The sequence below is a fragment of the Streptomyces sp. NPDC042259 genome, from assembly GCF_055582085.1.
This window is the reverse complement of sequence record NZ_JBVJDW010000007.1, coordinates 57346-169900: the sequence shown is the minus strand read 5'-3', so window position 1 is coordinate 169900 and position 112555 is coordinate 57346. Positions and strand designations below refer to the sequence as shown.

At 71.7% G+C, this 112555-nt stretch carries 105 protein-coding genes, 2 tRNA genes and 1 pseudogene (1 of these 108 cut by a window edge); 64 read left to right on the top strand and 44 right to left on the bottom strand.

Going from position 1 to position 112555, the window contains the following annotated elements; all coding sequences use genetic code 11:
* The 5 genes from ACZ6MA_RS20540 to ACZ6MA_RS20520 form a co-directional block, all read left to right on the top strand.
* Positions 1-895, top strand: partial view of an alpha-ketoacid dehydrogenase subunit beta gene (locus ACZ6MA_RS20540; protein WP_469435328.1) — the 3' portion only. 86 nt of this gene lie to the left of the window's left edge; the window shows 895 of its 981 coding nt (coding positions 87-981); its start codon lies off the left edge, out of view; it ends in the stop codon at positions 893-895.
* 21 nt (positions 896-916) lie between these two features.
* Positions 917-2416: a dihydrolipoamide acetyltransferase family protein gene (locus tag ACZ6MA_RS20535; RefSeq protein ID WP_469435327.1), complete on the top strand. Its 1500-nt coding sequence runs from the start codon at positions 917-919 to the stop codon at positions 2414-2416.
* A 213-nt stretch (positions 2417-2629) separates the two neighbouring features.
* Positions 2630-3442: a helix-turn-helix transcriptional regulator gene (locus ACZ6MA_RS20530; protein WP_469435326.1), complete on the top strand. Its 813-nt coding sequence runs from the start codon at positions 2630-2632 to the stop codon at positions 3440-3442.
* An 80-nt stretch (positions 3443-3522) separates the two neighbouring features.
* On the top strand, positions 3523-4182 hold the full coding sequence (locus ACZ6MA_RS20525; protein ID WP_469435325.1) for a GntR family transcriptional regulator: 660 nt from the start codon (positions 3523-3525) through the stop codon (positions 4180-4182).
* Between the two features lie 14 nt (positions 4183-4196).
* Positions 4197-5498: an MFS transporter gene (locus tag ACZ6MA_RS20520; protein ID WP_469435324.1), complete on the top strand. Its 1302-nt coding sequence runs from the start codon at positions 4197-4199 to the stop codon at positions 5496-5498.
* 80 nt (positions 5499-5578) lie between these two features.
* On the opposite strand, the gene ACZ6MA_RS20515 is transcribed toward ACZ6MA_RS20520, so the two are convergent.
* Positions 5579-6409 (bottom strand): maleylpyruvate isomerase family mycothiol-dependent enzyme, encoded by an 831-nt coding sequence (locus ACZ6MA_RS20515; protein WP_469435323.1) that lies wholly within the window; start codon positions 6407-6409, stop codon positions 5579-5581.
* Between the two features lie 203 nt (positions 6410-6612).
* Between ACZ6MA_RS20515 and ACZ6MA_RS20510 the strand changes: the two genes are divergently transcribed.
* Together ACZ6MA_RS20510 and ACZ6MA_RS20505 are read left to right on the top strand one after the other, a co-directional pair.
* The gene (locus ACZ6MA_RS20510; protein WP_469435322.1) at positions 6613-7419 is read left to right on the top strand and encodes a carbon-nitrogen family hydrolase; all 807 of its coding nucleotides are present in this window, start codon (positions 6613-6615) and stop codon (positions 7417-7419) included.
* Between the two features lie 53 nt (positions 7420-7472).
* Positions 7473-9272 carry an NHL domain-containing thioredoxin family protein gene (locus tag ACZ6MA_RS20505; RefSeq protein ID WP_469435321.1) on the top strand — a complete coding sequence of 600 codons (1800 nt, stop codon included), beginning with the start codon at positions 7473-7475 and terminating at the stop codon, positions 9270-9272.
* A gap of 18 nt (positions 9273-9290) precedes the next feature.
* Here ACZ6MA_RS20505 and ACZ6MA_RS20500 read toward each other — a convergent pair whose 3' ends face one another.
* The 4 genes from ACZ6MA_RS20500 to ACZ6MA_RS20485 all read right to left on the bottom strand — a co-directional run bounded on the left by ACZ6MA_RS20500 (position 9291) and on the right by ACZ6MA_RS20485 (position 13718).
* Complete coding sequence (locus ACZ6MA_RS20500; protein WP_469435320.1) at positions 9291-9515, bottom strand: DUF6458 family protein; 225 nt, start codon at positions 9513-9515, stop codon at positions 9291-9293.
* An 86-nt stretch (positions 9516-9601) separates the two neighbouring features.
* Complete coding sequence (locus tag ACZ6MA_RS20495) at positions 9602-10243, bottom strand: DUF4232 domain-containing protein (RefSeq protein ID WP_469435319.1); 642 nt, start codon at positions 10241-10243, stop codon at positions 9602-9604.
* A 211-nt stretch (positions 10244-10454) separates the two neighbouring features.
* Complete coding sequence (locus ACZ6MA_RS20490; RefSeq protein ID WP_469435318.1) at positions 10455-11747, bottom strand: M18 family aminopeptidase; 1293 nt, start codon at positions 11745-11747, stop codon at positions 10455-10457.
* A 129-nt stretch (positions 11748-11876) separates the two neighbouring features.
* A complete protein-coding gene (locus ACZ6MA_RS20485) occupies positions 11877-13718 on the bottom strand; it encodes an acyl-CoA dehydrogenase (protein WP_469435317.1) in 1842 nt (613 codons plus the stop codon).
* Between the two features lie 129 nt (positions 13719-13847).
* Here ACZ6MA_RS20485 and ACZ6MA_RS20480 point away from each other — a divergent pair, with 129 nt between their 5' ends.
* Complete coding sequence (locus tag ACZ6MA_RS20480; protein ID WP_469435316.1) at positions 13848-14300, top strand: SseB family protein; 453 nt, start codon at positions 13848-13850, stop codon at positions 14298-14300.
* A gap of 66 nt (positions 14301-14366) precedes the next feature.
* Here ACZ6MA_RS20480 and ACZ6MA_RS20475 read toward each other — a convergent pair whose 3' ends face one another.
* Positions 14367-15311, bottom strand: coding sequence for a trypsin-like serine peptidase (locus tag ACZ6MA_RS20475; RefSeq protein ID WP_469435315.1), 945 nt, complete (start codon positions 15309-15311; stop codon positions 14367-14369).
* A 155-nt stretch (positions 15312-15466) separates the two neighbouring features.
* Between ACZ6MA_RS20475 and ACZ6MA_RS20470 the strand changes: the two genes are divergently transcribed.
* On the top strand, positions 15467-16417 hold the full coding sequence (locus tag ACZ6MA_RS20470; protein WP_469435314.1) for a pirin family protein: 951 nt from the start codon (positions 15467-15469) through the stop codon (positions 16415-16417).
* A gap of 161 nt (positions 16418-16578) precedes the next feature.
* The gene (locus ACZ6MA_RS20465) at positions 16579-17646 is read left to right on the top strand and encodes an AI-2E family transporter (protein WP_469435313.1); all 1068 of its coding nucleotides are present in this window, start codon (positions 16579-16581) and stop codon (positions 17644-17646) included.
* Between the two features lie 130 nt (positions 17647-17776).
* Here the strand turns inward: ACZ6MA_RS20465 and ACZ6MA_RS20460 are convergent, their stop codons facing one another.
* Positions 17777-19942, bottom strand: coding sequence for an ATP-binding SpoIIE family protein phosphatase (locus tag ACZ6MA_RS20460; RefSeq protein WP_469435312.1), 2166 nt, complete (start codon positions 19940-19942; stop codon positions 17777-17779).
* Positions 19943-20101: 159 nt separating this feature from the next.
* Between ACZ6MA_RS20460 and aspS the strand changes: the two genes are divergently transcribed.
* On the top strand, positions 20102-21883 hold the full coding sequence (aspS, locus tag ACZ6MA_RS20455) for an aspartate--tRNA ligase (protein WP_469435311.1): 1782 nt from the start codon (positions 20102-20104) through the stop codon (positions 21881-21883).
* 176 nt (positions 21884-22059) lie between these two features.
* Here aspS and ACZ6MA_RS20450 read toward each other — a convergent pair whose 3' ends face one another.
* From ACZ6MA_RS20450 to ACZ6MA_RS20410, 9 genes are all read right to left on the bottom strand, one after another.
* Positions 22060-22617 carry a DinB family protein gene (locus tag ACZ6MA_RS20450; RefSeq protein ID WP_469435310.1) on the bottom strand — a complete coding sequence of 186 codons (558 nt, stop codon included), beginning with the start codon at positions 22615-22617 and terminating at the stop codon, positions 22060-22062.
* An 11-nt stretch (positions 22618-22628) separates the two neighbouring features.
* A complete protein-coding gene (locus ACZ6MA_RS20445) occupies positions 22629-22976 on the bottom strand; it encodes a DNA-binding response regulator (protein WP_469435309.1) in 348 nt (115 codons plus the stop codon).
* 200 nt (positions 22977-23176) lie between these two features.
* The gene (gene metG, locus ACZ6MA_RS20440) at positions 23177-24901 is read right to left on the bottom strand and encodes a methionine--tRNA ligase (RefSeq protein WP_469435308.1); all 1725 of its coding nucleotides are present in this window, start codon (positions 24899-24901) and stop codon (positions 23177-23179) included.
* Between the two features lie 123 nt (positions 24902-25024).
* On the bottom strand, positions 25025-25282 hold the full coding sequence (locus tag ACZ6MA_RS20435; RefSeq protein WP_469435307.1) for a DUF7848 domain-containing protein: 258 nt from the start codon (positions 25280-25282) through the stop codon (positions 25025-25027).
* Positions 25270-25533, bottom strand: coding sequence for a hypothetical protein (locus tag ACZ6MA_RS20430; RefSeq protein WP_469435306.1), 264 nt, complete (start codon positions 25531-25533; stop codon positions 25270-25272). Before ACZ6MA_RS20430 ends, ACZ6MA_RS20435 begins: the two co-directional genes overlap by 13 nt.
* A gap of 232 nt (positions 25534-25765) precedes the next feature.
* Positions 25766-27004 (bottom strand): RICIN domain-containing protein, encoded by a 1239-nt coding sequence (locus ACZ6MA_RS20425; RefSeq protein WP_469435305.1) that lies wholly within the window; start codon positions 27002-27004, stop codon positions 25766-25768.
* Between the two features lie 212 nt (positions 27005-27216).
* On the bottom strand, positions 27217-28617 hold the full coding sequence (locus tag ACZ6MA_RS20420; RefSeq protein ID WP_469435304.1) for a VWA domain-containing protein: 1401 nt from the start codon (positions 28615-28617) through the stop codon (positions 27217-27219).
* A 244-nt stretch (positions 28618-28861) separates the two neighbouring features.
* On the bottom strand, positions 28862-30322 hold the full coding sequence (locus ACZ6MA_RS20415) for a carotenoid oxygenase family protein (protein ID WP_469435303.1): 1461 nt from the start codon (positions 30320-30322) through the stop codon (positions 28862-28864).
* 139 nt (positions 30323-30461) lie between these two features.
* Positions 30462-31004 (bottom strand): GNAT family N-acetyltransferase, encoded by a 543-nt coding sequence (locus ACZ6MA_RS20410; RefSeq protein ID WP_469435302.1) that lies wholly within the window; start codon positions 31002-31004, stop codon positions 30462-30464.
* 246 nt (positions 31005-31250) lie between these two features.
* On the opposite strand from ACZ6MA_RS20410, the gene ACZ6MA_RS20405 reads away from it, so the two are divergent.
* Complete coding sequence (locus ACZ6MA_RS20405) at positions 31251-32522, top strand: alpha/beta hydrolase (RefSeq protein WP_469435301.1); 1272 nt, start codon at positions 31251-31253, stop codon at positions 32520-32522.
* Positions 32523-32547: 25 nt separating this feature from the next.
* On the opposite strand, the gene ACZ6MA_RS20400 is transcribed toward ACZ6MA_RS20405, so the two are convergent.
* Positions 32548-33642: a ScbA/BarX family gamma-butyrolactone biosynthesis protein gene (locus tag ACZ6MA_RS20400; protein WP_469435300.1), complete on the bottom strand. Its 1095-nt coding sequence runs from the start codon at positions 33640-33642 to the stop codon at positions 32548-32550.
* A 232-nt stretch (positions 33643-33874) separates the two neighbouring features.
* Between ACZ6MA_RS20400 and ACZ6MA_RS20395 the strand changes: the two genes are divergently transcribed.
* The 3 genes from ACZ6MA_RS20395 (at position 33875) to ACZ6MA_RS20385 (ending at position 36302) form a co-directional block, all read left to right on the top strand.
* Positions 33875-34627, top strand: coding sequence for an HAD family phosphatase (locus ACZ6MA_RS20395; protein ID WP_469435299.1), 753 nt, complete (start codon positions 33875-33877; stop codon positions 34625-34627).
* Entirely contained in the window at positions 34617-35408 is a 792-nt protein-coding gene (locus tag ACZ6MA_RS20390) for an SDR family NAD(P)-dependent oxidoreductase (RefSeq protein WP_469435298.1), read from the top strand. The genes ACZ6MA_RS20395 and ACZ6MA_RS20390 overlap by 11 nt, the downstream gene beginning before the upstream one ends.
* 171 nt (positions 35409-35579) lie before the next feature.
* Positions 35580-36302, top strand: a complete 723-nt coding sequence (locus tag ACZ6MA_RS20385; protein ID WP_469435297.1) for a ScbR family autoregulator-binding transcription factor — start codon at positions 35580-35582, stop codon at positions 36300-36302.
* 210 nt (positions 36303-36512) lie between these two features.
* Here ACZ6MA_RS20385 and ACZ6MA_RS20380 read toward each other — a convergent pair whose 3' ends face one another.
* From ACZ6MA_RS20380 to ACZ6MA_RS20370, 3 genes are all read right to left on the bottom strand, one after another.
* On the bottom strand, positions 36513-37202 hold the full coding sequence (locus ACZ6MA_RS20380; protein WP_469435296.1) for a ScbR family autoregulator-binding transcription factor: 690 nt from the start codon (positions 37200-37202) through the stop codon (positions 36513-36515).
* 134 nt (positions 37203-37336) lie between these two features.
* Positions 37337-37912: a TetR/AcrR family transcriptional regulator gene (locus tag ACZ6MA_RS20375; RefSeq protein ID WP_469435295.1), complete on the bottom strand. Its 576-nt coding sequence runs from the start codon at positions 37910-37912 to the stop codon at positions 37337-37339.
* Positions 37913-38064: 152 nt separating this feature from the next.
* Complete coding sequence (locus ACZ6MA_RS20370; RefSeq protein WP_469435294.1) at positions 38065-38712, bottom strand: TetR/AcrR family transcriptional regulator; 648 nt, start codon at positions 38710-38712, stop codon at positions 38065-38067.
* Between the two features lie 229 nt (positions 38713-38941).
* Between ACZ6MA_RS20370 and ACZ6MA_RS20365 the strand changes: the two genes are divergently transcribed.
* The 8 genes and pseudogenes from ACZ6MA_RS20365 to ACZ6MA_RS20330 all read left to right on the top strand — a co-directional run bounded on the left by ACZ6MA_RS20365 (position 38942) and on the right by ACZ6MA_RS20330 (position 45057).
* On the top strand, positions 38942-39541 hold the full coding sequence (locus ACZ6MA_RS20365; protein ID WP_469435293.1) for an NADPH-dependent FMN reductase: 600 nt from the start codon (positions 38942-38944) through the stop codon (positions 39539-39541).
* A 141-nt stretch (positions 39542-39682) separates the two neighbouring features.
* A complete protein-coding gene (locus ACZ6MA_RS20360) occupies positions 39683-39928 on the top strand; it encodes a hypothetical protein (RefSeq protein WP_469435292.1) in 246 nt (81 codons plus the stop codon).
* A gap of 202 nt (positions 39929-40130) precedes the next feature.
* Positions 40131-40529: a rodlin gene (locus ACZ6MA_RS20355; protein ID WP_469435291.1), complete on the top strand. Its 399-nt coding sequence runs from the start codon at positions 40131-40133 to the stop codon at positions 40527-40529.
* A gap of 180 nt (positions 40530-40709) precedes the next feature.
* Positions 40710-41099: pseudogene (locus tag ACZ6MA_RS20350) on the top strand (rodlin); the annotation flags it as partial.
* A 378-nt stretch (positions 41100-41477) separates the two neighbouring features.
* Entirely contained in the window at positions 41478-41990 is a 513-nt protein-coding gene (locus tag ACZ6MA_RS20345) for a cupin domain-containing protein (protein ID WP_469435290.1), read from the top strand.
* A 153-nt stretch (positions 41991-42143) separates the two neighbouring features.
* Positions 42144-43247, top strand: coding sequence for a hypothetical protein (locus tag ACZ6MA_RS20340; RefSeq protein WP_469435289.1), 1104 nt, complete (start codon positions 42144-42146; stop codon positions 43245-43247).
* Positions 43244-44263, top strand: a complete 1020-nt coding sequence (locus tag ACZ6MA_RS20335; protein ID WP_469435288.1) for a hypothetical protein — start codon at positions 43244-43246, stop codon at positions 44261-44263. The genes ACZ6MA_RS20340 and ACZ6MA_RS20335 overlap by 4 nt, the downstream gene beginning before the upstream one ends.
* A gap of 50 nt (positions 44264-44313) precedes the next feature.
* Positions 44314-45057: a nucleotidyl transferase AbiEii/AbiGii toxin family protein gene (locus tag ACZ6MA_RS20330; protein WP_469435287.1), complete on the top strand. Its 744-nt coding sequence runs from the start codon at positions 44314-44316 to the stop codon at positions 45055-45057.
* Between the two features lie 25 nt (positions 45058-45082).
* Here the strand turns inward: ACZ6MA_RS20330 and pdxR are convergent, their stop codons facing one another.
* Positions 45083-46498, bottom strand: a complete 1416-nt coding sequence (pdxR, locus tag ACZ6MA_RS20325; RefSeq protein WP_469435286.1) for a MocR-like pyridoxine biosynthesis transcription factor PdxR — start codon at positions 46496-46498, stop codon at positions 45083-45085.
* 47 nt (positions 46499-46545) lie between these two features.
* On the opposite strand from pdxR, the gene ACZ6MA_RS20320 reads away from it, so the two are divergent.
* The 3 genes from ACZ6MA_RS20320 (at position 46546) to ACZ6MA_RS20310 (ending at position 48933) form a co-directional block, all read left to right on the top strand.
* Complete coding sequence (locus tag ACZ6MA_RS20320; protein ID WP_469435285.1) at positions 46546-47031, top strand: carboxymuconolactone decarboxylase family protein; 486 nt, start codon at positions 46546-46548, stop codon at positions 47029-47031.
* 419 nt (positions 47032-47450) lie between these two features.
* Entirely contained in the window at positions 47451-48695 is a 1245-nt protein-coding gene (locus ACZ6MA_RS20315) for a cytochrome P450 (protein WP_469435284.1), read from the top strand.
* Positions 48696-48699: 4 nt separating this feature from the next.
* Positions 48700-48933 (top strand): ferredoxin, encoded by a 234-nt coding sequence (locus ACZ6MA_RS20310; RefSeq protein ID WP_469435283.1) that lies wholly within the window; start codon positions 48700-48702, stop codon positions 48931-48933.
* Between the two features lie 42 nt (positions 48934-48975).
* Here the strand turns inward: ACZ6MA_RS20310 and ACZ6MA_RS20305 are convergent, their stop codons facing one another.
* Positions 48976-49350 carry a DUF4232 domain-containing protein gene (locus ACZ6MA_RS20305; RefSeq protein ID WP_469435282.1) on the bottom strand — a complete coding sequence of 125 codons (375 nt, stop codon included), beginning with the start codon at positions 49348-49350 and terminating at the stop codon, positions 48976-48978.
* A 340-nt stretch (positions 49351-49690) separates the two neighbouring features.
* Positions 49691-51067: a helix-turn-helix domain-containing protein gene (locus tag ACZ6MA_RS20300; protein ID WP_469435281.1), complete on the bottom strand. Its 1377-nt coding sequence runs from the start codon at positions 51065-51067 to the stop codon at positions 49691-49693.
* A 206-nt stretch (positions 51068-51273) separates the two neighbouring features.
* Here ACZ6MA_RS20300 and ACZ6MA_RS20295 point away from each other — a divergent pair, with 206 nt between their 5' ends.
* On the top strand, positions 51274-51966 hold the full coding sequence (locus tag ACZ6MA_RS20295) for a DUF4232 domain-containing protein (RefSeq protein WP_469435280.1): 693 nt from the start codon (positions 51274-51276) through the stop codon (positions 51964-51966).
* Positions 51967-51993: 27 nt separating this feature from the next.
* Here the strand turns inward: ACZ6MA_RS20295 and ACZ6MA_RS20290 are convergent, their stop codons facing one another.
* Positions 51994-52395 carry a DNA-binding protein gene (locus ACZ6MA_RS20290; RefSeq protein ID WP_469435279.1) on the bottom strand — a complete coding sequence of 134 codons (402 nt, stop codon included), beginning with the start codon at positions 52393-52395 and terminating at the stop codon, positions 51994-51996.
* Positions 52392-52640, bottom strand: a complete 249-nt coding sequence (locus ACZ6MA_RS20285; RefSeq protein WP_469435278.1) for a type II toxin-antitoxin system CcdA family antitoxin — start codon at positions 52638-52640, stop codon at positions 52392-52394. Before ACZ6MA_RS20285 ends, ACZ6MA_RS20290 begins: the two co-directional genes overlap by 4 nt.
* A 191-nt stretch (positions 52641-52831) precedes the next feature.
* On the opposite strand from ACZ6MA_RS20285, the gene ACZ6MA_RS20280 reads away from it, so the two are divergent.
* Entirely contained in the window at positions 52832-54043 is a 1212-nt protein-coding gene (locus ACZ6MA_RS20280; protein ID WP_469435277.1) for a Shedu anti-phage system protein SduA domain-containing protein, read from the top strand.
* Positions 54040-54363: a hypothetical protein gene (locus ACZ6MA_RS20275; RefSeq protein WP_469435276.1), complete on the top strand. Its 324-nt coding sequence runs from the start codon at positions 54040-54042 to the stop codon at positions 54361-54363. Before ACZ6MA_RS20280 ends, ACZ6MA_RS20275 begins: the two co-directional genes overlap by 4 nt.
* Positions 54364-54602: 239 nt before the next feature.
* On the opposite strand, the gene ACZ6MA_RS20270 is transcribed toward ACZ6MA_RS20275, so the two are convergent.
* Positions 54603-54676, bottom strand: a tRNA-Gly gene (locus ACZ6MA_RS20270).
* 298 nt (positions 54677-54974) lie between these two features.
* Between ACZ6MA_RS20270 and ACZ6MA_RS20265 the strand changes: the two genes are divergently transcribed.
* The 3 genes from ACZ6MA_RS20265 to ACZ6MA_RS20255 all read left to right on the top strand — a co-directional run bounded on the left by ACZ6MA_RS20265 (position 54975) and on the right by ACZ6MA_RS20255 (position 56308).
* Positions 54975-55139, top strand: coding sequence for a hypothetical protein (locus ACZ6MA_RS20265; protein ID WP_469435275.1), 165 nt, complete (start codon positions 54975-54977; stop codon positions 55137-55139).
* Between the two features lie 70 nt (positions 55140-55209).
* Complete coding sequence (gene dcd / locus ACZ6MA_RS20260; protein WP_030366976.1) at positions 55210-55785, top strand: dCTP deaminase; 576 nt, start codon at positions 55210-55212, stop codon at positions 55783-55785.
* Positions 55786-55810: 25 nt separating this feature from the next.
* On the top strand, positions 55811-56308 hold the full coding sequence (locus ACZ6MA_RS20255; RefSeq protein ID WP_130878710.1) for a phosphoribosyltransferase: 498 nt from the start codon (positions 55811-55813) through the stop codon (positions 56306-56308).
* 74 nt (positions 56309-56382) lie between these two features.
* Here the strand turns inward: ACZ6MA_RS20255 and ACZ6MA_RS20250 are convergent, their stop codons facing one another.
* From ACZ6MA_RS20250 to ACZ6MA_RS20235, 4 genes are all read right to left on the bottom strand, one after another.
* Positions 56383-57378: a Yip1 family protein gene (locus ACZ6MA_RS20250; protein ID WP_469435490.1), complete on the bottom strand. Its 996-nt coding sequence runs from the start codon at positions 57376-57378 to the stop codon at positions 56383-56385.
* Positions 57379-57544: 166 nt separating this feature from the next.
* A complete protein-coding gene (locus ACZ6MA_RS20245) occupies positions 57545-58009 on the bottom strand; it encodes a MarR family winged helix-turn-helix transcriptional regulator (RefSeq protein WP_469435274.1) in 465 nt (154 codons plus the stop codon).
* Positions 58010-58087: 78 nt separating this feature from the next.
* The gene (locus ACZ6MA_RS20240; protein ID WP_469435273.1) at positions 58088-58657 is read right to left on the bottom strand and encodes a Uma2 family endonuclease; all 570 of its coding nucleotides are present in this window, start codon (positions 58655-58657) and stop codon (positions 58088-58090) included.
* Between the two features lie 115 nt (positions 58658-58772).
* Positions 58773-61040 (bottom strand): (Fe-S)-binding protein, encoded by a 2268-nt coding sequence (locus ACZ6MA_RS20235; protein ID WP_469435272.1) that lies wholly within the window; start codon positions 61038-61040, stop codon positions 58773-58775.
* A gap of 285 nt (positions 61041-61325) precedes the next feature.
* Between ACZ6MA_RS20235 and dnaK the strand changes: the two genes are divergently transcribed.
* From dnaK to ACZ6MA_RS20215, 4 genes are read left to right on the top strand one after another with little or no spacing between them, the layout of a single operon-like run.
* Positions 61326-63182: a molecular chaperone DnaK gene (gene dnaK, locus ACZ6MA_RS20230; protein ID WP_469435271.1), complete on the top strand. Its 1857-nt coding sequence runs from the start codon at positions 61326-61328 to the stop codon at positions 63180-63182.
* Positions 63179-63865 carry a nucleotide exchange factor GrpE gene (grpE, locus tag ACZ6MA_RS20225; RefSeq protein ID WP_469435270.1) on the top strand — a complete coding sequence of 229 codons (687 nt, stop codon included), beginning with the start codon at positions 63179-63181 and terminating at the stop codon, positions 63863-63865. The genes dnaK and grpE overlap by 4 nt, the downstream gene beginning before the upstream one ends.
* A 51-nt stretch (positions 63866-63916) precedes the next feature.
* Positions 63917-65095, top strand: coding sequence for a molecular chaperone DnaJ (gene dnaJ, locus ACZ6MA_RS20220; protein WP_469435269.1), 1179 nt, complete (start codon positions 63917-63919; stop codon positions 65093-65095).
* 1 nt (position 65096) lies between these two features.
* Positions 65097-65561, top strand: coding sequence for a heat shock protein transcriptional repressor HspR (locus ACZ6MA_RS20215; protein WP_469435268.1), 465 nt, complete (start codon positions 65097-65099; stop codon positions 65559-65561).
* 81 nt (positions 65562-65642) lie between these two features.
* Here ACZ6MA_RS20215 and ACZ6MA_RS20210 read toward each other — a convergent pair whose 3' ends face one another.
* On the bottom strand, positions 65643-66047 hold the full coding sequence (locus ACZ6MA_RS20210) for a pyridoxamine 5'-phosphate oxidase family protein (protein WP_469435267.1): 405 nt from the start codon (positions 66045-66047) through the stop codon (positions 65643-65645).
* Between the two features lie 237 nt (positions 66048-66284).
* Between ACZ6MA_RS20210 and clpB the strand changes: the two genes are divergently transcribed.
* Together clpB and ACZ6MA_RS20200 are read left to right on the top strand one after the other, a co-directional pair.
* Complete coding sequence (gene clpB, locus ACZ6MA_RS20205; protein WP_469435266.1) at positions 66285-68939, top strand: ATP-dependent chaperone ClpB; 2655 nt, start codon at positions 66285-66287, stop codon at positions 68937-68939.
* 65 nt (positions 68940-69004) lie between these two features.
* Positions 69005-69538, top strand: a complete 534-nt coding sequence (locus ACZ6MA_RS20200; RefSeq protein WP_469435265.1) for a YbjN domain-containing protein — start codon at positions 69005-69007, stop codon at positions 69536-69538.
* Positions 69539-69592: 54 nt separating this feature from the next.
* On the opposite strand, the gene ACZ6MA_RS20195 is transcribed toward ACZ6MA_RS20200, so the two are convergent.
* Positions 69593-70801 carry a hypothetical protein gene (locus tag ACZ6MA_RS20195; RefSeq protein WP_469435264.1) on the bottom strand — a complete coding sequence of 403 codons (1209 nt, stop codon included), beginning with the start codon at positions 70799-70801 and terminating at the stop codon, positions 69593-69595.
* A 352-nt stretch (positions 70802-71153) separates the two neighbouring features.
* On the opposite strand from ACZ6MA_RS20195, the gene ACZ6MA_RS20190 reads away from it, so the two are divergent.
* The 3 genes from ACZ6MA_RS20190 to ACZ6MA_RS20180 all read left to right on the top strand — a co-directional run bounded on the left by ACZ6MA_RS20190 (position 71154) and on the right by ACZ6MA_RS20180 (position 74934).
* On the top strand, positions 71154-72323 hold the full coding sequence (locus ACZ6MA_RS20190; protein WP_469435263.1) for an aminotransferase class I/II-fold pyridoxal phosphate-dependent enzyme: 1170 nt from the start codon (positions 71154-71156) through the stop codon (positions 72321-72323).
* A gap of 359 nt (positions 72324-72682) precedes the next feature.
* On the top strand, positions 72683-73201 hold the full coding sequence (locus ACZ6MA_RS20185) for a DUF2617 family protein (protein WP_469435489.1): 519 nt from the start codon (positions 72683-72685) through the stop codon (positions 73199-73201).
* 122 nt (positions 73202-73323) lie between these two features.
* Positions 73324-74934, top strand: coding sequence for a polyamine aminopropyltransferase (locus tag ACZ6MA_RS20180; RefSeq protein WP_469435262.1), 1611 nt, complete (start codon positions 73324-73326; stop codon positions 74932-74934).
* On the opposite strand, the gene ACZ6MA_RS20175 is transcribed toward ACZ6MA_RS20180, so the two are convergent.
* Entirely contained in the window at positions 74922-75863 is a 942-nt protein-coding gene (locus ACZ6MA_RS20175) for a helix-turn-helix domain-containing protein (protein ID WP_469435261.1), read from the bottom strand. The two genes, ACZ6MA_RS20180 and ACZ6MA_RS20175, sit on opposite strands and share 13 nt — an antisense overlap.
* Before the next feature lie 106 nt (positions 75864-75969).
* Here ACZ6MA_RS20175 and ACZ6MA_RS20170 point away from each other — a divergent pair, with 106 nt between their 5' ends.
* The 7 genes from ACZ6MA_RS20170 to ACZ6MA_RS20140 all read left to right on the top strand — a co-directional run bounded on the left by ACZ6MA_RS20170 (position 75970) and on the right by ACZ6MA_RS20140 (position 82723).
* On the top strand, positions 75970-76593 hold the full coding sequence (locus ACZ6MA_RS20170) for a DsbA family protein (RefSeq protein WP_469435260.1): 624 nt from the start codon (positions 75970-75972) through the stop codon (positions 76591-76593).
* A gap of 65 nt (positions 76594-76658) precedes the next feature.
* Positions 76659-77309: an NAD(P)-dependent oxidoreductase gene (locus ACZ6MA_RS20165; protein WP_469435259.1), complete on the top strand. Its 651-nt coding sequence runs from the start codon at positions 76659-76661 to the stop codon at positions 77307-77309.
* A gap of 109 nt (positions 77310-77418) precedes the next feature.
* On the top strand, positions 77419-78216 hold the full coding sequence (locus tag ACZ6MA_RS20160) for a CoxG family protein (protein WP_469435258.1): 798 nt from the start codon (positions 77419-77421) through the stop codon (positions 78214-78216).
* Between the two features lie 246 nt (positions 78217-78462).
* Entirely contained in the window at positions 78463-79263 is an 801-nt protein-coding gene (locus tag ACZ6MA_RS20155; RefSeq protein WP_469435257.1) for an aldose epimerase family protein, read from the top strand.
* 21 nt (positions 79264-79284) lie between these two features.
* Positions 79285-79824, top strand: coding sequence for an orotate phosphoribosyltransferase (gene pyrE / locus ACZ6MA_RS20150; RefSeq protein ID WP_469435256.1), 540 nt, complete (start codon positions 79285-79287; stop codon positions 79822-79824).
* Positions 79825-80024: 200 nt separating this feature from the next.
* Positions 80025-81047: a class II fructose-bisphosphate aldolase gene (fbaA, locus tag ACZ6MA_RS20145; RefSeq protein ID WP_469435255.1), complete on the top strand. Its 1023-nt coding sequence runs from the start codon at positions 80025-80027 to the stop codon at positions 81045-81047.
* A gap of 128 nt (positions 81048-81175) precedes the next feature.
* Entirely contained in the window at positions 81176-82723 is a 1548-nt protein-coding gene (locus ACZ6MA_RS20140; RefSeq protein ID WP_469435254.1) for an MFS transporter, read from the top strand.
* 211 nt (positions 82724-82934) lie between these two features.
* Here the strand turns inward: ACZ6MA_RS20140 and ACZ6MA_RS20135 are convergent, their stop codons facing one another.
* Entirely contained in the window at positions 82935-83348 is a 414-nt protein-coding gene (locus ACZ6MA_RS20135; RefSeq protein ID WP_469435253.1) for a DUF3151 domain-containing protein, read from the bottom strand.
* Between the two features lie 233 nt (positions 83349-83581).
* On the opposite strand from ACZ6MA_RS20135, the gene ACZ6MA_RS20130 reads away from it, so the two are divergent.
* The 5 genes from ACZ6MA_RS20130 (at position 83582) to ACZ6MA_RS20110 (ending at position 88582) form a co-directional block, all read left to right on the top strand.
* Entirely contained in the window at positions 83582-84454 is an 873-nt protein-coding gene (locus ACZ6MA_RS20130; protein ID WP_469435252.1) for a tryptophan 2,3-dioxygenase family protein, read from the top strand.
* Complete coding sequence (gene kynU / locus ACZ6MA_RS20125) at positions 84447-85721, top strand: kynureninase (protein ID WP_469435251.1); 1275 nt, start codon at positions 84447-84449, stop codon at positions 85719-85721. Before ACZ6MA_RS20130 ends, kynU begins: the two co-directional genes overlap by 8 nt.
* Positions 85718-86515 (top strand): alpha/beta hydrolase fold domain-containing protein, encoded by a 798-nt coding sequence (locus tag ACZ6MA_RS20120; protein WP_469435250.1) that lies wholly within the window; start codon positions 85718-85720, stop codon positions 86513-86515. The genes kynU and ACZ6MA_RS20120 overlap by 4 nt, the downstream gene beginning before the upstream one ends.
* A gap of 124 nt (positions 86516-86639) precedes the next feature.
* Positions 86640-87926 (top strand): sensor histidine kinase, encoded by a 1287-nt coding sequence (locus ACZ6MA_RS20115; protein ID WP_469435488.1) that lies wholly within the window; start codon positions 86640-86642, stop codon positions 87924-87926.
* Positions 87923-88582 (top strand): response regulator, encoded by a 660-nt coding sequence (locus ACZ6MA_RS20110; protein ID WP_469435249.1) that lies wholly within the window; start codon positions 87923-87925, stop codon positions 88580-88582. Before ACZ6MA_RS20115 ends, ACZ6MA_RS20110 begins: the two co-directional genes overlap by 4 nt.
* Positions 88583-88590: 8 nt before the next feature.
* Here the strand turns inward: ACZ6MA_RS20110 and ACZ6MA_RS20105 are convergent, their stop codons facing one another.
* Entirely contained in the window at positions 88591-89499 is a 909-nt protein-coding gene (locus ACZ6MA_RS20105) for a diacylglycerol kinase family protein (protein WP_469435248.1), read from the bottom strand.
* A 211-nt stretch (positions 89500-89710) separates the two neighbouring features.
* On the opposite strand from ACZ6MA_RS20105, the gene ACZ6MA_RS20100 reads away from it, so the two are divergent.
* Complete coding sequence (locus ACZ6MA_RS20100; RefSeq protein WP_130878736.1) at positions 89711-90997, top strand: adenylosuccinate synthase; 1287 nt, start codon at positions 89711-89713, stop codon at positions 90995-90997.
* 91 nt (positions 90998-91088) lie between these two features.
* Here the strand turns inward: ACZ6MA_RS20100 and ACZ6MA_RS20095 are convergent, their stop codons facing one another.
* Positions 91089-92822 (bottom strand): serine/threonine-protein kinase, encoded by a 1734-nt coding sequence (locus ACZ6MA_RS20095; protein WP_469435247.1) that lies wholly within the window; start codon positions 92820-92822, stop codon positions 91089-91091.
* Positions 92823-92994: 172 nt separating this feature from the next.
* The gene (locus ACZ6MA_RS20090) at positions 92995-93198 is read right to left on the bottom strand and encodes a cold-shock protein (RefSeq protein WP_356458284.1); all 204 of its coding nucleotides are present in this window, start codon (positions 93196-93198) and stop codon (positions 92995-92997) included.
* 381 nt (positions 93199-93579) lie between these two features.
* Between ACZ6MA_RS20090 and ACZ6MA_RS20085 the strand changes: the two genes are divergently transcribed.
* Positions 93580-94935 (top strand): aminotransferase class III-fold pyridoxal phosphate-dependent enzyme, encoded by a 1356-nt coding sequence (locus ACZ6MA_RS20085; protein WP_469435246.1) that lies wholly within the window; start codon positions 93580-93582, stop codon positions 94933-94935.
* 147 nt (positions 94936-95082) lie between these two features.
* Positions 95083-95754, top strand: a complete 672-nt coding sequence (locus ACZ6MA_RS20080) for a GntR family transcriptional regulator (RefSeq protein ID WP_469435245.1) — start codon at positions 95083-95085, stop codon at positions 95752-95754.
* Between the two features lie 115 nt (positions 95755-95869).
* Here the strand turns inward: ACZ6MA_RS20080 and ACZ6MA_RS20075 are convergent, their stop codons facing one another.
* Entirely contained in the window at positions 95870-96043 is a 174-nt protein-coding gene (locus ACZ6MA_RS20075) for a hypothetical protein (protein WP_469435244.1), read from the bottom strand.
* Between ACZ6MA_RS20075 and ACZ6MA_RS20070 the strand changes: the two genes are divergently transcribed.
* Both ACZ6MA_RS20070 and ACZ6MA_RS20065 read left to right on the top strand, forming a co-directional pair.
* Complete coding sequence (locus tag ACZ6MA_RS20070; protein WP_469435243.1) at positions 96027-98456, top strand: dolichyl-phosphate beta-glucosyltransferase; 2430 nt, start codon at positions 96027-96029, stop codon at positions 98454-98456. The genes ACZ6MA_RS20075 and ACZ6MA_RS20070 overlap by 17 nt on opposite strands.
* 149 nt (positions 98457-98605) lie before the next feature.
* Positions 98606-99256 carry a hypothetical protein gene (locus ACZ6MA_RS20065; protein WP_469435242.1) on the top strand — a complete coding sequence of 217 codons (651 nt, stop codon included), beginning with the start codon at positions 98606-98608 and terminating at the stop codon, positions 99254-99256.
* A gap of 85 nt (positions 99257-99341) precedes the next feature.
* Here the strand turns inward: ACZ6MA_RS20065 and ACZ6MA_RS20060 are convergent, their stop codons facing one another.
* Entirely contained in the window at positions 99342-100058 is a 717-nt protein-coding gene (locus ACZ6MA_RS20060; RefSeq protein WP_469435487.1) for an SLATT domain-containing protein, read from the bottom strand.
* A gap of 331 nt (positions 100059-100389) precedes the next feature.
* On the opposite strand from ACZ6MA_RS20060, the gene purD reads away from it, so the two are divergent.
* The 6 genes from purD to ACZ6MA_RS20030 all read left to right on the top strand — a co-directional run bounded on the left by purD (position 100390) and on the right by ACZ6MA_RS20030 (position 108718).
* Positions 100390-101673: a phosphoribosylamine--glycine ligase gene (gene purD / locus ACZ6MA_RS20055; protein WP_469435241.1), complete on the top strand. Its 1284-nt coding sequence runs from the start codon at positions 100390-100392 to the stop codon at positions 101671-101673.
* A 365-nt stretch (positions 101674-102038) separates the two neighbouring features.
* Complete coding sequence (locus ACZ6MA_RS20050; protein ID WP_469435240.1) at positions 102039-103691, top strand: hypothetical protein; 1653 nt, start codon at positions 102039-102041, stop codon at positions 103689-103691.
* A 270-nt stretch (positions 103692-103961) separates the two neighbouring features.
* Positions 103962-105437: a N,N-dimethylformamidase beta subunit family domain-containing protein gene (locus ACZ6MA_RS20045; RefSeq protein WP_469435239.1), complete on the top strand. Its 1476-nt coding sequence runs from the start codon at positions 103962-103964 to the stop codon at positions 105435-105437.
* Between the two features lie 69 nt (positions 105438-105506).
* Positions 105507-106406, top strand: coding sequence for a phosphoribosylaminoimidazolesuccinocarboxamide synthase (locus ACZ6MA_RS20040; protein ID WP_469435238.1), 900 nt, complete (start codon positions 105507-105509; stop codon positions 106404-106406).
* 222 nt (positions 106407-106628) lie between these two features.
* On the top strand, positions 106629-107327 hold the full coding sequence (locus ACZ6MA_RS20035) for a response regulator transcription factor (protein WP_469435237.1): 699 nt from the start codon (positions 106629-106631) through the stop codon (positions 107325-107327).
* Positions 107324-108718, top strand: a complete 1395-nt coding sequence (locus ACZ6MA_RS20030) for a sensor histidine kinase (RefSeq protein WP_469435236.1) — start codon at positions 107324-107326, stop codon at positions 108716-108718. Before ACZ6MA_RS20035 ends, ACZ6MA_RS20030 begins: the two co-directional genes overlap by 4 nt.
* Positions 108719-108738: 20 nt before the next feature.
* On the opposite strand, the gene ACZ6MA_RS20025 is transcribed toward ACZ6MA_RS20030, so the two are convergent.
* The 5 genes from ACZ6MA_RS20025 to ACZ6MA_RS20005 all read right to left on the bottom strand — a co-directional run bounded on the left by ACZ6MA_RS20025 (position 108739) and on the right by ACZ6MA_RS20005 (position 112552).
* A tRNA-Gly gene (locus ACZ6MA_RS20025) sits at positions 108739-108814 on the bottom strand.
* A gap of 32 nt (positions 108815-108846) precedes the next feature.
* A complete protein-coding gene (locus ACZ6MA_RS20020) occupies positions 108847-109479 on the bottom strand; it encodes a response regulator (protein ID WP_469435235.1) in 633 nt (210 codons plus the stop codon).
* Positions 109476-110783 (bottom strand): sensor histidine kinase, encoded by a 1308-nt coding sequence (locus tag ACZ6MA_RS20015; RefSeq protein ID WP_469435234.1) that lies wholly within the window; start codon positions 110781-110783, stop codon positions 109476-109478. The genes ACZ6MA_RS20020 and ACZ6MA_RS20015 overlap by 4 nt, the downstream gene beginning before the upstream one ends.
* A gap of 36 nt (positions 110784-110819) precedes the next feature.
* On the bottom strand, positions 110820-111578 hold the full coding sequence (locus tag ACZ6MA_RS20010; RefSeq protein WP_469435233.1) for an ABC transporter permease: 759 nt from the start codon (positions 111576-111578) through the stop codon (positions 110820-110822).
* Positions 111575-112552 carry an ABC transporter ATP-binding protein gene (locus ACZ6MA_RS20005; RefSeq protein ID WP_469435232.1) on the bottom strand — a complete coding sequence of 326 codons (978 nt, stop codon included), beginning with the start codon at positions 112550-112552 and terminating at the stop codon, positions 111575-111577. The genes ACZ6MA_RS20010 and ACZ6MA_RS20005 overlap by 4 nt, the downstream gene beginning before the upstream one ends.
* Between the last annotated feature and the right edge of the window lie 3 nt (positions 112553-112555).

The window sequence follows — 112555 nt, the reverse complement described above, 5'->3', positions numbered from 1 at the left end:
GGGTGAGGACGTCGGCAAGCTCGGCGGCGTCTTCCGGGTCACCGACGGTCTGCAGAAGGACTTCGGCGAGGACCGGGTGATCGACACCCCGCTCGCCGAGTCCGGCATCGTCGGCACCGCGATCGGTCTGGCGCTGCGCGGCTACCGCCCCGTGGTGGAGATCCAGTTCGACGGGTTCGTCTTCCCCGCGTACGACCAGATCGTCACCCAGCTCGCCAAGATGCACGCCCGCGCGCTCGGCAAGATCAAGCTGCCGGTCGTCATCCGCATCCCCTACGGCGGTGCGATCGGTGCCGTCGAGCACCACAGCGAGTCCCCCGAGGCGCTCTTCGCGCACGTGCCGGGCCTCAAGTGCGTCTCCCCCTCGAACGCCGCCGACGCGTACTGGATGCTCCAGCAGGCCATCCAGAGCGACGATCCGGTCATCTTCTTCGAGCCCAAGCGCCGCTACCACGACCGTTCCGAGGTCGACACGACCGCGATCCCCGGTCCGCTGCACGCCGCCCGCACCGCCCGCCCGGGCACGGACCTCACCCTCGCCGCCTACGGGCCGATGGTGAAGACCTGTCTGGAGGCCGCCGCGGCGGCCGAGGAGGAGGGCAAGTCCCTGGAGGTCCTGGACCTGCGCTCGATGTCGCCCATCGACTTCGACGCCATCCAGACGTCCGTGGAGAAGACCCGCCGGCTGGTGATCGTGCACGAGGCCCCGGTCTTCCTGGGCACCGGAGCCGAGATCGCCGCCCGGATCACCGAGCGCTGCTTCTACCACCTGGAGGCCCCCGTCCTGCGGGTCGGCGGCTACCACGCTCCCTATCCGCCGTCGCGTCTCGAGGACGAGTACCTTCCGGGTCTGGACCGGGTACTCGACGCCGTAGACCGCGCGTTGGCGTACTGAGGGCCGAGGAGAGTCGTGACGATGACTGCAAGCACTGCCAACGACCAGCGCTTCCGCGAGTTCAAGATGCCCGACGTGGGCGAGGGGCTCACCGAGGCCGAGATCCTCAAGTGGTACGTGTCCGTCGGGGACACCGTCTCCGACGGACAGGTGGTCTGCGAGGTCGAGACCGCCAAGGCCGCCGTCGAGCTGCCGATCCCCTTCGACGGCGTGGTGCACGAGCTGCGCTTCGGCGAGGGCGTGACGGTCGACGTCGGCCAGGTGATCATCTCCGTGGACACCGAGCCCGGTGCGGGGCCGGCGGAGCCCGCCGCCCCGGCCCAGGCCGCCGCGGCGCCCGCCGCCGAGCCCGAGCCGGAGCCGCAGGGCCGCCAGGCCGTGCTGGTCGGCTACGGCGCCGCGCCGTCCTCGACCAAGCGCCGCGCCCGCAAGGCGCAGGCCGCGCCGGAGCAGCAGCCCATGGCCGCCGCGATCCAGGCGGAGATGAACGGCCACGCGGCTCCGGCCGCGCCCGCCGCCGTGCCCGCCGCGCCCGCCGCCGTGCCCGCCGCGCCCGCTGTCGCGCCCGCCGCGCCCGTGCCTGCCGCCGCGCCGGCCGTGGCCGGTGGCCGGCCGCTGGCCAAGCCGCCGGTCCGCAAGCTCGCCAAGGACCTCGGCGTCGACCTCGCGACGGTCGTGCCGACCGGCACGGACGGCGTCGTGACCCGCGAGGACGTCCACGCGGCCGTGGCCGCGCGCACGGCACCGGCCCCGGTCGCGGAGGAGCCGGCGGCCGCCGCACCGTCCGCCCAGGCTTCCGCCGCCGCCCCGGCCGCCGGAGCTCGGGAGACCCGGATCCCGGTCAAGGGCGTACGGAAGGCCATCGCCCAGGCGATGGTCACGAGCGCCTTCACCGCGCCGCACGTCACGGAGTTCGTCACCGTCGACGTCACCCGCACGATGAAGCTCGTCCAGCGGCTCAAGACCGACCCCGACATGGCGGGGCTGCGCGTCAACCCGCTGCTGCTCGTCGCGAAGGCGCTGCTCGTCGCGATCAAGCGCAACCCGGACGTCAACGCGACGTGGGACGAGGCCAACCAGGAGATCGTCCGCAAGGACTACGTGAACCTCGGCATCGCCGCGGCCACGCCGCGCGGTCTGATCGTCCCGAACATCAAGGACGCCGGGGACAAGACCCTGCCCGAGCTGTCCGCGGCACTCGGCGAGCTGGTCGCCACGGCCCGCGAGGGCAAGACCAGCCCGGCGGACATGTCCGGCGGCACCATCACCATCACCAACGTCGGGGTCTTCGGCGTCGACACCGGCACGCCCATCATCAACCCGGGCGAGTCCGCGATCCTGGCGGTCGGAGCGATCAAGCTTCAGCCCTGGGTGCACAAGGGCAAGATCAAGCCACGCCAGGTCACCACCCTGGCGCTCTCCTTCGACCACCGCCTGGTCGACGGGGAACTCGGCTCCAAGGTCCTCGCGGATGTGGCCGCCGTCCTGGAACACCCCAAGCGCCTGATCACCTGGGGCTGACCTTGGTGCGCAGCCCGCTCGGGCACGCATAGGACGAAGGGCCCGGACGCTCCCTCCTCACCCCCCTCCAGCGAGGAGAGAGCGGCGTCCGGGCCCTCTGCCCGTGTGCGGAGCGGCCTCGGGCACCCCACCCTGGCAGGGGGTGGAATGGCCCGTGCTGCGCAATTTACTTAAGATTGGCCAACACTTGCAGTGTCGGAATTTGGAGGGCGCGTGAACCGCGTCGACGGCGAGTCCATCAGCCGCCTGCTGCGCGCCTGGCGGTCTCGCGTCGACGCCCGGACCGTCCCCGAACTGCGCCGGGTCCACCCCCGCCCCGGCCGCCGGCTCTCCCAGGCGCACGTCGCCAGGATGACCGGGGTGAGCGAGGGCTGGTACCGGGCCCTGGAGGCGGGCCGCCGCCAGGACTTCTCCGAGAGCTTCCTGCTGCGCGTCGCACAGGCGCTGCGCCTGAGCGAGGCGGAGACCCTGACCCTCTTCCTCGCCGTCTGCGGCCGCCGCCCGCCCGGCCTGCTCGCCCCGGCCCCCGCCGACCTCCCCCGCGGCGTCCAGGCCCTGCTCGAGCAGCAGGTTTCCTACCCCGCCTACCTCTCCGACGTCGCCTGGAACGTCGTCGCCGCCAACCCGCTGATGAGCGAGTGGTTCCCCTGGGTCCTGCGCCCCGGCGCGAACCTCATGCGCTGGACCCTGCTGGACCCCGAGGCCCGCGAGCAGATGCTCGACTGGGAGGACAGCTGCGCCCGCATCTACCTCGCGATGCTCCGCGTGGCCGCCAACAGCAACCCCGCCAACGCCGAACTGCGCGCGCTCGTCCGCGACATCCTCGACGCCGACGCCGACTGCCGCCGCATCTGGTCCGAGGAAGCCGACGTCGTCGAACACCGCGACGGCCACGTCTTCCGCCTGCGCCTGCCGTACCACGGCAACGCGGAGATCCGCGTGACGACCCACGTCCTGCTCCCCATACAGCGCCCGGACCTGCGCTTCGTCTTCATCACCCCCATGGACGGCTGGGCGGGGGTGTAAGCGGCGCCGGGCCGCCGCGCGGCTGTCCGCATCGCGAAACGCACCTGCCCACGCATACCTGTTGTATCTATGCTGTGCGCATGTCAGCCACGGTCACCGCCACCGCCAAGCGTCCCGCCGCCGATCGGGTGTACGCGCATGTGAAGGACGCCGTGCTGCAGCGGCGCTACGCGGGCGGCACGTTGCTGACCGAGGGCGACCTGGCCGGTGAGGTGGGGGTCTCGCGGACTCCGGTGCGGGAGGCGTTGCTCAGACTCGAGGCCGAGGGGCTGCTCAAGCTGTACCCCAAGAAGGGGGCGCTGGTGCTGGCCGTGTCCGCGCAGGAGATCGCGGACGTGGTCGAGACCCGGCTGCTGGTGGAGAAGCACGCGGCCGGCAAGGCCGTGCCCGCCGCGCCCGGGCTGCTCGCCCGGCTGGAGGAACTCGTCGAGGACATGCGGCGGCAGGCCGCGGCCGGGGACCTCGCCGCGGTGTCGGTCAGTGACCGGGCCTTCCACGCCGAGATCGTGCGCAGCGCGGGCAATCAGATCCTCTCGCGGCTGTACGACCAGCTCCGCGACCGGCAGTTGCGCATGGGCGTCGCGGTCATGCACGCCCACCCCGACCGGATCGCGAAGAACATCGCCGAGCACACCGAGATCCTCGAAGCGCTGCGCGCCGGGGACGCGGAGGCGGCCATCGGCATCGTCGACCAGCACGTCAGCTGGGTGCGGAACCTGGCACAGGGCCACGAACGATGACAGGGGGAGAGGCGATGAGCGGGGGATCCACCGGGCTGCCCGGCGACCCACCCGGCGGGCGGCGGGCGTTGGCCGTCTGGGGGCTGGGCGTCGGGGTGTACTTCGTCGCGATCGTCTTCCGCACCAGCCTCGGTGTGGCCGGCATCGACGCCGCGGAGCGCTTCCACATCAACGCGTCCGCCCTGTCGACGTTCTCCATCCTCCAGTTACTCGTCTACGCCGGCATGCAGATACCCGTCGGCCTGATGGTCGACCGGCTCGGCACGAAGAAGGTGCTGGCGCTCGGCGTCGTGCTGTTCACCGCCGGGCAGTTCGCGTTCGCCTTCTCCCACACGTACGGCATGGCCCTGGCCAGCCGCGGGCTGCTCGGGTGCGGTGACGCGATGACGTTCATCAGCGTGCTGCGGCTCGGCGCGCGGTGGCTCCCGGCCCGGCACGGGCCGATGATCGCGCAGGTCGCGGCGCTGTTCGGGATGGCGGGCAATCTGATCTCGACGCTGCTGCTCGCCCGGCTGCTGCACAGCGCCGGCTGGACGACGACGTTCGCGGGCAGCGCGACGGCGGGCGTCGTCGTCCTCGTCCTGCTGCTGCTCTTCCTCAAGGACCACCCCGAAGGGTACGCACCGGTGCCCGCCTCTCCTCCGGCCGGAGGCTTCGTGCGGCAGCAGATCGTCCGCGCCTGGCGGGAGCCGGGGACGCGGCTGGGGATGTGGGTGCACTTCACCACCGGCTTCCCGGCGATGGTCTTCCTGCTGCTGTGGGGCATGCCCTACCTGGTCGAGGCACAGGGACTGTCCCGGGGGACCGCGGGCGGCCTGCTCACCCTCGTCGTGCTGTCGAACATGACCATCGGCCTCGTCTACGGCCAGGTCATCGGTCGGCACCGGGCCGCCCGGCTGCCGCTCGCCCTCGGCACCGTCGCCGCGACCGCGTTGCTGTGGGCCTCGACCCTCCTGTGGCCCGGTCCGCACGCCCCCATGTGGCTGCTGATCGCGGAATGCGTGGTCCTCGGTGCGTGCGGACCGGCCTCGATGATCGGGTTCGACTTCGCCCGCCCGGCCAACCCGCCCGAGCGCCAGGGCACCGCCTCGGGCATCGTCAACATGGGCGGGTTCGTCGCCTGTATGACCACCCTGCTGGCCGTGGGCCTGCTGCTGGACGCCACCGGCGACGACTACCGCGCCGCGTTCGCCTCGGTGTTCGTGCTGGAGGCGCTCGGCCTGTCCCAGATCCTGCGACTGCGCACGAAGGCGCAACGGCGGGAGCGGGAGCGGGTGGTGGCGTCCCGGGTGGAGTCGGTGCACGTGCCGGTCTGACGGCCGCCGGACGGCGGTGAAACCGGCGTGCCCCTCAGGGCGTGCCGCCGCTCGGGGCCGTGACCCTCACGGCGCGATGCTCACGGCGTGATGGCGAATTCGCGGAGGATCGCCCGCGCCAGCCGCGATTCGCCCTCGATCTTCACCCGGTCCGCCACCGCCTCCGGGCGGACCCGCCCGCAGGCGAGGCGGGCGTACGTCTCCCAGTCCAGGGAGAGCGTCGCCGTCGGCCCCAGCGACACACTGCTGTCGATCGCCCCCCGGCCCTGTGCGTCGATCCGCACGGTCCGCAGGAACTCCAGCGGACCGTGCACGTCGAATACGACCGCCGACCCCGCCGGGGCGCCCGCGTCCATCGCGACGACCTTGGGCAGGGCCAGCAGCAGGAAGTCACGGGTGAGGGCCGCGCCGGGGGAGTCGAGGTTGCCGGGCCTGCCCAGGGCGCGGCGCAGGTCCTGCTCGTGGGTCCAGACGTCGAAGGCCCTTATGGTGAGCGCCCGTTCGAGCGTCTGCTCGTTGCCGCTGCCCAGCGGCCAGCGCACCGGCGCCTGCGGGGACCGCGTCTCGTTGCGCAGTTGCCGCGAGCGCCGGATGATCGTGTACTCCAGCTCGGACGTCATCTCCAGGGCCGTGTGACAGCGGCGCACGTCGACCTGCACCTCGATGTACCGCGAGAACTCGTCGGTCACGTGGTAGAGATCGCGCGGCAGCGTGTGCATCGGCCGTGGCTCGCCCAGCATTTCGCACTCGACGCCGATGACGTGCGAGACCACGTCGCGCACGGACCAGCCGGGGCACTCGGTGGCCCGGTTCCATTCGTTCTCCGCGAGCGGTCTCACCAACTCGTTGATGGCCTCGATGGAATGGGTCCAGGCATCGATGGCGGGCTGCAGGCTTGGGTGGACGGTCACGGGACCCCTCGGGCGGTGCGGTACGTACGCGGACTGACTGCTCGGATGGGCTGCGCTGTTACTGCTGTGCTGCTACTGGAGTTCGGTTAAGTGCTGTATGGGTTCTACGCAGTTAAGTTACGCTGCGCACGGGCGCCCCGGCAGGCCTTTCGACGACGAACGCGTGCCGCGCCGACGGTTCGAACGCTGAGAGTGGTGGTACTGTGCGCGCCTCTTTGATCCAGATCGGTGTGGACCCGGCCGAGCCGGTCGCCGAGCGCCGGACGCGGGTGGCTTCCCTCGTACGGGAGCAGCGGGGCAGCGACCTCGTGGTACTGCCCGAGCTGTGGACGGTGGGCGCCTTCGCGTACGAGTCCTTCGCCACGGAGGCCGAGCCGCTGGACGGCCCCACGGCCGAGGCGATGGCGGCCGCCGCCTGGGACACCGGCGTCTGGCTGCACGCGGGCTCGATCGTGGAACGCGCGACCTCCGACAGCGGCTCCGCCGCGGAGGACGGCCCGCTGTACAACACCTCGCTGGTCTTCTCGCCCAACGGCGACCTCGTCCGCACGTACCGCAAGATCCACCGTTTCGGCTTCGACAAGGGCGAGGCCGTCCTGATGGCCGCCGGCTCCGAGGTCGTCACCGTGCCGCTGCCGCAGACCACGCTGGGCCTCGCGACCTGCTACGACCTGCGCTTCCCCGAACTGTTCCGCGCGCTCGTCGACGCGGGCGCGCAGACGCTCGTCGTCCCCGCGGGCTGGCCGGCGCGGCGCCGCGAGCACTGGACGCTGCTGGCGAAGGCACGGGCCGTGGAGAACCAGTCGTACGTCCTCGCCTGCGACACCGCGGGCACCCACGCGGGCGTCGAGCAGGCCGGACACAGCATCGTGGTCGACCCCTGGGGCGAGGTCCTGGCCGAGGCGGGCACCGGCGAGGAGGTCCTGACCGTGGACCTGGACATCGCCCGCGTCGCGAAGACCCGCGAGGACTTCCCCGCCCTGAAGGACCGGGTCCTGGGCGGGCGGTAGGCCCTGTGGCCCGCCAGGAATAGCCGCGACGACCGGTGATGTTGGATAGGGGCATGGCCCCACACGCACGCGTCCGCGCCCCCGAACTGACCGGAAAGGGCGGCTGGCTGAACACCGGCGGCACCGCCCTCACCCTGGCTGACCTGCGAGGACGCATTGTCATCCTCGATTTCTGGACGTTTTGCTGTGTGAACTGTCTGCACGTCCTCGACGAGCTGCGCGAGCTGGAGGAGAAGCACCGCGACACCGTCGTGATCATCGGGGTGCACTCGCCGAAGTTCGTCCACGAGGCCGAGCACCAGGCGGTCGTCGACGCCGTCGAGCGGTACGAGGTGCACCACCCCGTCCTCGACGACCCGGAACTCGCCACCTGGAAGCAGTACGCCGTGCGGGCCTGGCCCACGCTCGTCGTCATCGACCCCGAGGGGTACGTCGTCGCCCAGCACGCGGGCGAGGGCCATGCCCACGCCCTGGAGCGGCTGGTCGGCGAGCTGGAGGCCGCCCACGAGGCCAAGGGCACGCTGCGGCGCGGCGACGGCCCGTATGTGGCCCCCGAGCCGGTCGCCACCGATCTGCGCTTCCCGGGCAAGGCCGTGCCGCTGCCCGGCGGCACCTTCCTCGTCTCGGACTCCACCCGGCACCAGCTCGTCGAGCTGGCCGCCGACGGTGAGAGCGTCCTGCGGCGCGTCGGCTCCGGCGAGCGCGGCTTCGGCCCCGACGGTTTCAGCGAGCCGCAGGGCCTGGCGCTGCTTCCCGACGGCACGGTCGCCGTGGCCGACACGGTCAACCACGCCCTGCGCGCGTACGACCCCGCGACCGGCGCCGTCACCACCCTCGCGGGGACCGGACGGCAGTGGATGCAGGGCCGCCCCACCGCGGGCCCCGGCCCGGAGGTGGATCTGTCCTCGCCCTGGGGCGTGGCCTGGTTCGCGGACCGGCTGTGGATCGCCATGGCGGGGGTGCACCAGCTGTGGACGTACGACCCGGCGACCGGCACCGTCGGGGTCGCGGCCGGTACGACGAACGAGGGGCTGGTCGACGGTCCGGCGCGGGAGGCGTGGTTCGCGCAGCCGTCCGGGCTGGCCGCGACGGACGACCGGCTGTGGGTCGCCGACTCCGAGACCAGCGCCCTGCGGTACGTCGAGCGGGACGGCGAGGGCTTCGTGGTCCGCACGGCCGTCGGCACCGGCCTCTTCGACTTCGGGCACCGCGACGGCCCGGCCGGCCAGGCCCTCTTCCAGCACCCGCTGGGGGTGACCGCCCTGCCCGACGGCTCGGTGGCCGTCTGCGACACCTACAACCACGCCCTGCGCCGCTACGACCCGGCGACCGACGAGGTCAGCACGCTCGCGACGGACCTGCGGGAGCCGTCGGACGCGGTGCTCGCCGGTGACGACATCGTGGTCGTGGAGTCGGCCCGGCACCGGCTGACGCGGCTGCGGCTGCCGGAGGAAGCCGTACGGGTGGAGTCCGTGGCGCACCGCACGCAGCGGGCGGCGACCGATGTCTCCCCCGGGCGGCTGCGGCTGGACGTCGTCTTCCAGGCCCCGGCGGGGCAGAAGCTCGACACCCGCTACGGCCCCTCCACCCGGCTGCTCGTCAGCTCGACCCCGCCGGAGCTGCTGGCTGAGGGTTCGGGCACGGGTACGGACCTCGGCCGCGACCTGGTGTGGGCGGACGGGGTGACCGAGGGCGTCCTGCACGTCTCCGCGATGGCCGCGTCCTGTGACGACGACCCGGAGAACGAGTACCCGGCCTGCCATATGCACCAGCAGGACTGGGGAGTGCCGGTGCGCGTCGTGCCCGGCGGCGCCGACCGGCTGCCGCTGGTGCTGGCGGGCCTGGACGCGTGAGCGCGAGCCGAGGGGGGCTCAGCGCGTGTAGCGGTGTTCCTCCTCGACGACGGGCGCGGCCGGGGGCGGCGGCTGCGTCCTGCGGCGCTGGAAGATGCTGACGTAGGCGCAGACGCCGATGATGCCGACGGCCATGAGGATCAGGCCGAGCAGTGTGACGTTCACGCCGTCCATATGCCAGTCCACGGCGAAGGTGAGGATGGCCCCCACCGCGATCAGACCGATGCAGCCGCCCATACCCATGGCAAACGCCTCCGATGTCGATTGGCCGTTCCGGTTCGCTGGAGTGCGGGTACCCCCAACCGGAGCGGCCAATCAGCGTCGTGTCGTCACCACTTGAGCGCGTCGGCCTGGCTGCTCTGCCAGTACGTCCCCTGGGCCTGGTCGTCGACGTGCACGGAACCGCCGGGCAGGGGGGCGTCCACCTTGTCGCCGACGCTGCTGCCGTCGCCGGGGCCCTGGAAGGAGACGGCGAGCTTCTTGGCCGTGCGGCCGGTGCCGCCCGAGCCGTCGGCGGCGGAGGTGACGATGCCCGCGTAGGCGGACTTGCCGGGGGCGAGGGTGACGGGAGCCTGCGGGCGGCTCTTGTCGATGACGGGGGTCGTGGCCTGGTCCTGGTCGAAGCGCAGGAACGGGTAACCGTGCGCGGTGCAGGCCGCCTTGGAGGTGTTGGTGGCCACCACCAGGAGGTGGTTGACGGGCCTGCTGACGGCCTTGACCTCGACCTTCACGCTGCCGGAGGCGCAGACGCCGGGGGCGGCGCTCTTGCCCTTGTCGCTGCTGCCGGCCGCGGAGCCGCCCTTGGCGTCCGCCGCTTCCTCGTCCTTGGCGGGCGACGCGGTGCCGGCCGGGCCGGTCTTGTCCGGCGTGGAGTCCGCGTCGTCTCCGCCGCCGCCACCGCCGCAGGCGGTGAGGGCGAGGGTGGCGGCGGCGGTGAGCGCGGCGGCGGCTATACGCGTACGCGTGGACATGGTGGTTTCCCCCGGTGGGACGGTTGACGGGTCGGTACGGGCAGATCTTCCCACCTGTGTGTATGAACCACCGCTGCGCGGTGGTGTCCTCAATCACCGGACAGACGTAAACCGAGCCTGTCCGGCGATTGAGGACGCGCCCGCAGGGCGCTCGCCGCCGCAGGCGGCAAAACCGGCCGGCAGTCGAAGAACCGCCGACCAGGCGAAGGGTTCAGCCCTCCAGGAACGCCGTCAGCGCGCTAGCCAACAGGTGGGGGTCGTCCGCGCCGCACAGCTCGCGCGCCGAGTGCATGGACAGGATCGCGACGCCGATGTCGACCGTGGTGATGCCGTGCCGCGCGGCCGTGATGGGGCCGATCGTGGTCCCGCACGGCATGGCGTTGTTGGAGACGAAGTGCTGCCAGGGCACGCCCGCCCGCTCGGCCGCGGCGGCGAAGACGGCCCGGCCGCTGCCGTCGGTCGCGTACCGCTGGTTGACGTTGACCTTCAGGATCGGGCCGCCGTTGGGCATCGGGTGGTGGCCCGGGTCGTGCCGCTCGGAGTAATTGGGGTGCACGGCATGGCCGGTGTCGGAGGACAGGCAGACCGTGCCGGCGAAGGCACGCGACTTGTCCTCGAACGAACCGCCGCGGGCGAAGACGGACCGCTCCAGGACATTGCCGAGCAGGGGCCCTTCGGCCCCGGTGTCGGACTGGCTGCCGTTCTCCTCGTGGTCGAACGCGGCGAGCACGGGGATGTACGGCAGGCTCGCGGAGGCGCACGCCGCGGTGAGCGCGGCGATGCCGGCGTGCACGGACAGCAGGTTGTCCATGCGGGGGCCGGCGAGCAGCTCCTGGTCGCGCCCGAGGTAGGCGGGGGCCTCGACGCTGTGGACCATCAGGTCCCAGCCGGTCACGTCCCCGGCCGCGACGCCCGCCTCGTCGGCGACGAAACGGATGAGGTCGCCCTCGTCCGGGTCGCCCAGGCCCCAGATCGGGGTCATGTGGCGCTGCTTGTCGAGCTTGAGGCCGTCGGAGTTCACCGACCGGTCGAGGTGCACGGCGAGCTGCGGCACGCGCAGCAGCGGCCGGTCGACGTTGACGAGACGGTGGCTGCCGTCCCGCAGCGTGATCCGGCCGGACAGGCCCAGATCGCGGTCGAGCCAGGTGTTGAGCAGCGTCCCGCCGTACAGCTCCACGGCGATCTGCCGCCAGCCGTGCGAACCGGTGTCCGGCAGCGGCTTGACGCGCAGGTTCGGCGAGTCGGTGTGCGCGCCGATGATCCTGAACGGGGTGGCCGTGGTCGCCCCCTCCGGCACGTACCAGGCGATGATCGCCCCGCCGCGCGTCACGTACTTGCCGCCTGTCGACGCGTCCCACGCGTCGGTCTCCGCGACCTGACGGAAGCCCGCCTTCTCCAGCCGCTCGGCGGTGTTGGTCACCGCGTGGTACGGCGAGGGGCTCGCCGCGAGGAAGGTCATCAGGTCGTCGGTGTGGCCGCGGTCGAAGCGGTGCGCAGAGCTCATGGCCTCAGGATAAGGATCAGGGCAAGTGATCGGGGGGTCTTGGGCGGTTGCCGCAGGACGACGCGAAAGGCCCGCCTCCCGGAAGGGCGGCGGGCCTTTCGCATGCTGGGGTCGGTCCCCGGAACGGGCTTAGAACGCGGCCTCGTCCAGCTCCATCAGGGAGTTGTCGACGGACTCGGCGAGCGAGCGCTCGACGGAGACGCCGGGCAGGATGTTGTGGGCGAAGAACTTCGCCGCCGCGATCTTGCCCTCGTAGAAGGCCTTGTCCTTCGAGGAGGCGGAGCCGAGCTTCTCGGCGGCCACCGCCGCGCCCTTGAGCAGCAGGTAGCCGATGACGACGTCACCGGAGGCCATCAGCAGGCGGGTGGAGTTGAGGCCGACCTTGTAGATGGACTTGACGTCCTTCTCGGTCGCGGCGAGGTCGGTCAGCATCGCGCCGACGATCCCCTCCAGGTCGACCGCGGCCTTGGCGAGCTGCTCGCGGGCGACGGCCAGGTCCTCGCCGCCGGCGGCCTCGGCGAGGAACTTCTTGATCTCCTCGGAGAGGGTGGTCAGCGCCTGGCCCTGGTCGCGGACGATCTTCCGGAAGAAGAAGTCCTGGCCCTGGATGGCCGTGGTGCCCTCGTACAGCGTGTCGATCTTGGCGTCACGGATGTACTGCTCGATCGGGTACTCCTGGAGGTACCCGGAGCCGCCGAACGTCTGGAGCGACTGCGCGAGCTGCTCGTAGGACTTCTCCGAGCCGTAGCCCTTGACGATGGGCAGCAGCAGGTCGTTGAGACCGTGCAGCGCCTTGGCCTCCTTCAGGGAGGCCTCGTCGCCCGCGTGCTCCTTGACGAGGATCTCGTCCTGGACGGCCGCGGTGTAGAGGACGAGGGCGCGCATGCCCTCGACGTACGCCTTCTGCGTCATCAGCGAGCGGCGGACGTCGGGGTGGTGCGTGATGGTGACCTTGGGGGCCGTCTTGTCCATGAAGTTGGCCAGGTCCGGGCCCTGCACGCGCTCCTTGGCGTACTCCAGCGCGTTGAGGTAGCCGGTGGAGAGGGTGGCGATGGCCTTCGTGCCGACCATCATCCGGGCGAACTCGATGATCATGAACATCTGGCGGATGCCGTCGTGCTTCTCGCCGACGAGCCAGCCCTTGGCGGGGTGCTTGTCGCCGAAGGTCATCTCGCAGGTGTTGGACGCCTTGAGGCCCATCTTGTGCTCGACGTTGGTGGCGTAGACGCCGTTGCGCGCGCCCAGCTCGCCGGTCTCGAAGTCGAACTCGAACTTCGGCACGAGGAAGAGCGACAGACCCTTGGTGCCCGGGCCGTGGCCCTCGGGGCGGGCCAGCACGTAGTGGAAGATGTTCTCCGCCATGTCGTGCTCACCGGAGGTGATGAAGCGCTTCACACCCTCGATGTGCCAGGAGCCGTCCTCCTGCTTGACGGCCTTGGTGCGGCCGGCGCCGACGTCCGAACCGGCGTCCGGCTCGGTCAGCACCATGGTGGAGCCCCAGCCCTTGTCCACCGCGAGCTTGGCGATGCGCTTCTGCTCGTCGGTGCCCTCCTCGTAGAGCACGCCCGCGAACGCGGGGCCGGAGGAGTACATCCAGATCGCCGGGTTGGCGCCCAGGATGGTCTCGGCGAAGCCCCAGAGCAGGGAGCGCGGCGCGGTGGTGCCGCCGATGCCCTCCGGGATGCCCAGACGCCACCACTCGGCGTCCATGTACGCCTGGTAGCTCTTCTTGAAGCTGGCCGGTACCGGAGCGGTGTTGGTCTCCGGGTCGAAGACCGGCGGGTTGCGGTCGGCGTCCACGAAGGAGTCGGCCAGCTCGTTCTCCGAGAGGCGCGCGATCTCCGACAGGACGCTCTTGGCGGTCTCGACGTCCATCTCCGCGAACGGGCCGGTGCCGTACAGCTTGTCGCGGCCGAGAACCTCGAAGAGGTTGAACTCGATGTCGCGGAGATTCGACTTGTAGTGGCCCATGACAACGGCTCCGTAAGGCTGGGAGGTAGATCCTCAAGTACGTACCGGGCAGTAATTTCCATGATGCTACCGGTCGGTAATAAGAAGCAAGCCCTGATCGTCCAACTGTGACTGAGTAGGCTTTGGCCCATGTACGGCTACGACCAGAACGTGGGAACACAGGGCTACGCCCCGCCGCAGCAGGCCGGCGGCTACGGCGAGCAGCCGCTTTACCCCGAGCCGTCCCCGCCGTCGCTGGCCGACGCGGTCCGGGCCTTCACCACGGGCTCGATGTCCGCCGAGGACTTCCAGATCATCTTCTCCACCTCGAAGGTCTACTGCCCGCGCGGTGACACGCCGGGTTTCCTCGCCCTGCACAACACCCAGCAACCGGTCATCCCGATGTTCACCTCGCTCAAGGAGCTGCGGCGGTACGCGGGCAAGGAGTCCAAGTACTTCGTGATCACGGGTGCCGAGGTCATCGATCTGCTGCCCACCGGCTACGGCTTCGTGCTCGACATGGAGGGCGACCACCGGATGGTCTTCGACGCGAAGGCCGTCGAGCAGATGGTCGACTTCGCAATGCGCCGCATGTACGGGTGACCTGCCGGCCGTGGCGTGTGCACCTCCGCTGCGCGGCGGTGTCCTCAATCGCCGGACGGGCTGAAATCAGCCCGTCGCCCGACGGTAGAGCTTCTCGATGTCGTCACCGAAGTACGAGCTGTACGACGTCTCGTCGTCGCCGCCCCCCTGGTAGCCGCCCAGGACGCCGTTGAGGGTGCCCAGGCCCGTGGCCGGGTCGACGTCGGTGAGGACGGGGCCGCCGCTGGTGCCGTTGGGCAGACCGTGGCACTCGAAGCGCAGCTGGGTGGGGCCTCGGGTGCCGGTGGTGTTCTGGCAGCTCAGCGGGTGTTCCTCGCCGATGGGGTAGCCGATCACCCGGGCCGGGCGGTTCGGCTCGGGGCGGAAGCGGATGCGCTCGGCGCCCGTGACCCGCTCGATGGGGGTGTCGTCCCCCACCCGGCGCACCCGCAGGAACGCCACGTCGTGGTCCTGGTCGCCGCCGTCCGCCCACTCGGGGGCGATGTCGACGGAGACGGGCACCCAGACGCCGTACGGCGCCCGGCCGTCGTGGTAGCCGGGGACGAAGGCGATGTCGGTGCGGAACTCGCGCTGGTACACGCAGTGGGCGGCCGTGACGATCAGATCGCCCCGCCGGCTGTGCACGACGCTCGCGCTGCAACTGTGGTCCGGTTCGCCCTCGCCCGTGTAGAACAGCGGGCCCACGGCCGGCGAGGGGTCGGCCTCGCGGGCCTCCAGCGGCTCGGAGGCGGGCAGCGGGTCGCTGACCGAGCCGAGGGCCGCCGGGGCGGGCGCGGGGGGCTTCGCCGGGGTGCGGACCACCGACCGCATCGCCTCGGCGCTCTTGTCGCCCAGCGCCTCGGGCTCCTCGTAGTGACCGTCGGCGTCACCGGCCGCGAGAGGCGCGTCCGAGGCCTGGCCACGGCCCGCCACCAGCAGGCCGATCACGATCAGGGCCAGGACGGCGGCGATCAGGGCGGCTATCTGAGCGGGCCCGGAGGCGTAGCCGCGGTCGGTGGCTTTCAGGCGCATTCACCCAGTGTCCACGTTCGAATCATGTTCGCGCGGGAGGCGCGCGCCCGGCGTGTGGCCGGGAACGGGCCGTCGGGAGGCGCGGGAATGGGTGCGCCCTTGCAGGTTGTTCATCCTTCAACTAACTTGAACGTATCGCGACCGAGGAGGCCGTCATGCCCGCAGTAACCGTTGAGAACCCGCTGACCCTGCCCCGCGTGGCCGCCCCGGCCGACGGCCGGCAGCGGCCGGTGCTGCACGTCGCGACCGCGCCGGGCGGTCTCGAGGGCGAGGGCTTCCCCGTCCGCAGGGCCTTCGCGGGGATCGACTACACGTACCTCGACCCGTTCATCATGATGGACCAGATGGGCGAGGTGGACTACGCGCCGGGCGAGCCGAAGGGCACCCCCTGGCACCCCCACCGCGGGTTCGAGACGGTCACCTATCTGATCGACGGCACCTTCGTGCACCAGGACTCGCACGGCGGCGGCGGCACGATCAACGACGGTGACACCCAGTGGATGACCGCCGGGTCCGGGCTGCTGCACATCGAGGCCCCGCCGGAGTCCCTCGTCGTCAGCGGTGGGCTCTTCCACGGCCTCCAGCTGTGGGTGAACCTGCCCCGCGCCGACAAGATGATGGCCCCCCGCTACCAGGACATCGGCAGCGGCAAGGTCAAGCTGCTCACCTCGGCCGACGGCGGCGCGCTGGTGCGGCTGATCGCGGGCGTCATCGACGGCCACGAGGGCCCGGGCATCACCCACACGCCGATCACGATGACGCACATCTCGCTCAACCCGGGCGCGGAACTCACCCTGCCCTGGCGGCCGGAGTTCAACGCCCTCGCCTATGCGCTCTCCGGCAGCGGCACGGCGGGCGCCGAGCGGCGGCCGTTCCGCATGGGGCAGTCGGTGGTCTTCGGCAACGGCGACTCGATCACGGTCCGGGCGGACGCCAAGCAGGACAGCCGCGGCCCGAACTTCGAGTTCGTCCTGCTCGGCGGGCAGCCGATCCGGGAGCCGATGATGCACTACGGCCCGTTCGTCATGAACACCCACGCGGAGCTGGCGCAGGCCTTCGAGGACTACCAGGCGGGTCGTCTCGGCACGGTTCCGGCTGACGCCTAGGGTCTGTCCGGGTCTCCGGCCGAGGGCCCGTCGTGCCGCCTGCGGCGGCGGGCGCCCTGCGGGCGCGTCCTCAATCGCCGGACGGGCTTACTGTGCTGCCCCCTCACCCACCCGGCCCCGACCACCGGGCTCTCAGCGCATCCCCGTGATGCGCTGAGCCCGTGCCGACCGAATCGGAGCTGAAGCCGCTGCTGCCCCGTGCCGTGCGCAAGGGCGCGGCCTGGTGTCTGGTCCTGCTGCTGGCCGCCGGGGTCGCCGCGGTCGGGGTGTGGCTGTGCGTGCAGCTGAAGGCGGCGGTCACGCCCGTACTGCTCGCGCTGCTCGGCACGGCCCTGCTCGGGCCCGTGCACCGGCGGCTGCTCGCGACGGGCGTGCGGCGCTCGCTCTCGGCGGCGCTGACCTGTCTGCTGCTGCTCGCCGTCGTCGGCGGCACCGGCTATGTCGTGGCCAGTGCGCTGATCGACACCGGGGACCAGATCATCGCCTCGGTCAAGGAAGCCGCCCGTCAGCTCTCGGACCACTTCGGCGTCGCCGGGACCTCGCTCGACGACCTGGCGTCCAACGGCAGGGAACTGCTGGGCAAGTTCGGCGGCACCGCCGCCTCCGGCCTGCTGTCCGGGATCAGCGTCGTCGGGGAGATGATGGCCCTCTCCGTGCTGGCCCTCTTCCTGACCTTCTTCTTCCTGCGCGACTCCCACAAGGCCGCGGCCACCGTGCACGCCCTCGCCCCGGGCGGCCTCGGCCCCCGCCTGGAGGCGATGGGGCGCCGCGGGTACCGGGCCGTCGAGGGGTTCATGCGGGGCACGACCCTCATCGCGCTGATCGACGCGGTGTGCATCACGGCCGGGCTGCTGATCCTGCGGGTGCCGGGCGCGGCGGGCCTGGGGGCGCTGGTCTTCGTCACCGCGTACATCCCCTACCTCGGCGCGTTCCTGTCCGGCGCGGTCGCGGTCCTGGTGGCCCTGGCCGACCGGGGGCCGGGCACGGCCGTGTGGGTCCTGGGAGTGGTGCTGGCCGTACAGGTGCTGGAGGGCCATGTGCTCCAGCCGATGATCCAGAGCCGGACGGTGCAGATGCATCCGGCGACGGTCATGCTGACCATCACGGCGGGCGCGAGCGTCGCGGGAATCCTCGGCATGCTCCTCGCCGTCCCGCTGACGACGGCGGCCTTCGGGGTCGTCTCTGAGCTGCGCGCGCATTATGCTGCGCGGCCCCCGGTGGGCGGGTAGGCGCTCCCCCCAGGGGGCTGGTTGTGGCTGAGGCCGGCCACATCAAGCCCGTCCGGCGATTGAGGACAGAGCACAGCAGCCCGTCCGGCGATTGAGGACGCGCCCGCAGGGCGCCCGCCGCCGCAGGCGGCTATGTCACCTCCGCGAGCCCCTCCGGGGTCAGCAGCGTGCCGTGCGTCCCGGAGGCCCCGGCCCCCTCGTACAGCTCGAACCAGATGTTCTTGCCCTCGCCCCGGGGGTCGACGCCCCACGACGTGGCGAGCAGTTCCATCAGCACCAGGCCGCGCCCTGAGGACGCCATTTCGCCCGGGTGCCGGCGGTGCGGCAGCTCGTCGCTGCCGTCCTCGACCTCGACGCGCAGGCAGCGCTCGCCCCGCTCGCCCGTTATCCCGGCCACCAGCAGCGCGTCCCCGTCCGTGTGGACGAGGACGTTGGTGACCATCTCGGAGACCATCAGCACCGCCGAGTCGATCTGGTCCGTGTCGCACCAGTCGTGCATGAACGCGCCGAGCTGGTGCCGGCACTCCGCGATGCGCTCCGGTTCGGCCTGGGCGATGGTCAGGACCATGCGGCGGGCCGGGTGGGGGAGCGTGGCGAGGCCGGTCCCGGTGACGGGGGCAGGGGCCTCCCGGGACAGCAGCAGCACGGCGATGTCGTCCTCGCGCCGGTCGACCAGGGGGCCGGTGGTGTAGTGGGAGGGCGGCCCGTGGACGGCCTGGACGAGGGCGTCGGCGAGCTGTTCCAGATCGCCCCCGCCCTCGCGGCCGTCCAGCGGGAAGCCCTCGATGACCTCGCGCAGCCTGCTCCAGCCGGTCTCCAGGTCGTGGCCGCCGGTCTCGATGAGCCCGTCGGTGCAGACCATCATCGTCTCGCCGGGTTCGAGCACGAGCCGGGTGGTGGGGTAGTCCGTGTCGGGGACGATGCCCAGCGGCAGGCCGCCCGCCGTGGGCCGGACGAGGACCGTGCCGTCGCTGAGGCGTATCGCGGGCTCGGGGTGCCCGGCGCGGGCGATGTCGAGGAGCCCGGTGGCCGGGTCGACCTCGATGTAGAGGCAGGTGGCGAAGCGCGGGTCGGTGTCCTCGGACTCGGTGTCGTTGACGCCCGAGAGGAACCGCGAGGCCCGGGAGAGGACCGCGTCCGGATGGTGGCCCTCGGAGGCGTAGGCGCGCAGCGCGATCCGCAGCTGGCCCATCAGCCCCGCGGCCCGGACGTCGTGTCCCTGGACGTCCCCGATGACCAGGGCGATCCGCCCCGAGGGCAGCGGGATCATGTCGTACCAGTCGCCGCCGACCTCCAGCCCGCCACCGGTGGGGACGTACCGGGCGGCGACCGTCATCCCGGGGATGTCCGGCTGGAGGGTCGGCATCATCGAGCGCTGGAGGCCGACGGTCAGCTCGCGTTCCGTCTCGTGGAGGCTGGCCCGGCTGAGGGCCTGGGCGAGCATCCGGGCGACGGTGGTCAGCACGGACCGCTCGTCGGGGGTGAAGCTGACGGGGATGGAGAACCCGGCCATCCACGCGCCGATCGAGTGACCCGCGTTGATCAGCGGCAGGAACGCCCAGGACTGGCGGCCGAAGTGCGCGACGTCCCGCCACGCCTCGGGGAAACGGCGTCGGTAGTCGTCGGGGCTGGGCAGATAGATCGCGCGGCCGGTGCGGATGACCTCGGCGGCCGGATAGGCCGCGTCCATCGGCAGGTCCAGGAAGGGCTCCGCCTCACCCGGCCCGTAGCCCTGGTGGCCGATGACCTTCACCCGGTTGCCCTCGGCGCTGAACACCGCGAGCCCCGACGGTACGAAGCCGGGCATCGACAGCCCCGCCGCGACCCGCAGCACCTCGGCCGTCGAGCGGGCCTCGGCCAGCGCCCGGCCCGCGTCCAGCAGGAACGCCTCGCGGTTGCGCCGCCAGTCGCCCGTCACCTGGGCCCGCACGGCGGACGTGCCCGGCTGTGCCTCGGGGACCTCCTGGACCGTGCCGACCAGCAGGTAGTCCTTCTCGCCGGCCACCGGCCGGGAGCGGCTGCGCACCGTCCGCAGCACCCGCCCCGCGTCGTCGACCACTCGCAGCCGGGCCTCGGCGAGGGTGCCCTCGGCCACGGCCAGATTGATGATGCCCATGATCTCGACCCAGTCCACGGCGTGGAACCGGGCACGGGCGGCGGACTCGGTCAGCTCCACGCGCTCCGCCGGCAGCCCCAGAAGACGGGCGGCCTCGGCGTCGAAGGTGGCGATGCGCGAGGCGTTGTCCCAGTGCCACAGGCCGGTCGCCACGGCCGCCAGTACGTCCTCGGTGCGCATTGCCCCACTTTAAGCGGGTCTGCGGTCTTTATGCAGGTCTGAGAATGGACGACGACCGAGGGCAGGTGGGGCAGTACCCTTGCACACGTGCTGTGTGCACGCTAACCCAGTGCAACGCCAGCTTCGATCAACCCCCTCGACCAACGACTTGGATGAACGATGCATCGGTACCGGTCCCACACCTGCGGCGAGCTCCGTGCGGCTGACGTCGACACCGACGTGCGACTGAGCGGCTGGCTGCACAATCGGCGCGACCTGGGCGGCATCCTCTTCATCGATCTGCGCGACCACCACGGTCTGGTGCAGCTCGTCGCCCGTCCGGGCACGGCGGCGAACGAGGCCCTGAGCCACCTCACCAAGGAGACCGTCGTCCGCATCGACGGCAAGGTCGTCGGCCGGGGCGCGGACAACGTCAACCCCGAGCTGCCCACCGGCGAGATCGAGGTCGAGGTCGGCGCGGTCGAGGTGCTCGGCACCGCCGAGCCGCTGCCCTTCACCATCAACACCGACGACGGTGTGAACGAGGAGCGGCGCCTGGAGTACCGCTTCCTCGACCTCCGCCGCGAGCGCATGCACCGCAACATCATGCTGCGCTCCGCCGTCATCGCCTCGATGCGCCGGAAGATGACCGCCCTCGGCTTCAACGAGATGGCGACCCCGATCCTGTCCGCCACCTCCCCCGAGGGCGCGCGCGACTTCCTGGTCCCCTCCCGTCTGCACGCCGGCAAGTTCTACGCCCTGCCGCAGGCCCCCCAGCAGTTCAAGCAGCTGCTGATGATCGCGGGCTTCGACCGCTACTTCCAGATCGCGCCCTGCTTCCGTGACGAGGACGCCCGCGCGGACCGCTCGCCCGGCGAGTTCTACCAGCTCGACGTCGAGATGTCCTTCGTCGAGCAGGAGGACGTCTTCCAGGTCATCGAGAAGGTCATGACCGACCTCTTCGAGGAGTTCGGCAACGGCCGCCACGTCACCTCGCCCTTCCCGCGGATCCCGTTCCGCGAGGCGATGCTGAAGTACGGCTCCGACAAGCCGGACCTGCGCGCCAAGCTGGAGCTGGTCGACGTCTCCGGCATCTTCGCCGAGAGCGGCTTCAAGGCCTTCGCCGGCAAGCACGTCCGCGCGCTGGCCGTGCCGGACACCGCGGGCCAGTCCCGCAAGTTCTTCGACGGCCTCGGCGAGTACGCCGTCGAGCAGGGCGCCAAGGGCCTGGCCTGGGTCCGCGTCGGTGAGGAGGACGGGCAGCCGACGCTCTCCGGCCCGATCGCCAAGTTCCTCACCGAGGACGACACCAAGGCCCTCACCGAGGCCCTGGGGCTGGCCCCCGGCCACGCCGTCTTCTTCGGCGCGGGCGAGTTCGACGAGGTCTCCAAGATCATGGGCGCGGTCCGCGTCGAGGCCGCCAAGCGCGCCGGCCACTTCGAGGAGAACGTCTTCCGGTTCTGCTGGATCGTCGACTTCCCGATGTTCGAGAAGAACGAGGACACCGGCGCGATCGAGTTCTCGCACAACCCCTTCTCCATGCCGCAGGGCGGCCTGGAGGCGCTGAACACGATGGACCCGCTGGACATCCTGGCCTGGCAGTACGACATCGTCTGCAACGGCACCGAGCTGTCCTCCGGCGCCATCCGCAACCACGAGCCCGAGGTCATGTACAAGGCCTTCGAGATCGCCGGTTACTCGAACGAGGACGTCGAGCGCGAGTTCGGCGGCATGCTGCGCGCGTTCAAGTTCGGCGCCCCGCCGCACGGCGGCATCGCCCCGGGCGTCGACCGCATCGTGATGCTGCTGGCCGACGAGCCGAACATCCGCGAGACCATCGCCTTCCCGCTCAACGGCAACGCCCAGGACCTGCTCATGGGCGCTCCGAGCGAGGTGGACGAGTCCCGGCTGCGGGAGCTGCACCTCTCGCTGCGCAAGCCGCAGGTGAAGGACGCGAAGTAGGAGTGAGCGCCGGGCCCGGGTGAACCCCGGGCACGCACACACGAGGGGCCCGGAACCGCCGATGTGGTTCCGGGCCCCTCGTGTGTGCCCGGAGGGCCGGGTGGAGGCCGGTCCTCCGGACGCTCTCAGTGTTTACCAGGGATCGCCAGCGATTTTTTCTCGCCTTACCGGGGGATTTACCACCCGGTAGCCCCGTCCACGCGTTCGCGCAGCAGATCGGCGTGCCCGTTGTGGCGCGCGTACTCCTCGATCATGTGCACGAAGATCCAGCGCAGCGACACCGGGGCGCCGGTTTCGCTGCCGGGGAAGTCGAAGGGGAACGTGCCGGTGGCATCCAGGGAGAGCGGCGCGCAGATCGCTCTGGCCCGCTCGATCTCGGCCTGCCAGTCGGCGAGCGCTCCCGCGAGGGTGGCTTCTCCGTCGACCGTGAATCCGACGTCACGTCCGTCGGTGAGGTCCAGGGGGCCCAGGGGGGTGTCGTCGGCGCCGTAGACCGTCGCCACCCGCTCCCCGGTGAGTATGCGGCGGAACCACGTCCGCTCCACCTCGGCCATGTGCTGGACGAGGCCGGTCAGGGTCAGCGCGGAGGGCGGGGCCGAGGTCTCGCGGGCCTGCTCGTCGGAGAGCCCGGCGCACTTGTGGGCGAGCGTCGCCCGGTGGAAGTCGAGCCAACTCTCCAGCGTGGTGCGTTCGTCGGCGTTCAGCGGCGGAAGGGGCCTCGGTGAGATCGACATGCCGACCAGACTCACACAAGGGCGGTGAGCACCGGCAGCGGTGGGCAGCATCCTGCCGCGTTGTGCACCGCGCGCGAGAGCCGCCCCGCCGTCAGCCGCTCCCCCCACAGCACGGCCGTCACCCCGTACTCCGCGATCGCCATCAGCTCCGCCTCGCCCGGATCCTCGGCGATGACCACGAGCGGGGCCCGCCCGTCCCGGGTCAGCCGGCGCAGCTCGTCCGCCGCCCGCTGGTCGTTCCGGCTCAGGAACAGGACGTCGACGGCGCCGCCCTCGCGGACCACCTCGACCCCGGGCAGCGGCCGCAGCCGCCGGGCGGTGCGGGCCCGGGTCACTTCGTCGCCGGCATGGACACTCACCGTGATGCGTTTCCCGTACGACACTGCGCTTCCTCGTCTCCTCCGCGAATCCGACTCCCCCAGCTTCCCGGGGCGCGCTGAACGAACGATTGCCGATCGATCAACGGCGCCCCGCCGGTACGGGCGGCCGGGTACGGCGAAGGGCCCGGAACCGTGTCGGACACGGTCCCGGGCCCTCGTGGCGCCACGGCGGGCGGCGGCTACGCGGCGTCCCCGCCGAAGCGCTCGCGGTAGGACTCCAGGTCCTCTTCCGTGATCTTCGCGAACAGCACCGGCGGCACGGTGAACGGCGTACCCGCCGGCACGAACGACAAGGACGCGGCCTCGTCGCGCGAGACCCACGTCGCACGCGGACCGGACGCGGTGCCGGCCGGTGCGAACGCGCCCCGCATGGCGGCGGCCGAGGCCGGGATGAACGGCTCGGAGACGATCGAGTACAGGTGGATCAGGTTCATCGCCGTGCGCAGCGTCAGCGCGGCGGCGTCCGGGTCGGTCTTGATCTCCAGCCAGGGGGCCTTGGTCTCCAGGTAGGAGTTGCCCGCGCTCCACAGGGCACGCAGTGCCTGCGCGGCCTTGCGGAACTGGAGCGCCTCCATCTGCGCCTCGTACTCCGCCAGCAGCCCGGCGATCTGCCCACCCAGCTCGGCCTCGGCCGCACCCGCCTCGTTGCCCGCCGGCACCTCGTCACCGAAGCGCTTGCGGGAGAAGGACAGGACGCGGTTGACGAAGTTGCCGAGGGTGTCGGCGAGGTCCTTGTTCACCGACGCGGAGAACAGCTCCCAGGTGAAGGACGTGTCGTCCGACTCGGGGGCGTTCGCCATGAGGAAGTAACGCCAGTAGTCGGCGGGCAGGATCTCCAGCGCCGCGTCCGTGAAGATGCCGCGCTTCTGCGAGGTGGAGAACTTGCCGCCGTAGTAGTTGAGCCAGTTGAAGGCCTTGACGTAGTCGACCTTCTTCCACGGCTCGCGGGTGCCGAGCTGGGTGGCCGGGAACATCACCGTGTGGAACGGGACGTTGTCCTTGGCCATGAACTCCGTGTAGGCGACGTCGTCGGCCTCGTACCACCACGACTTCCAGTCGCGGTTCTCCGGGTCCTGGCCGGCCCACTCCTTCGTCGCCCCGATGTACTCGATGGGAGCGTCGAACCAGACGTAGAAGACCTTGCCCTCGGCCGCCAGCTCCGGCCAGGTGTCGGCCGGGACCGGCACGCCCCAGTCCAGGTCACGCGTGATCGCCCGGTCGTTGAGGCCCTCGGTCAGCCACTTGCGGGCGATGGACGAGGCCAGCACGGGCCAGTCCTTGCCCTGCTCGTCGATCCACGCCTCGACCTCGCCGGCCAGCTTCGACTGGAGGAGGAAGAGGTGCTTGGTCTCCCGCACCTCCAGGTCACCGCTGCCGCTGATCGCCGACCGCGCGTCGATCAGATCGGTCGGGTCCAGCACCCGGGTGCAGTTCTCGCACTGGTCGCCGCGCGCCTTGTCGTAACCGCAGTGCGGGCACGTACCGACGATGTAGCGGTCCGGCAGGAAACGGTCGTCGGCGATCGAGAACACCTGGCGGATCGCCCGCTCCTCGATGAACCCGTTCGCCTGGAGACGGCGCGCGAAATGCTGCGTGATCTCGATGTTCTCCGGCGAGGAACTCCGGCCGAAGTAATCGAAGTCGAGACCGAAACCGTCGTAGATCGCCTTCTGCGCGTCGTGCTGCGCGGCGCAGAAATCGGCGACCGGCAGCCCGGCCTCCTTGGCGGCCAGCTCGGCGGGGGTGCCGTGCTCGTCGGTGGCACAGATGTAGAGGGTCTCGCGGCCCGTCTGGCGGAGGTACCTGGCGTACACGTCAGCCGGGAGCATGGACCCCACCATGTTGCCCAGGTGCTTGATCCCGTTGATATACGGAAGGGCGCTGGTGATGAGGTGTCGAGCCATTGCCGGCTGCTCCCTGGTCGATGCGGCTGATGCTGTTTTTACGGGCACCTTTAGCGTATCCGAGTGCCAGGGGGCAGCCGCGCGGCAATTATGTCGGCCCTGTGTCGGGAGCGGCGGGCCTGCTCAGGCCCCGGAGGGCCGCGACATCCAGGCCCGCCAGGGCCTGACGATCATCTCCCGGTAGGTGTGGTGCGAGGGGTTCCGTCCCGCGTGCCTAAACGTCCACCCCTGCGCCTGGCCGACGTCCTCCCCGGGTTCCGAGCTCTCCTCGCACACCGCGCACTGCATGGCGTAGGTGACCGGCTCGGCGTCCGGCTCCAGGTCCGGCTGCAGGACCCAGTCCCCGAACGCGAAGACGCCGCGTGTGCTCAAAGCCCCCACCTGCTTTCCGTCTTGCCCTTGGTCGGGCCGTCCGTCCCACCGCCCGCGCCGCGGGCCCGCAACAGCTCCGCCTCGGTGGCGGGCCGGGTCGCTTCGGGCGGGCAGTCCCACTCGAGCCCGCCTTGGGGAGGGCGTAGCTGTAGGTGCCCGGCGTGCCGGTCCATGACTTGACCGAGACGGTCGGTACGGGTGTCCACGACGTAGACGACGGGGGAGGGAGCGGTGCCGGGCGGGGGGTTCTCATTGCTCACGCCCTTATAGATGCCCACTGAGCCGCTGTCTGATCAGTGACGGGGTGAGTGCGGAGTGTGATGTACGGATCCGGGGGTGACGGTGGATCGCCGCGAGGGTGAGCCCCGGGCGACGCAACGTCCAGCCGCACGGTTCCGGGCGCTGTGCGGGCCGATTCCGCACTTCTCGGGCTGACGGGCGATCGGCACGGCGCAGGCCGCCCTCACGTACGAGGGCGGCCGTTTCGTCGGTTCAGCGGAGGTGCATGTGGAACCGCTGGCTCTCGCTGTTGTTGCACTTCTTCAGGAAGAGCCACTTGTCGTTGCCCCGCTCGTTGGGCAGCGAGTCCATGCAGTACCCGGTGGCCACGTGCTTGATGTAGGCGGCATGGGCGTCGACCGGGTCCGTGACCCACTTGAAGAGCTGGGTCTGCTGCCCCTGGCAGTCCCACTGGTTGAAGTAGCTCCCCTCCCAGGCTCCGGTGCCGCCGTACACGTCGACGCACTTTCCGGAGAGTTCATTGACCATGTTGAACTGGCCGCCGCCGCTGTTGCGTATCCGCCAGGTCTGGTTGTTGCTCCGGTGATCGTCGTACGTGATGAGGTGGGCGCCGTTGTCGCGGCTCTCGAATTGCACGTCGATGGCCCGCCCCTGGTTGCCGTCGCTCGTCAGGAGGAGCGGCGCGTTCGGCTGGGCTTCGCGCACCCGGCGGAACTGGACCGGGTAATGGTCGGAGCTCATTCCGTTGCGCAGTTCGGCCTCGATGGGCAAAACGTTGCGGGACGAGATCATGTAGTCGAGTTCATGCGCGCTCTGATGAGTGGCACGCCCGGTGTGATAGATGTGTCCGCCGACATTTCGGGCTTCGTCCGCCATCGTGGCCGGATCCCGGTTGAAGTCCCCGATGGCGTGCCAGGCGCGGTTGCCCTGCTGCCTCGCCAGGTCCCTGATGCTCGCCAGCAGGGCGGGGGCGTTGGTGCCCCGGGCGGCCGAGGCGTGGACGTCGAAATAGATGTCGCGACCGTAGACCAGGCCGAGCGAAGGACGCTGCGCCGCGGTTCCCTCGCCCCGTGCGACGACGACGCCGTCCGCTGCTTCCCGGGTGACGATCGCGAGATTCACCCGCGTGTCACCGAAGGGAATCATGAAGTAGACGTGCCACTCCTCTGATCCTCTGCGCCACAGGTAATGCCTGATCTGGAAACCGCCGTAGGTGCCCCGCTCCACCTCACGCATTCCGACCAGGGCCAGGCCGTTGTGGCTCCCCGCTTCCTGGAGCATGACCATGTCGTTGTCCGCCATGAGCGTGGAGACATCGTTCCAGCGGGCGCCCTGCGAATTGTAGGTGGCTATGCGTCGCTCATGGGGTTCCCATGCGTGGGCCGGAGCGGCGGGAACGCCGACCAGCAAGGTGAGAATTCCGGCGAACGCCACCAGCGCGGCGAGCGTCCGGCTCGTGATTCTCGCGCGGGGAGGACCGAGGGTTGGCACGTGTGACTCCTGCGGTAGGCCTGGGCCCGGCTGTGATACCCGGCCGGGGCTCCCCACTCTCCGGCTTACCGCTGACGTTCCACTCACGTCCCGCTAATGCCCACCGCGCCGGGGCGTCCGGGACGTGATCCTTCAGCCCTACCCACGACCTCCGTGCTGCCCCACACCCGCACCGGGCGCGGTGTGCACCCGGGTGTGAGGGGTGAAAGGTCCTAGCCGACGATCCCCGCCGCGCGGGCCTCGATCAGCCACTCCGGGAACTCGACCATGAGTTCCTTGTAGAGAGCGGCGTCCGTCAGGGCGCGCGGGTCGCGGCCCGCGTGGAAGAAGCCCGCGTTGTCGACGACGCGCTTCTCCGGGACCGCCAGGTCGTCCAGCTTGCGGAGGAAGTCGAAGCCGCGTGCGTCGGGGTCGCCGAAGCCCACGAACTGCCAGAAGATCGGGTGCTTCGCCGCCGCGCACAGGGCGCGTTCGGCGGCGGCCTTGCTGGTGGGGGCGCCGTCGGTCTGGAAGATGACGAAGGCGGGGTCCTTGGCGCCGGACTTCTCGTAGTGCGCGACCACGGCCTCGATGGCCCAGTGGTAGTTGGTCCGGCCCATGTGGCCGAGGCCCTCGTGCAACTCCTGGATCCGGCCACCGTAGTTGGTGAGGTCGAGATCGGCCGTGCCGTCGACGTCGGTGGAGAAGAAGACGACGGGGACCGTGCCGTCGTCGTCGAGGTTCGCGGAGAGGCCGAGGGCCTGCTCGGCGAGGTGCTGGACCGTGCCGTCCTTGTAGTAGTTCCGCATGGAGCCGGACCGGTCGAGGACCAGGTAGACGGCCGCCCGCTGACCGGTGAGGCCCTGCTTCTCCAGCGAGACGGCCGCCGCCTTGTAGAGGCTGACCAGCTCGGGCGCGGACTGCCGGACCTTCTCCAGGGAGATGGCCGGGGCGACGGCCGCCGACTCCGTGGCCGGTTCCGTGGCCGCGTCCGTCGCCGGTGCCGTCGTCAGGGCCGTCGTCATCGCCGGGGCCGGCTCCGGGGCCGGGCCGGGGGCCGGTTCCGGGGTGGGCGTCGGCTCCGGGCCCGGGGCGGGCTCCGGCACCGGGTGCGGGTCCGGGGCCGGGACGGGCTCCGGCTCGGGGATCGGCTTGGGGGACGGCATCGGAGTCGGCTCGGGCTCCGGGTGCGGATGCGGATCGGGGGTGGGCACCGGGCCCGGAATCGGATCGAGCGGCCCCGGATCGGGCACCCGCTCGGCGGTGACGGCTTCGGCGGCGGGCTCGTCGGCGACGGGCGCGACGGCCTCGGCGGGCGCGGCGGGCGCGACGGCCTCGGCGGGCGTGACGGGCTCCGCGGCCACGGGCTCCGCGACCACCGGCTCCGCGACCACCGGCGGCGGCGTCGGCCGCGCGCCGGCCGGCGGAGCCGTCGGCTGTGCGGGCAGCACCGGGGCCGTGACCGCCGGGTTGACCTCTCCCGCCGGTGCGGGCACGGTCGCGGAGACGGACTCGGCGGCCCCGGCGCTGTCGACGGTGTCCGGCCCCGCGTTCTGCTGGGGCAGGCTCGGTTCGTCGCGCTCGGTTTTCCTGGACCGGCCGAACGCGTTCCTCAGCAGACTCCGAATGCCCATGTGGAGAAGTCCTTCACGTGTCTCGGGTGCGATGAAATGTCCGTAGTGGGGTGATAAGTCCCAGGGCGGGACGGCTACGTAAGGCTAGCCGTCAAGCCCTGCCCGGCGTGTTCGACCCTCGCGAGCCGTTTCGTGCGCCACCCCCAGGGAGTGCGTCTGCTACGTCTCAGTGGCCTCAAAAGTCGATACCCGTCGCTTTCGCACTCACACTGTCGGACAGTACGGCCACCGCGCCATCCGGCCATCACCCCGCGTCCGGGATCCAGTTGCCGTGCAGCCCGAGCGGTACCCGCACCGGCAGATGGACCCGGGCCACCGGTCCCGCCGTGATGTCCCGGGCGGCCAGCACGACCAGGTCCGTCGCGCCGCGCTCCGCGTCGAAGGCGTACGACAGCAGCCAGCCGTCGTCCTCCGCCGCCCCCGGCCGCGACGGCACGAACACGGCCTCCCCGATGTCACCGCCCGCCGCGACCCGGTACTCCTCGCTCGTGCCGCGCTCCAGGTCGTACTTGACCAGCCCGGCCGGCACGCCGTACCCCGCCGCCTCCGCCACGGCATAGCCGAAGCGGTGCCGGGCGGTGAGGCGGCGCGGGTCGACGCGCGGGAACTCCACCGCGCGGTCGTCGATCCGCGCCCGCGTGACCCGTCCGGCCACCGGGTCGACGGTCCAGCGCTCCAGATACGCGGGCCGCTCGCCCGGCCCCGGCCGGGGGCCGTCGAAGAGCCGGTCGTAGCGGACGAGGTGGACGGTGATCAACCCGTCGCGTTCGTAGGCGTTCATCGGGTGCAGGACGAAGCAGGGATCGATCCCGATCCAGCGCACGTCCGCCGGGCCGCCGGAGCGGGGGAGCACGCCCAGCCGGGCCGCGCGCGCGGGGTCCCACGCGTACGGGAAACCGCCGGCCGGGCGGCCCGCGTGGGGAGTGAAGACGACCGGCAGGTCGTACAGCACGACGTGCCGTGCGGTGAGCGAGAAGTCGTGCATCATCGGGCGGCCCGAAACCGGGATGTCGACCCGGCGGCGGACGCAGCCGTCGACCCCGGCCACCAGGTACCGCACGTACGGCCAGGCCCAGCAGTAGGCGACCGCGTGCAGTTCGCCGGTGGCCGGTTCGACGACGGCGTGCGCGGCGAGCCCGCCGGGCAGGGTGCCGTGGAAGTCGAACGGGCCGATCGTGAACAGCTCGTCGTCCAGCTCGTACGGCAGCGCGCCGCCCTCGACGAGCGCGAGGTGATGCCCGGCGAAGTGCAGGATGTGGGTGTTGGGCGCGAAGTCCATGTCCAGATGGCGCGGCCCGTGCAGGAGCTTCTCGCCCAGCCGCCCGGCGACCGCGTCGGAGCGCACCCAGCGGTTGCGGTACCACTCGGCGCGGCCGTCGCGCAGCCGCACCCCGTGCACCATGCCCTCGCCGCTGAACCAGTAGTGCGCCCCCGGATCGGCGACGCTCAGCGGATTGGGCCCGTTGCGGAGATAGCGGCCGCGCAGGGCCTCGGGGAGATGGCCGGTCACCGGCAGGTCCACGGCGATGATCTCGTCGTGGACGGGAGCGAAATGGCCCTCCAGATAGGGATTGCCGAGGGCGTCCCGCGCGATGCGGCGCGGGGAACCCCGGCCCGCGCCGACCGCGCCACTCCCCGGGTCGCCGCCCCCGCCCCTGTGTGCTGTGGTGCTCCTACGGCCCTCGGCCTCGCGCTCGTCGGTCATGCCGCCCTCCAACGGCCCGCCCCCGCGCGACCGTTCCCCCACCATCCAGCGGAAGGGCCGGTTCGGCCAGTCTCCTCACCCTGATCCCGTCATCTGACGCTATCTGCGGTCATGCATCGTGATCTGCCGCCATACGGTGTCACCGGCGCAGCGGGCGGGTGCACACCCACCGCTCCTGCTCCGGCGCGGGCGGCCGTACCCGTCCGACGGCCTGCCAGCCCCAGGCCTGGCAGGCGAACCGCGCCCCCACCGCGTCCGGTGCGAGGAACCCGGCCGCCAGCGTCGCGCCCGTCCCCGACAGCAGCCGGTCGTGCAGGCGCCTGCCGATGCCGAGCCGGCGGCGCCGGGGCAGGACCATCAGCTCGGCGACGGCGAAGACCCGGCCGGCGGCCGTCAGCTCCTCCAGGTCCTCGGGGACCGGTCCCACGAACCCCTGCCAGTGGCTCCCGTCCCGCGCCACCGGGAATCCGTACGCGCAGCCGACCGGCCCGCCGTCGTCGGCGACGACCAGGTCGAACCCCGGCAGCGCGGCGTGCTGCGCCAGCCGGTCCATGAAGCGGGCGCGGCCGTCGAAAGCCTCGCCCGGGGGGTCCTCGTATGCCGACCCGTGAAGATCCGCGAGCTGTTCGCGGTACTGATCCGCCTGCCAGCGGCTCAACCTGCGCAAGAAGACGTCGCCCATGCGACCTTCCTGCCCAATGCGGCCCCCGGCCACCCGCCCCGGAGCCGGGACGACGGGGCCCGTCGGGCGGCCCGCCCGCCGTGGCGGCGCCGGAAACGGCACGGGTCGGGCAAGCCACGGGCAGGACAAGAGCCGGGTAAGAAATAGGTGCAGGGCAACCTTATCCGCCCCTTCCCGCCTCTTCTTCGGTGAAATGGCTCGACCGAACGTGAGTACCCACCACGGGGGCAGGGAGTTGAGGGGCACATGGGCCTGACCAGTCGGTCGCTCTTGTACGCGGTGGCGTTCGCCGCCGTGTTGTGTGTGGGGCTCACGGTCTGGCTGTGGCCGAGGCTCTCCGGGCGCGGCCCGCTGCCCGTGCTGGGACGGCTCGGCGCCATCACGCTCACGCAGCTGTCCCTCACGGCCGTCCTGGCCCTCGCGGTCAACATCAGCATGGGGCCCTTCTACTCCTCGTGGGACCAGCTGCTCGGACGGGTCGACAAGTCGCCGGTCAACGTCACCGGGTTCAGCAGGAACGGCGGAGCCGGCACCGTCGGGGCCACCAAGGGCGGGCTGGTCCAGCCCGCCGGCCCGAACGGGCTGGACAAGGTGCACGGGCTCCCCAAGGGCCCCGCCGACCAGGTCGGCAAGGTGCAGTCCGTACGCATCGTCGGCCGCCGCTCGAACGTGATCAACCCGGCTTTCGTCTATCTGCCGCCGCAGTACTTCCAGAAGCAGTACGCGCGCCAGCGCTTCCCCGTGATGGTGACCATCAGCGGCTACCCGGGCGGCACGGTGAGCCTCGCCCAGCACCTCCAGGTGCCGCAGACGGCGGCCAGGCTGCAGGCCGAGAAGCAGCTCCAGCCGACCGTGATCGTGATGGTCTCGCCGACCATCGCCCCGCCGCGCGACACCGAGTGCGTGGACGTGCCGGACGGCCCGCAGGCCGAGACGTTCTTCACCAAGGACCTGCCCGAGGCGCTGCGCAGCAGCTACCGGGTCGGCCGTGACGCCAGCGCCTGGGGCGCCCTCGGCTACTCCTCGGGCGGCACCTGCGCCCTGGAGCTGGCGCTGCGCGCGCCCGATGTCTATCCGACGGCGGCGGCCCTCTCCCCCGACTACAAGATCAAGAACGACCCCACCACGGGCGATCTCTTCGGCGGCGGCGAGAAGGGCAAGCAGCGCCGGCGCGAGCACGATCTGATCTGGCGGCTGGAGAACATGCCGGTCCCCCGGGTGTCGGTGCTCGTGGCCAGCAGTGAGAAGGGCGAGAAGAACTTCGGGGACACCACCAAGTTCCTCGACGCGGTCAAACCGCCCATGACCAAGGCCAGCATCATCCTCGCGGAGGGCAGCCACCACTTCACGACCTGGCGGCGGGAGATCTCACCGGCGATGAAGTGGATGGGCGACCAGCTGACCTTCCCCCAGGACGTCGTCGACGACCACAAGCCCGCGGACCGGCACGAAGCCCCGAAGAAGGATCCGGTGTCGGTCACGGAGGACGAGGCCAAGAGAAACGAGCAGGAGGACTAGGGCCTGTTCCGGCGGGTCGGCCGGTTCAGGCCCGTCCGGCGAGCGGGGACGCGCCCGCCGGGCGCCGTGCCGCGGCGGGCGGCGAAGACGGCCCGCGGCCGAAGTCCTCCCGCGGCGTTGCCGTCCGTGCCGCCGCCGTCGTGATGGCGCAGGTGAACAGCAGCTCGTCGTCCTGGTGGCCGCTGACGTGGGTGACGGTGGAGCCGGCGGGGTCCGGCTCGCCGAGTTCGGCCGCGATCCAGCACGGGCCACTCAGCTCGGCGTAGCGGTGGAACGCGCTGGTGAGGGACGTGGGGCCGGTGGCCGAGCCGGGGGCGAGGGCCAGAGCCGCCTGCCGCGCCGCTTCCAGCAGGACCATGCCCGGGATGTGATCGACGGGGTGGTCGAAGAGGATCGGGTGCCGTAGGTCGGCGCGCAGTTGCCAGCGGCCGGAGCGGCGGGGTTCCGCACGCGGGGGCTCGACGGGCCGGCCGCGGCTTCCGCCGCAGGCCGGGTCGGCGGGCGAGAGGACGACGTCGAACGCCGAGGCCCGGCCGACGTGCGGGGGGAAGACGGGGGAGCCCAGGGTGGCGGGGGGTCCGGTCAGCCGGGGCCCGCGCAGTCTGCGGTAGACCTCGGGCGAAGTGCAGGTGAAACCGGCGCCACCGGTCGCCGCGAGCCGGCCGTCCCGTCGTAAGACCACGTCGTACCGCATCCCGGCGAACGCCCCGCACCGCCTCCGCACTTGCGAGCAGGTGACGTCCAACTCCAGTTCGGCCGGGGTGAAGCCGACTCCGAGCCGTTCGGGGCGGGCGGTGTAGTCCAGGCTCCACATGAGGAACTGGTGGCCGAGGGGGACGTCGAACTCCGCGTGGGCGAGAAGGGATCCGATCTGCCGGACGGTCTCGGCGATGAGCATCGGGTCGTGCCGCGTGCCGAGCCGGGAGTCGTGGACGGGGGTGAAGAAGCTGTGCCCGCGCGGCCATTGGGCAGAAACCTGGAACCGCAGCTCGTCCAGCCTGCGCCACCCGGTCAGCAGGACCTCGGCGACGGCCGCCCGGTGGACGAACTCCCGTGGCACCGTGGTGGTCAGTCGCGGCCGGCCCGGCGTGCTCGGTGCGGGTACGGAGGTCTGGGACATGGCTCCCCCTGGATCAAGTACGACGCGGCCGGGCGGCCTCGGAACGGGAACGGAAGAGTTGAGAAGATACGTACTAGCCGGTTTTATTTTCCCCCGCTGGCTTCCTTACCATACGAGGTAGTTGAGGCCCCCTCAGCTCTCCTGTGACCTAGCTCTCGCCTGTCTACATTCGTACTGGACGGTTTGATCCAGGCGTTCACCCCACGCCACCGTCCCCTTCCAAAGGACCCCCATGACCGCTACCGCGGAGCCGCTGCGCCGATTAAGGCTGGCAGCCGTCAACATCGACGGAGTCCTGCTCGACGACACCTTCAGTCCGGTGATCCATCACTTCGTCACCAGCCGGGGCGGGTGCTACACCGCCGAGGTCGAGAGTGCCGTCTTCTCGCAGCCCCGTCGCGTCGCCGCGCGGGCGCTCGGCGCGATGGCGGGCGTGCCGTGGACACCGGAGAAGGTCCTTGAGGTCTATTTCGAGGAGCGGGCCGCCTATCTCGAACGGCACCCGCTACACCTTCTCGACGGGGCCGCCGCGTTGCTGCGGCGGCTGCGATCCCTCGGACTGCGCACCGTCTGCTACGGCGGCCTCGACGACACCCATTTCCGGCGGCACCTTGGGGAGTTCGCCGATCTGTTCGACGGCCCCGGCTATGTCTGCACGAACGACTTCCGGCCCGGTGTCCACGAGATCGTCACCGACCTGTTCGGGCTGGAATACGACCAGGCACTGTTCATCGACGACGTGGCACGGGTCGCCGACGCCGCACGTACGCTCGGCACGGCCTTCATCGGCCACCCGCCCCGCTTTCCCCACGGGTTCCAGGGCCAGTTGATGCGCGAGGCGGGTGTCCGGCACATCGTCGGCTCCCTCCCGGCCATCGACGAGCCGCTGCTGCGCACCCTCGACGCCGAGGCCGCCACCGGCACGCTCTGGGCCCCGGCCACCACCACCCCACACGAAACGGAGGGTCCCCGCGATGACCGGTGACCACACGGCCGACGGAGCCCGGGGGCTCCTCGGCGGCAAGATCGCACTGATCACCGGAGCGAGCAGCGGCATCGGCGCCGCGGCCGCCCGGGTGTTCGCCCGGGAGGGCGCCACGGTCGTGCTGACCGCCCGCCGCGAGGAACGCCTGCGCGATCTCGCGGCCGAACTGCGCGCGCGGGGCGCCGAGGCCGCCCATGTGGTGGCGGACGTGACCCGCCGCGAGGAGACCTCGCGGGCCGTCGCGTTCACCGTCGAGCGCTACGGACGCCTCGACGTGGCGTTCAACAACGCCGGTTGGGGCGAGGGGCGCACACCCCTGCACCTCATGGACGACGACCTCTACGACCGCATCATGGACGTCAATCTGCGCGGCGTCTGGAACTTCCTCCGGGACGAGATCGCCGTCATGCTCGACGCCGGCACCGGTGGCGCCATCGTCAACACCAGCAGCGTCGGCGGCCTGCTGGCCACTCCGGTGGCGGCCCCGTACGTGGCCGCCAAGCACGCCGTCATCGGGCTGACCAAGGCCGCCGCCGCGGAGTACGCGGCCTCCGGCATCCGGGTGAACGCGGTGGCGCCGGGCACCACGCGCAGCGAGGTCGTCGAGGACTGGTTCGCGAAGAACCCGGGGATGGAGGCGGCGCTGCACGCGGCGACGCCGCAGCCCCGGACCGCCGCGCCGGAGGAGATCGCCGAGGCCGCCGCCTGGCTCCTGAGCGACCGCTCCTCTTTCGTGACCGGAGCGACCATGCCGGTGGACGGGGGCTTCACAATGGTGTGACTCTGGTGCGTCCCGTCAGCTCGCTCGGGCCTGTTGTGGCGCGGGAGTTGGGTAGGATTACGTACTTGCCGGTTTGGTTTGCAGGGGGGCGATGAGCGGCATGCGGGACACGCGTCTCGCCCCACACCGCCGGGACGCGGTGCGGGCGACTTACTGATTCGGAGGCACACCGTGGCAAAGCAGGACCGTGCGATCAGGACTCGGCAGAACATCCTGGAAGCGGCCGCGGTGGTGTTCGACCAGAAGGGCTACGACGCGGCCACGATCACGGAGATCCTGGCGCGGGCCGAGGTCACCAAGGGAGCGCTGTACTTCCACTTCACCTCGAAGGAAGAGCTGGCGCTCGCCGTCATCGACGCCCAGGTCTCCCAGGCCCCGCCCATGCCCGAGCTGCCCGGCTCGTCCAAGATGCAGGAGCTGGTGGACATGGGCATGCTCTTCGCCCACCGGCTGGCCGACGACGCCCTGTTGCGCGGCAGCGTCCGGCTCACGCTGGAGCACGGCTCGACGAGCCTGAACCGCAGCGGGCCGTTCCACGGCTGGACGCAACTGCACATCCAGGTGCTGCACGAGGGCCTGGAGCGCGGCGAGGTGCTGCCGCACGTGGTGGCCTCCGACACCGCCGAGCTGATCGTCGGCGCGTACGCCGGAATAAACACGATGTCGCAGGCGATCAACAACCGCGCCGACCTCGAACGCCGGGCCAGCGTGCTCTACGAGCACGTGATGCCCAGCGTGGTCGTCCCCTCGGTACTGGCCCGCCTCGACATGGCCCCCGGACGCGGCGCCCGCGCCCTGGCCGAGGCCGAGCGGCTGCGCGAGACCAAGGTACGGCAGGCGGCCGAGGAGGCCGCCGCGTCCGAACGGGCGGGCATGCCGGTGGGGGTGGCCTGACGCGTTTCGCCTGGCCGGCGGGACTTTGACGACGGGCTCGCCCGGTCGGTGGATTCTTGGCCTGCGGGCCATCTTGGCCGCCTGCGGCGGCTGAGCGCCCTGCGGGCGCGTCCTCAATCGCCGGACGGGCTTGGGTTTAGCCCGTCCGGCGATTGAGGACACCGCCGCGCAGCGGTGGTGCGGGCGGCAAGGGCCCGGCACGGGGCACGGCTAGCGCGACCGCGCAGCCGACGGACCAGGGACCCGGCAGGGTCCCACCGTTCCCGTCGGGCGGAGCCCGCCCGGTTCTGCCATGCCGGGGAGCACGAGCTGCCAGAACTGCGCGAGCCAGTCGCGCCCGGTATCGCGCGGGCCGTCCGCCGGGCAGGCCGCGTCCGGGCCCGGGGACGGCGTCCGCACGAGCAGTTCCGTGCCGGTGGCCATGGTCAGCGCGAGGGCCGTAAGGGTGCGCGGATCGTGGCCCGGAGCCAGGGCCCGGTCGTCCTCGGCCCGGCGCAGCACGTCCTCCAGCAGTTCCCGCCACAGCACCGTGCAGTCGTAGGCGGCGTCCGGCGCGTAGTCGAGTTCGCGGGAGAGCCGGATACCGGCTCTGACGACCACATGGTGTTCGAGCAGGTGGGCCAGTACATGCGTCATGTCGATCACCGTCTGGAGCGACGGCGGGTGCGCCCGGTCGAGCGCGGCCAGCGCCGCGCGGGAGGAGGAACAGGCCGTCGACTGCACCGCGCGGGCCAGCTCCGCCTTCGTGGCGAAATGGAAGGACAACGCTCCCTTGGTCACCCCCGCCGCCTCACTGATCGCGTTGAGCGAGGCGCGTTCGTATCCGACGTGATCGAATACGTCCGCCGCCGCGGTCAATAACGCGCTGCGGGTTCGTTCGGCCCTCTCCTGCTTTGCCACGTGCTACCTCCGGCCACGAACAGGTGCATGCACTATCAAACCAACCTGTCGGTACTGTAATCCCGCCTCGATCAACAGAGAAGTGCCCCTGCTTTCGCATCGAGCGGGTACGCGAGCCGGACGTGAGCCGCGCGTCAGGCGTCTTCGCGGGTCGATTCCAGGATCTCCAGGCCGACGTCGAGCAGGGCCTTGCGCTTGGTCTCGGCGTCGCCCTCCAGCCGGGCGGTGGTGAAGGCGCCGAAGTGGACCGTCAACAGCGCGCTGGAAAGGCGCACCTGATGAGGGAGGGGGGCGTCGCCCGCGTGCATCAACCGGGAGATCGTGATCACCCGCTCGGTGAGCTTGCGGCCCACGCACAGTTCACGCAGCGCCGCCTGGTTCTCCTGCAGGATGCTGTAGAGCGGGGCGGCCTCGCGCAGGGCCGAGCTGTAGCGGGCGAGCAGCTCCCGTTTCGTCTCCAGGGTGGGGGGCTGGGCCTGGCCCCAGGCGATGAGTTCGTCGACGGGACGGCCGAGTTCGTCGGAGATCGCGGTGAGGATGTCCTCCTTGGTCTTGAAGTGGTAGTACAGCGCGGCCTTCGTGACGCCGAGCGCCTCGGCGATCTCGCGTAGCGAGGTCTTCTCGTACCCCTGCGAGACGAAGAGTTCCAGGGCCGTGCTCTGGATGCGCTCGCGGGTGTCGCTCCTGCGCGCCTGGGGGGTGCTGCCCATGGGCTCTCTCTCCTGCGTTCGTCGGACCTATCTAGCCCGTCGGCCAGCAAGTAACCGGGCCGGGCGCTTCGCATGCGTGCTGAGGAGAGATCATGGCGCAGGAACCGGCCCCCGCGGAGGCGCCGGAGCGCACCACCACCGTCCCGGGGTACCTATGAAGCGGTCGGTTCCGCGTTCGGCACGGCGGCTGACGGAACGCCGTGGGTTGACGCCGCGGGCGCCGAAGTGGCCGTGGAATAGGCGGCGGTGAGCAGTTCGGTCGCGCCGGCGAGCAGAGCCAGCCGCTTCTCCTCGGGGTCGCCCTCGATGTGCTGGATGGCGAACGTGCCGTAGTGCAGGGTGAGCAGCGCGGTGACGCAGCGGACCTTGGCGGCGACGCTGCTGTCCGGCTCCTGGAGCAGCTCGGAGAGCGCGGTCACCCGGTCCTTGAAGTCCTGGCCCACGCTCAGGTCGCTGAGCGTCGCCTGATTCGCGTTGAGGACGTTGAACAGCGGGGCGGCGCCGCTGAAGATCACGCTGCTGCGGTCGAGCAACTCCCTTTTGACGGCGAGCGTCCGGGGCTGCCGCCGCCCCCAGTCGATCAGTTCGTCCAGTGCGATGCCGACATCGGAGAACAGGCTGACGAGGATGTCCTCCTTGGTGCGGAAGTGGTAGTAGAGCGCCGCCTTGGTGACGCCCAGTTCGTCCGCGATCTCCCGTAGGGAGGTCTTCTCGTACCCCCGCTCCATGAAGAAGTCGCGGGCCACCTCCTGGATGTGCTGCCGGGTGTTGCTACGGCGAGGTCGTGGCGTGCTCCCCATCGGCTGTTCCCTTCGCTCGGGCGGGTCCCGGAACCGCGATCTTGCGGGATGACAAGGCGTGCAGAATAACGTACTTGACGCCCGGTTAGTGGCTGTCTAATCTTCCGAATATGCGCACCAACCCGGCGGCAAGTAAGTCGGGTGGATGCGAAGGGGGGCGTCGGCGGATCGGCCGACGCGGCTGGCTCGCTCACTCATCACTCATGCGTACCCACGCGAGGAGACGCCCGTGTCCGGTAGACCGACCGACGGCCCACTGCGGTTAGCCGTCATCATCGGCAGCGTGCGCGAGGGCCGGTTCGGCACGGTGATCGCAGACTGGTTCACCGACCGGGCGCGCCGGCGGCCCGAGTTCGACGTCGATCTGATCGATCTCGCGGAAGTGGCACTCGGCTCGGTGGCCCCGTCCACGAGCCCGCCGCCGGACATCGTCCGGGCGCTCGGCACGCTGACCCCGCGGCTGGACGAGGCGGACGCCTTCGTCGTCGTGACGCCCGAGTACAACCACAGTTTCCCCGCGGCCCTGAAGAACGCGATCGACTGGCACAACCCCCAGTTCCACGCGAAGCCGGTCGCCTTCGTCTCCTACGGCGGACTGTCCGGGGGCCTGCGCGCGGTGGAACACCTGCGGCTGGTCTTCGCCGAGCTGCACGCGGTCACCACCCGTGACACGGTCAGCTTCCACAACGCCTGGGACCGCTTCGACGAGAACGGCCGTCTCAAGGACCCCGAGGCCGCCAACGCCGCGGCCACCACGCTGCTCGACCAACTCACCTGGTGGGCCCACGCGTTGCGGCACGCCAAGACCCAGCGCCCGTACGACGGCTGAGCCGGCCGGGCCCGCCGTAGCCACGCGCGCCCGCACCCGGGCCCGCCATGGGCGGGCCCGGAGATCCACCAGTCCGTACACACCCGAGTCGTACGGCATCTGCGAACGACACTTCTGACCGAGGGGACGGTGCGAGTCCGCATGGCACGACACCTTGCCGCCGAACAGTACGACTACAGCCGGTACGACTACGCCCCGGACGAGCCCGTTCCGCACGTCTTCGACGGTTTGAGCGTCCCCGTGCGGACCGCCGCGTCCATGCTCGGCCTCTCCCCGTGGACGGTCTCGCACCTGGTCGACCGGGGCGAGCTGGACAGCGAGCGCGGCGGGCAGTACCGCTATGTGACCCTTCCCAGCATATTTGCCTATCGTCGGCGTACCCGATGATTCACCGGTCCCGTTAATTCGGTGTCCCGGCCGGCACCGGGGCCGGTATTCACCGCCGTCACGCCGATTCCGGTCGGCCGATGGCGGGGCCCGTGGCGCTCCCAATGGTGCGAATGAGTGAAAGCCCGGAACCTCTGGCAAAGGCCGGAGTTATTCAGAACGCTTTCCCAGTGGGGGCGCAACACGAGCGAAAGGCATAGACGTGCTCAAGAAGGTTCTCGCCACGGCAGCGGTGACGGCTTCCGCCGTCGGCGCCATGGCCAGCCCCGCGATGGCGGTCGGCGACGATCGTGGTGACGTCGCCAATGGCAACGCTGCGAAGACCGGTTACGGCAACACGAAGACCGGGGGCAAGGAAAGCCCGCAGATGAGCCTGATCCAGGGCACGCTCAACAAGCCCTGTATCGCAATCGGCAAGATCGGCCTCCAGTCCCTGGTCGCGCTGATCAACATCGGCGTCCAGGACATCCCGATCCTCACGTCGCAGCAGCAGCAGCAGTGCACCGACAACTCGACGATCAGCGACGGCGACGACCAGCTCTCGCACCTCCTCGACGAGATCCCGATCCTGTCGGGCAACGGTTCGGCGAACGGTCACTGACCGAAGTACCGAGCGTGGTGAAATCCCCCTGCGGCGGGTGTGCGGGCCCCGCTGCGGGGGGTTTTTCCTGTGCCGGGTCACGGCTCGGCCGAACGGGTGAAGAGGAATAACCTTCCCGCCTTTTCGCGAGTTGCACAGGTAGCTGTCGTAATTCGTTGATCCAGAGCGAAGGAAATAGACGTGATCAAGAAGGTAGTGGCCACGGCCGCGCTGTCGGTTTCGGCGGTCGGTACCATGGCCGGCCCCGCAATGGCGATCGGCAACGACGGCCAGGATGTCGCCAACGCCAACGGCGCCGCGCAGATGTACGGCAACACCTACACGGGCGGCTATATGAGCCCCCAGATGGGCCTGATCAACGGCTCGCTCAACAAGCCCTGCATCGGCATCGGGAAGCTGGGCGCCCAGTCGCTCGTCGGTCTCATCAACGTCGGGCTCCAGGACATCCCGATCCTGTCCTCGCAGCAGCAGCAGATGTGCACCGAGAACTCCACGATCAACGACGGCGACGACCCGCTGTCGCACATCCTGGACGAGCTCCCGATCCTGTCCGGCAACGGTTCCGCGAACCGCGCCGAGCAGCACGATCACCACGAGGGACACGGCAAGAACCGCGGCGACCGCCACCCCGACGAGCGCCACTGACCTCCCCGACACCAACGGCACACCACGGAGCCGCCCCCGGGTTCACCCCGGGGGCGGCTCCCTGGCGTTCGCGGGGGGCCGGGCGGCCGGTACGGAGGGGTACGGAGGCGTGGGGGCCCCTCGGCCCGCGTCCCCGGCGGGACGGAGGGATTGACCCATGAACCCGGCGGGGAAATGAACCATGGGGCCGGTCGCCTGCGGGCCTAGATTCGGAGTCGTGAAGCCGCGGAGAGCAGCGCGAGCGGCGAACACCGCGCGTCCTCCGCGCACTTCCGGCACGTATCCCGCAGCAAGGAGCACCCCATGACCGGCACCGAGTTCCCCCGCCCCCACGACCTCGTCCTCGTCCGGGAGGCCGACGCGGAGGTCACCGCCGACGCCCCCGGCAGCCTGATCACCCTCATCGCCGATTCCGACCGCACGGGCGGCGCGGTCACCACCAACCGCACCATCCTCGACGAGGGCGTCGCGGGGGCCCCCCCGCACTTCCACACCCGCGCCACCGAGATGTTCTTCGTCCTGGACGGCGCGCTGCAGGTCCTCGTCGACGACCGCGTCGTCATCCTGGAGAAGAACGACTTCCTGGCCGTGCCCCCGGGCATGCCCCACGCCTTCGCGCCCGCCCCCGGCACCTTCGCCGATGCCCTGCTCGTCTTCACCCCGGGCATGGACCGCTTCGACTACTACCGTCTGCTCGACCGGGTCAACAAGGGCGAGGCGGCCGTCGAGGAGATCAAGGCGTCCTCGGAGCGCTTCGACAACCACTACGTCGACAGCCCCCTCTGGCGCGAGACCCGCGCCGCGGCGACCCGCTGACGCCCGGCAGGCGCCGCCGAGGAGTCTGAGAAGCCTGTTCCACCTGGGGTGTTACCGTCGCAACGGTCCGGCGGGGGGATCGTTGCGTACGGTTCGCGCCTCGTGCGCCGCGTACGGGAGGCCCCATTCGCCGGTCAGGTGCGACGGCAGCGGATGGGGGAACAGGTGGAGGAGGGCCCGGAGTCGCTCCACGAGGAGGTGGCACGGCTGCGCCAGGAGATAGCCGGCCTCCGCCCGTGGCAGGAGAGCGTGGTGGCGCAGATCAAGGATTTCGCGCTCACCGTCAAACACGACTACGGCGAGGTGGAAGGCGCGCTGATCGGTGTCGTCGACCGGTTGAACGCCCTGGAGAGCGGGGCGATCGCCGACGAGGGCGGCCAACTGCCCTGGACCCTGCGCGCGTCCGAGCGCGACTGGCAGGACCTGGCCACCTGGGTCGACTGGCTCCGGGCGCACTACGTCACCCACCCCCAGCTCCGCATCGCCCCGTGCTGGCCCGCCCACGGCGGGGTCGTCGAAGAGCTGGCCGCCCTCTGGTCCTCCTGGCGCGCTGCGGCACAGCGGGACGCCGACCCGGCGCGCGTGGGCACCGACCTCACCCACTGGCACCAGAACCAGCTCTGGCCGACGATCGAGCGCATCCGGCTGAACTACCCGATCACCGACTGCGAATCGGGCCATGTACCCGACCCGCCGGCCGACCCCACGGACAGCGACGCCCTGACCACTGTCATGGCCGAGGCGGCGGCCGGACGACGACGCTGGGCGGACCGGCGCTTCACCTACGGCCTGGAGGCCGACCCCCCCTTTACCGAGCGCCGGCCGCGCGCCCTGTGGCGGCGAATGGGTACGGAGTGGGAGTACCTGTCGCTGCTCGACTGGCAGTGGCACACCGTCCGGGAGCACGGCGACGTCCACCCGCCGAAGCCGGAGGAACTGCACCCGGTGACCGGCGAGCGGGCCGCCGAACTGGAGGCGGACCGGCAGGCGTGGGTGCGGTACTGGGCGCACTACACGGACGAGGCCGACCACCGGGCGGGCGCGGCGCCCACGACGGTGGTGCGGCGCCGGCGCAGCCCGGAGCGCATCTACGACGAGGCCTTCGCGACCGGCAACGCCTGGGCGCCGACGACGGCCGTCCACGACTTCTTCGACACCCGCCCGTCCAACCCTCCCCACCTGGTGGAGATCGACCGCGACGGGGCCGAGCGGCTGTTGTACCGCCTGTGCGGCGTGATGGGGGCGACCGAGCTGTGACGACCGGCACGAACACCCCCACCCACATCCCCACCCTCACCGGCACCGGTGCCTGGCGGCGCCGGCTCGCCGACTTCGGTGCGCACCTGGAGCTGACCGCCGACCAGAACGCGGCGCTCAGCGCCCGCTGGGAACAGGCCCGTTCGGACGTGGCGCTCCTCGACGACGTGATGGCCGACGTCCTGCGGCGGACCGCCGAGCACGACGGCACGCTGCGGGAGCCCCAGCACCGCCTCAAGGGGCTGGAGGCCTTCCGGATCCGGAGCGCCGGGCGGCTGGCCGCGCGGGTACCGCTGGAAAAGATCACCGAGCGGGTCGTCGACCTCAACCGCTACACGCTGACCCTGCGGGAGGAGCACTTCGCCGAAGGCGTCGAGCGGACGTACGCGCTGCTGCGGGAGGAAGGCTTCGCACCCGTCCCGGGCGCGGAACGGGACACCCGGAACGACCCGCTCCACCAGGCGCTGCACACGGCGTGGCAGTGGACCGAGGCGGACACGCCCCGGAAGTTCGAGATCCGCTTCTACTCGCCCGGCGGCTACTGGGCCCGGCACAAGAACCACGACGACTACGCGCGGTACCGCTCCAGCCGCCACCGGCCGGCCGGAGCGGACGGCCGGGACCTGTCGAGCGGGCAGGAGGAACGGGCCCGGGCCCGCCAGCGCGAGCGCTACGACGACATCCCGGTGCGGGACCTGGAGTCGGAGCTGCCCCGGGTGCGGCCCACCGAGCCCCCGCGCCACGACGACGCGGTGCGTTTCTGGGCGCTGTACGCCGACGACGCCGCCTGGAGCAGGGGCAGACCCCCCACGACGGTCTTCCGGCAGCGCCGGACGGCGGAACACCACGACGACACGGTCTTCTCCCGCTTCGGCTGGTGGTCGCCCAGCGATGCCATGTTCCGGTTCCGCGACGCGCGGGACGACGACCCTCCGCACCTGGTCGAGATCGGCGTGGACGACGCGGAACGGCTGTTGCAGGAGGTGTGCGGCGTGACAGGTGTAACCGCCTGGTGAGCCATGTCGGCTCCCGCTCCCGGGCGCGGCCGTACGGAATAATCGCGCCCATGCCGTCTGACCTCGCGTACCCGGACGCCCCCGGCCCCTCGGAGCGCCGCGTGAGGCTCTTCGGTCCGCACCGGCGGCTGCTGCCCGATGTGCTGGACGTGGGCGCCCCGTACGGGCTCGTCCTCGGCGGCGGCTACGCCCTGCAGGCGCACGGGCTGGTGGACCGCCCGAGCCGCACGCTGGACCTCGTCACGCAGACGCCGACGCCGATGCCGGACGTCGCCGCGGCCCTGCGCGCGGGCCTGGAGGCGCGGGGCTGGCGGGTGGAGGAGACGGCGGCCGAGCCGTTGGCGGCCCGGCTCGCGGTGCGGGACCCGGAGCCGGGCACCACGGACGAGCCGGGTGAGGTGTGCGTGGTGGACCTCGCCAAGGAGACGCTGTGGCGCCCTCCGGTACCGGGCGCGTACGGGCCCGTCCTCGCCGTCGAGGACGCGGTCGGCCTGAAGACGCGGGTTTTGGCGGACCTGGGGCTCGCCCGGGACCTCGTCGACGTGTGGGCCGCGTCCGACCGCTGGTCCCACGCCGAGCTGGAGGAGTGGGGCCGGCGCCATGGGCGGGACGCGTTCGACCTGGCCGACCTCCAGGCACGGCTGGAACGGTCGGAGTGGATCGACGACCGGGAGTTCGCCGGGTACGGGCTCGACGACACCGCCACGGCCGCGCTGCGCCGCTGGGCCCAGTCGTGGGCCGACGACATCGCCGAGCGGCTCATGGAGGAGGCCCCGGTGGAGGACGAGCTGTAGGACGCGTCCGGCCGGCCCCCGCCCGTCACGCCGGCGGCAGCGCGCCGCACAGGGCGTCCAGGGCGGCACCGTAGGCGTGGTCGGGCGGGGTGCCGAAGCCGACGACCAGGCCGTCGTTCGCCTCCGTCGTGGCCTCCGGGTGGCGGAAGCCGGCCAGGCCGTCCACGGCGAGCCCCTGCCAGGTGGCCGCCTTGAGGGTGGACTGCTCGGTGCCGGGCGGCAGTTCCAGCACGGCGTGCAGACCGGCCGCGACACCGGTGGCGCGGATGTGCGGGGCGCGGTCGGCGAGCGTGGCGACGAGCCGGTCACGGCGGTCGCGGTAGCGCTGCCGCATACGGCGCAGGTGACGGTCGTACGCGCCGGAATCGATGAAATCCGCGAGGGTGAGCTGATCGAGGACTCCCGCCCACGCCTCCCGGTCGCCCTTGACGGCCAGCACCGGGTCGACGAGATGGTCCGGGAGCACCATCCAGCCGAGCCGGATCGCGGGGGACAGGCTCTTGCTGACCGACCCGATGTAGACGACCCGCTCGGGATCCAGGCCCTGCACGGCACCGACGGGCTGCCGGTCGTAGCGGAACTCCCCGTCGTAGTCGTCCTCCAGCACCAGCCCGCCCCGGGCACGCGCCCAGTCGACGACCTCGGCGCGCCGCCCCGGATGCAGCGGCCCGCCGGTCGGGAATTGATGGGCGGGCGTGAGCAGCACGGTCCGCACCTGCTTGTGCCCGGCCAACTCATGGGTCCGGGCCCCGTGTTCGTCCACGCCGACAGGCACCGTGCGCACCCCGGCGGCGGCCAGCAGCGACCGGTGGAAACCGAGCCCATAGGACTCCACGGCGAGCGGCCCGCGCAGCACACCCCCGAACAACAGCCGCAGCGCGGGCGCGAATCCCGAGCAGACCACGATCCGCTCGGGGTCGGTCCGCACCCCACGGGACCGCGCCAGATACTCGGCCAGCGCCCGCCGCAGTTCGTGCCGCCCGCGCGGATCGCCGGGCCCGAAGGCGTCGTTGGGCGCGGCGTGCAACGCGCGACGGCCGGCGGTGAGCCAGGCACCACGGGGGAACGAGGCGGCATCGGGCTGCCCCTGCCGCAGATCGTGCGTGGGCCGGGGCGGGCCCGCCGGTGCCTTCTTCGGCACCCGTACGGGCTTGGGGGGCGCGGCCCGCCGGGCCACCCGGGTCCCGGAACCCTGACGGGCGGTCAGCCAGCCCTCGGCGACCAGCTCGGCGTAGGCGTCGGCGACGGTGTTACGGGCCAGCCCGAGGTCGGCGGCGAGCGAACGGTAGGGCGGCAGCCGGGTGTCCGGCGCCAGTTGACCCGAGCGGACGGCATCGCGCAGCGCCCGGATGAGCACCGCGCGACGGCTTCCCGGACCGGTCAGCTCCAGATGCAGGTCGCGGCCGATCCGCTCCGCCCAATTGACCCAGTTCTCCGCCATGGGAATGCACCTTACCGCCGGTCGATCAGGCACGTACCGTCCAGATCATGACGACGGAAGCCAGCACCCCCGCCCCCTCCCGGCCCGCCCGTATCGACTTCGCCCGCTCGGCCCCGAAGGCGTTCAAATCCCTGATCGGCTTCGACGCCGCCGCCCGCGAGGGCATGGACCCGGCCCTGGTCGAACTCGTCCAGATCCGCTCCTCGCAACTCAACGGCTGCGCGTACTGCCTGCACATGCACACCTCGGACGCCCGCAAGGCGGGCGAGAGCGAGGAGCGCCTCCACATGGTCGCGGTCTGGCGCGACGCCCCGCACTTCTTCACCCCCCGCGAACGCGCCGCCCTCGCCCTGACCGAGCCCGTCACCCTGCTCCCGGCGGGCGGCGTCCCGGACGACGTCTACGCCGAGGCCGCGGCCCACTTCACCCCCGACGAACTGGCCCGGCTGCTCGCCCTGATCTTCGCGATCAACACGTGGAACCGCATCGCGATCGCCACGGCGAAGGTTCCGGGGACGGACGACCGAGCCTGACGGTTCGGGCGTCGGCCCGTACTGCTCCGCACCACCGCTGCGCGGCGGTTGTCCTCAATCGCCGGACGGGCTGGTTTTACCGGGCGTGATCCTGGGGCCGGGCCCAGCCACATCAAGCCCGTCCGGCGATTGAGGACGCGCCCGCAGGGCGCTCGCCGCCGCAGGCGGCACCACCGGCCGGTAGCCGAAGGGGCGCCGGTCAGGCGTGCGGCGGCAAGGACGGTCCGCAGGTCAAAGGACCGCCGGTCAGGCGAGAGGCGGCCAAGACGGTCCGCAGCCGAAGGTGCCACCGTGGTGCTAGTGGAGCCACAAGGGTGCCAAACCCCCTTGTGGTGGCATCATCATGATGCCAAGATGGCGTCACAGGGCGCAGTCGCGCCCCGCGACGCCCTGCCAAACGCCCCGGCCGGAGGACGAACATGCAGCAAGGACCACCGACGAAACGCACCGCAGAGGCCACCGCAGAGGCCGCCGAAGAGCCGGTGACGTTACCGACCGCACGCCCCCCGGGCTGCCCCTTCGACCCGCCCACCGGACTGGCGGAACTGCGGGAGCGGCAGCCGCTCACCCGGTTGCGCTACCCCGACGGCCACGTCGGCTGGCTGGCCACCGGACACTCCACGGTCCGGGCCGTGTTCGCCGACACCCGGTTCAGCTCGCGGTACGAACTCATGCACTACCCGTTCCCGGGCGCGGAGGGCGTGGAGATCCCGCCGGCCACGGTCGGTGACCTCACTGGGATGGACCAGCCCGAGCACACCCGCTACCGGCGGCTGCTCGCCGGCAAGTTCACCGTCCGCCGGATGCGCGCCCTCACCGAACGCGTCGAGCGGATCACCGCCGAACACCTCGACGCCATGGAACGCCGAGGACCGGCCGTGGATCTGGTCCAGGCGTTCGCCTACCCCGTGCCGGCGCTGATGATCTGTGAACTCCTCGGTGTGCCCGAGGCCGAGCGCGGGTCCTTCAAGGAGCGGGCCGGGGCGATCGGTGACCCACGAGCGAGCGTGAAGGACCAGCTCGCCGCCCTGACCGGTCTCGGGCAGTTCTTCCGGGAACTGATCCCGGCCAAGCGGGCCCGCCCCACCGACGACCTGCTCAGCGATCTGACCACCACCGACCTCACCGACGAGGAACTCGCCGGCATCGCCGGCTTCCTGCTCGCCGCCGGCCTCGACACCACCGCGAACATGATCGGCCTCGGAACCCTCGCCCTGCTGACCCACCCCGAACAGGCCGCCGCCCTGCGCGCCGACCCGGGCCTCGCCGACCAGGCCGTCGAGGAACTCCTGCGCTACCTCACCATCACCCACACCGGGATCCGAGCGGCGCTCGAGGACGTCGAACTCGACGGGCAGTTGATCAGAGCCGGCGAGTCGGTCACCGCCTCCGTCCAGGCCGCCAACCGCGACCCGGCCCGGTTCGACGATCCCGACACCCTCGACCTGCGCCGGAAGGCCACCGGTCATCTGGCCTTCGGCCACGGCATCCACCAGTGCCTGGGCCAGCAACTGGCCCGTGTCGAAATGCGGGTCGCCCTCCCGGCGCTCCTCACGCGCTTTCCGACCCTGCGCCTCGCCGTCCCGCCCGAGGACGTGCCGCTGCGCACCGGCATGAACATCTACGGGGTGCACCGGCTCCCCGTCACCTGGGACGAGGAGTAGAGCGATGCAGATCAGCGTCGACCGCGAGCGGTGCCTGGGAGCCGGGATGTGCGCACTGACCGCCCCCGAGGTGTTCGATCAGGACGCCGAGGGCGGCCGGGTCGTCCTCCTGGACGCCGGGCCATCCCCCGGCCAAGCCGCCGAGGCCCACCAGGCGGCCTACATCTGCCCTTCCGGCGCCATCACGATCACGGGCTCCCGGGCCCGCGCCGAGGCGCCCACGCGCCAGGTGCGTTGACCCGCAGCGCCGTGGGCGCCGTGGGCTCCGGGGCCGTCGTGGTCACCACACCAAGGCGTCGGCGGCGTTCGACTGCCAGTAGGTGACGGCCGCGCTGTCGTCGATCCACGTGCCCTTCGGGAGGGCGATCGAGTCGGGTCCGCCCTCGGAGCCGTCACCGGCGTCGAGGAAGACGTGCAGGGTGCGGACGTCGCGCCCGTTCTCCCCGGAGCCGTCGGCAGACGACAGGCGGATGCCCGCGTAGGCGGACTGACCGGGCTTGAGCGTGACGACCGACTGCGGCGCTGACTCCTCGATCGCCTGGGCGCCGACGGACTGGTCGTTGTCGAAGCCCAGGAGCGGTGCCTTGATGAGGGTGCAGGACTTGGCGCCGGTGTTGGTGACGGTCAGCAGCTGGTGGTTGATCGGGCGGCTCACGTTCCGCACGGTGGTCGGCGGAAGAGGTCGAGCAGAGCGCCCGGACCGGGCCCCGGTCCGTCTGCGGGGCGGCCTGGGCGGGAACGGCCGCCGTCGCCAGAACGGCGGCACCGGACAGGGCGGCGGAAGCGAAGAGACGAGCGAAGCGCATGGGACTTCTCCTGATGACGGGTCGGTGACCGCTGGACGCCCCGGTGTTCCCCGAGGCCTGATCAGCCTGCGGCGGCGCCCGTCACGGCATCAAGGTCTGCCGGGGTTTCCGGGAAGCCGGAACGGATGTACACCGCCTGACCTGCGGAAACAGCAGGACCGTGGAACGCTCCGGTGGAATCCGGACGGGTCAGCCCACCGGGGCGGGCGACCACCGCGTATCCCCCGGCGGCTGCTGGTAGGAGGGCCTGCCCGTGGAACCGCTGGTGCGGAAGGGCCTTCCCTGGTCGTCGATCCTGAGCACCCCGCGCCGGCCGCCGCTGGACCACTGCACTTCCAGATGCCATCGCACATCGTGTCGCTTGGCATCGGCCATGACGTAGAAGACCTCGGGATCGGTCCGGCTCACCTTGTACGGGAAGGCGCGCTGACCGGCGATCGGGGTGAGGGCGGGCGACCCGGCGTCGAGGTCGACGCCGAAGGACCGCGTCGCCACGTCACCGCCGCAGCCGACACCCGTGGCGTAGGTGTTCCAGGCGAGCGGCGCGTTCATGCCGTCCACCCGGACGTGCAGTTCTTCGAGCACGACTGTTTCCGTACCGGTCCCCTGCAAGGTGACCTTGACGAACTGGTTGTCGGCGGAGACGGCTCCGAGTTCGGACACCCAGGCGGGCGCGTCTTGCTCGATGGGGGGTTTCGGCATCTGCCCGGGCTCCCGGTTGACCAGGAAGCTCTGGGAGCAGGGGCTCTCGTAGGCGAAGGGCCGGGTATGGGCGGTCAGTGGAGCGTCACCCTGGTCGTCGCCGCCCGGGTCGTCACCGCCGCCCTGCCGGCCGGCGGAGGAAGGGGACGCGGTGCCGGCGTCCGGCCCGGCGGAGGCGGTGGACTCGTCGCCCTTCTTCTTCTCCTCCTCCGGGGAGGAGGACGGCGTGGCGACCGGGCTCTTCCCGGGCTTGCCGGGCTTCTGGGGCCCGGGCACCGCGACACCCCTGGAAGAGGAGGCTCCGGCAGGCTGGGCTCCTCGGCCGTCGTCACCGCCGCCACCGGTGAGGCTGACGGCGAGCGCGGCGGAACCCATGACGCAGGTGACGGCCAGAGCGGTCAGCACGGCTTTCCGGGACCGCCGTTCGCGCTGTGGGCGGCCGTTCGACGCGGGCGGGTCGGCCGCCTCGCCCGACCGCGTACCGCCGGAACCGGAAGGCGCGGACACCGCTTCGGGCACCGGGGCCGAGGCCGCCGTCTCGATCGGAACTATGGATTCCGGTTGGACGGCGGCCCTGGCACCGGCCTCGGCATCGGCTGACGCCTCGCCCGCCCGTGGCTTACGGCCCCGCGCCGCGTCCGCGAGGATCCACTGCCGGTGGATCCGGATCAGCTCTTCCGGAGTGGCCTTGCACAGGCGGGCCAGCCGCTCGACCGGAGCGAACTCCGTCGGCACGGTGGACCCGTTGCAGTACCGGTGCAAGGTCGACGTACTGACGTGCAGCCGCTTGGCCAGCACCCCGTAACTCAAGCCGGACCGCTCCTTCAGCGATCGCAGCGACTCCGCGAGATCGCTTGCCTCCACGCCACTCCTCCGTCCCATGTCCTCGTTCCAGAGAACACCCATTCCCCCAGGTCAGAGCCGGTGTCAACGTTCCAGCGTCCCTAACCGGCCAGCGGAGCTGGCGCCTTGGGCACGGCGTCGCACAAGCTTTCGTCATCCAAGCACGCCGCTCCCGCCTCCGGTCGAGCGGCGCTCCGCTGCCTGCCCCATGAAGAAAGAGATCCGCCATGCGCGCCTCCGTCCGCCGCCCCCGTCTGCTCGCCGTCGCCTCCCTGGCGATCGCCGCGCTCGCCCTGACGGCGTGTGACAAGGGAGAGGGAGTCCGCGAGGAGGGCGCCGCCTCGCAGTCCTCGGACGCGGTGACCCAGGACGATCCGTCCCCGAAGCCCGAAGGGACGGCCGCCTCCAAGGCCCCCGGTGCCTCCGGTGCCACCGGCGCCACGGGTGCCACGGGCAAGGGAGGGGGCCGCGCCTCGGCACCGGCCAAGGACACCGACCCGGACGCCCCGGCGAACCGCGTGCCCTGCACCGCCGACAACACCAAGGTCGTGGCCACGCCGGTCTCGCGTCCGCTGAACCACATGCTGCTCACGATCACCAACACGGGCTCCAAGATGTGCGACCTGACCGGCTACCCCATCGTCAAGTTCGAGGGTGCCCAGTCCGTCCCGCCGGTCATGGAGCACACCAAGCCGCAAGCGGTCACGTCGCTCCGCCCCGGCAAGAAGGGCTACGCGGCCGTGATCCTCTCCGCCGGCGACGGCCGGGGCGGCGAGGGCTACACGGCCCAGAGCCTGCAGATCGGCTTCCAGGGCAGCGACGAAATGGCCGAAGCCACTCTCCAGGCCAAGGACGTCCACATCGACAACTCGCTGCGCGTCACGTACTGGCAGACGACGGTCGAGGACGCCCTGTCGTGACCTGGAAGGGCCGACTCACGCCGAGGGTCAGAGACTGATGACGCGGACGTGGTCGCCGCAGAGTTTGACCATGTCGTCGGTGTCGGATGTCAGTAGCGCCACCGGCCTTGGCTGACGCAGTGCCACTTCGGCCACGGTGGCGTCGATGGCGTACTTGTGGCCGTGCAGACCGGTCTCCTTGAGGAGTTCGGCGGCGGCCTTCGCGGCTTGCTCCGTGACCGGCTCAACCTTCACCCGCGACAGTGCCCAATTGAGGCGAGAGAAGTTCATGCGGGTGTGGCTGACCTCCACGATGGTGTTTGCCCCGACGACAAGATCGGCCCCGGTGTCGTTGAACACCTTCAACATCGCGAGCAGCTTGCGGTTCTGCGCAAGCCAGGCTGAGAGCCCTTCCGAGTCCAGGACGACGGTCTCGAAGCGCTCACTCATGCAGCGTCCGTGCGCCGACTGGTGCCGGCAGTGCCAAAGATCTTGGCTCGGGCTTCCGCGAGTTCCTCGTCGGTGAAGGCGCCGTGCTCCTCTTCATGGCGTCGGAGATCATCGCCCATGAGCTGGTGCCTGATCTGCCGGGCCACTGCCTCTGCCACATAACCGGAAACGTTGTCCGTGAGCTTACGGAGCTCCGCCACCTGGTCGCTGGGCAGCGTCACGGTGATACGGGTCGTGGAGGACATGTCCACTAGCATACCGAAGTATGCGCCGCGGTGTCGGTGCCTCGTGATGCGTCCCGGGAAGTGCGGCCAAGGCTCTCCGCCCATGGCCCGGATTGCCGGGCTGGGGGTGTCGCGACCCGGCACCCTCGACGAGGGCCAGGGGCCACGAGGATCCGAGGGAGTTGTCAGTGCCCGGTTCTAGGGTGCCCTGCATGGCGAATTTCCGATCCGGTTTCACGCTCTGGCGCATGGTTCAGGTGGCACGAGAACTCACCGAGCACGCGGCCGTACAGCGGCGCGTCGACGCGGTGTTGAGCATCATGGGCGGCTACGGCGGGACGTACGGCAAGGGCAGACCGCTGGTGGACGCCTTGGAGGACGTCGCCCAAGAGGCGCTCCTACACGAGGACATCGCGTTCGCCCGGCGCTTTCAACGTTTCGCCGCCTACGCCCGAGGTGAACTTTTCCTCGAAATCCTGGAGAACTACTACGACGAGGAGGCGCGGCGGCGCAGCGAGGAGCACATGCGGCGGCTGGCCGCCGAGGGTGCCGAGCGCGCGGTGTCTCTCGTGGATGCTCTGTGCGACGAGAACCCCCACGCGACCGCCGCCGATGCCCGTGCCCTCTTCCACGGCATCGCCCGGTCCACCGACCACCTGGGCCTCGGGACCGGAGAGGGCGGCATCCAGCTGCCCACCAAGTACCTGAAGCGGCTCCAGGAGTACGGGCACATGGAGATAGTCCTCCGAAACCTGCCCCGACCTGCCTCCGCCGAGGCCGCCCGGATGATGAGCGACGTACTGGCGGACGCCGACGTGGGACTGCTGGCCCAACTGCTCGAACTGAAGGCCAGGCAGGCCGGCCTCTCGGCCCTGCGGGCGGCGGTGGACGACCCTGACAGCTCCGAGAGAGCTATCCACGCCTGTCTGAAGAACCAGGAGTGGATCTTCGGCGGCGCCTACGTGGCCGAGCTGGCCCGCCGCCAGTACACCCCGGACACCATTCTCGACATTCCGCTTCTGCGCGGTGATGGATCCCTGCACGTGGTGGAACTCAAACGCGCCAACATCAAGGACTTGGTCATCCGTCCCAGCGGCCACTTGATGCTGGGCGCTCCCGCACACCACGCAGTCTCCCAGGCGCAGAATTACCTCCGGGTGATGGACGAGAACCGCCAGACCATCCTCGCGCAGTACGGCGTCGACACCCGCAGGGCTTCGGCGACGGTCGTGATCGGGCATTCGCGATACGTGAAAGGGAGCGTCGAGCCCCAGGAGATCGCGGAGACGTTGCGGACCTACAACACGCACATGGCACGCATAGAAGTGATCACATACGAGACCCTGCTGGATTCGGCGGCCCGGATGCTGGCCCTCTCGTCGGCGCGGCAGGACCCCGACCCGAACGAGGAGCCCACGGCATGAACGACACCCCTGCGGCGATCGAGCCGCTCCTGGCCCGCCTCTGTGGTGGTGAGATCACCGGCGAGGACTATGTCGGCTACTTCATGAACGAGCACGGGGAAGAACTCGTCTTCGCCCAGCGCCCGGGCGAGAAGAAAGCCCGGCTCTGGCACAGCGACGCGGACTGGCAGATGTTCCGCGTCGGCGATCATTCGATCCGGGTGGACGGCGAACTGGAGGGAATGATCACTGTCGACGGTTTGATCATTAATCGGACGGAGATGACATGGCTGTCCTCCTGCCTGTCAGCCTCCCGCCACCTGCGCCCGGGACGTGCCTGACGACCTCCGTGCGCACCTGCGCGGCGTAGCCGCCCATGAGCACCAGCGGCTAGACGCGCCGACTGCGAGAACGCCCGCCAGGAGGCGGCGACGCAGGACAGGCCACAGGCTGATGAGCACGTCGCGGCTGAGATACCGGATCGATCATTCCGCCGGGTGTCGGGGAAGCCCGGTGATTGCCGCATATGAAGTGACGGGTAACAAAGAAGCCCCGGGCTGATGGCCTGGGGCTTTCTGAATGGAGCGGGTGACGAGAATCGAACTCGCGCTCTGAGCTTGGGAAGCTCATGTTCTACCATTAAACTACACCCGCGAGGACGCCCGTTTTCAAGGCGTCGCATCGTCGCACACTGTACCCCATCAAGACCCCCCGGCGCATGGGCCGTGGGGTCTTCTTGTTGTGGGCGGGCTTCGGAGGGCTTCGGGGCGCGGGGGTGGGGATGCGGGCGCGGGGGGCGGGAGTTGGGGCGTACCGTGGGGGCGCCGGAAGTCGGGGTGCGGGTACGGGAGTGCCGCGTGCGGGCCCGCCCCTTAGATCCCCTAATGTGGCTTTTGTCTTTCGTATGTGCCGGAGGCACGCAGTGAGTGCCGCCATGGGGAAAGGGAGCTCGATGGAGCGCACCGTCGTTCGTTGTGCCGAAGGGCACGTGTTCAGCACCGCTTCGTTCCCGATGCAGAACCTCGGTCCCGGCCGGCTCGGCCCCGCGCGGCTGCTGCGCTGCCCGCGCTGTGCCCGGCTCCGGCATTCCGTTCCGGTGGGAGTCGAGAAGGGGTGACGCGGCGCGCGGGCCCGGTCCGGAGCGGACCGGGCCCGCGTTGCCCGGCTTCTCCGCGTATCCTCGACCCGTGCTTCTCTCAGACAAGGACATCCGGACCGAGATCGACGCAGGCCGGGTGCGGATCGACCCATTCGACGAATCGATGGTGCAGCCGTCGAGCATCGACGTGCGTCTGGACCGCTACTTCCGGGTGTTCGAGAACCACCGGTACCCGCACATCGACCCCGCCGTCGAGCAGGCCGACCTCACGCGCGAGGTGGTGCCGGAGGGCGACGAGGCCTTCATCCTGCACCCGGGTGAGTTCGTGCTCGCCTCGACGTACGAGGTCATCACCCTCCCCGACGACGTGGCCTCGCGGCTGGAGGGCAAGTCCAGCCTCGGCCGGCTCGGCCTGCTGACGCACTCCACGGCCGGCTTCATCGACCCCGGTTTCTCCGGGCACGTGACGCTGGAGCTGTCGAACATGGCCACGCTGCCGATCAAGCTCTGGCCGGGGATGAAGATCGGGCAGCTGTGCATGTTCCGGCTGACCTCACCCGTCGAGCACCCGTACGGCTCCGCCAAGCACGGCTCCCGTTACCAGGGCCAGCGCGGGCCGACGCCCTCGCGGTCCTTCCAGAACTTCCACCGCACCCAGGTCTGACGCAGAACAAGGCGAAGAGCGAACAGTGAGTGACATCCGCGAGAACCTGACCTACCCGATCTTCGGGGAGGCCATCCGTGAGCTGGCGCAGACCATCGCGGACGACGGCTACGAGCCGGACATAATCCTCTCCATCGCGCGCGGCGGCGTCTTCGTCGCGGGCGGCTTGGCGTACGCGCTGGACTGCAAGAACATCCACCTGGTGAACGTGGAGTTCTACACCGGTGTGGGCGCCACGCTCGAAATGCCGGTCATGCTCGCCCCCGTGCCCAACGCGATCGACTTCTCCAACAAGAAGGTGCTGATCGCGGACGACGTCGCCGACACCGGCAAGACGCTGAAGCTGGTGCACGACTTCTGCCTCGACCACGTCGCCGAGGTCCGCAGCGCCGTGATCTACGAGAAGGCGCACTCGCTGGTGAAGTGCGAGTACGTGTGGAAGCGCACCGACGAGTGGATCAACTTCCCGTGGAGCGTCGAGCCCCCGGTGGTCCGCCGAGAGGGCCAGGTCCTCGACGCGTAAGCGGCACCCCTCACGACAAGGGCCCCGGCCGCGCTTCGAGCGCGGGCCGGGGCCCTTTGTCGTCGGCGGCCGGGCTACAGCGTGCCCAGCTTGATGATCGACAGCAGGGCGATCAGCTGGATCGCCGACGCGCCCAGCGCCTTCGGCCACGGCAGGTCGTGCGACTTGCTCACCATCGACGTGAACAGCGCGCCCGCCACCAGCCAGGTCGCCCAGCCCAGCACCTGGACGAACGGGCTGTCGCCGCCCAGGAACATCGCGAAGAGCAGACGCGGCGCGTCCGTGACCGACATGAGCAGCATCGACAGGCCGATCGTCGGCTGCCACTCGCCGTCACCGCCGAGCTGGCGGGCCAGGGTGTGGGTGACCGCGCCGAGGATCAGGCCGGAGACCACCACGACCACGCCGGTGATCAGGACCCACGGGATGCTGTTGGAGAGAGTGGCGTTCAATACGTCCGCGCGGGCCTTGTCGAAGCCGAAGACCGCGAGCAGGCCGTAGACGAACGTGACGATCAGGGCCGGGGCCCACATGGCGTGGTCGCGCATCTGCCAGAAGGTGGCGGACGGGCGCAGGACTATGCCCGTCAGCAGCTCCTTCCAGTGCAGCCGCGGGCCGACGGGCGGGGCGGGCGTCTGACCGGCGCGGTAGGTCGCGCCGTCGTCGTAGGAGCCGTTGTCGTACGAGCCGTTGCCGTAGCCGTCGTCACCGTACGGCGCGTACGGGGCCTGGTGGCCGTACGCGTCCGCCTCGCCGACGCTGAACTGCTGGGTGTGGCCCGGGTTGTCGGCCGTCGGGCCGGGCTGGGGATGCCCGCCGTAATACGGGTCCTGGGGGGCCTGGCCGTACGGGTCGTACTGACCGTACGGGCCGGGAGCGCCCCCGTTGCCGCCGCCGCCCCCGAAGTACTCCGGCTCGCCGTGCCCGCCCTGCCGCTGCCACTGCTGCCCGCCGGGCGCGCCCGCGCCGCCCCCGGGCATGCCGCCGGGGGCGCCGTACGGGGTCTGCTGCCCGGGGCGCTGTCCTTGTTGTGCGGGGCGGGTGCCGTGCGCGTCCCGTCCGCGTCCCATCCTGAATCCAGCCACGCTTCGAACGTACCCGCTCCGGAGAGCCCGTGGAGCCGGGGCCGGGGGAACCGGGCGGTCTTTGCGGCCGAGCTGTGACATCCCTTAGGGGAAAGCTCCGGGGCGGGCGGGACGGCGGGAGGGTTTCGGTGCCCCGTGCGGTACTTGTGGCCTACGCCTCGGGATCCAGGGCGGCGACGTTGCGGATCATTCGCCGCAGGACGTCGAGCGCGGCCACGTACTCCTCGTCCGCGATGCCCTCGTGGATCTCCGCGCGCAGCTCGGCGACGACCGCCCCGATTTGGGCCCGGGCTTCCCGCCCGGCGTCCGTGAGGTGCAGGAGGCCGTCGGCGTCGGCGGCGATCCAGCCCCGGGCGACCAGGGCGTCGGCCGCGCGGCCCACCATCTCGGCGCCGTCGTCGGTGAATTCCGCCAGCCGCTCGCGCAGCTCGGCACGGCTGACGCCGCCGTCGGCCGTGTGGTTCATCACCCACCAGTGCGGCTGGGTGATGTCCAGATGGGCCATCCGGCGCTGGATGTGCCGCAGGACCGCCTTGCTGGCGGCCGTGCTCCAGTAGCCGATCGGCTGTGAAGGCTGGAGAGGGCTGTCGGGGCTCGCGGGTGCCGTGGTCGTCATGCGGCAAACGCTAGGAACTCAACCACGCTTGAGGTCAAGCGATCACAGCGCCACGGCCTCGGCGCCGGGAGCCGTACATCAGGAGCCGTACAGCGGAAATTCGGTGCTGTCGACCGTCCACGGGCCGACCTCGACGGTGTCGCCGAAGACGTAGTCGTGCCGGGCGCGGTAGCAGCGCAGGCCGTCCGCGTCGACGCCCTGCGGGTCGGACATCACCGACAGGGTGCCCTTGCGGGGATCGACCAGGAGATACAGGGGGATGCCCATGGCGGGGTAGTCGTGCATCTTCTGCGCGTAGTCGTTGACGTGGTTGGACGGGGAGACGATCTCGGCGACCATGGCCAAGTCGTGCGGGCGGAAGGGGGCCATCGTCTCTTCGGCGAAGATCTCTTCCGGCACGACGAGCAGATCCGGCCGACGAAGCTTGCCGAGTGAGGGCTCTTCCACTTCGCCGCCGGTGTGCGCCACCAGGCCATCCGTGAGCTGCCGGTCCAGCTGACGGCGCAGTCGCATCGCGATCAGTTCGTGTGGCCGGGACGGGGACATCATCATCAAGATCCCCGCGCCGTCGATCTCGACACCGGCGACCGGATCCGGCGCGTGCCGCATCAGCTCTTGGGCGATGGCGTACATGCGGGCGTAATCCATGGCGTGGCTCCTGCCGGGTGCGGGCGCATACGTCATCATCGTCCCACGCACATACGGCGACGGCCGGTCCCCCGCGATGCGCGGGGGACCGGCCGTCGCCGTACGGACCGGGTGGCTACTTCGCCGGCTCCGGCTCCGGCTCGACGGCGGGCTCGCCGGCGTCGGAGGGCTCCTCCGGGGTCTTCACCGACTCCAGCAGCAGCTGGGCGACGTCGACGACCTGGATCGACTCCTTGGCCTTGCCGTCGTTCTTCTTGCCGTTGACCGAGTCGGTCAGCATGACAAGGCAGAAGGGGCAGGCGGTGGAGACGATGTCCGGGTTGAGGGACAGTGCCTCGTCGACGCGCTCGTTGTTGATGCGCTTGCCGATGCGCTCTTCCATCCACATGCGCGCGCCACCGGCGCCGCAGCAGAAGCCACGCTCCTTGTGACGGTGCATCTCCTCGTTGCGCAGTCCCGGCACCTTCGCGATGATCTCGCGCGGCGGTGTGTAGACCTTGTTGTGCCGGCCCAGGTAGCAGGGGTCGTGGTAGGTGATCAGACCCTCGACCGGGGTGACGGGGACGAGCCTGCCCTCGTCGATGAGGTGCTGGAGCAGCTGCGTGTGGTGGATGACCTCGAACTCGCCGCCCAGCTGGGGGTACTCGTTCGCGATCGTGTTGAAGCAGTGCGGGCAGGTCGCGACGATCCGCTTCTTGGACTTCGGCTTCTTCGTCGACGCGTCGTCGCCGTCCTCGCCGAACGCCATGTTCAGCATCTCGACGTTCTGCTGGCCGAGCTGCTGGAAGAGGAACTCGTTGCCCAGGCGGCGGGCCGAGTCACCGGTGCACGCCTCGTCGCCGCCCATGATCGCGAACTTCACGCCCGCGATGTGCAGCAGCTCCGCGAAGGCCTTGGTGGTCTTCTTGGCGCGGTCCTCCAGGGCGCCGGCGCAGCCGACCCAGTAGAGGTAGTCGACCTCGGTGAGGTCCTCGATGTCCTTGCCGACGACCGGGACCTCGAAGTCGACCTCCTTGGTCCACGCCAGGCGCTGCTTCTTGGCCAGGCCCCAGGGGTTGCCCTTCTTCTCCAGGTTCTTGAGCATCGTGCCCGCCTCGGACGGGAAGGAGCTCTCGATCATCACCTGGTAGCGGCGCATGTCGACGATGTGGTCGATGTGCTCGATGTCGACCGGGCACTGCTCGACGCAGGCGCCGCAGGTGGTGCAGGACCACAGGACGTCCGGGTCGATGACGCCGTTTTCCTCGAGGGTGCCGATCAGCGGGCGCTCGGCCTCCGCCAGCGCGGCGGCCGGGACGTCCTTCAGCTGCTCCTCGGTGGCCTTCTCCTCGCCCTCGGCGGTCTTGCCGCCGCCCGCGAGCAGGTAGGGCGCCTTGGCGTGCGAGTGGTCGCGCAGCGCCATGATCAGCAGCTTCGGCGACAGCGGCTTGCCGGTGTTCCAGGCGGGGCACTGCGACTGGCAGCGCCCGCACTCGGTGCAGGTGGAGAAGTCGAGGAGGCCCTTCCAGGAGAAGTGCTCGACCTGGGAGACGCCGAACTGGTCGTCCTCGCCCGGGTCCTCGAAGTCGATCGGCTTGCCGTCGCTGACCATCGGCAGGAGCGCGCCGAGGGCGACGTCGCCGTCGGCCTCGCGCTTGAACCAGATGTTGGGGAAGGCGAGGAAGCGGTGCCAGGCCACGCCCATGTCGATGTTCAGCGAGACCGTGATCATCCAGATGAACGACGTCGCGATCTTGATCATCGCGAAGAGGTACGTCAGGTTCTGCACGGCGCCGAGGCTCAGGCCCTTGAAGGCCAGGACCAGCGGGTAGGAGGCGAAGTAGCCGGCGTCGTAGCTCTCGACGCCGTGCTGGACGCCCTCCAGGGCGTGCAGCGTCATGATGCAGACGCCGACGATGAGGATGACGGCCTCGACGAAGTACGCCTGGCCGAAGTTGGAGCCCGCGAAGCGGGACTTGCGGCCCGCCTTGCCGGGCTTGCTCAGCTGCCGGATGACGATCAGGGCGAGGATGCCGAGCGTCGTCATCAGGCCGAGGAACTCGACGAAGATCTCCCACGGCAGCCAGTCGCCGATGACGGGGATCAGCCAGTCGGCCTGGAAGAGCTGGCCGATGGCGTTGACGATGGTCAGCAGCAGCGAGAAGAAGCCGACCGCCACGAACCAGTGCGCGACGCCGACGACGCCCCACTTGTTCATACGGGTGTGGCCGAGGAATTCCTTGGCCACGGTGACCGTGCGCTGGACCGGCTCGTCGGTGCGGGTCCCGGCGGGGACCGGCGCACCGAGCCGGAAGTATCGGACGAACTGCGCGACGGCGCGGCCCAGCAGCGCAACACCGACCGCGATGAGGACCAGCGACACGATGATCGCGGCGAGTTGCATGGGGGGCTCCTCGAACCTTCCAGAGCTTGTGGAGAGCGAATTACTAAGCAGTAACTTATCCAGTCCCAGCCGAGATTACCCAGGATTCGGCCGTGCATGAACCTGACGTGCCGGTGATCTGTATCGCGCAGGCAACCCTTCCCCGTCGCGCGACGTCCTCCGGGTGCCGCCAGTGACGGTAAGGCTGACATAAAAGTTGAGTGGGCCCGACTCAGGTCCGTTGACAGGTTTGCCGTCGTGTTGCACTCTTGAGTCTGTTCCACTCAAGTCAGCTGGAGGAAAGTCATGGCACGTGCGGTCGGCATCGACCTGGGTACGACGAACTCCGTCGTCAGTGTTCTCGAAGGCGGTGAGCCCACCGTCATCACCAACGCCGAGGGCGCCAGGACCACGCCGTCCGTCGTCGCCTTCGCGAAGAACGGCGAGGTGCTGGTCGGCGAGGTCGCCAAGCGCCAGGCCGTCACCAACGTCGACAGGACCATCCGGTCGGTCAAGCGCCACATGGGCACCGACTGGAAGATCGGCATCGACGGCAAGGACTTCAACCCGCAGCAGATGAGCGCCTTCATCCTGCAGAAGCTGAAGCGTGACGCCGAGGCTTACCTGGGTGAGAAGGTCGTCGACGCGGTCATCACCGTACCGGCGTACTTCAACGACTCCGAGCGTCAGGCGACCAAGGAGGCCGGTGAGATCGCGGGCCTCAACGTCCTGCGTATTGTCAACGAGCCGACCGCCGCCGCCCTGGCCTACGGCCTCGACAAGGACGACCAGACCATTCTGGTCTTCGACCTCGGTGGCGGCACCTTCGACGTCTCGCTGCTCGAGATCGGTGACGGCGTCGTCGAGGTGAAGGCCACCAACGGTGACAACCACCTCGGTGGTGACGACTGGGACCAGCGCGTCGTCGACTACCTGGTGAAGCAGTTCGCCAACGGCCACGGCGTGGACCTGTCCAAGGACAAGATGGCCCTCCAGCGCCTCCGCGAGGCCGCCGAGAAGGCGAAGATCGAGCTGTCCTCGTCCACCGAGACCTCGATCAACCTGCCCTACATCACGGCGTCCGCCGAGGGCCCGCTGCACCTGGACGAGAAGCTCACCCGCGCCCAGTTCCAGCAGCTGACCGCGGACCTGCTCGACCGCTGCAAGACCCCGTTCCACAACGTCATCAAGGACGCCGGCATCGCGCTGTCCGAGATCGACCACGTGGTCCTCGTCGGCGGCTCGACCCGTATGCCGGCCGTCGCCGAGCTGGTCAAGGAGCTGACCGGCGGTCAGGACGCCAACAAGGGCGTCAACCCGGACGAGGTCGTCGCCATCGGTGCCGCCCTCCAGGCCGGTGTCCTCAAGGGCGAGGTCAAGGACGTCCTGCTGCTCGACGTCACCCCGCTGTCGCTTGGTATCGAGACCAAGGGCGGCATCATGACGAAGCTCATCGAGCGCAACACCACGATCCCGACCAAGCGCTCCGAGATCTTCACGACGGCCGAGGACAACCAGCCGTCCGTGCAGATCCAGGTCTACCAGGGCGAGCGCGAGATCGCGGCGTACAACAAGAAGCTCGGCATGTTCGAGCTGACCGGCCTGCCGCCGGCCCCGCGTGGCGTCCCGCAGATCGAGGTCACCTTCGACATCGACGCCAACGGCATCATGCACGTGACCGCGAAGGACCTGGGCACGGGCAAGGAGCAGAAGATGACCGTCACCGGCGGCTCCTCGCTCGCCAAGGACGAGGTCGACCGGATGCGCCAGGAGGCCGAGCAGTACGCGGAGGAGGACCACCGCCGCCGCGAGGCCGCCGAGACCCGCAACCAGGCCGAGCAGCTCGTCTACCAGACCGAGAAGTTCCTCAAGGACAACGAGGAGAAGGTCCCGGCCGACGTCAAGACCGAGGTCGAGACCGCTGTCGGCGAGCTGAAGGAGAAGCTCAAGGGCGAGGACACGGCCGAGATCCGCACCGCGACCGAGAAGGTCGCCGCGGTCAGCCAGAAGCTCGGCCAGGCCATGTACGCCGACGCGCAGGCCGCGGGTGGCGCCGAGGGTGCCCCGGGTGCCGAGGGCGCCGGCCAGGCCAAGCCCGAGGACGACGTCGTCGACGCCGAGATCGTGGACGACGAGAAGCCCAAGAAGGACGGTGCCGCGTGACGGAGGAGACCCCGGGCTTCGAGGAGAAGCCCGACGTCCCCTCCGACGCCGCAGCCCCCGACGATGCGGCACAGGCCGCCGGGTCCGCCGACAAGGCGGCCCCGGAGGCCCCGGCTGGGGACGCACCGACCGAAGGTCCGGACGGACCGGCCGCCGAGGCCGCCGCCCGGGACACGGCCCTGACGGCACAGCTGGACCAGGCCCGCTCCGCGCTCGCCGAGCGCACCGCGGACCTCCAGCGGCTCCAGGCCGAGTACCAGAACTACCGTCGCCGGGTGGAGCGGGACCGGGTCACGGTCAAGGAGATCGCGGTCGCGAACCTCCTGTCCGAACTCCTTCCCACGCTCGACGACATCGGCCGCGCCCGTGACCACGGCGAGCTGGTCGGCGGCTTCAAGTCCGTCGCCGAGTCGCTGGAGACGGTCGTCGCCAAGATGGGCCTGCAGCAGTTCGGCAAGGAGGGCGAGCCCTTCGACCCGCTGGTGCACGAGGCCCTGATGCACAGCTATGCGCCGGACGTCACCGAGACCACGTGCGTGCAGATCCTGCAGCCGGGGTATCGGATCGGCGAACGGACGATCCGCCCCGCGCGGGTCGCCGTGGCCGAGCCGCAGCCCGGCGCCCAGAAGGGCGAGGGCGACGAGGACGCGGCCGAGGAGAGCGGTGGCCCTGAAAAGGGCTGACGCGCGGGACGTGATGACGCACAGCGGGGACCGGAAGGAGGGACGCCGGGGATGAGCACGAAGGACTTCGTCGAGAAGGACTACTACAAGGTCCTCGGCGTGCCCAAGGACGCCACCGAGGCCGAGATCAAGAAGGCGTACCGGAAGCTCGCCCGCGAGTACCACCCGGACGCCAACAAGGGCGACGCCAAGGCCGAGGACCGCTTCAAGGAGATCTCCGAGGCGAACGACGTCCTCGCCGACCCCAAGCGCCGCAAGGAGTACGACGAGGCCCGCGCCCTGTTCGGCAACGGCGGCTTCCGCCCGGGGCCGGGCGGCGCGGGCGGCGGCTCCTTCAACTTCGACCTGGGCGACCTCTTCGGGGGCGCCCAGGGCGGAGCGGGCGCCGGCGGCTTCGGCGGCGGTGGTCTCGGGGACGTCTTCGGCGGCCTCTTCAACCGCGGCGGCTCGGGCACCCGTACCCAGCCGCGGCGCGGTCAGGACATCGAGTCCGAGGTGACGCTCAGCTTCACCGAGGCGGTGGACGGGGCCACGGTCCCGCTGCGGATGTCCTCCTCCGCCGCGTGCAAGGCGTGCTCCGGCACGGGCGACAAGAACGGGACGCCGCGGGTCTGCCCGACCTGCGTCGGCACCGGCCAGGTCTCGCACGGCGCGGGCGGCGGCTTCTCGCTGACCGACCCCTGCCCCGACTGCCGGGGCCGCGGGCTCATCCCCGAGAACCCCTGCGACGTGTGCAAGGGCAGCGGACGGGCCACGTCCGCCCGGACCATGCAGGTCCGCATCCCGTCGGGAGTTTCCGACGGGCAGCGGATCCGGCTGCGCGGCAAGGGGGCCCCGGGCGAGCGCGGCGGGCCCAACGGCGATCTTTACGTGGTGGTCCACGTCGGCACGCACCCGGTCTTCGGGCGCAAGGACGACAACCTCACCGTCACCGTGCCCGTCTCCTACGTGGAGGCGACGCTCGGCGGCGAGGTGAAGGTGCCCACCCTGGGCGGCCCCCCGGTCACCCTCAAACTGCCGGCCGGCACCCCGAACGGCCGGACCATGCGCGCCCGCGGCAAGGGCGCGGTGCGCAAGGACGGCACCCGCGGCGACCTGCTGGTCACCGTCGAGGTCGCCGTGCCCAAGGACCTCGGCGACAAGGCGCGGGAGGCCCTGGAGGCCTACCGCGACGCGACGGCCGACGAGGATCCGCGGGCGGAGCTGTTCCAGGCCGCGAAGGGAGCTTGAGATGGACGGCCGCCGACGACGTTTCGAACCAGCACAGCCGTATCAGCTGACCGACGAGTCGCCGGTCTACGTCATCTCCGTCGCGGCTCAGCTCTCGGGCCTCCACCCGCAGACGCTCCGCCAGTACGACCGCCTCGGCCTGGTCTCCCCCGACCGTACGGCCGGGCGCGGCCGGCGCTACTCGGCGCGCGACATCGAGCAGCTGCGCCAGGTGCAGCAGCTCAGCCAGGACGAGGGCATCAACCTGGCGGGCATCAAGCGCATCATCGAGCTGGAGAACCAGGTGGCCGCGCTCAAGGCGCGCGCCGCCGAGCTCCAGGCGATGGTCGAGGGCGCGGCCACGGCCATGCAGCAGCGCGAGGCCGCGGTGCACGCCTCCTACCGCCGTGACCTGGTGCCGTACCAGGACGTGCAGCAGACCAGCGCGCTGGTCGTCTGGCGGCCGCGGCGGCAGGGCTCGGACTGAGGGCACCTTCGGGGACACCGGACCGCCATGTACGCGAGGGCCGACGGAACGATCTGTTCCGTCGGCCCTCGCGCGTTCGCCTCAGGCCCGGCCCATGGCCCGGCTCACCGTGATCTCGATGACGACGCGCTCGGGGTTCGGGGCGGGCGTGCGGCCGTAGCGCTCGGCGTAGCGGGCGACGGCGTCGGCGACGACGGCGGCCTCGGTGCGCACCACCGCGCGCCCCTCCAGCGTCGCCCAGCGCCCCCGGTCCAGCTGGCAGACGGCGACGTGGGCGCCGTCGGGCCCGCAGGCCTGGACGTTGGCGACCTTGGTGCTGGTCTTGCGGGTGATGACGCGGGCCACGCCGGCCTCGTGGTCGTACGTGACGCCGACCGGGACGACGTGCGGGGTGCCGTCCGGGCGGGGTGTGGTGAGGGTGCAGAGGTGGTACTCGCGCCAGAAGTCGAGATAGGCGGGATCGGGATTGCGGAGGTCCTGGGCCATGTCCGGCAGCGTAATCGGCGCGTGCGGGCGAGGTGGCGGGAGCCGGGAACCGGGGGTTCACTCGCGGGAGGGACGGGCACACGGCCGGGGGCGCCCACAGCGTGCCGCCACGGCGAAGCGACCGTCCGGGCGACTGCCAAAGCAACCTTGAGTGGAATAGACTCAACTTATCGCAGGTTGACCTCAGCAAGGAACGACCTCAAGGACCGTCGGCGAGCCAGAGGAGGAGCCCGAGCCGTGGATGCCGAGCTGACCAACAGGAGCCAGGAGGCGCTCAGCCGCGCCCATGAGCGGGCCGTGACCGGTGGCCACGCGGACATGACGCCCGCGCACCTGCTGCTCGCCCTGCTCGCGGGCGAGGACAACGAGAACGTCATGGATCTGCTCGTCGCCGTCGGGGCCGACGCCGCGGCGCTGCGGTCCGGGGCGGAGCGGCAGCTCGGCGCCCTGCCGAGCGTGCAGGGGGCCACCGTGTCGCCGCCGCGGCCCGACCGGGAACTGCTCGCCACGATCGCGGACGCCTCGCAGCGGGCCCGCGAGCTGGGCGACGACTATCTCTCCACCGAACACCTGCTCATCGCTCTGGCCGCCAAGGGCGGGCGGACCGGTGAGCTGATGGAACAGCAGGGCGCCACGGCCAAGAGGCTGCTGGACGCGTTCGAGACCGCGAGGGGCGGACAGCGAGTGACGACTCCGGATCCGGAGGGCACCTACAAGGCGCTGGAGAAGTTCGGCACGGACTTCACGGCGGCCGCGCGCGAGGGCCGGCTCGACCCGGTCATCGGCCGGGACCAGGAGATCCGCCGCGTGGTGCAGGTGCTCTCGCGGCGGACGAAGAACAATCCGGTGCTCATCGGCGAGCCCGGCGTCGGCAAGACCGCCGTCGTGGAGGGCCTCGCGCAGCGGATAGTGAAGGGCGATGTGCCCGAGTCGCTGAAGAACAAGCGGCTCGTCTCGCTCGACCTGGGCGCGATGGTCGCGGGCGCGAAGTACCGCGGCGAGTTCGAGGAGCGGCTCAAGACCGTCCTCGCCGAGATCAAGTCCAGCGACGGCCGGATCATCACCTTCATCGACGAGCTGCACACCGTCGTCGGCGCGGGCGCCGGCGGCGACTCCGCCATGGACGCGGGCAACATGCTCAAGCCCATGCTGGCCCGCGGCGAGCTGCGGATGGTCGGCGCGACGACGCTCGACGAGTACCGCGAGCGGATCGAGAAGGACGCCGCCCTGGAACGGCGCTTCCAGCAGGTGCTGGTCGCCGAGCCGTCCGTCGAGGACTCCATCGCGATCCTGCGCGGGCTCAAGGGCCGGTACGAGGCGCACCACAAGGTGCAGATCGCGGATTCCGCGCTGGTCGCCGCGGCCACCCTCTCCGACCGCTACATCACCTCCCGCTTCCTGCCGGACAAGGCCATCGACCTGGTCGACGAGGCCGCCTCCCGGCTGCGCATGGAGATCGACTCCTCGCCCGTCGAGATCGACGAGCTGCAGCGCGCCGTCGACCGGCTGAAGATGGAGGAGCTGGCGATCGACAACGAGACCGACCCCGGCTCCGTGCAGCGGCTGGAGAAGCTGCGCCGCGACCTCGCCGACAAGGAGGAGGAGCTGCGCGGCCTGACCGCCCGCTGGGAGAAGGAGAAGCAGTCCCTCAACCGCGTCGGTGAGCTGAAGGAGCGCCTGGACGACCTGCGCGGCCAGGCCGAGCGCGCCCAGCGCGACGGTGACTTCGACGCCGCCTCCAAGCTGCTGTACGGCGAGATCCCGGCCGTGGAGCGCGAGCTGGAGGCGGCCGCGGAGGCCGAGGCGGAGGCGGAACAGGAAGCGGCCGCCAAGGACCTCATGGTCAAGGAGGAGGTCGGCCCGGACGACATCGCCGACGTCGTCGCCTCCTGGACCGGCATCCCGGCCGGCCGGCTGCTGGAGGGCGAGACGCAGAAGCTGCTGCGCATGGAGGAGGAGCTGGGCCGCCGGCTGATCGGCCAGGGCGAGGCCGTCCGGGCCGTCTCCGACGCCGTGCGCCGCTCGCGGGCCGGTATCGCCGACCCCGACCGGCCGACCGGCTCGTTCCTCTTCCTCGGCCCGACCGGCGTCGGCAAGACCGAGCTGGCCAAGGCGCTCGCGGACTTCCTCTTCGACGACGAGCGGGCCATGACCCGCATCGACATGAGCGAGTACGGCGAGAAGCACTCCGTCGCCCGGCTGGTCGGCGCGCCGCCCGGCTACGTGGGCTACGAGGAGGGCGGCCAGCTCACCGAGGCGGTGCGGCGGCGCCCGTACACGGTCGTCCTCCTGGACGAGGTGGAGAAGGCCCACCACGAGGTCTTCGACGTCCTGCTCCAGGTCCTCGACGACGGCCGGCTCACCGACGGCCAGGGCCGGACGGTCGACTTCCGGAACACCATCCTGATCCTCACCTCCAACCTCGGCTCCTCCTACCTGGTGGACCCGCTGCTCAAGGACGACCAGAAGAAGACGAAGGTCCTGGAGACGGTCCGGTCCTCCTTCCGGCCGGAGTTCCTCAACCGCCTCGACGACCTGGTGGTCTTCCACACCCTGGGGACGGACGAGCTGGAGCGGATCGCCCGCCTCCAGATCGGTCTGCTCCAGCGCCGTCTCACCGACCGGCGGCTTACCCTGGACGTGACCGACGCCGCGCTGCGCTGGCTCGCCGCCCTCGGCCACGACCCGGCCGCGCCGGAGAGCGCCGCTCCCGACCCGAGCTACGGCGCCCGCCCGCTGCGGCGTCTGATCCAGACCGCCATCGGGGACCGGCTCGCCCGGGCGATCCTCGCCGGGGACGTCCGCGACGGCGACACCGTCCGCGTCGACCTCGCACCGGACGGCTCCGAGCTGACCGTCGCCCCGGCCGCCACGACAGGATCGGCGGGCTGACGGGGTTGCGGTGACGGGGCGGGTGTGGGGGAGGATGGCAAGAACCGTACGAAGGGAAATTCACGGTGAGCATCGACCCGTCCTCGATTCCGAATTTCGGGGGCCAGCCCGAACCGCAGGAGGCGGGCCCGACTGGCCCCGTCATCCCCGACCAGGACCTGGTCAAGCAGCTCCTCGAGCAGATGGAGCTGAAGTACGTCGTCGACGACGAGGGCGACCTCGCCGCGCCGTGGGAGCAGTTCCGCACGTACTTCATGTTCCGTGGCGAGGAGGAGCAGCAGGTCTTCTCCGTCCGGACCTTCTACGACCGGCCGCACGGCATCGAGGAGAAGGCCCGGCTCCTCGAGGTCATCGACGACTGGAACCGCCGCACCCTGTGGCCGAAGGTGTACACGCACACCAACGACGACGGCGGCGTCCGCCTCATCGGCGAGGCGCAGATGCTGATCGGCGTCGGTGTGTCGCTGGAGCACTTCGTCTCCAGCACGGTCAGCTGGGTGCGGGCCTCGATCGAGTTCGACAAGTGGCTCATCGAGGCGCTCGGCCTGGAGGCCGACGTGGAGTCCGGTGACGAGAAGCCGGGCGACGACGAGGCCTGAGCCCGCCCGCACGCGCCCCGGCGGGCGCCACGCCCCCCGGGGCGGCGGCGCGCGTCACATCGGGATGCGGGCGACCGTCAGCAGATACGTCCCGTAGAAGAACGAGAGCCCGGCCAGCGCGCCGACCGTCACGACGACGGTGCGCGGCCGGGCTCTCGCCATTCCCACCGCCGCCGGGAGCAGCAGCGGGAACGCGGGCAGCAGGAAGCGGGGCTTGGAGGCGAAGTAGCTGGAGCCGCCGACCGCGATGACGAAGAGCACCAGCGCGTAGACGAGCACCGCCGTCGGCGGGCGGTCCAGGGCGAGCAGGACCAGCGCGATCAGCGCCACCGCCAGGATCGCCACCGTCATGTAGTACGCCAGGTAGTCCCGGGCGACGAACAGGTGCCCGATGAACCGCATCGCGTCCGCCCCGAAGTCGAACCGCGACCCCCACAGCCGCTGCACCTCGAAGTAGCCGAAGGGGCCGCCCCCGAAGCGCCACCCCGCCCAGGCGACGTAGCCGCACCAGCCCAGCGGGGCGAGCGCCGCGCCCGCCCACACCCGCCAGTCCGCGCGGGCCCGCGCGTCCCGGCACACCGCGACCACCGCCGTCAGGGCGACGGCGGCGGCCACCGCGATGGCGTTGGGCCGTGACAGCCCGGCCGGCAGGGCGAGCGCCCCGGCCCACAGCGGCCGGCCGGTGACGGCCGCGTACAGCGCCCACGCGGCGAACGCGGTCATCAGCGTCTCGGTGTACGCCATCGACTGCACGATCGCGTGCGGCAGCAGGCCCCACAGCAGGACGAGCAGGGTGCCCACCCGCTGCCCGTGCAGCCGCTCCCCGACCGCGTAGATGCCCCAGGCCGCGACCCCGGCCGCGGTCCAGGCGACGATCAGCCCGGCACTGACCACCCCGACCGGCAGCACGGCCGCCACCAGCCGCACCAGACCGGGGAAGAGCGGGAAGAACGCCAGGTCGTTGAAGACCACGCCGGGACTGTGGGACGAGGGGACGGACAGGCCGTAGCCGTTGCGGGCGATGCCGGCGTACCAGATGCCGTCCCAGGAGTGCCCGAGCAGCCCGCGCGGATGCCGCCCGGTCCACCACGCCCACCCGGCCATCACCGACATCCCCGTCAGCCGCGCGGCGGTGTAGAGCGCGAGCGCGGGCGCGGCCCGGCGCAGCGCCGCCCGCACCCGGTCCGGCAGCCGGGTACGGCTGTCGCGGGCGGCGGGGCGCGGCCGCTGGCCTCGTACGGACACGGCGGTGTCGGCGGACACGGGGGCACCTCCGGTGCGGACGCGGCGGGGGTGAGCACGCCGGACGGCTGACGCCCCGGCATACCGACCATGCGGCTCGCGTCTCGCGCGCGCGAGACGGAACGCCCGTACGTGGTGTGCCTTCCACCCGCTCGGCGGCACCGCCGCGTGTCGGCGCGGCGCCGGGCCGGGACCTGTGCTCGACCTGTGCCGGCCCGGCGCCGGGCACCGGTGCGCCCCGCCCGGCCCCCGCCTATCGTGAGGCCCGCGCCACCCGCGGCACGGGTGGCGCGGGCCTCAACTGGGCGGCGGCACAACAAAACAGACGTCACGACGGACGCCTCGGGCCGCCCTCGACGGAAAGCGGGAACGCATGAACACGGACTGGAACCCGGCGGCGCGGGTGCGGCACCTGGGCACCTCGGTCTTCACGGAGATGACCGAGCTGGCGCGGGCCACGGGCGCGGTCAACCTGGGCCAGGGCGTCCCCGAGCTGGACAGCCCCGCCATCCTGCTGAAGGACGTCGCGGCGGCCGTCCTCGCGGGCGGCAACCAGTACCCGCCCGCGGCCGGATTCCCGGCGCTGCGCGAGGCGGTCGCCGCACACCAGCGCGCGCGGTACGGGCTGGAGTACCGGCCCGCCGGGGAGGTGCTGATCACCACCGGTGCCACCGAGGCGCTCGCGGCGGCGCTGCTCGCGCTGTGCGACCCCGGCGACGAGGTCCTGGCCTTCGACCCCTGCTACGACGCCTACCCGGCCGGAGCCCATCTGGCGGGGGCCCATCTGGTGCCCGTGCCGCTGGAGCTGTCCGGCGACACCTTCGTGCTGGACCCGGACGCGCTGCGCGCCGCCGTCACCCCGCGCTCGCGGGTGCTGCTGCTCAACAGCCCGCACAACCCCACCGGCAAGGTCTTCACCGCCGAGGAACTGGCCGCCGTCGCCGACGTCTGCCGGGAACACGATCTGACGGTGGTGACCGACGAGGTCTACGAACACCTCGTCTACGGCGACGCCCGGCACCGCACCCTCGCCGCGCTGCCCGGCATGCGGGAGCGGACGCTCACGATCTCCTCCGCGGGCAAGACCTTCAACGTCACCGGCTGGAAGATCGGCTGGGTCTGCGGCCCGGCGCCGCTGGTGGCCGCCGTCGCCGCCGCCAAGCAGTTCCTCACCTACGCCACCGGCACGCCGTACCAGGAGGCGATCGCGCGGATGCTGGGCGAGGTGGAGGAGTGGGCGGCCGGGCTGCGCGGAACGCTGCGCCACAACCGCGACGTGCTGACCGACGGGCTGGCCCGTGCGGGGCTGCGTCCCTATCGGGCGGACGCCGGATATTTCGTACAGGCCGACGTCCGGGGGTGGGGTTACCCGGACGGCGTGCGGTTCTGCCGTGAACTCCCGTCGCGCGCCGGGGTGGTGGCAATTCCGACGTCCGCCTTCTATGTGCGCCCCAATGCGCCGTCCTATCTGGTGCGTTTCTCCTTCTGCAAGCGAGAAGAATCGGTACGCACCGCAGTGGCGAAGCTACTTAGTGCTGCGTAAATGCCGTTTAATCGGCCACATTTCCCAGCGGCCAGTGCTTGACCGCATATGCGCCCGGTGGATCCCGGGGGGATCCCGGCGGTCCGCCGGGCGCGCAATGATGGTGAACAGGTGAACTGCCCGGCCCTCTCATGGATGGAAATCATGATGAGATGGGTAAAAAGGCTGTGGGCGCAGCTCATTTCATGATTCCCTCTCATTCAGAGACACGTCCAGAGACGACTCCTCGGAATCTTCGGAATCACTGTCCTCGGACCCCATGAACCTCCAATGTGGGCATGAGCCGGCGCGCCACGATCCTGGACCTCGCTCTGGGCGGGCCGGCCCACCCTCCACTGCGTGCTATGCGGAGCCGACCCATGCTCACCACCCTCAAGACCTCCTACACCGATACCCGCGCCGCCGATCTCGCCTGGTGTCTGGGGAAGGGTCCCCTTCCCGCGCTGGCCGTACTCGATCTGCGACTCGCCGACTCCGCCGTCCAATTGCGCCTGCTCGGCGCCTCCCACCAGGTTCTGCTCGAAGAGGAGGCCGGTACCTGCTCCGAGACCGTCGCCTGCATGCCGGGCAGCAGCACCCCCCTGCCGCTGGGCGTAGCCAAACGCGTCGGCTCGTGGGAGTACGAATTCGCCGCGCGCGTCGAGACGCTTTCGCAGGGCTCCTTCGCGGGGCGCGCACAGGAGTTGCTGGCGTTGGTCGCCGAGCACCCGCACGGTCTGGCCGGAACGTTTCCGGGCAGCCCGCACGCCTTCACCGCGCTGCTGGCCCAGCGGCAGGACGGCCAGATCAGCTGGCGCACCTGGCACGCCTATCCGCAGGAGGGCCGGCTGGTGGCCACCCGGACCAGGGTGGGGCTGCGCGTGGGCGTGCCCCACTGAGCGCCGACGGCCCGGCCGCCGAGCGGAATGCAGCCCTCCATGGGGCCGCCGGGCGGCAGGTCACGCGAATACACTCGTGTGGGTGACGAGGGGTGCCGAGATCGTGACGTAGCGTTCCGGTCATGATCTACCGCCCGGTGCCCGCGCGACTGCCCGTACCGGCCGGGCTCGGCCGTTTCTCCGTCCTGACCACCGTCTTCGTCTGCGCCGCCTGCGGCCTGGTGTACGAGCTGGAACTGGTCGCCCTGGCCTCGTATTTGATCGGGGACTCCGTCACCCAGGCCTCGGTCGTGCTGTCGGTGATGGTCTTCGCGATGGGCATCGGCTCGCTGCTCGCCAAACGGCTGCGGCCCCGCGCCGCGCTGGGCTTCGCGGCCGTCGAGGCGGCGCTCGCGCTGACCGGCGGGCTGTCGGCCATGGCGCTGTACGCGTGCTTCGCCTGGTACGGCCAGACCCGGCTGCCGCTGGTGGGCTTCTCGCTCGTCATCGGCATCCTGATCGGCGCCGAGGTGCCGCTGCTGATGACCCTCATCCAGCGCATCCGGCGCCAGGACGCGGGCGGCGCCGTCGCCGATCTCTTCGCCGCCGACTACGTGGGCGCCCTCGTCGGCGGGCTGGCCTTCCCGTTCCTGCTGCTGCCCGTGCTGGGGCAGCTGACCGGCGCGCTGCTGACCGGCGGCGTCAACGCGGTCGCGGGCGGGGCGCTGGTGCTGTGGCTCTTCCGCCAGGACCTGAGCAACCGGTCCCGCTGGGCCCTCGTCGCCCTCAACGGCCTGGTGCTGGTGCTGCTGGCGGCCTGCTCGGTGCTCAGCGGCCCCTTCGAGCGGGCCGCGCGGCACGCCGTGTACGGCGCGGACGTCCGGGTCGCCGTGCGCACCCCCGTCCAGGAAGTCGTGCTCACGGGCGGCAAGGGCAGCGGCCGGCCGCTGTCGCTGTTCCTGGACGGACGGCTGCGGGTCAGCGGCGGCGACGAACTCCGCTACCACGAAGGGCTCGTGCACCCCGCGATGGACGGACCGCACCGGCGGGTTCTCGTCCTCGGCGGCGGTGACGGCCTCGCCCTGCGCGAGGTCCTGCGCTACCGGGATGTCACCTCGGTGACCGTCGTCGAGCTGGACGCCGACGTGGTCCGGCTGGCCCGCACCGACCCCGACCTCGCCGCCCTCAACCGGTCCGCCTTCCACGACCCCAGGGTGCGGGTCGTCGTCGCCGACGCCTTCGCCTGGCTGCGCGGCGGCCACGACCGGGGCCCGTACGACGTGCTGGTCTCCGACCTGCCCGACCCCGGGCTCACGGCCAGCACCAAGCTGTACTCCCAGGAGTTCTACGGCCTCGCGGCCCGCCGGCTGGCGCCCGGCGGCCGGCTCGCGGTCCACGCCGGCCCGATGGCCCGCCCCCACACCTTCTGGACGGTGGACGCCACGGTCCGCTCCGTGGGGCTGCACACCGTGGCCTACCGGGTCGACGGCAGGGGCGACGGCCCCTCCGGCGAACTGGAGCGCACCACCGCGCGGCGATCGGCCGTGCGGCACGGGACGGGGGACGGGCCGGCGAAGGCCTGGGGTTTCCTCCTGGCCTCCCGGGAGCCCGTCCGGCTGCGCCTGGCCCCCGACCGCCCTTATGTGCGGACCCTGACCCCCACGACGCTGGCCGCGGCGGGCCGCGCCGCCGGGCACGGCCGCGAACCGGGGCTGCTGCCGTCGACCCTGATGCACCCGCGCTATACGGGCTGACCGGGCTCCGGCGGCGGGCGCAGCACCGCGCGGAAGGCACCGGGCGAGAGACCGGCCCGGTGCTGGAAGAACTTGGAGAAGTTCGCGGCGTCGTCGAAACCGAGCCGCCCGGCGATCCGGACGGCCGGCAGCTCACTGTGCGCGAGCAGCCGTTTGGCCTCCAGCATCACCCGCCGGTCGATGAACTCCTTGGCCCCCACCCCCGCGGCCGCCAGCGTCGCCCGCGACAGGGTGCGGGTGGAGTAGCCGAGCGCCCGCGCGTAGTCGGCGACGCGGTGGCGGTCGGCGAAGTCCCGCTCGACGGCCGCGCGGAACCGCAGGAAGGCATCGCCCGGAGCGGGCACCCCACTGCCCACCGGTGTCGTCAGATGCGCCAGCCGCAGCACGAGGACCGACAGCAGATGCCGCAGCACATCGGTGTGGACGTCGGCGGGCAGCGCCCCGCCGGTGCGGAAGTCGGCCGCCAGATGCCCCACCGTCCGGAAGACGGCCTCGTGGTCCTCGCCGACGGGCTGCCACAGCACCGGGCGGAACGGGTCGTCGGCCACCGCGGCGACGGCTGTGCCGGGGGAGAGGAAACCGGGCTGGACGAGGATCACGTCCCCCTCGATCCCCGTCACCTCGCCGAACTGCTGCACCTGCCCGGGCCGCACCCACAGCACCGAGCCCGCTTCCAGCCAGTAGCCGGTGAAGTCGACGGTGTGCCCGGCGGACCCCGAGCGCACGACGACGATCTGGTGGAAGTCCAGCCGCTGCGGCTTGCCCAGCAGCCCTTCGGGGGCACGGGCGCGCAACTTGGCGAGGGTCATCACCTCCACACCCGCCGGGGTGCCGGGCGGGGCGCGGTAGGTCAGCTCGACCACGGCCGGACGGCCGCCGCCGTCACCGCCTTCGCGTCCCGGATCGGGTTCGTGTCGCTTTTTCACCATGAGGAGTCCCGAGCGTACCTGGTCGCGCCCGTATGCCGCCCCTAACGTGGTTGCTACGTACAACAACGAACGGTACGTACGACAACGGACGGTTTGAGGAAAAGACATGCGACGGCAGCTGGTCACCTACGCCTTCGACGCCTACTGCGGCTGGTGTTACGGCTACGGCCCCACCGTGCGCGCGTTCGCCGAGACGAACGCCGACCGCGTCGAGGTGCGGGTGCTCAGCGGCGGGCTGTTCACCGGGCCCCGCGCCAAGCCGGTCGCCGAGTACCCCTACATCCCCCGGGCGGACGCCCGGATCGGGGAGCTGACCGGGGCGGTGTTCGGCGAGGGGTACGCCAAGGCGTTCGCCGACGGCACCGCCGTGCTCGACTCGGCCGACGCCGCGACGGCCCTCGCCGCACTGACCCGGCAGGCGCCGGAACGGGCCCTGGAGTTCGCGGGGGCGCTCCAGCGCGCCTGGTACGTCGACGGACGGAGCCTGTCCGACCCGGCCACCCTGTACACGGTCGCGGCCGGAGCGGGCGGAATCGACCCCGACGCGGTCCTCGCCGCGTACGCCGACCCGGGCACTCGTCGCGCGGCGCGCGAGGGGTTCCGGGAAGTCCGCAGGCTGGGCGTGGAGAGTTTCCCCACCCTCCTGCTGCACACCCCCGAGGGGGTGCGGCGGCTCGGCGGCCCGATGACCACGGCACAGGAACTCACCCACGCCATGACCGCGCACTGACCCCGACTCTCTCTCACCCCTCCCCCCATTCCCCCTGATCACCATCACCTCTGAGGAGACCCCCCATGGCAAAGATCGCCCTCTTCGGCGCCAACGGAACCATCGGCAGCCGTGTCCTGCGCGAAGCGCTGGACCGCGGTCACCAGGTCACGGCAGTCGTCCGTGACCCCGCGAAGCTCACCGAGCGGCATCCCGCCCTGACGGTCACCACCGGTGACGTCCTCGACCCGGAGTCCGTCACGGCGGTCGCGGCGGGCCAGGACGTCGTCGTCAGCGCCGTCGGCGGCGGCGACGGCCCCGGTCATGTGGCGACCATCGCGCCCGCGGCGAAGTCGCTGGTGGAAGGGGTCCGCGCGGTCGGCGACCCGGCTCCTCGGCTGATCACGGTCGGTGGCGCGGGTTCGCTGCGGACCGCCGACGGCAAGCAGGTCTGGGACGCGGAGGGGCTCCCGGAGTTCCTGCTCCAGATCATGCACGCGCACGGTGACGCGCTGGACTACTACCGTACGGTCACCGACGTCCGCTGGACCAACATCAGCCCCGCCGCGAAGATCGAGCCCGGCGAGCGCAGCGGCACGTACCGCACCGCCCTGGACGACCTCGTCACGGACGCCGACGGCAACAGCCGGATCTCCGCCGAGGACTACGCGGTCGCGCTCGTCGACGAGATCGAGCAGCCGCGGCACGTGGGTGAACGCTTCACGGTCGCCGACTGACGGATACCGACCGGTGTCGGCCACCGGACGGTGCCACCGGCGGAAACTTCGGCCGGTGAGGGCCTGGTGAGGGGCCTGATGGGTAGGCTCGCTTGTTATGGAGCATGAGGTGTTCGTTCCGTTCCCCGTCGGCGATGTCCGACGGGTCCTCTCCGACCCCGCGCGCGTCGCCCGCTGCGTACCCGGCCTTCAGCGGGACGCCGCGGACGCCTCGGACGCCACCGTCGCCGGCCGGCTCCGGCTGCGCATCGGCGGCTCCACCATCACCTACCGGGGCTCGCTGCGGCTGTCCGAGCGGGACGGCTCCTTCGAGCTGACGGGCGAGGGCGCGGAGGTGCGCGGCACCGGCACGGTGACGCTCGCGCTGACCGCGCTGGCGGAGGCCGTGCCGGGCGGTACGCGGCTGACCTGCGCGGCCCGGGTCGACTGCGGGGGCCGATTGGCGGAGTTCGACGCGAAGACCACCCAGACCACGGCCCGCAGGCTGCTGGAGCGGGTCGCGGTGGCCCTGGCGGAGGAACTGCGGAGGGACACGGACGGCTCGCCGACGCCGCCGTCCTCGGGGGCGACGTCCGGTGACGAGGACCGGGACTTCGACGCCATCGAGGCGGTCGACGCGGTCGACGCCATCGATGCCATCGACGAACTCGACGACGAGGACGACGAGGACGACGAGGACGAAGACGAGGACGGTCCGCCGGCGGAGGCCGCCCATGCCCGCCGCACGATGATCGGCCGCAGCGCGGAAGAGGTCGACCACGCCCCGCCGCGCGGCCGCTACGCCCCCGTCCCCGCTCCCGAGGCGGCGTCCGCCACAGCGGCAGCCCTCCGCTGGGCCGCCCCCGCGGCGGCGGTGGCCCTGGCCTCCGCGGTAGTAGTGGGCCGAGCCTTGCGGCGACGCCGTTAGGCCGCTGGGCCTGTGGGACTGGACGGGCTGCTGTGCTGTGTCCTCAATCGCCGGACGGGCTGGTCTGGCTGACCTCAGCCACATCAAGCCCGTCCGGCGATTGAGGACGCGCCCGCAGGGCGCTCGCCGCCGCAGGCGGCAAAACCGGCTGGTAGTCGAGGAACCGCCGCCGGCCAGGCGAAAGGCAAAACCGGCCGGTGGCCAAGGAGCCCGCCGGCCAGGCGAAGGGCCTCTAACCTCGGAACGGTGAGCAACCACGAGACGAGCCAAACGCTAAAAGCCGGGGACGCCGAACTGACCGTGGACCCGGGGAACGGATGCCGGCTCACCAGCCTGCGCATCCGCGGGACCGAACTCCTGCGGCAGGGTGACAAGTACGGCGCCTTCCCCATGGTGCCGTGGTGCGGCCGCATCGCACGGGGACAGTTCCGCAACGGCGGCGAGCGCCATCAGATGCCCGTCAACTCCGGGCCGCACGCGATCCACGGCACCGGCCGGGACACCGCCTGGCGCACCGCCCGCGCCGAGGAGCGCTCCGCCGCCTTCACCTACGACCTCGCCGAACCCTGGCCGTACACCGGCCGGGTCACCCAGCTCGTGGAGCTGGCACCGGATTCGCTGACGCTCACCATGGGCGTCGAGACCTACGACGACTCCTTCCCGGCGCAAGCCGGCTGGCACCCGTGGTTCCTGCGGAACCTCGGCACGGGCGAGGACGTCGAGATCGACTTCCGCCCCGCCTGGCAGGAGGAGCGCGGCGAGGACCATCTGCCCACGGGCCGCCGCATCGATCCCCTGCCCGGCCCCTGGGACGACTGCTTTGGGATGCCCGACGGCGTGGACGTCACCCTCACCTGGCCCGGTCTGCTGGAGCTGAAGGTCGCCAGCCGCGCCGAATGGGTCGTCGTCTACGACGAGCAGGACGCGGCCGTCTGCGTCGAGCCGCAGTCCGGGCCCCCGAACGGGCTCAACACGCTGCCGCGTCTGGTCACCCCGATCGACCCCCTGGAGATCTCCACGACGTGGAGCTGGCGCTCACTCGCCTAGGGCTGTCCTAAGCTCGTGCGCATGAGCGATGCGCGTGACGCCCTGCTGCAGCAGATCAAGGACAAGGCCGTGGTCCACGGCAAGGTGACCCTCTCCTCCGGCAAGGAGGCCGATTACTACATCGACCTGCGCCGGATCACCCTGGACGCCGAGGCGGCGCCCCTGGTCGGCCAGGTGATGCTGGACGCCACGGCGGACCTCGAGTACGACGCCGTCGGCGGGCTCACCCTCGGCGCGGACCCGGTCGCCACCTCGATGCTGCACGCCGCCGCCGCGCGCGGCCGCAAGCTCGACGCGTTCGTCGTGCGCAAGGCGCAGAAGGCGCACGGCATGCAGCGCCGCATCGAGGGGCCGGACATCAAGGGCCGCCGGGTCCTGGTCGTCGAGGACACCTCCACCACCGGTGGCTCGCCGCTCACGGCCGTCGAGGCCGCGCGTGAGGCGGGCGCGGAGGTCGTCGCCGTGGCGACGATCGTCGACCGGGGCGCCGCCTCCGCGATCGAAGGCGCCGGTCTGCGCTATGTGACCGGCTATGCCCTCGGTGATCTGAACCTGGGCTGACCAGGCATTTCCGTTGGCTGATCCGTCGACTGACGGGTGAAGGGCGCGAGGTTTCACGTGAAACCTCGCGCCCTTCACGCATCAATGTCCTGTCCACCGTGTGGAGCGAATCGGGGAGTCTGGGAAGATGGGGGCGACGATGAACGTCGCCCCCTAAGGCCAGGCCACCCACGCCCCCGCACATCACAAGGAGCGGACAGATGCCCATCGCAACCCCCGAGGTCTACAACGAGATGCTCGACCGGGCGAAGGCAGGCAAGTTCGCCTACCCGGCCATCAATGTGACCTCGACGCAGACTCTGCACGCCGCGCTGCGCGGTTTCGCCGAGGCGGAGAGCGACGGCATCATCCAGATCTCCACCGGTGGTGCGGAGTTCCTGGGCGGCCAGTACAGCAAGGACATGGTCTCGGGCGCGGTCGCGCTCGCCGAGTTCGCGCACGTCGTCGCCAAGAAGTACCCGGTGAACATCGCGCTGCACACCGACCACTGCCCGAAGGACAAGCTGGACGGCTATGTCCGTCCGCTGCTCGCCATCTCGCAGGAGCGCGTCGCCGCCGGTCAGAACCCGCTCTTCCAGTCCCACATGTGGGACGGCTCCGCCGAGAAGCTCGACGAGAACCTCGCCATCGCGCAGGAACTGCTCGCCGAGGCCGTCAAGGCGAAGATCATCCTTGAGGTCGAGATCACCCCGACCGGTGGCGAGGAGGACGGCGTCTCGCACGAGATCAACGACGAGCTGTACACCACCGTCGCCGACGTCGAGCGCACCGCCGAGGCCCTCGGTCTGGGCGAGAAGGGCCGCTACCTGCTGGCCGCCTCCTTCGGCAACGTCCACGGTGTCTACAAGCCGGGCAACGTCGTGCTCCGCCCCGAGCTGCTCCGTGACCTGCAGGACGGCATCGCCGCCAAGTCCGGCAAGAACGACCCGTTCGACTTCGTCTTCCACGGCGGCTCCGGCTCCACGGCGGAGGAGATCCGCACCGCGCTGGAGAACGGCGTCGTGAAGATGAACCTCGACACGGACACGCAGTACGCCTTCACCCGCCCGGTCGCGGACCACATGTTCCGCAACTACGACGGCGTGCTGAAGGTCGACGGCGAGGTCGGCACCAAGTCGAAGTACGACCCGCGCACCTGGGGCAAGCTCGCCGAGGCCGGCATGGCCGAGCGCGTCACCAAGGCCTGCGCCGACCTGCGTGCCACGGGCACGAAGATGAAGTAAGCGGCCGACTTTCCAGACGGCCTGAGGGCAGGGCCCGGTCCCCCGCGCACGCGGTGGGGCCGGGCCCTGCCCCGTTTCCCAGCCCCGCCGCGCTGGCCGGGTGTCCGCTCTGCGGGGATGATGCCGGTATGAGCGACCCGTCGCGGGAGCCGGTGACCGACGAGGGCACCGTCCCGCAGGAGCCCGCCACCGACGACGCCGTACGGCTGGGTACCCCCGTCGGCCGCTGGGTGCTGCTGACCGCCGTCCTCGGCTCGGGAATGGCGCTGCTGGACAGCACCGTCGTCAATGTGGCCCTGCCCCGCATCGGCGAGGACCTCGGGGCGGACCTGCCCGTTCTCCAGTGGACCGTCAACGGCTACATGCTCACCCTCGCCTCGCTGATCCTGCTGGGCGGCGCCCTGGGGGACCGGTTCGGGCGGCGGCGGGTGTTCGTCATCGGCGTGGTGTGGTTCGCCCTCGCCTCCCTGCTGTGCGGGGTGGCGCCGGACGCCGGAGTGCTGATCGCCGCGCGGGCGCTCCAGGGCATCGGCGGGGCACTGCTCACCCCCGGCTCGCTGGCGCTGATCCAGGCGGTCTTCCACCCCGACGACCGGGCCGGGGCGGTCGGCGCGTGGTCCGGGCTGGGCGGGGTGGCCGCGGCGGTCGGCCCCTTCGTCGGCGGCTATCTGGTGGACGGGCCCGGCTGGCGCTGGGTGTTCCTGATCAATCTGCCGCTGGCCGCCGTGTGCGTACCGGTCGCCCTGAAACACGTGCCCGAGACCCGGGACCCCGCCGCGTACGGCCGTTTCGACGCGCTCGGCGCGGCCCTGGGCGCACTGGCCCTCGGGGCGGTCACCTACGCGCTGATCGCCGCCCCCGACCAGGGCGCGTCGCCGGTGGTCATCGGCGCGGCGGTCGCCGGGGTGCTGTTGGGGGCGGCGTTCGTCCGGGTCGAGGCACGGCGGCCCGATCCGATGCTGCCGCCGGCGATCTTCGCAAGCCGCATGTTCTCGGCCGTCAACGCGGTCACGGTGTGCGTGTACGCGGCCTTCGGCGGCTTCTTCTTCCTCTCGGTCCTGCAGTTCCAGGTGGTGGTCGGCTGGTCCGCCCTCGCCGCGGGGACCGCGCTGCTGCCGACGACGGTGCTGATGCTGCTGCTGTCGGCCCGCTCGGGCCGGATCGCGACCCGGACCGGGCCCCGGCTCCCGCTGACCGTGGGACCGCTGCTGTGCGCGGCGGGCATGCTGCTCATGACCCGGGCGGGGCCCGGCGCGGTGTACTGGCGGGACGTGCTGCCCGCGCTCGTCGTCCTCGGCCTGGGCATGGTGGTCCTGGTCGCACCGCTCACCGCGACGGTCCTCGCCTCGGTCGACGTCGCCCGCGCGGGCCTGGCCAGCGGCATCAACAACGCCGCCGCCCGCGCGGCGGGCCTCATCGCGGTCGCCGCGCTGCCCCTGCTCGCGGGCATGGGCCCGGACGTGTACCGCGATCCCGCCGGTTTCGACGCCACGTTCCGCCGGGCGATGTTCTGGTGCGCGGGCACGCTGGTGGTGGGGGCGGGACTGGCCTGGTGGACCGTTGGCGCACGTGCGCTGGGGCCCCGGAAACGATGCCATCCGGAGTGCGCGTACCACTGCGGGGTGTCGTCCCCGCCACTGGATCCGGGCAGTGCCGGTGCCTCCGGCGGTTCCTAGGACGCACACCGCGGGCAGCCCCGCAGCCACCCGCACCACCGCTGCGCGGCGGTCGTCCTCAATCGCCGGACGGGCTCGAATTAAGCCCGTCCGGCGATTGAGGACGCGCCCGCAGGGCGCTCAGCCGCCGCAGGCGGCGAAGACGGCCCGCAGCCGAAGGTCCGCCGGCCAGGCGAGAGGCGGCACGGACCGGCACGCGGTCGTGCGAACGTCAGCCGAGCGTATTGGCGGCGGTCGGCGAGCTGTCCCGCAGGAACGCCGAGCAGCGCTCGTGCTCCTCGTGCTCACCGATGGCACCCGCCGCGCGGGCCAGGGCGTGCAGGGCGCGCAGGAAACCGCGGTTCGGCTCGTGCTCGAAGGGCACCGGGCCGTGGCCCTTCCAGCCGCTGCGCCGCAGCGCGTCGAGACCACGGTGGTAGCCGGTACGGGCGTACGCGTACGACTCGACGACCCGGCCGCCCTCGAACGCCTCGTCGGCGAGCTGGGCCCACGCGAGCGAGGACGCCGGGTACTTCGCGGCGACCTCGGAGGGGGCCGCTCCCGAGGCGAGCAGCTCACGCGGCTCCGGGTCGTCGGGCAGATGGGTCGGGGGCGGTCCCCCGAGGAGGTTCTCGTGAATCGACATGGCCACCAGTGTGCCTTGTCGCCGCGCCGGCCGGACCCGCCCGAACGGCAGCCCGCGGCCGCCCCCGGGCCCGCGTTCGTGTCGCGGACCACCTCTTGCAGAAGCCGCGTCCGGGACGCATGATGCGCGCAGGGGACCGGGGCTCCGATGCCGACGGGAAGGGGCGGACCGCTACCCGGAACGCTCCCCCCGGCGCCCGAGCGGCCCGGGGGTACCCCAGCGAGGAGACAGCGATGTCGCAGCCGCACCCACCCCGCCCCCACGCCCCGCAGGGCCCCGGTGCCGAACCGGACCACCCGGCGGCCCCGAACCTCGACTTCGAGACCTCCACGCCGTACGAGGACTACGTCCGGGCGTCCGTCCTGACCCACCTCCAGGAGCTGCTCTCCGACGATCCCGGCGAGATGGTCTTCCTCGTCACCACGCAGGTCATGGAGCTGTGGTTCACGGTCATCGTGCACGAGTGGGAGACCGCCACCAGGGCGCTGCGCGAGGACGACCTGCCGACCGCGATGGCCGCGCTCAAGCGCTCCACCTACGAACTCGAGTCGCTCAACGCCTCCTGGAAGCCGCTCGCGCACCTGACGCCGATGCAGTTCAACGGCTTCCGCTCCGCGTTGGGCGACGGCTCGGGCTTCCAGTCCGCGATGTACCGCCGGCTGGAGTTCCTCCTCGGTGACAAGGCCGAGTCCATGCTCGTCCCGCACCGGGGCACGCCACAGGTCCACGCCGAGCTGGAGAAGGCACTGCGTGAGCCGAGCCTGTACGACGAGGTGCTGCGCTACCTCGGACGGCTCGGGTACCCGGTGCCGCAAAGCGTCCACGACCGTGACGTCTCCGAGCGGTACGTCCCCGACCCGGCGGTCGAGGAGGTCTGGCAGCGCGTCTACGCGGGCGACCAGAACAGCGACGCCTGCCGGCTGGGGGAGGCCCTGACCGAGGTGGCGGAGCTGGTCTGGCGCTGGCGCAACGACCACCTCGTCGCCACCCGGCGGGCCATGGGCTCCAAGGTGGGAACGGGCGGTTCGGCGGGGGTGGCCTGGCTGGAACGCCGGGCGACGAAGAACGTCTTCCCCGAGCTGTGGACGGCGCGTAGCCATGTCTGACCTCGACACCGTCCCTCCCGAGACCCCGGGCCCCGACGCCACAGCCCCCGACACCACCGTCGACGCCCTGACGTCCGACGCCGCGGCCCTCGACGCCGCCGACGCGCTCCGGGACAAGCGCGCCGCATTCGTCCTGGACGACCTCGCCGAGGGCGTCTACCTCGACGGCAACTCCCTCGGCGCCCTGCCCCGCGCCGTCGCCGGCCGGCTCGCCGACGTCGTCGAGCGGGAATGGGGCCGGCTGCGCATCCGCTCGTGGGACGAGTCCGGGTGGTGGACCGCGCCCGAGCGGACCGGCGACCGGATCGGCCGGCTCGTCGGGGCCGCGCCCGGCCAGGTCGTCGTGGGCGACTCGACCAGCGTCAACGTCTTCAAGGCCGTCGTCGCCGCCGTCCGCATGGCCGGCGCGGAACGCGACGAGATCCTCGTCGACGAGGCGACGTTCCCCACCGACGGGTACATAGCCGAGTCCGCCGCCCGGCTGACGGGCCGTACGCTGCGGCCCGTCGCGGTGGGCGATCTGCCCGCCGCCCTCGGCCCGCGCACCGCCGTCGCCCTCGTCAACCACGTCGACTACCGCACCGGCCGCCTGCACGACCTGCCCGGCACGACGGCCGCCGCGCACGCCGCCGGGGCGCTCGTCGTCTGGGACCTGTGCCACAGCGCGGGCGCGCTGCCCGTCGGGCTCGACGCGCACGGCGTGGACCTCGCCGTCGGCTGCACGTACAAGTACCTCAACGGCGGCCCCGGAGCCCCCGCGTACCTCTACGTGCGGCGGGAGCTGCAGGACCGCTTCGACTCACCGCTGCCCGGCTGGAACTCCCACGCCGACCCCTTCGCCATGGCCCCCGCCTACACCCCCGCCGACGGCGCCGCCCGGGGCCGGGTCGGCACCCCCGACATCCTGTCCCTCCTCGCCCTCGAAGCGGCCCTGGATGTCTGGGACGGCGTGCGCGTCGAGGCCGTACGGGCCAAGAGCCTCGCCCTCACGGACTTCTTCCTGCGCCGCGTCGGGGAATACGTGCCGAAGGACCGGCTGGAGTGCCTCACCCCCACCCCGCACGGCGAACGCGGCAGCCAGGTGTCGCTGCGCTGTCCCGACGCGGGCGAGGTGACGGCCGAACTCGCCCGCCGCGGCGTCGTCGGCGACTTCCGCCGCCCGGACGTCCTGCGCTTCGGCTTCACCCCGCTCTACACCTCCTTCGCCGACGCCGAACGGGCGGCGCGGGTACTCGCCGACGTGCTGAGGGAGGTGCCGGCACCGTGACCGAGGACCTCGACGACATCGAATTCGCCGCGCTGCGCGCGCTTCCCCATCTGCCGCCGGACGAGACCGTCGCGTACGGCGACCACCCCAGCCAGGTCATCGACCACTACACGGCGGCCCGGCCGACGGGCACCCGGGTGACGCTTCTGCACGGCGGCTTCTGGCGCGAGATGTACGACCGCCGGCACCTGTCGTCGCTCGCCGTCGAGCTGACGCGGCGCGGCATGGACGTGGCGCTCGTGGAGTACCGCCGCCTCGGCGGGGGCGGCGGCAGGCCGCAGACGTTCGACGACGTCTCGCGGGCCCTGGAGACACTGGAGGAGCGGGCGGGGCGGTCCGCGCGGCCCGCCGCCCGGCATCTGCTCGCCGGGCACTCGGCGGGCGGCCACCTCGCCCTCTGGGCGGCGTCCGGGGCCGGCGGGTCCTTCGCCCCGGCCGTCGACCACGTCGTCGCCGTGGCGGCCGTCACGGACCTGGAGCGGGCCGTCCGGCTGCGGCTCGGCGAGGGCGTCGTCGAGGAACTGCTCGACGGGCGCGACGGGCGGGACGTCGACCCCGTGCGGTGCCCGCCCGCCCGCGCGCCCGTGACGCTCCTGCACGGGGCCGCGGACCTCGTCGTGCCCGTCGAGTTCTCCCACCGCTACGCCGCCGCCGCCCACGCGGCCGGCGGCGTGGCCGAGGTCCGCGCCCTCGGTGGCGTCGGTCACTACGCGCCTGTGACTCCCGGCACAGCCGCGTGCACGGCCCTGCTGGCCGCCCTCACCGGACAACCGCACGTCACAGCCGTGCCGTAGCCGCGTAGTACTTGAGACGGACCCCGAGAGATCCGCATCCGTGCGGACGCTTCCGGCGGACCGTCTGCCTACGGTTGTTGCTGTGACCGACACCTATGAGAGCCCCCCGCGCAATGAGCTGCGGATGGCGAAGGGCGCCCTGAGCGGACTCCGCGAGGACCTGTTCACCGACGCCTTCGCCTTCCGCCCGCTGCCGCCGCTGCCCGCGGACCACGTCCTGGTCCGCAGGCTGCCGCGGCGGGCCGCCCGCTGCACCCGGTGGTTCCCGCACGCGGCGCTCGTCGGCTTCACCCTCGCCGTCATGATGGGGACCGCCGAACGCGAGGGCGGCAGCTACGGGCTGTTCGCGGCGCTGACGGCCGGCGTGCCGATGATCATGACCCTCTTCCGGCCGGTCGGCGCGTGGTGGCTGTCGATCGGCGCGACGCTCTTCACCGGAGTGGTCGTGGGCACGTACAGCTTCGGACCGTGGTCCCCGGGCGGCTTCTTCTCCCACCTCGCCGTGATGCTGGTCGTGGCCCTGCGGACCCGCCCGCGCACGGCGGCCGAGATGTGGCTGCTCACCGGCGCGACAGCGCTCTTCTGTGCCGTGTTCCTGCGGACGGCCCGCCCCTACGGCGGCGCCTTCTTCCTCTCCGACATGCTCCAGATGATGGTCCTCTCCGGGATCGTGCTCTTCGTCGTCCTCGCCGTGCGCGGACTGCGCGAGACCAAGCAGCAGGTCGTCGCGCAGGCGGCCGTCACCGAGGTCGAGCGGTCCCGGCGGACCGTGCTGGAGGAGCGCACCACCATCGCCCGCGAGCTGCACGACGTGGTCGCGCACCACATGTCCGTCGTCGCCATCCAGGCCGAGGCCGCCCCCTACCGGGTCCAGGACACCCCGCCCGAGCTGGCCGCCGCGTTCCAGACGATCCGGGAGAACGCCGTCGCCGCGCTGACCGAGCTGCGCCGCGTGCTCGGCGTCGTCCGGTCGGAGAACCCCGACGCGTTCGCAGGCCCCGAGGCCCCGCAGCCCACCCTCGCCGCCCTGGACGGGCTGCTGGACAACGTGCGCTCCGCCGGGCTGGACGTCGAGCGGGTCACCACGGGCTCGGTGCGGCCCCTGCCGCAGGGCGTGGAGCTGTCCGCGTACCGCATCGTCCAAGAAGCGCTCAGCAACGTGCTGCGCCACGCGCCCGGCGCGCGGGCCAGGGTGGAGCTGTCCTACGTCCTCGGCGGCCTCGGCCTGCGGGTCGTCAACGGCCCGCCCAACCGCCTCGCCAAGCCCTCCCCGGGCGCCGGGCACGGCGTGCTCGGCATGCGCGAGCGCGTGACCATGCTCGGCGGCGAGATGACGGCACAGACCACCGACGAGGGCGGCTACGAGATCGCCGCCTTCCTCCCCGTCACGGTCGGCGAGGCCGCCGCATGACCATCCGGGTACTGATCGTGGACGACCAGATGATGGTCCGCGAGGGCTTCTCCGTCCTGCTGAACGCCATGCCCGACATCGAGGTCGTCGGCGAGGCCGTGGACGGCCGGCAGGCCGTCGAGCAGGTGGCGGCGCTGCGCCCCGACGTCGTCCTGATGGACATCCGCATGCCCGTGCTCAACGGACTGGAGGCCACCCGGGAGATCGTCGCCGCCGACGCGGGGGCGAAGGTACTGGTGCTCACCACCTTCGACCTCGACGAGTACGTCTACCAGGCGCTGCGCGCCGGAGCCAGCGGCTTCCTGCTCAAGGACGCCTCCGCCCGCCAGCTCGCCGACGGGGTGCGCGTCGTGGCCGACGGGGAGGCGCTGCTGGCGCCCACGGTCACCAAGCGGCTCATCCAGGAGTTCTCCCGCCTCGGCACGCCCAAGCCGCCCAGCCAGGAGCGGATCGCCGACCTCACCGAGCGGGAGACCGAGGTCCTGGTGCTGGTCGCCCAGGGCCGCTCCAACTCCGAGATCGCCACCCGGCTCGTCGTCGCCGAGTCCACCGTCAAGACCCACGTCAGCCGCATCCTGGTGAAGCTGGGGCTGCGCGACCGCACCCAGGCGGCCGTCTTCGCCTACGAGGCGGGCCTGGTGACGCCGGGCGGGTGACCCGCTCCTCAGCGCGGCAGCGTCAGCCGCCACGCCCCCGGCAGGACCGTCCAGGTGCGGCTGCGGACCGGGCCCCCGCCCACGTCGTCGGCGCGGTAGCGGAAATCGGGCCCGGAGACCGTGACCGCGCGGGCCCGGGCCCGCACCGGGCGGGCAGCGGAGCGGTGGTGGACCACGACCTCCGCGAGGCCGTCCACGACCGCCACCGCCACCGCCACCCGCTCGACGGGCTGGTCCAGATCCGCCAGCAGCACCCCGTCTGCCTCCACCCGCAGCCGGGTGCAGGAGGGCAGCGTCTGCCGTGCCACGGGCCCCGTCAGCAGCGTCAGCGCCGTACGGGCGGTCCGGGCGGCGGGGGACCACCACGGCTCGTGCCCGCCCGCCGTCAGGGCCTGCCGCCGGGGCGCGGCCGCCTCACCGGGCCCCCCGGGGCGGCCGAAGGCCTTCGGCCCGCCGCCCGGGGGCTCCAGGACCGCCGGCCCGGCCGCGTACGAGGCGACTCCCGGTACGTACACGTCCGGCACGCACACCTCACCGAGCACCACCCCGTCGCTGTCGTCGACCAGCAGGTCCAGCGGGCGCGGCGCGCCGTCCAGCACCGCCCGGGCGGCCGCCACCGGCCCGTGCGGCACGCCGAGCGCGTGGGCCAGCGCGACCGTGGGGGGCGGGCCGACCGGGACCACCGACAGAGCGGTTCCGGCCAGTTCCCGCCGCCGGTGCAGCAGGCCCACGACACGCAGCAGCGCGCGGTCGTCACCGATCACCACCGGGCGCCGGCCCCGCCTGGCCAGGGCGCGGGAAAGCTCCTCCGGGCCGTCCGTGAGACAGATTTTCGCCACCGCCCCGGCACTGAGGACATCCCTCGCGATCCGCACGGACTCGCCGTCCACGCGGCGTGCGACCGGGTCGATGATCACGAGCAGAGGCTGCCCGGTCGGGTCTGGAGCCGACACCTCGGTCCTTCCTCAGGTAATCTCTCGGTGCAAGAGCCCCTGTCGCTGTTGCGCCAGGGGCTTCGTCTATCCGGGGCACCGGTTCGACGGCTCTAGCGATGGTGCACCCCCGCACAAGGCGGGATTACGCCACCACGCACGTTGGACATGCCCCGCCCGGAAGGGGTGTACGCCTGTGCCCGCACTTGTGCTGCTCGGTGCTCAGTGGGGTGACGAGGGCAAGGGAAAGGCCACCGACCTCCTCGGTGGATCCGTGGACTATGTGGTGCGCTACCAAGGTGGCAACAACGCCGGCCACACGGTCGTCGTAGGCGACCAGAAATACGCGCTGCATCTCCTCCCCTCCGGAATCCTCTCGCCGGGGTGTACCCCGGTGATCGGCAACGGTGTCGTCGTCGACCCGGCGGTCCTGCTCTCCGAGCTGAGCGGACTCAACGAGCGTGGCGTGGACACGTCCAAGCTGCTGCTCAGCGGTAACGCGCATCTGATCACGCCGTACCACACGACCGTCGACAAGGTGACGGAACGCTTCCTCGGCTCGCGGAAGATCGGCACCACGGGCCGCGGTATCGGCCCGACCTACGCGGACAAGATCAACCGCGTCGGCATCCGGGTCCAGGACCTCTACGACGAGTCGATCCTGACCCAGAAGGTCGAGGCCGCTCTCGACTTCAAGAACCAGATCCTCGCGAAGCTCTACAACCGCCGGGCCATCGAGGCCGGCGCGATCGTGGAGGAGCTGCTCACCTACGCCGAGCAGATCAAGCCGTACGTGGCCGACACGACGCTGATCCTGAACAACGCCATCGACGAGGGCAAGGTCGTCCTCTTCGAGGGCGGCCAGGGCACGCTGCTCGACGTCGACCACGGCACGTACCCCTTCGTGACCTCGTCGAACCCGACCGCGGGCGGCGCCTGCACGGGTGCCGGCGTGGGCCCCACGAAGATCAGCCGGGTGATCGGCATCCTCAAGGCGTACACCACGCGCGTCGGGGCCGGCCCGTTCCCGACCGAGCTGTTCGACAAGGACGGCGAGGCGCTGCGGACCATCGGTGGCGAGCGCGGTGTGACCACCGGCCGTGACCGCCGCTGTGGCTGGTTCGACGCGGTCATCGCCCGCTACGCGACCCGCGTCAACGGCCTGACGGACTTCTTCCTCACCAAGCTCGACGTGCTGACGGGCTGGGAGCAGATCCCGGTCTGCGTCGCGTACGAGATCGACGGCAAGCGCGTCGAGGAGCTGCCCTACAGCCAGAGCGACTTCCACCACGCGAAGCCGATCTACGAGATGCTGCCGGGCTGGTCCGAGGACATCACCAAGGCCAAGACCTTCGCCGACCTGCCGAAGAACGCGCAGGCCTACGTGAAGGCGCTGGAGGAGATGTCCGGCGCGCCGATCTCCGCGATCGGCGTCGGCCCGGGCCGTACCGAGACGATCGAGATCAACTCGTTCCTCTCGTAAGGCACGGCTCGTACGGCACGGCTCGTACGGCACGGCCTTCGCCGTGAGAGCGCCCCGGTGGTCCGCCACCGGGGCGCTTCGCGTTGTGCCGTCAGCTCCGCTTCGTGTAGATCAGCGGTTCCTTGTCCGTTCCGATGAACATCCGGCGCAGGCTGCCGTCGGGGAGCAGGGTCAGCTCGGTGGCCTCGCCCGGCTGGCAGGACGTGGTGGGCTCGGCGACGGTGACCCGGGACGGGCCGAGCCGCACGGAGCCGCCGGAGGCCCCGGCCGCGCCGAGGTCGGCGACCCACGCGCAGCGGTAGACGGTGCCGTATTCGTTCGTACCGTGGCCGCTGATGTCGGCCACGGTCGAGCCGACGGGCCCCTGCCGCAGGACGATCCGGCGGGTGTTGGCACCGCCGGCCGACTGGAAGTCGGACTCCCAGGTGCCGATGAACGCCTGCGGGACGGGACCGGAATCGGGGGTGGCCTTGGCCGGGCCGGGCGTCGGGGAACCGGCGGCGGCCGAGGGCCCGGCCGTCGACGCCGGGGAGCCGGGCGTCGTGGTCGGCGAGGTGACCGGCCCCGGGCGCCCCTCGTCCTTCGTCTCCCGGTTCAGCACGAACACGGTGCCGCCGCCCGCGAGCAGCCCGGCGGTCACCACCGCCGCCAGCACGAAGGGCGCCACGGACCGGCGCCGCTCGGGCGGGGCCGGTGGGGCGTACACCCCGGAGTCGTACGGTCCGGGGCCGTACGGGCCCGGGGGCGGGTAGCCGGGAACGGGCGTGGCGGGCGTGGCGGGCAGCGCGGGTGTGGCGGGCGCGGCGGGCGGCAGGGGCTGTGAGGCCGGTCCGGCGGTGACGGTCGGCAGGTCCACCGGGCGACCGTCGGGGTGCGGGTCCACCTGGGTCAGCGGGTTCGCGGCGGCGGGGTCCTCGACGTCCAGCAGCCGGACCGCGTGCCGTCCGAGCTGGGCCACGAGGCCGCCGGGCAGCCAGGGTTCCGCCGAGCGCAGGTCCGTCAGCAGCTCCCGCACCCCCGTACGCTCCAGGGCCTGTTCGGGCGTGGGACGGTCGGCGGGGTCCTTGGCGAGGAAGGCGGCTATCAGGGGGCGCAGCGTCTCCGGCACGTCGGTGAGATCGGGCTCCTCCTGCGCGATGCGGTAGAGGAGGGCGTGGACGCCGCTGTCCGCCGTGCCGAACGGCATCCGGCCGGTCGCGGCGTAGGCCAGCACCGCGCCGAGGCAGAAGACGTCGCTCGCGGCCGTGACCTTGGCGCCGCGCACCTGCTCGGGCGACATGAAGCCGGGCGAGCCGACGGCCGCGCCGGTGCGGGTGAGGTGGTGGTCGGTCATCGTCTCCAGGGCGCGGGCGATGCCGAAGTCGATGACGCGCGGCCCGTCCAGGGTGATCAGGACGTTCGACGGCTTGAGGTCGCGGTGGACGATGCCGGCGGCGTGGACGGCCTGGAGGGCGCGGGCGAGTCCGGCGCCGAGGATGCGGACGGACCGCTCGGGCAGCGGCCCGTAGTCGCGGTCGACGACCTGCCGCAGGGAGGGCCCGGCGATGTAGCCGGTGGCGACCCACGGGATCTCCGCCTCGGTGTCCGCGTCGAGCACCGGCGCGGTCCACTCGCCGCCGACCTGCCGTGCCGAGCGCACCTCCTGGCGGAAGCGCCTGCGGAATTCCTCCTGGCCGGCCAGCTCCCGCTGGACGAGCTTGACCGCGACCGTACGGCCCCGGTCCGAGCGGGCCAGGTAGACCCGGCCCATGCCGCCCGCGCCCAGCCGGCCGAGCAGCCGGTACGCGCCGAGACTGTGTGGATCTTCTGGCTGCAGACTGTCCATGATGTCGCCTTCCCCCGGTTCCCCGATGTCCCCCCGGTGTCGTCCGGGGGTCCCTGCCGAGGCCCTTGCTCCGAGACTGCCGCACGCAGCCCTCGCGGGAGAATAGCCGGACACCAAAGAGCCGGGGCCCGCACCGTGAAAGTGCGGGCCCCGGCCCCGGTCCCGTCCGGGATCAGGCGGGGACGATGTTCTCCGCCTGCGGGCCCTTCTGGCCCTGCGTGACGTCGAAGGAGACCTTCTGGCCCTCCTGAAGCTCACGGAAGCCCTGGGTGGCGATGTTCGAGTAGTGGGCGAACACGTCCGGGCCGCCACCCTCCTGCTCGATGAAGCCGAAGCCCTTTTCCGAGTTGAACCACTTCACGGTGCCGTTAGCCACGACGATCTCCTCAATAGATCCCGGTGCCGGAATTCCGCACGGTGCGCAATTCCGTGTCGCGTTGATGTCCCCGTCCGGGCCTATGGCCGTAAACAACAGAGCGCCTGAGGTCACAGACCGTCAGGCGCACACGTCATATGGGTACCAAAACTGCAACTGCGAAGGACCGTAGCACGCCCCCGGCCGCCACAGGGGATTTCCGCGAGAGTAATTCGCAGGCGTCGCGGCGTCCCGGTGAACCGGGCGCGAACGGCGGGTGTCCGCCACCCGGCAGTATGTCCACGGGCGGCGCGAGAGCCCTACACACTGCCGGTACCGGCCGCCGTGCCGCGCTTTCTACGCTGGCGGCCCCCGCGTCCCCACCTCTGTGAGGCCATCAGCGTGAGCACCCTTCCCGACCCCACCGCCGGCGCCGCGGTCAAGGCCGCCGACCGCGCGCACGTCTTCCACTCCTGGTCCGCCCAGGGCCTCATCGACCCGCCGGCCGTGGCGGGTGCCGAGGGCGCGTACTTCTGGGACTACGACGGAAATCGCTACCTCGACTTCTCCTCCCAGCTCGTCAACACCAACATCGGCCACCAGCACCCCAAGGTCGTCGCCGCGATCCGGGAGCAGGCGGGCCGGCTGTGCACGATCGCACCGGGCTTCGCCGTGGACGTCCGGTCCGAGGCGGCACGGCTGGTCGCCGGGCGCACCCCCGGCGACCTCGACAAGATCTTCTTCACCAACGGCGGCGCCGAGGCGGTCGAGAACGCCGTCCGGATGGCCAAGCTGCACACCGGCCGCCCGAAACTGCTGAGCGCCTACCGCTCGTACCACGGGGCGACCGCCGCGGCGATCAATCTGACCGGGGACCCGCGCCGCTGGCCGTCCGACACGGCCTCGGCGGGCGTCGTGCACTTCTGGGGCCCCTATCTCTACCGCTCGCCGTTCCACGCGACGAGCGAGGAGGAGGAGTGCGCGCGGGCCCTCGCGCACCTCGCGGACACCATCGCCTTCGAGGGCCCCCAGACCATCGCGGCGATCATCCTGGAGAGCGTCGTCGGCACCGCCGGCGTCCTCGTGCCGCCCGCGGGCTATCTCGCGGGCGTGCGGGAGCTGTGCGACCGGCACGGCATCGTCTTCATCCTGGACGAGGTCATGGCGGGCTTCGGGCGCACCGGCCGCTGGTTCGCCGCCGACCACTGGGGCGTCACCCCCGACCTGCTGACCTTCGCCAAGGGCGTCAACTCCGGCTACGTCCCGCTCGGCGGGGTGGCGATCTCCGCCGAGATCGCCGCGACCTTCGACCGCCGCCCCTACCCCGGCGGGCTCACCTATTCCGGCCACCCTCTCGCCTGCGCCTCCGCCGTCGCCACGATCAACGCGATGGCCGAGGAGGGCATCGTGGAGAACGCGGCCCGGCTCGGGGAGCACGTCCTCGGCCCCGGGCTGCGCGCGCTCGCCGAACGCCACCGGTGCGTCGGCGAGGTGCGCGGCATGGGCGTCTTCTGGGCGCTGGAGCTGGTCAAGGACCGCACCACCCGGGAACCGCTGGTCCCCTACAACGCGACGGGCGAGGCGGCGGGCCCCATGAACGCCTTCGCCGCGGCCTGCAAGAAGTCGGGCCTGTGGCCGTTCGTCAACATGAACCGCACCCATGTCGTCCCGCCGTGCACCCTCACCGACGACGAGGCACGGGAAGGCCTCGCCCTCCTCGACGACGCGCTTTCGGTGGCCGATACCCATACGGTCTGAGGACGCCGTCTGATCCCGATGGTCACCGGTGTGTACCGTTCGTCCTTCCCGCGCGCACATTCGTACGTTCCGCGACGGCCCTCGCCTATCTTGTTGCGAGGGCCGTTCGCACGCGGGCGCGCGGTCAGGGAAGGGGAAACGGACACGATGCCCGGCAGCGATGCTGTCAAACGGACGACGCTGCGCTCACAGATCGCCGACGCCCTGCGCGACGAGGTGATCGCGGGCCGGCTGCCGGCCGGCCGGCAGTTCACCGTCAAGGAGATAGCCGAGCAGTACGGCGTCTCGGCGACGCCGGTCCGTGAGGCGCTGCTCGACCTCTGCTCCCAGGGGCTGCTCGACGTGGAGCTGCACCGGGGTTACCGGGTGCGCGAGTTCACCTATGCCGACTTCCGCGACATGATCGAGGCCCGCACGCTGATCATCGAGGGCATCTTCCGGCACTCCGCCCAGCGGGCGGTGGACTCCGCGACGCCCGAGGCGCTGGCCTCGGTGCGGCGCCGGGCGGAGGAGGCCGGGCGGGCCGCGGCGGCCGGGGACCTCGACATCCTCATCGGCTACGACCTGAGGTTCTGGCGGGAGCTGTGCTGCCTCGTCGGCAACCCGTACATCTCGGATTTCCTGGACCGGGTCCGGGTGCAGGGCTGGATCTTCACGGTGCCGCTGCTGCGCCGGCTGCCGGAGCTGCGCGGCCGGCTGTGGCAGGGCCACGGCGAGCTGGTGGCCGCCGTCACCAGCAGGGATGTGGTGGAGGCCCAGCGCCTCATAGCGGCCTACAACGATCATTCCCTGAATCTGATCGAGCAACTGACCGAATAAGGTCGAAGGCACTCGATCGAGACCAGCCGCAAACGGAACGGGATCCGGAATGAAGACAACGCCGAACTTGCCCCCCGCAACCGTCTGAGGACACAGGTCTCGCGATGTCAAAGACTCAGCCGTCGGACGCGTCCGGCCCCCTGGAACCCGGCAGCCCCCACGCGCCCGCGGACAGGTCCGCGGCCATGTTCTCCGTCACACCGCCCGGCACGCCGCCGCCCTCGTCGCCCGGCACCCCGGTCGTCCCGGCGCAGCCGACCGGCGCCCCGCCCGTGGACCTTTCGGTCATCGTCCCGGCGTACAACGAGGAAGCCCGGCTCGCCCCCAGCCTGAAGGCGATCCGCGCCCACCTCGACACCCTGACCGACGGGCCCGGCCGCCGTCTGCGCTGGGAACTGATCGTCGTCGACGACGGTTCCACCGACGCCACCGCGGGGATCATCGAGGAAGCCGCGGCCACCGAGGCCCGCGTCCGTCTCCTGCGCACCCCCGCCAACCGCGGCAAGGGCCACGCCGTACGCACCGGCGTGCTCGCCTCGCGCGGCCGCCGCGTCCTGGTCACCGACGCCGACCTCGCCACCCCCATCGAGGACCTGGACCTCCTGGTGCGCCACCTCGACGAGGGCGCCACCGCCGCCGTGGGCTCCCGCGCGCTGCCCGGCTCCCGCGTCGCCGTGCGCCAGCACGCGCTGCGCGAACTCCTCGGCGGGGCCGGCGCCCGGCTGATCCGGGCCGCCGCCGTGCCCGGCATACGGGACACCCAGTGCGGCTTCAAGCTCTTCGACGGCGACAAGGTCCGGGCCGCCTTCGCCCGCTCCCGCCTGGACGGCTGGAGCTACGACGTCGAGATCCTGCGCCACTTCCACGAGCGGGGCTGGGCCGTCGCCGAGGTCCCCGTCCGCTGGGCGCACCAGCCCGGCTCCAAGGTCCGGCCGCTCGCCTACCCGACCGTCCTCGCCGACCTCGTACGGCTGCGCTGGCGCACGGTCCGCCCGGTGCGGCTCGTCGTCCCCGCGCTCTACCTCTTCTTCGCCTTCGTGCTCTACGGCGGACTGTGGGGCAACCTCGGCACCGGCTACCTGGCCGACTCCGGCTCCGACCAGACGCAGTGGGAATGGTTCTTCGCGGTCACCGCCGACAATGTGGCGAACCTCCACAACCCCTTCTTCACCGACCTGCAGAACTTCCCGCTCGGTGTGAACCTCATGGCGAACACCACCATGCTGGGCCTCTCCGCCCCCCTCACCCCCGTCACCCTGGCCTTCGGGGCCCATGTGACCTGGGCGATCGTGCTGACCGGCGGCCTCGCCGCGACCGCCATCGCCTGGTACTGGCTGATCGCCAAGCGCTTCGTGCGCTCCCGCTGGGCGGCCGCCCTCGGCGGCGCCTTCTGCGCCTTCGCGCCGCCGATGATCTCGCACGGCAACGCCCACCCCAACTTCGTCGTCTTCTTCATGTTCCCGCTGATCATCGACCGGCTGCTGCGGCTGTGCGCGGGCACGCGGACGACACGGGACGCGGTGATCCTCGGGCTGTTCCTCACCTACCAGGTCTTCCTCGGCGAGGAGGCCCTGCTGCTGGCCGTGTGCGGCCTCGTGCTCTTCGCCCTCGGCTACGCGATAGCCGCCCCGGACGTCGCGAAGGCCGTCGCCGGGCCGCTGCTGCGGGGCCTCGGCATCGCCGCCCTCGTCTGCGTACCCCTGCTGATCTACCCGCTGAGCTGGCAGTTCTTCGGCGCGCAGAGCTATCACAGCGTGCTGCACGGCCAGGTCGGCAACCATCCGACGGCACTGCTGGAATTCGCCACCCGCTCGCTGGCCGGCGACCCGAAGATGGCGGCGTCGCTGTCGCTGAACCGGACCGAGGAGAACGCGTTCTTCGGCTGGCCGCTGCTCGCCCTCACCGCTGCCCTCGTCGTCCACCTGCGCCACCAGCCGCGCGTGCTCGCCCTGGGCTGGACCGCGCTGGCCGCCGCCGTGCTCTCCCTCGGCCAGAACATCCCGCTGCCGGGCACCGACCGGACGCTGCCCGGCCCCTGGCGGGGCCTGGCCGAACTGCCGCTCTTCGAATCGGTCATCGAGTCGCGGGTGGCGATGGTCGCCGTCCCCGCCATCGGCATCCTGCTCGCCCTCGGCTGCGACCGGCTGGCCGTCACCCGGCCGCGCAGCGAGCGCGAGACCTCGCACCGGCTGCTCGGCTGGGCGGCCCTCACCGTGGCGCTGCTGCCGCTGCTGCCCACCCCGTACCGGACCGTCGAACGCGCCCCCACCCCCGCGTTCCTCGCCGACGGCACCTGGCGCTCCTACGTACGGCCCGGACACTCGCTGGTGCCCGTCCCCGTGCCGACCCCCTCCGACACCGCCGCCCTGCACTGGCAGGTGGAGGCCGACCTCGGCTTCGCCTTCCCCGGCGGCTACTTCAACGGCCCCTGGGGACCGGACCGCATCGGCATATACGGACCCGAGCCCCGCGCCACGAGCGAACTCCTCCGCAGGATCCGCGAGACCGGCAAGGTGCCGCCCCTCGGCGACCGCGAACACCGCGACTTCCGCACCGACCTCGGCTTCTGGCGCGCGGACGCCCTGGTCCTCACCCCGCAGGACAACGAGCTGCCGCTGCGCACGGCCGTGACCCGGCTGACCGGCGAGGAACCGAAGCGGATCGGCGACACCTGGGTCTGGGACGTGCGCGACGACAGGTGAGCCGCGGGGCCGTCCGCCGCGCCGCGCGGCGGACGGCCGGACGAAGTCCGGGAGACGGCGGATCGTTGCCTCCCGGACTGTGTAACAGACGGCTGAGCGGCACTACTCTGGCCCGACCATCGCATCAACGCGAACGAGAGTGAGTTCACGTGGCCTGTGACCTCTGGCTTGTCCCCCTCGTCGATGTGCTGTGCCACAGCCCCGACAACCCGTTCGCCGAGGAGATCGCCGCGTACGACAAGGCGCTCGGCGAGGCCGGCCTGCCGCCGGTACCCGTCTTCGGCTACATGCCGGGCCTGTCCGGGGACGTGGCCCCGGTCGCGGGCTTCGACTACGACGCGCTGCACTTCCTGCGCCGCGCCCATCTGCTGAACCTGTGCGGCCTCGCCGTCACCCCCGTCGACGAACTCGGCGGTGACTACGAGCAGTTGCTGGAGATGTTCGAGACCACGGCCCAGCAGTCGCACCTGGTCTGGCACTACGACCACGCGGGGGCGTACGTGCCCGTGGACTTCGCCCACCCGCTCTCCAACGACGAACTCCTCGAAGGCGGCGGGCCCTTGGGCTCCAGCCACGGGCTGCTGCGCGAACTGCACTCCGTGGCACCGGTCCTGGGCATAGACCCCGCCAACCCGCCCGCCGCACCCGCGGCACCGGACCATCCCACGGACCTGGAGGAGCCCGCCGCGCCGGGCCCGCACGACGACAGCCCCTTCGCGCGCGAGCGGCACGTATGGCTCGGGCTGCACGCGGCGGCGACGCGGAGCCTGGGGCAGGGATCGATGATCGTCTTCAGCTGAGGCCGGTCCGGCACGTCCTCAAGCGCCGGGCCGGCATTCAAGCCCGTCCGGCGATTGAGGACACCGCCGCGCAGCGGCTGCGCACCTAGCGGGGCGACTCCGGCGGACGCTGACGCGGCATGTTCGGGCGGCTGCCCGGCGGCATCGGGAACCGGGTGACCGTGGCGCCGCCCTCCGAGCGGGGGCCCCAGGACACCAGCGACTGCGTCAGCAGCGGCGCCGGCCCGGCCCGGAACTCCACCATCCAGTCCGCGGTCTCCGCCCGCACCAGCTCCGACACGTCCTCGGAGAAGCGCCGCAGCACGCTCAGGCACCGCTCGGCGGCCTCGCTGGCCGTGCCCTCGGTCGGGCCCAGCACCTCGCGCACGCACTCCGAGGCCCAGTCGAACTGCAACGCCTCCAGCCTGCGCTGCACCGCCTGGGCGGTGGCCACGGCCCGCATCCAGCCCGTCGTCAGCCCGAAGTAGCGGTCGCAGGCGACACAGGCCGCGGCGCCGAGCAGCGCCAGGAAGCCCCAGGCGGAACCGGTACGCACCACCTTCGTCAGCTCCAGCAGCGGCAGGGCGGCCCCCACCACCGCGCACACCGCGGCGCTGATCCGCAGACCCCGGGCCCAGCGGCGCTTCCAGGCGCGGTCGGCCAGATACCAGTCCGCCAGATACAGCGCGCCGTCCTCCACCCACCGGTACAGCTCATCGAGCCGCTCCGCGGGTTCCCCCCAGTTGCCGAGCGGGAAGGTCCGGCCTCTGAGATCGCCCCGGTCCCTCCCGCCGAGCTCTCGAGGGGGCCCCTCGGGCTGCATCTCCGGCTGGCTCACCCGTGCACTCCCTCTCGCCGCTGCGTGGTCGCAACCCCCTTCCTACCGCCGAACGGTTGGCCTTGGGGGCAAGATCCAGGCTTTTCCGGCCGAAGGTGCAGCGGAATCGGGTATAGGGCGCCTTTGGCACTCACCCGAAAGAGTGCACGGCTTTCCCTGTCGTGACGGCGACCTAGCGCCTTGTCGACTTACGACCGTCCGGGCCGGGCCCGGACGGATCCAGCCCGTCCGGCGTTTGAGGACGAAACGGCGGGGGGAGCCGCCGACCGGGGACCGCGCGGCCGGTGATCGTCCGGCGAGGCCATAGGGTGACCGTGTGAAGGTCCTCGTCATCGGCGGCGGCGCCCGCGAACACGCCCTGTGCCGCTCACTCTCCCTCGATCCCGACGTCACCGCGCTGCACTGCGCCCCCGGCAACGCCGGGATCGCCGAGGTCGCGGAGCTGCACGCGGTGGACGCCCTCGACGGCGCGGCCGTCGCGGAGCTGGCCGCGTCGCTGCGCGCGGACCTCGTCGTCGTCGGCCCGGAGGCCCCGCTCGTCGCGGGTGTCGCCGACGCCGTCCGCGCGCGCGGCATCCCCGCTTTCGGTCCGTCCGCCCAGGCCGCGCGGCTGGAGGGGTCGAAGGCGTTCGCCAAGGACGTCATGGCCGCCGCGGGCGTGCCCACGGCCCGCGCCTACGTCTGCACCACGCCCGCCGAGATCGACGAGGCCCTCGACGCGTTCGGTGCCCCGTACGTCGTCAAGGACGACGGTCTCGCCGCCGGCAAGGGCGTCGTCGTCACCGGTGACCTCGCCGTCGCCCGCGCGCACGCCCTGGCGTGCGAAAGGGTGGTCATCGAGGAGTTCCTCGACGGCCCCGAGGTCTCCCTCTTCGCGATCACCGACGGCGAGACGGTCCTGCCGCTGTCGCCCGCCCAGGACTTCAAGCGGGCGCTCGACGGCGACGAAGGCCCGAACACCGGCGGCATGGGCGCCTACTCCCCGCTGCCGTGGGCCGATCCGAAGCTGGTCGACGAGGTCATGGAGACCGTGCTGCGGCCCACCGTCGACGAGCTGCGCCGCCGGGGCACGCCCTTCTCCGGGCTGCTCTACGCCGGGCTCGCGATCACCTCGCGCGGGGTGCGGGTCATCGAGTTCAACGCGCGCTTCGGCGACCCCGAGACGCAGGTCGTCCTCGCGCGTCTCAAGACGCCGCTGGCGAGCGTCCTGCTCAACGCCTCCACCGGCAACCTGGCCGCCGAGCCGCCGCTGCGCTGGAGCGACGGCGCCGCCGTCACCGTCGTCATCGCCTCCCACAACTACCCGGGCACCCCGCGCACCGGGGACGTCATCGAGGGCCTGCCCGAGGCGGCGTCCGGCGGGCAGGGTGCCGGGCAGACGGACGAGAAGGCGGACGAGAAGGCGTACGTGCTGCACGCGGGCACCGCGCTGGACGCCGACGGCCGGGTGGTCAGCGCGGGCGGCCGGGTGCTGTCCGTGACCGCGACCGGCGCCGACCTGGCCACCGCCCGCGAGCGCGCGTACGAGGCGGTCTCCCGGATCCGGCTGGACGGCTCGCACCACCGCACCGACATCGCGGCGAAGGCCGCTTCCGTCTGAGCCCGGCCCGAGCCGGGTTCGAGCCGGGTTCGAGTGGCGTGACCGATACGTCATGACATGGGGGGTCCCCCGCTTCGGCGGGGGACCCCCCATGGCGTTACCGGCCCGTACGGATGTGCGTTTCGGGGGCGGCTTTACCCAAAGCCATTCCATCGAGTGACCACTTGTCCAACCGGCTGACGCGCGCCGCGCCCCCAACTAGGGTGCGGCGCAAGCGAGCTGCCGCGCGTCCGGCAACTGGCCCACCGGCATTGCGATGTCAGCACCCGGTGCCACAGTGGGGGTAGGCAACGCGAAGGGCGTTGGGCCCGCTGTCGCACTCCTCGGCAGCGCACACCAAGGGAAGCAAGGGGGTGAACGGTCTCGTGGCAGGTCCCGAAGCAGGCGCGCAAGCCGCGCGCGCCCGAGCCCTCGCCGTGCTGCGCATCCGCGGCACCGCGCTGGCCGTCGCCCTGCTGCCCGCGGCGGCCGCCGTCGTGCTGCTGGCGGGCACCGCCATGGGCCGCTTCCCCGACGGCGGCGGCTGGGAGACGGCCCGCTGGGCGGTGACCGGCACCGCGGTCCTGGTGCTGCTGCTGGCCGCGGTCGTCACCGCCGTGGTCGTCCGGGCCCGCCCCGCCCTCAGCCCCACCGTCGCCATCCCGGAGGAGACGGCCCCCGACCTCTACCGCCTGGTCCGTGACCTCGCCGAGCGGCTCGACGTCCCGGCCCCCTCCGCGATAGCCCTCACGCCGGACTGCGACAGCTGGCTGGAGGACCGCACCCATCCCGCGCACGACCCGCCGCGCGAGCGGCCGCGCACCCGGCGCCGCTCCGGGGCCGCGCCCGTCCTGGTGATCGGCTCGCCGTTCCTGTGGTGGATGCGCGTCGCCGAGCTGCGCGCCCTGCTCGCCCCCGTCGTCGCGGGCACGGGCCCCTCCGCCAACCCCGACATAGCCGCGGCCCGCCGCTTCGTGCGGGGTCTGGACGCCGCCGTGGCGGTCGCCGCGGCCCGCCCCGCCCTCGCCTTCGTCGGCTGGGCCGCCCGGACGCTGCTGCGCTCCTGCCGGGACCACGCCGCCGAAATGGAGCGCGGCGTGGCCGCCGCCGCCTCCGAGCGCTCCCAGACCGTCGACTACGGTCTGCGCATCGTCGCCCAGGAGCAGGTCGGTCTCGCCTACGCCGGCTGGGACCGGTTGCTCAACCGGGTGGCGCTGCCCGCCTGGCGGATGGGCCGCTGGCCCTCCCGGCTCGACGCGGGTGTCGTCTCCGCGCTCACCGAGCTGTCCCGCCGCGACCGGCTCGCGGAGGGCTTCACCTCCCGGCTGGGCGAGCGGCCCGCCTGCGATCTGCTGGAGGAGCCCGGCGTCATCGACGAGGCCGCCTCCCTGCTGGCCGCCCGGCTCTTCCACGGCGGCCCGCCCGAGCCCGGCCCCGACTGGTCGCCGGTCGCCTGGAACCAGTACCCGGAGGAGGTCGTGGACCGCACCTGGCGGCTGGAGGCCGCCCGGCTGCACCGCGTCCTCGACGACATCCCCACACCCGGCACCGTGCCCGGCGTCCGGCCCGGCCCCGCCGCCGCCCCCACGGTGGCCCGCGTCCTCGACCGGCTGGCCGGCCCCGCCCGCGCCGGGACGGGCGAGCAGTTGGAGGCCCGGCTCAGCGCCGAAGTGGCCCGCGACGCGGCCCGGGGCGCCGCCCACGAGAACGGCACCACCGACCGGGGCGCGTTCACCGCCACGGGTGACCCCTGGGTCGACGGCCTCGCGCCGCTGTTCCCGCTGCAGCCGCCACGCAGCGGCAGAGAGCTGCTGACCGACCATGTGACGGCCATGGTCTGCTGCGCGGCCGTGGACACCGCGGGCGCCCTCCCCGGCCTGGACTGGCTGGACGGCCCCGCCCTGCTCATCGGCGGGGTGCGCCGCGCCGACCTGGCCCACTCCGTCCTCAGCCTCATCGAGGACGGTGACGGCGAGCCCCTGCGCGCCTGGCTGGGGGAGGTCGGGGTCCGCCCCGAGAAGCCCGTACGCCTGGTGTGACACGCGCTCCCCGAAGCCGCCCGTCGTGACGCTGCGTAAGTGTTCGGCCCGGCGCTTTCCGGGGAATTTCACGACGACCAGTGACGAGCCGGGCGCGTTATGTGATGTGCTGGGGTTCGCTGCCCGGGGCAACCGTCCGCGTGGAGCCCCTGACCGGCCGTACGGAGATCCCGACCGGCCGGGCCCGAGCCGTGCTCCACCGCGCCGGGCGGCGACGATCCGGACAGCGACGACCCGGTACGCGTCGGGGGCGTAGGGGAGGGAGCGCACATGGGGATGGACCAGATCCACCGCTGGGAGTCCGGGGCACTCGCGCACGGCGTCTCGGACCCCTTCGGCCAGGGCCCGCTGCCCTGGCTGCGCGGCGGCGAGTACTACTTCGACGGCACCGGCCGGATCGTCCCGTGGTACGTGGAGCCGGTACCGGCCGCCGGCGGCAGGACCCCCGTGCCCCGACACGCGGGCCCCCGCAGCGCCGACGACGTCCAGCGCCAGATCAAGGGCTTCACCAGCACCGGAGCCGTCGCCCCCGGTGAGGCACTGGACTTCCGCATCACCGTCGACCCGCCGCAGCAGTTCGCCGTGGACGTCTACCGCATCGGCCACTACGGGGGCGACGGCGCCTCGAAGATCACCACCAGTCCCCGGCTGTCGGGCATCGTCCAGCCGCCCCCGCTGAGCGTCGACCGCACGGTCTCCTGCCACCACTGGTGGCTCTCCTGGCGGCTCCAGATCCCCACGTACTGGAGCCTCGGCGCGTACGTGGCGGTGCTGACCACCGCCGACGGCTACCGCAGCCACATCCCCTTCACCGTGCGCGACAACCACCCCGCCGACCTGCTGCTCGTCCTCCCCGACATCACCTGGCAGGCCTACAACCTCTACCCGGAGGACGGGCGCACCGGCGCGAGCCTCTACCACGCCTGGGACGAGGAGGGCCGGCTGCTGGGCGAGAGTGACGCGGCGACCACCGTCTCCTTCGACCGCCCCTTCGCCGGCGCGGGGCTGCCCCTGCACGTGGGCCACGCCTACGACTTCATCCGCTGGGCCGAGCGGTACGGCTACGACCTCGCCTACGCCGACACCCGCGATCTGCACGCGGGCCGCGTCGATCCCTCCCGCTACCGCGGCCTGGTCTTCCCCGGGCACGACGAGTACTGGACGTCCGCCATGCGCGGCGCCGCCGAGCTGGCCCGCGACACCGGCACCTCGCTGGTGTTCCTCTCCGCCAACACCATGTACTGGCAGTCCGAGCTGGCGCCCTCGCCGGCGGGCCCGGACCGGCTGCTCACCTGCCGCAAACGCCGCGGCCCCGGCCGCGCCGCCCGGTGGCGCGACACGGGCCTGCCCGAGCAGCAGGTGCTGGGCATCCAGTACGCGGGCCGGGTGCCCGAGCCCGCCCCGATGGTCGTCCGCAACGCCGACCACTGGCTGTGGGACGCCACGGGGGCCGGCGAGGGTGACGAGCTGCCCGGCCTCGTCGCGGGCGAGGCCGACCGCTACTACCCCCGGACGGCCCTGCCCGAGCACACCCGCCGCATCCTGCTCACGCACTCCCCGTACGAGGACGCCGAGGGCGTCCGGCGGCATCAGGAGACGTCCCTCTACCGGGCCCCCAGCGGTGCCCTGGTGTTCGCGGCGGGCACCTTCGCCTGGTCCCCGGCGCTGGACCGCCCGGGCCATGTGGACAGCCGGATCCAGCGGGCCACGGCCAATCTCCTGGACCGCATCTGCAAGCGCGACTGACCCGCACCCGCCCCCGGCCGCGCCGTACGGCAGAATCGTGGGTGCTTGGACAAACCACCAGGAGGACGCGTGTCCGGATTCGTAGAGAAGCCCGAACCGGTCGAGGTGCCCGGTCTCGTGCACGTGCACACGGGCAAGGTCCGCGACCTCTACCGCGATGAGAACGGCGATCTGGTCATGGTCGCCACCGACCGGATGTCCGCCTACGACTGGGTGCTGCCCAGCGAGATCCCCGACAAGGGCCGGATCCTCACCCAGCTCTCCCTGTGGTGGTTCGACCGGCTCACCGATCTCGTCCCGCACCACGTCCTGTCCGCCGAGCCGCCCGCCGGCGCCCCCGCCGACTGGGCGGGGCGCACCCTGGTCTGCCGCTCCCTGGACATGGTTCCGGTCGAGTGCGTGGCCCGCGGCTATCTGACGGGCTCCGGCCTCGTGGAGTACCAGCAGACCCGTACGGTCTGCGGGCTGGCTCTCCCCGAGGGCCTGGAGGACGCCTCCGAGCTGCCGTCGCCGATCTTCACCCCGGCCACGAAGGCCGAGGTCGGCGAGCACGACGAGAACGTCAGCTACGAGGAGGTGGCCCGGCAGGTGGGCGCGGAGACCGCCGCCCAGCTCCGCCAGACCACCCTGGCCGTCTACGGCCGCGCCCGTGACATCGCCCGCGACCGGGGCATCGTGCTGGCCGACACGAAGTTCGAGTTCGGCTTCGCGGACGGCGAGCTGGTCCTCGCCGACGAGGTGCTGACCCCGGACTCGTCCCGCTTCTGGCCCGCCGACGAGTGGCAGCCGGGCCGCCCGCAGGCATCCTTCGACAAGCAGTTCGTCCGCGACTGGCTGTCGTCCCCCGCCTCCGGCTGGGACCGCCACGGCGAACTGCCGCCCCCGGAGCTGCCGCAGGACATCGTGGAGCGGACGCGGGCGAAGTACGTGGAGGCCTACGAGCGCCTGACGGGCATGAGCTGGGGGTAAGGTCCGCCCCGCCCACACCGGCCCGTCCGGCGCTTGAGGACACCGCCACGCTGCGGGCGGGTGGCGACGGCCGTCACCCCCCGCCCGCAGCATGGCGAGGCGCTCTTAGAGCGCTTTAAGACTCCCTCTGCCAAGGTGTGCGGAGAAAACGACCCCGATCTTCCGGCCCTGATCATCCGAGCTGATCAGTCGAGGTCGATCACCCGCGCGAGAGGCCTTCGCATGCCCGATGCCGCCCCGGCCGTACTCGTCGTGGACGACGACCCCGACGTACGGGCGGCCGTCGTCGACGGCCTCAGCGTCGAGGGCTACACCGTGCGTTCCGCCGCCGACGGTCTCGAAGCCCTCTCCGCCGTCGCCGCCGCCCCGCCCGCCGCGATCGTCCTCGATCTCGCCATGCCCGTCCTCGACGGCCTCGCCGTCTGCCGCCGGCTGCGCGACCTCGGCGACCGGACCCCCGTCCTCGTCCTCACCGCCCGCGACGCCGTCTCCGACCGGGTCGCCGGCCTCGACGCGGGCGCCGACGACTACCTCGTCAAACCCTTCGCCCTCGACGAACTCCTCGCCCGGCTGCGGGCCCTGCTGCGCCGCGCCGCCCCCGTGGAGCGGACCGCCGACCGGCCCGGGCTGGCCTTCGCCGACCTCCGCGTCGACCCGGCCACCCGCACCGGTGTGCGCGGAGACATCCCCCTGGAGTTCACCCGCACCGAATTCACCCTGCTGGAGGTGTTCCTGCTGCACCCCGGGCAGGTGCTGCCCCGCGAGGTGATCCAGGAGCGGGTCTGGGGCACCGACTTCGGGCCCGACTCCAATTCCCTGGCCGTCTACATCGGCTATCTGCGCCGCAAACTGGAGGCGCAGGGCGCGTCCCGCCTCGTCCACACCGTGCACGGCATCGGCTACCGGCTGGCGGAACGATGAGGTCGCCGCACCGGCGGCTGTTCGGCCGCCGCCCGCTGCGCGCCCGGCTGGCCCTCGTCACCTCCGCCGCCGTCGCCCTCGTCGCCCTCGGTGTGCTCGCCGCCGCGTACGTCGTCATCCGCTACGAACTCGGCCGTCAGCTCGACCTCCAGCTCAAGCAGCAGGCCGCCCTGATCACCCAGCGGGGCCGCGCCGTCGGCACCGGCACCCTCTACGGGGAGTGCGCCTGGCTCGCCGCCCCCGCCTGCGCCCAGCTCGTGCGCGCCGACCCGGCGGCCCCCGTGCCGCGCGGCGAACGGGCCCTGGTGCTGCCTGTCACCGGCGCCACCCGCCGCGTCGCCGCCGGCACCCTCGGCGCGTACTACAGCGACATCACCCACGACGGGCGCCCGATGCGGATGCTCACCACCCCGGCCAAGGACGGCCGCGCCCTCCAGGTGGCGATGCGCTCCGACACCGTCGACCAGGGTGTCGAACAGGCGGGGCTGCTGCTCGGCGCGGTCGGCGGCGTGGGCGTTCTCCTCGCCGCGGCGCTCGGCTACTTCGCCTCCCGCACCTCCCTGCGCCCGGTGACCCGCCTCACAGCCACCGCCGAACACATCGCCGCCACCCGCGACCCCGCCCACCGCATCGAGCTGCCCCCGTACGAGGCACGCCGCGAGGACGAGATCACCCGCCTGGCGGCCAGCTTCAACACGATGCTCGGCGAGCTGGAGGAGGCCGTCGCCGCCCAGCGCCGCCTGGTCGCCGACGCCTCCCACGAACTGCGCACTCCGCTCACCGCGCTGCGCACCAACGCCGAACTGCTCGCCCGCGCCGACCGGCTCACCGACGCCCAGCGCGACCGGGCCGCCACCGCGCTGGGCCGGCAGCTGCGCGAGGTGACGGGCATGGTCAACGACCTCATCGAGCTGGCCCGCGACGAGGAACCGCAGCAGCTGGTGGAAGCGGTCCGGCTGGACGCGCTGGCCGAACGCTGCGTGGCCGACGCGCGGGGCCACTGGCCGAACACGTTCTTCACGGCCGACCTGGACCGGGCGACCGTTCCGGGGGTGCCCGCCCGGCTGGCCCGGCTGCTGTCCAATCTGCTCGACAACGCCGCCAAGTTCAGCCCACCCGGCGCCACGGTCGAGGTGCGCCTCACCGCACGGGACGGGGCCCTGGACCTGACCGTGCGCGACCACGGCCGGGGCATCTCCGCCGAGGACCTGCCCTACGTCTTCGACCGCTTCTACCGGTCCCGCCAGGCCCGCGCCCTGCCCGGCTCCGGCCTGGGCCTGGCCATGGCCCGCCAGATCGCCCGCGCCCACGGCGCCGAGCTGACCGCGGAACGGGCCGAGGGCGGCGGCGCCCGCTTCCGCCTGGCCTGGACGAAAAAGGCCCCGGTCTGATGACCGGGGCCTTCTCGTAATGGAGCGGACGACGAGACTCGAACTCGCGACATCCACCTTGGCAAGGTGGTGCTCTACCAACTGAGCTACGTCCGCATGCCCCGCGCTTCCGTGCGGTGCGGGAACCACTATAGCCAACCTTGAGCGCGTGCGATGCGCGCCGCCGCGTGACGGTTCTCCGCCCCCAGCTTCGCGGCGGCCGCCGAGAGGTAGTTGCGGACCGTTCCCGGCGTCAGAACCGCCCGCTCCGCGATCTCCGCGATCGGAGCGCCGTCCTCCGCCAGCTCCAGCAGCTCCGCCTCCCGCGCGGTCAGCGGCGAGTCCCCCGCGCTGATCGCGTCGGCCGCCAACTCCGGGTCCACATAGCGGCTTCCGCCGTGCACGGTACGGATGATCTCGGCGAGCCGCTGCGCCGAGACGGTCTTCGGCACGAACCCCCGCACCCCCGCTTCGAGGGCCCGCTTCAGATGCCCGGGGCGACCGTGCCCGGTCACGATCATGCTCCGGCACAGGGGCAGTTCGGTCCGCAGCGATGTGGCGACCGTCACGCCGTCGGCCCCCGGCATTTGAAGATCGAGAACCGCGACGTCCGGCCGGTGCGCCCGCGCCATGACGAGGGCCTCCGTCCCCGAGGCGGCCTCCGCGACCACCTGGAGATCGTCCTCCAGCCCGAGCAGCGCGACGAGCGCACCACGGATGAGGTGCTCGTCGTCGGCGAGCAGCACCCGTATCGGCCGGCCGCCGGGTGTCTGCCCGCTCATGCGGCGTCCTCGGCGGTCCCGAGGGCGGTGCCGACGGCGGTGCCGACGGCGGTCCCGGCGGGCCCTGCGGTCCCGATGGGTCCGGTCACCGTGCCCGCCCGTGCGAGCGGAACCCGGGCCGTCACACGGAACGCGGCGGGCGGGTGGCGGTCGGCCGTGAGCGTGCCGCCGAGGGCGGCGAGTCGTTCCCGCAGGCCCGCGAGGCCCGAGCCGCCACCGGACACCGGGCCCGCCGGCGCGACACCGTCGTTCTCGATCACCAGCACCGCCGTTCCCTCCACCACCCGCATCCGTACGGCACAGCGCCCGGCCTCCGCGTGGCGCAGCACGTTGGTCGTGGCCTCGCGGACCACCCAGGCCAGCGCCGACTGCGCGGCGGGCGGCAGTTCCTCGCCCGCCTTGTCGTCGATGCGGCAGTCGATGCCGGCGGAGGCCAGCACGCTCCGGGCCCCCGCCAGTTCGGTGTGCAGATCGGCCTCCCGGTAGCCCCGGACGACGTCCCGCACCTCCCGCTGGGACTCCCGTGCGAGCCGCTGGACCTCGTTCATCTCGTCGAGGGCGGCCGGGGAACCGCGCCCGGCGAGCCGGACCGCCAGTTCGCTCTTGAGCGCGATCACCGAGAGATTGCGGCCGAGCACGTCGTGCATGTCCCGCCCGAACCGCAGCCGTTCCTCCGCGACCGCCAGCCGCGCCTGCGCGCCCCGTGCCGCGTCCAGCTCCCACATCACGGCGAGCATCCACGCCGAGGTACGCACGACGCCGACGCTCCACAGGGCGAGGAGGAAGGCCGCCAGGAGGACCACCGGCAGGCACTCCCACTCGCCCGAGACCAAGCTCATCACCGCCCCCGCCACCGCCCCGGCGCCCAGGCAGACCAGCGTGTACGGGACGAGCCGGGTCAGCAGGCTGTAGGAGCCGAGGACGGACAGCCCGCTGCCCATCAGGATCCACAGGGCCAACGGGTACCGGCCGGGTCCGTGCTCGGCGACCTGGTACCCGAGCACCGCCACCGTGGCCAGGAACAGCGCGCCGCCACCGGCCAGCCGCCGCCAGGGCGCGGGGCCCCGGCCGAGGCGGTGGTCGAAGGCCCGCCGGGCCAGCGAGGGATGCAGGGCACACTGCGCGGCCCCGAGGGTGATCAGCGTCCAGCCGAGCGCCGCGTGCCGCCCGCCGCCGAGCACCATGGGGACATCGAAGGCGAGCAGCATCAAGGGCGTCAGGTACACCGTCCAGCGGGTGTAACTGTCCACCCGGGCGATGCCGCTCCGGCCCCGCCAGCCCCGCACCCGCGTCCGCATGCCCATGCGCGCGCCCCCCCGTCATGTCCCTCGGCCCCACCGTTACCGCCGTGGTTCCCAGCGGAACCACCGGCGTACAGCAAACACGGCCAGCGCCGTCCAGGCCAAGGCGGTGACCAGCGCCCGCAGGGCCTCGCCCGCGTCCATGCCGCCCAGCCAGCCGCCACGGACCAGCTCGACCACCGGCGTCAGCGGCAGCAGCCGGCCCACGTCGGCGACGGCCTCGGGGAAGATCTCCAGCGGTACGACCAGCCCCGAGCCCATCAGCGAGAGCAGCAGCAGGGGAGAGGTCACCAACTGCGCGCTCTCCACCGTCTTCGCGATCACCGTGGTGACGGCGGCCAGGGCGACGGACATGACGATCCCCAGCACCACCCCGGCCAGCAGCAGATCGGGCCGGGCGACCGCCCGCAGGTCCAGCCAGAAGATGCCCGCCACCAGCAGCACCACGCACTGCGCCAGCGCCACGGCCACCGCCGGCAGCGCGGTCCCGGCGATGATCTCCACATCGCCGGCCTCGCCGGTGCGCAGCCGCTTGAGGACGAGTTCCTCACGGCGGGCCACCAGCGAACTCACCAGGTTCTGGTAGACGACCAGGAGCAGGATGAAGCCGAACGCCCCGGTCATCGAGATCTCATTGACGGACATCCCCGTGTCCTCGGGGTCGAGCTTGCTCGTGCCGTTGCGCATGGCCCAGACCATGAAGGCGGGCAGCAGCAGCGCCACGTAGAGCGCCATCTTGTTCCGGCTCAGCAGGAGCAGTTCCGCCCGCCCCATCGCCAGCATCCGTGTCGTCGTCATCGCTCGCCCCGCCCCGTCCTCGTACCGTCGGCGTCGGTGGCCGTGCCCGCGCCCGCTATCGCCAGGAACGCCTCCTCCAGCGAGGCGGTCCGCGCGTCCAGCCCGTCCAGCTCCAGGTCCTTGTCCTGCGCCCACACCAGCAGCCCGGTCAGGGTCCGCTGCAACTCGTGGGTCTGGAGCTCGATCCGCCCCTCGTTCTCCTCGTGCCGGAGCACCCCGAGCGCGTCCAGCGGCGGCAGGTCCCCGACGAACCAGCCCGCCGGCATCCCGAAGCGGATCCGCGCCGGATAGGCGGCGATGACCTCGGCCGGCGTGCCCGCGGCCACGATCCGCCCCTCGCGCATGATCGCGAGACGGTCGGCCAGTGCCTCGGCCTCCTCCAGGTAGTGCGTGGTCAGCAGCACCGTCGTGCCGTCGGCCCGCAGCCGGCGCACCAGCTCCCAGGTGTCGTGGCGGGCCTCGGGGTCGAGTCCGGTCGTCGGCTCGTCGAGGAAGAGCACCTCGGGCCGGCCGGTCAGCGCGAGCGCGAGGTCCAGCCGCCGCCGCTCACCCCCGGAGAGCTGCTTGACGCGCACGTCACGCCGCTGTTCGAGCTTGACCAGGCCGAGCGCCTCGTCGACGGGCCGTGCCCCCGTGGTGCAGCCGGCCCACATCCGTACCGTCTCGGCCGCCGTCAGATCGGAGGGGAAGCCGCCCTCCTGGAGCATCATCCCGACCCGGGGCCGCACCACGCCGCGCTCCGCGTACGGATCGTGGCCCAGCACCCGCACCCGGCCGCCGGTGGGCTTCGCGAGCCCCTCCAGCAGCTCGACCGTGGAGGTCTTGCCCGCGCCGTTCGTCCCGAGCAGCGCGAACAACTCGCCCCGCCCCACGGTGAAGGAAACATCCCGCACCGCCTCGAACCCCTTGTCCCCGGCCGGCCCGTACCGGCGCCGCAGCCCGGTGACGTCGATCACACTGTCCCCGATGTCCATGCC

Excerpts from the sequence above, each read along its gene's own strand:
- ACZ6MA_RS20535 (WP_469435327.1), top strand. The coding sequence starts at position 917 with ATGACTGCAAGCACTGCCAACGACCAGCGCTTCCGCGAGTTCAAGATG.
- ACZ6MA_RS20525 (WP_469435325.1), top strand. The coding sequence starts at position 3,523 with ATGTCAGCCACGGTCACCGCCACCGCCAAGCGTCCCGCCGCCGATCGG.
- ACZ6MA_RS20520 (WP_469435324.1), top strand. The coding sequence starts at position 4,197 with ATGAGCGGGGGATCCACCGGGCTGCCCGGCGACCCACCCGGCGGGCGG.
- ACZ6MA_RS20505 (WP_469435321.1), top strand. The coding sequence starts at position 7,473 with ATGGCCCCACACGCACGCGTCCGCGCCCCCGAACTGACCGGAAAGGGC.
- ACZ6MA_RS20500 (WP_469435320.1), bottom strand. The coding sequence starts at position 9,515 with ATGGGTATGGGCGGCTGCATCGGTCTGATCGCGGTGGGGGCCATCCTC.
- ACZ6MA_RS20495 (WP_469435319.1), bottom strand. The coding sequence starts at position 10,243 with ATGTCCACGCGTACGCGTATAGCCGCCGCCGCGCTCACCGCCGCCGCC.
- ACZ6MA_RS20490 (WP_469435318.1), bottom strand. The coding sequence starts at position 11,747 with ATGAGCTCTGCGCACCGCTTCGACCGCGGCCACACCGACGACCTGATG.
- ACZ6MA_RS20485 (WP_469435317.1), bottom strand. The coding sequence starts at position 13,718 with ATGGGCCACTACAAGTCGAATCTCCGCGACATCGAGTTCAACCTCTTC.
- ACZ6MA_RS20480 (WP_469435316.1), top strand. The coding sequence starts at position 13,848 with ATGTACGGCTACGACCAGAACGTGGGAACACAGGGCTACGCCCCGCCG.
- ACZ6MA_RS20475 (WP_469435315.1), bottom strand. The coding sequence starts at position 15,311 with ATGCGCCTGAAAGCCACCGACCGCGGCTACGCCTCCGGGCCCGCTCAG.
- ACZ6MA_RS20470 (WP_469435314.1), top strand. The coding sequence starts at position 15,467 with ATGCCCGCAGTAACCGTTGAGAACCCGCTGACCCTGCCCCGCGTGGCC.
- ACZ6MA_RS20460 (WP_469435312.1), bottom strand. The coding sequence starts at position 19,942 with ATGCGCACCGAGGACGTACTGGCGGCCGTGGCGACCGGCCTGTGGCAC.
- aspS (WP_469435311.1), top strand. The coding sequence starts at position 20,102 with ATGCATCGGTACCGGTCCCACACCTGCGGCGAGCTCCGTGCGGCTGAC.
- ACZ6MA_RS20450 (WP_469435310.1), bottom strand. The coding sequence starts at position 22,617 with ATGTCGATCTCACCGAGGCCCCTTCCGCCGCTGAACGCCGACGAACGC.
- metG (WP_469435308.1), bottom strand. The coding sequence starts at position 24,901 with ATGGCTCGACACCTCATCACCAGCGCCCTTCCGTATATCAACGGGATC.
- ACZ6MA_RS20420 (WP_469435304.1), bottom strand. The coding sequence starts at position 28,617 with ATGGGCATTCGGAGTCTGCTGAGGAACGCGTTCGGCCGGTCCAGGAAA.
- ACZ6MA_RS20415 (WP_469435303.1), bottom strand. The coding sequence starts at position 30,322 with ATGACCGACGAGCGCGAGGCCGAGGGCCGTAGGAGCACCACAGCACAC.
- ACZ6MA_RS20410 (WP_469435302.1), bottom strand. The coding sequence starts at position 31,004 with ATGGGCGACGTCTTCTTGCGCAGGTTGAGCCGCTGGCAGGCGGATCAG.
- ACZ6MA_RS20405 (WP_469435301.1), top strand. The coding sequence starts at position 31,251 with ATGGGCCTGACCAGTCGGTCGCTCTTGTACGCGGTGGCGTTCGCCGCC.
- ACZ6MA_RS20400 (WP_469435300.1), bottom strand. The coding sequence starts at position 33,642 with ATGTCCCAGACCTCCGTACCCGCACCGAGCACGCCGGGCCGGCCGCGA.
- ACZ6MA_RS20395 (WP_469435299.1), top strand. The coding sequence starts at position 33,875 with ATGACCGCTACCGCGGAGCCGCTGCGCCGATTAAGGCTGGCAGCCGTC.
- ACZ6MA_RS20390 (WP_469435298.1), top strand. The coding sequence starts at position 34,617 with ATGACCGGTGACCACACGGCCGACGGAGCCCGGGGGCTCCTCGGCGGC.
- ACZ6MA_RS20375 (WP_469435295.1), bottom strand. The coding sequence starts at position 37,912 with ATGGGCAGCACCCCCCAGGCGCGCAGGAGCGACACCCGCGAGCGCATC.
- ACZ6MA_RS20370 (WP_469435294.1), bottom strand. The coding sequence starts at position 38,712 with ATGGGGAGCACGCCACGACCTCGCCGTAGCAACACCCGGCAGCACATC.
- ACZ6MA_RS20360 (WP_469435292.1), top strand. The coding sequence starts at position 39,683 with ATGGCACGACACCTTGCCGCCGAACAGTACGACTACAGCCGGTACGAC.
- ACZ6MA_RS20345 (WP_469435290.1), top strand. The coding sequence starts at position 41,478 with ATGACCGGCACCGAGTTCCCCCGCCCCCACGACCTCGTCCTCGTCCGG.
- ACZ6MA_RS20340 (WP_469435289.1), top strand. The coding sequence starts at position 42,144 with ATGGGGGAACAGGTGGAGGAGGGCCCGGAGTCGCTCCACGAGGAGGTG.
- ACZ6MA_RS20330 (WP_469435287.1), top strand. The coding sequence starts at position 44,314 with ATGCCGTCTGACCTCGCGTACCCGGACGCCCCCGGCCCCTCGGAGCGC.
- pdxR (WP_469435286.1), bottom strand. The coding sequence starts at position 46,498 with ATGGCGGAGAACTGGGTCAATTGGGCGGAGCGGATCGGCCGCGACCTG.
- ACZ6MA_RS20320 (WP_469435285.1), top strand. The coding sequence starts at position 46,546 with ATGACGACGGAAGCCAGCACCCCCGCCCCCTCCCGGCCCGCCCGTATC.
- ACZ6MA_RS20315 (WP_469435284.1), top strand. The coding sequence starts at position 47,451 with ATGCAGCAAGGACCACCGACGAAACGCACCGCAGAGGCCACCGCAGAG.
- ACZ6MA_RS20310 (WP_469435283.1), top strand. The coding sequence starts at position 48,700 with ATGCAGATCAGCGTCGACCGCGAGCGGTGCCTGGGAGCCGGGATGTGC.
- ACZ6MA_RS20295 (WP_469435280.1), top strand. The coding sequence starts at position 51,274 with ATGCGCGCCTCCGTCCGCCGCCCCCGTCTGCTCGCCGTCGCCTCCCTG.
- ACZ6MA_RS20290 (WP_469435279.1), bottom strand. The coding sequence starts at position 52,395 with ATGAGTGAGCGCTTCGAGACCGTCGTCCTGGACTCGGAAGGGCTCTCA.
- ACZ6MA_RS20285 (WP_469435278.1), bottom strand. The coding sequence starts at position 52,640 with ATGTCCTCCACGACCCGTATCACCGTGACGCTGCCCAGCGACCAGGTG.
- ACZ6MA_RS20280 (WP_469435277.1), top strand. The coding sequence starts at position 52,832 with ATGGCGAATTTCCGATCCGGTTTCACGCTCTGGCGCATGGTTCAGGTG.
- ACZ6MA_RS20275 (WP_469435276.1), top strand. The coding sequence starts at position 54,040 with ATGAACGACACCCCTGCGGCGATCGAGCCGCTCCTGGCCCGCCTCTGT.
- ACZ6MA_RS20265 (WP_469435275.1), top strand. The coding sequence starts at position 54,975 with ATGGAGCGCACCGTCGTTCGTTGTGCCGAAGGGCACGTGTTCAGCACC.
- ACZ6MA_RS20250 (WP_469435490.1), bottom strand. The coding sequence starts at position 57,378 with ATGGGACGCGGACGGGACGCGCACGGCACCCGCCCCGCACAACAAGGA.
- ACZ6MA_RS20245 (WP_469435274.1), bottom strand. The coding sequence starts at position 58,009 with ATGACGACCACGGCACCCGCGAGCCCCGACAGCCCTCTCCAGCCTTCA.
- ACZ6MA_RS20240 (WP_469435273.1), bottom strand. The coding sequence starts at position 58,657 with ATGGATTACGCCCGCATGTACGCCATCGCCCAAGAGCTGATGCGGCAC.
- ACZ6MA_RS20235 (WP_469435272.1), bottom strand. The coding sequence starts at position 61,040 with ATGCAACTCGCCGCGATCATCGTGTCGCTGGTCCTCATCGCGGTCGGT.
- dnaK (WP_469435271.1), top strand. The coding sequence starts at position 61,326 with ATGGCACGTGCGGTCGGCATCGACCTGGGTACGACGAACTCCGTCGTC.
- dnaJ (WP_469435269.1), top strand. The coding sequence starts at position 63,917 with ATGAGCACGAAGGACTTCGTCGAGAAGGACTACTACAAGGTCCTCGGC.
- ACZ6MA_RS20215 (WP_469435268.1), top strand. The coding sequence starts at position 65,097 with ATGGACGGCCGCCGACGACGTTTCGAACCAGCACAGCCGTATCAGCTG.
- ACZ6MA_RS20210 (WP_469435267.1), bottom strand. The coding sequence starts at position 66,047 with ATGGCCCAGGACCTCCGCAATCCCGATCCCGCCTATCTCGACTTCTGG.
- ACZ6MA_RS20190 (WP_469435263.1), top strand. The coding sequence starts at position 71,154 with ATGAACACGGACTGGAACCCGGCGGCGCGGGTGCGGCACCTGGGCACC.
- ACZ6MA_RS20185 (WP_469435489.1), top strand. The coding sequence starts at position 72,683 with ATGCTCACCACCCTCAAGACCTCCTACACCGATACCCGCGCCGCCGAT.
- ACZ6MA_RS20180 (WP_469435262.1), top strand. The coding sequence starts at position 73,324 with ATGATCTACCGCCCGGTGCCCGCGCGACTGCCCGTACCGGCCGGGCTC.
- ACZ6MA_RS20175 (WP_469435261.1), bottom strand. The coding sequence starts at position 75,863 with ATGGTGAAAAAGCGACACGAACCCGATCCGGGACGCGAAGGCGGTGAC.
- ACZ6MA_RS20170 (WP_469435260.1), top strand. The coding sequence starts at position 75,970 with ATGCGACGGCAGCTGGTCACCTACGCCTTCGACGCCTACTGCGGCTGG.
- ACZ6MA_RS20165 (WP_469435259.1), top strand. The coding sequence starts at position 76,659 with ATGGCAAAGATCGCCCTCTTCGGCGCCAACGGAACCATCGGCAGCCGT.
- pyrE (WP_469435256.1), top strand. The coding sequence starts at position 79,285 with ATGAGCGATGCGCGTGACGCCCTGCTGCAGCAGATCAAGGACAAGGCC.
- fbaA (WP_469435255.1), top strand. The coding sequence starts at position 80,025 with ATGCCCATCGCAACCCCCGAGGTCTACAACGAGATGCTCGACCGGGCG.
- ACZ6MA_RS20140 (WP_469435254.1), top strand. The coding sequence starts at position 81,176 with ATGAGCGACCCGTCGCGGGAGCCGGTGACCGACGAGGGCACCGTCCCG.
- ACZ6MA_RS20135 (WP_469435253.1), bottom strand. The coding sequence starts at position 83,348 with ATGTCGATTCACGAGAACCTCCTCGGGGGACCGCCCCCGACCCATCTG.
- ACZ6MA_RS20130 (WP_469435252.1), top strand. The coding sequence starts at position 83,582 with ATGTCGCAGCCGCACCCACCCCGCCCCCACGCCCCGCAGGGCCCCGGT.
- kynU (WP_469435251.1), top strand. The coding sequence starts at position 84,447 with ATGTCTGACCTCGACACCGTCCCTCCCGAGACCCCGGGCCCCGACGCC.
- ACZ6MA_RS20115 (WP_469435488.1), top strand. The coding sequence starts at position 86,640 with ATGGCGAAGGGCGCCCTGAGCGGACTCCGCGAGGACCTGTTCACCGAC.
- ACZ6MA_RS20110 (WP_469435249.1), top strand. The coding sequence starts at position 87,923 with ATGACCATCCGGGTACTGATCGTGGACGACCAGATGATGGTCCGCGAG.
- ACZ6MA_RS20095 (WP_469435247.1), bottom strand. The coding sequence starts at position 92,822 with ATGGACAGTCTGCAGCCAGAAGATCCACACAGTCTCGGCGCGTACCGG.
- ACZ6MA_RS20080 (WP_469435245.1), top strand. The coding sequence starts at position 95,083 with ATGCCCGGCAGCGATGCTGTCAAACGGACGACGCTGCGCTCACAGATC.
- ACZ6MA_RS20075 (WP_469435244.1), bottom strand. The coding sequence starts at position 96,043 with ATGACCGAAAGGTCCACGGGCGGGGCGCCGGTCGGCTGCGCCGGGACG.
- ACZ6MA_RS20060 (WP_469435487.1), bottom strand. The coding sequence starts at position 100,058 with ATGCAGCCCGAGGGGCCCCCTCGAGAGCTCGGCGGGAGGGACCGGGGC.
- ACZ6MA_RS20045 (WP_469435239.1), top strand. The coding sequence starts at position 103,962 with ATGGGGATGGACCAGATCCACCGCTGGGAGTCCGGGGCACTCGCGCAC.
- ACZ6MA_RS20035 (WP_469435237.1), top strand. The coding sequence starts at position 106,629 with ATGCCCGATGCCGCCCCGGCCGTACTCGTCGTGGACGACGACCCCGAC.
- ACZ6MA_RS20030 (WP_469435236.1), top strand. The coding sequence starts at position 107,324 with ATGAGGTCGCCGCACCGGCGGCTGTTCGGCCGCCGCCCGCTGCGCGCC.
- ACZ6MA_RS20020 (WP_469435235.1), bottom strand. The coding sequence starts at position 109,479 with ATGAGCGGGCAGACACCCGGCGGCCGGCCGATACGGGTGCTGCTCGCC.
- ACZ6MA_RS20015 (WP_469435234.1), bottom strand. The coding sequence starts at position 110,783 with ATGGGCATGCGGACGCGGGTGCGGGGCTGGCGGGGCCGGAGCGGCATC.
- ACZ6MA_RS20010 (WP_469435233.1), bottom strand. The coding sequence starts at position 111,578 with ATGACGACGACACGGATGCTGGCGATGGGGCGGGCGGAACTGCTCCTG.
- ACZ6MA_RS20005 (WP_469435232.1), bottom strand. The coding sequence starts at position 112,552 with ATGGACATCGGGGACAGTGTGATCGACGTCACCGGGCTGCGGCGCCGG.